This is a genomic window from Porphyromonadaceae bacterium W3.11 (assembly GCA_030434245.1).
Taxonomy (GTDB): Bacteria; Bacteroidota; Bacteroidia; order Bacteroidales; family Porphyromonadaceae; genus Porphyromonas_A.
The window spans coordinates 230,687-346,029 of the sequence record JAUISX010000004.1 but is presented as its reverse complement, the minus strand read 5'-3'; the positions used below and the strand labels follow the sequence as shown (position 1 = coordinate 346,029).

Genomic DNA, 115,343 nt, shown 5'->3' with positions numbered 1-115,343 from the left:
ATTGTAGATTATCTAGGTGGCGTACAGGGTCTGGAGAAGCTTCACATCGTAGGCCCTTCTAAAGCGGGAGCTATGCTAGAAGGAAGTAAGGACTTTGCCAAAGCATTCATGGAGCGATACGACATACCAACAGCGAAGTACCGTACCTTTACTAATGAGACTTTAGAGGAAGGTCTTAAGTATCTGGAGACCGAGGAGAAGGCTCCTTATGTTCTTAAGGCTGACGGGCTAGCTGCAGGGAAAGGCGTAGTTATACTCGATACCCTAGAGGCTGCTCAGCGTGAAATGAGAGAGATGCTGGGTGGCAAATTTGGCACAGCAGGCTCTAGCGTCGTTGTAGAGACCTATCTTTCTGGAATTGAGTGCTCTGTTTTTGTCCTAACCGATGGAGAGGACTATCTCATGCTTCCTTGTGCAAAAGATTATAAGAGAATCGGTGAGGGCGATACGGGACTAAATACAGGTGGCATGGGAGCAGTGTCTCCTGTCCCATTCGCAAATGATCTCTTCATCGAAAAGGTAGAGGAGTGCATCATCAAGCCAACCATTCAAGGTATCCAAGAGGAGGGTATTGACTACAAAGGGTTTATCTTCATCGGATTAATGAATGTTGGGGGCGACCCTTATGTCATTGAGTATAACTGTCGCATGGGTGATCCAGAGACAGAGGTTGTTATGCCTAGAATTGGAGATGACCTAGTGCCTGCCTTGCTAGCTCTGAGAGATCAGAGACTTAAGGGCATCAAGCCTCTTAACTTACTGAAGCAGGTCGCCACTACTGTCGTCGCAGTGTCGGGAGGTTATCCCGAAGGCTATGAGAAAGGGGCCATCATTGAAGGCTTAGACGAAGAGGGACAGCAGACTCATATCTTCCATATGGGGACGAAGCGAGAGGGAGAAAAGATTCTCACCAATGGTGGTCGAGTCCTTGCCGTAACAGCATTAGGAGATACCCTTCCTGAAGCCCTTAATCGCTCTTACAAAAGACTAGACCTTATTAAATATGATGGCATTACTTTTCGAAAGGATATAGGACAGGATCTACTGAATCTTTAATGTTAGGAGCTATACTCTATAACCTTATTCCAAGTGCCAAAGGATCTTTTTCACTACTGTTAGAGCAGTGGTGGCTCATGCCCATCCTCATCATCTCCTCTATCATCTTATTATGGCGACACACTACACTCGCCTACGGAGATATTAGAGTGAAAAATGGCTGGAGGATAACACTGTCCATAATACTACTGCTGATCACCCCATACTTCTTTGGGGTGACAGCAGGTAATATGGCTCACATTCAGCTACTGTTAGTCATCTTACTCATGGATCGATTTGTGAGTTCCATCTCCGTTCGTCGTTCCACTTTTTTTCTATTTGACGTAGGGTTTCTCATCGGACTATTGAGTATGCTTCACCCAGTGTACCTATTATTTATTCCATACTTTATCATTAAGTATCATCAGTTAGATATAGGTTCTACCCCTCATATCACAGCACAGATATTGGGGACTATCACAGTCTGGGTCTTGTATCTTTTTATTTTTTCAGAGCCTAATACAGATAGCATTTATAGTGCACTTTCCCAAAAGATTGCTCCACTATTATCACCAAAACTACCTACGCTCCTTGATCTCCCAATGTTATTGGGACTGATGCTTTTTCTAGGCTCTATGATGATTCTTTTTTTTAGCATCTATCGAGGGAGCATTAGTAGGGTCCGCTACCTTTATCTGTCACACCTCAGATTTGCTTGGTTCATATTCCTTATAAATCTCATTTACGGTTCGGGGAAGATACTTCTCTCTGCCAGCCTCATGTTGATTATTCTCTTTTTCCCAGCTACTCCAGCTTTATATTTTAGTGCTAGTAGAAGGACATCACGACAACACAACATGATATTCTTTTTGATCTCACTTCTTTTCGCCATGCTTGCATATTGGAGAGGAGTACAAATCCAAATTCACACCATCCAATAAAGATATAATCTATGCTTGACCTTTTGATCGAATATGGCTACATAGGAGTATTTATCGCTGCCTTCTTAGCCGCCACTATATTACCATTCAGCTCGGAAGTGGTTATGAGTGGTGTGTTACTAGCAGGTGCTGATTACTGGACTGTTCTTATTGCAGCAACCATTGGTAACGTACTCGGGGGGATGACATGCTACTGGCTAGGAACTCTAGGCAAGCAAGAATGGATCGTGAAGTACCTCAAAATGAAACCAGAGAAGCTGGATAAGTGGGTGCAGTGGCTGAATGGGAAAGGGTCGTGGATGGCCTTCTGGGTATTCCTACCAGGCGTGGGTGACTTTTTTGCGGTGGCATTAGGGCTGCTCCGAGCCAATCCATGGAGTGTACTTGCATGGATGTCGGCAGGAAAATTTCTCAGGTACCTATTTATCGGAGAAGCTTTTACGATAATCTTTGAAGCTATCAAGTCAGCCTTGTAATTTTTTATCTAAGACATCGTTACTCGCCGATATTCATGGTGTTAGGCCCAGTATAATTCGAATCTTATCACTATATTTGTGAAAAGAGACCAATTAATAATAAAAACTAACACATTATGGAAAGACAAGAAAAGGAGAGACTAACATCATTGGGATTTGACACATTGGCAGTACATGGAAGTGCACACAAAAATCCCTTCGGAGCACTATCTACACCAATATACCAAACCTCTACGTTTGTTTTTGATAGTGCAGAACAGGGTGGACGCCGTTTTGCACTAGAGGAAGATGGGTATATATACTCAAGACTTGGGAATCCAACCTGCACACAAGTTGAAGAAAAGTTGGCTCTTCTAGAGGGAGCAGAAGCTGCAGTGAGTACTGCATCTGGAATTGGAGCTATTACATCAGCATTATGGGTGTTGGTACAAAAAGGGGATCATATAGTAGCACAAAAGACCCTCTACGGATGTACCTACGCATTCCTTAGCCATGGACTTTCGCGATACGGTGTAGATGTGACCTTTATAGACATGAACGATGAGCAGGCGTTAAGAGATGCCATCCAACCAAATACTAAGGTGGTGTATTTTGAGTCCCCAGCAAACCCTACCATGGAGATGGTGGATATAGAAGCGGTATCAAAGATTGCTCATGAGCAGGAGGGTATTACCGTGATGGTAGATAATACCTACTGTACCCCATACATTTGTCGTCCTCTTGAATATGGTGCAGATGTAGTGGTCCACTCTGCAACAAAATATCTTAATGGTCATGGAGATGTGATAGCAGGGTTCGTTGTCGGATCAGAGGAGTATATCAAAGAAGTACGACTAGTGGGAATCAAAGACCTTACAGGTGCTTCACTCGGACCACTTGAAGCCTTCCTTATTAATCGAGGGATGAAAACCCTCTCTATTCGTATGGATCGCCATTCAGAAAATGCACAAAAGGTAGCTGAATATCTAATGGAGCATGATAAGGTGGTGAGCGTAGAATATCCTGGACTTAAAAATTTCCCACAAAGAGCACTAGCAGAAAAGCAGATGAAGCTACCTGGTGGTATGATTTCATTTGAACTTCATGGGGGAAAAGAAGCAGGTAAGCGACTTTTGAATGCCTGTAAGCTATGTTCGGTAGCTGTTAGCCTTGGTGACACCGAGACCCTTATACAGCACCCAGCTAGTATGACCCACTCACCATATACACCTGAAGAGTGTGCTGCAGCAGGTATATCACAAGGATTAGTTCGCCTTTCCGTAGGTCTTGAGAACGTAGAAGATATCATTGCTGATCTAGAACAAGCACTTGAGCAGGCATAATAACCTACAAAAAGCCTAAAAAAGAGTCACACCACGGTGTGACTCTTTTTTTTAGCCAAGTCTATTTAAGTACTCTCAACGGATTGTAAGGGTGCCTTCAAAATATTGTACGGTTACTGAACTTGCTTACAAAAGTTATACCGGCATTATCCACGCATAGTACCGGTATAACACTTGCCCCTTTTGATTATTCTGAGTCATTAAAATATGTGTCTAACTCATTATGATTCAATTAATTGAATGTAATGAATCATTGGACTCTCATCAAGATGCTTTCTCAGGTTACTCAATTATATGTATCCTTCTTTCAGTACTATAGTCTGGCACAGCTCCCAACTCCTTAAGCCATTCTATGGTAGCATCTGCAGTAGTTACGTACAGGCTTTTACCTTTTTCTTTATGAGGAAACTTATATACAGTAGCCATATAGTTATTTATTACCACCTTATAGCTTTTGTTTAGGTCCATGGGTTTATCATCTACCGTCAGTAGCTCTACATCTTTGACTTTCACGATCTCATCTCCCTCTTTTTCCATCTGATATCTTACATGCATTCCCGAAGGGATCAAGGGTGATACGCCATCTAGCTGTACCGCATTTAGGATGAGTTCACGTATCTCTGCACCAGTTAATTCATAGGCTATAATCTCATTTCCAAATGGATCTAGGGTATATATATCCATCATCGAAACATCGCCCTTAGGAAGGAAATTGATACGCACACCCCCAGGATTGATCACCGCTATATCAGCTTCACCCTTCGTCCTTTGTGCATCAACCATCAGGTATCCCAACTGCTCCTTGCCTTTTAGGCTCCTCTCTGTGGTAGCAATCTTTACATCTAGCCCTGAATTAGCAATAAGTGTATCCACCATAGCCCGAACCTCAGGATTTTCTTTGCCAGTATTGGGGATAGGGATCAGTTGATACGCATACTCTTTTCGCCGATCTGGATAAATGGTGATGGTAATGAATGAAGCGTACTTCAATTTATTTTGAGCTTGAGTAATACGGATACCATTATGCTCGTGGAACCTATCCAGCTTCGTGTGAGAGTGCCCTCCAATGATCAAATCTGCTGCTCCAGTAGGCAAGGCATTAGCGAGCTTTATATCCTCATTGAAGCCATAATGATTAAGATAGATAAATAAATCATTACCCTCACGTAATGCTTGATACTCCTTTTTGGCAGTTTCCACAGCATCTAGGAATGTAAATCCCTTAGTATTCGAAGGGTGAGAATCTGGATAACCACTACTATTGATGTATAGAACTGAAGAAAAAGCAACTCGTAAGCCATTCGGCATCACAAATACCTTATTTCTCTTTAAGGGGTGTGTGTCATCTTTGTACACCGCATTTGCACATATATAGTCGAAGTCAGAAGCTTCAAAGTTCTTGATCATCTGCTCCGCAGTTACATCGAACTCGTGATTTCCTAGAGCAGATAGGTTGAACCCTAGCTTGTTCATCAACCATATCATAGGCATCCCTTTCTCAGGGTATTGGTCATTGACAGGATTTCCGGTCTGATTATCCCCACCTGATACCAATAACATATCTGGATATATAGCCCTTAAGCTATCTGCAATATAGGCAAGTCGGGGAAAATGTTCAATAGCAGCGTGTATATCATTTACTGCTAATATTTGCAACTGACGAGGCTCATTATCTCTAACAGCTACTGTGTGACGTGATGAGACACCACAACTCGAATAAAAGAGGACAAGCGTAATAGAGTAAATAGCAAATCCCCATTTCAAAAAACTCTTCTTCATGATGATTGATTTATATTTATAATTTTAATTGAACTCCGTCGCTCAGCATGCCATCTAAGGCCATCTCATTACCGTACTGATCCTCTACTTTAGGGATGGGATGAGGTAGGCGAATGTCCATTTCGCTTGCATAGATATTCAGAGCATCTATCACTTTTGCTCCTTCAAACACCTCTATCACCATATCATTGACATACACTTTCATCTCTCAAAATTTATTTATTTGTTATTAAAACCTCGTAGATGCCCCGCCGCCGCCTGACATTCCTCCGCCCCAGGAGCCACCACCTCCTCCGAAGCCGCCTCCTCCGCCCCAAGGGCCAGAGCCTCTAGAGCTAGACATCGGAGCAATGTACTTGAAGGGTATCAATTCCTCATGTGTATATCCACAATTATCACAATGAAATTGGTAAGCCCTTAGACCATTTATGCCGATACGGGCTTTGCGAGCTATCGTTGCACCATCATACTTGACTAACCCTTGATGCCCACAATGCTCACACCGTATAAAGTGTTCTAATGTCTCTTTCCTGCGTGACCGTCCAATCATGGCGATTATGATTATATATATAAAGAATGCTATGGTAAAAACCAAAAAATAGATAAGCATCATCGAGGGAAGAGGTGCATCCTGACGTTTGATGAATTGCTTATAACTGATAGCCTGCTTCTTCATACGTTTTGTATACCAACGATCTGTTAGATAGATGACAAGCAAGCCAAATAGATTCCACAGTCCAAATATTTTAAGAAAAGATGCAATCTCGGCAGACTCCTGCGCTTGTCTCTCTTGCTCAGCTCGAAGTAATTCCGAATCACCCTCCATCGCTTTCCTAATCTCGGTAAGACCAGATATCAAACCTTTTCCCCACTCTCCTTGCTTAAAGTGTGGCACCATCACTTTTGTCTGGATCAACTTGGAAAGGCCATCCGTGAGAACACCCTCCACTGCGTATCCAGTCTCGAAGGTTATCTCACGATGCCCCTCTGCCGTTAGTAATAAAATCAGTAACCCATTATCGGCATTCTTGATACCAATCCCCCAATCATTAAAAAGCTCATTCGCAAACTCTCTGGCATCGCCATACCTGCTACCATCAATCGCAGGCAGTATCACGATAGCCACTTGTACAGTGAGAGAGTCACGCATCTCTAATATCTCTTGATTAAGCGTTGTTAATTCATTTATGCTAAGTACCCCTTCAGGATCTGATACAAATTGTGTGCGATCTCTGAGCTGTATGTTAGGAACATCCTTAACGCGATATTCCTTTTGAGCTTTTGCAAACGAAAAGCTCAAGGGTAATAGCAACAAAGTTATAATTATGATCCGTCTTATCTCTCTCATCACTTAAAATGCTACCTCTACAGCCTTATCCGCACCTTCTGATGCTGTAAAGTACTCCTTAACGTCGAAGCCTAAAAGTTTGACAAACAAATTATTAGGAAATTTCCGAGAATAACTGTTGTAGTTCTTTACCTGTTCTATAAATCTCTTTCTCTCAACTGAAATCCTATTCTCTGTCCCTTCTAATTGACTCTGAAGCATCAAAAAGCTATCACTTGCCTTCAGGTCAGGGTAAGCCTCTACTGTTACCATTAGTCGGGAAAGAGCTTGACTCAGTTCATCCTGTGCTGCTAGGTATTCCTGTATTCCTTCGGCATTGATATTTTCAGGGTTCACTTGTATTTGGGTAGCTTTTGAGCGTGCCTCTACCACTTTCGTCAAGGTCTCCTGCTCATGCTCTGCATACCCCTTAACGGTATTGACGAGGTTAGGGATCAGGTCACTACGTCGCTCATATTGATTGGAAACCTGACTCCAAGCAGCATTTACATTCTCCTCATTCTTTACCAATTTATTATATACAGCTGCACCATATCCAACGATAGAGAGCAGAAGTACTAATATCACTAAGATACCTACAGTACGTTTTTTCATATCTACACAGAGTTTTTAATTTTTACTATTTTCAACACCATAAAGATACTCAAATTCAGGTTACATATGGTTAATACCAATGGAATTTAGGTGAAACTTCACCGCCTATATTTTTGGATAACACCATATACGTCAATGATCTGATATTATCTCTCTCTTCTGTAAACACATAAACAACAAGAAATGGAGAGAGCTATTAGGTGCCATAGAAAAGGTAATTAAGTTACATCAATCAGCACACCTATTACCATTCGGAAGAATCATGAGCCATAACGGAGTAAAGTCTCATCAAAATTCAAATAATCAATACGTAACCCACTAAAATAAAAGAGGAAACAAATCTTATCAAAATGTAAATAGCAGAGGCATATTATAGTGTAATAAGTCGGCGAAAATTTAGTTATATGAAAAAGAAATGCTTCTCATAGGAAAAAATATTTTTTCTTATGAGACGGAGAACGGCTTCCTATAGGAAGCATTATGAGCATTTATCAAGAAATAGATTTGTGATTGTAATTTTCCAAAATGATCCTTCTTGCTACGTTTTGAGACTTTGTATTTACCATTCATTATTGGTGTGTCACAAGCTTTGTATCTCAGCTAGTCGTGGGGAGCATAGCTTATGCTTGTGAATCGTTTGGGGGGTCCTTCTATTATAACTCTCATCGAAGGATTTCGTCTCCTCTCTGAAGAGTTCAGCTTGGGGAATGGAGGAACGGTTTCTAACTGCCCAGAGACCTATGATGTGTGGCGTAGCGTCACCCTTGCCTAATGTGTTATCACAGGGTTTTGAAATGATTAATCGGATGGAAAATAGTATATTTGTGTGAAAATGAATTACACCAAATATCTATAGATAATTATACGTAAATGAAAACGTTAGTAGTCGTAGGGCATCCGTGCCTGAAGAATTCTGTGATTAATAAGGCTTGGGTCAATGCACTTAGGCCATACGAGAATGACCAAATGAAGATTCATATCCTAGAGGACGCCCTTTTGGAAGATGGAACATTTGACATCAAAAAAGAGCAAGACCTTCTGGAGCAATATGACCGAATCGTACTCCAATTCCCTCTATATTGGTATATGCCACCAGCTATTATGAAGCTCTGGATGGATACTGTCTGGGCTGAAGGCTGGGCATGGGGCGAAGGTGGAGATCGAATGAAAGGCAAGGTGATAGATGCTGCCACCTCCTGCGGAGCTCCAGAGGTGGCCTTTAGTCAGACTTCATTAGCTACATACCTCTCTTTCGTACAGGGCTCAGCTGGGTTTGTTCAAGCCAAAGGCGGTGAATATTTTGCCTTCTATGCTGCAGAGAGCTTTGGGTATGAGACTCGCCTAAAAGAGAATTGCAAGGAATATATAAGTTTTATAGTCAAGTAATATTATGAGAAAGCTGTGTATAAAAGATGAAACAGGTGTTCTAAAGAGCGTTATCGTGGGGCTCGGAACGAATCCCGGTCCTGTACCCACTTTGGATGAAGCTTATGATGCCAAGAGCTATAGCACACTAATAGCCGGAACGTATCCAGCAGATGAGGATTTAGAACGTGAGGTGGAAGGGCTTGCTAAGGCCTTGAAAGGGGAGGGCATCGAGGTGCTCCGTCCGAAAGAGTTGCCTGGAGTGAATCAAATTTTCTCACGTGATGTGGGATTCGTGATTGAGGACAAGTTGATTCGTGCCAATATTATCCCAGAGCGTCAAGAAGAGTTGAATGCTTATAAAGAGGTCCTAGCCGATATTGATCCAAAAAACATTGTGATACCACCTGAGCATGTTCATATTGAGGGTGGAGACGTCTTGGTGTATAGAGATAAGATCTTCCTCGGAACTTACCTTAGTCCTAACTACAGCTCATTCAAGATGGCACGTACTAATAAGTACGCTATCGGATTTCTTAAGGAGCTATTCCCTGAGAAGGACATAATCCCAGTGGAGCTGATCAAGCATGATACCGATCCTTATACTGGGGTCTTGCACCTTGACTGCTGCTTCCAGCCAGTTGGTGAGGATAAGTGTATCCTTTTCCCTGGAGCCTTCCGTCATGTGGAGGATTGGGAATACATTATGGATGTCTTTGGTCGTCAAAATACTTGCGTGATTTCACGTCAAGAAATGTATGAGATGAATACTAATATCTTTAGTATCTCTCCTAAGAAAGCGATTATTGACAGCACATTTACCAGATTGCAAGGTTGGCTAAATCATAGAGGCATTGAGACGCTCACTGTCCCATATCGTGAGGTGAGTAAGCTAGGAGGTCTGCTTCGCTGTACCACTTTCCCATTGGAGCGTAGCTACTGATTCATTATAGAGATGGCAAAGAAGGATAGCAAAAAGGTTTTTCTCTGTACGGAGTGCGGTGCGGACTTCCCAAAATGGTCTGGCAAGTGTCCAGTCTGCGGGGAGTGGAATACCCTAAAGGAATTTACGGTCCGTGCAGAAAAAGACCCGGGGTTGCGTATCCGTACAGACCGCCCAATGCAGGATAAGAGTCCGATCCCTCTTAGTGAGGTGTCGGGCGAATCAGCTCCAAGAATGGATCTTAAAGATGGTGAGCTGAATCGTGTCTTGGGTGGTGGCTTGGTCAAGGGATCTCTCGTTTTGATCGGAGGTGAGCCTGGAATAGGTAAGAGTACCCTTATCCTGCAGAGTGTAGTGCGGAACACGGAGTTGAAAACACTCTATGTCAGTGGAGAGGAGAGTATCGGGCAGATTCGCTTAAGGGCAGAGCGTCTGACAGATGCTGATACTGTGGAGCACTGCCTCCTATATGGCGAGACTCAGTTGGAGACCATTCTGGAGTCCACTCTAGATCTGATGCCAGATCTTTTGGTGGTGGATTCTATTCAGACCATTCATACCAGTCGTAGTGATTCGTCAGCTGGGAGTTTATCTCAAGTACGGGAATCTACGGCTGCTTTGCTCTCCTTTGCGAAAGAGTATGAGATCCCAGTAATTATAGTGGGTCATATTACCAAGGATGGCTCTATAGCTGGTCCTAAGATGCTGGAGCACCTAGTGGATACTGTCCTTCGTTTCGAGGGAGATCAGAATCATCAGTATCGTATCCTTCGTGCTATTAAGAACCGCTTTGGAAATACTTCAGAGATTGGTCTCTATGAGATGCAAAATAGTGGGTTGAGACAAGTGACTAATCCGAGTGAGATGCTACTGACAAGTCGGGATAATGATCTCTCAGGCGGAGCAATAGCAGTGACGATAGAGGGTATCCGACCATTATTGGTTGAGGTGCAGGCATTAGTCAGTAGTGCTGTATATGGCACCCCTCAGCGCGCGGCAAATGGTGTGGATTATCGGAGGGTCAATATGCTTTTGGCTGTGCTTGAAAAAAGAGCAGGCTTTAAGCTGATTCAGAAAGATGTCTTTCTGAATATTGCTGGAGGCTTGACCCTCTCTGACCCAGCATTAGATCTTGCTATCCTTGCAGCGGTCCTTTCCTCTAGCCTTGACGTCCCTATCTCCAGAGAGGTTTGTATTACTGGGGAGGTTGGTTTGAGCGGAGAGGTACGTGCTGTCTCTCGCATACAGCAGCGGATAGCTGAGGCTGAGAAAATTGGCTTCAAGAGAATGCTCTTGCCAGCTGACAATATGAAAGGATTGGATATGGGCAGTTACTCTATTCGGTTATTACCTGTTAGTAGAGTGGACGAAGCATTTCGAACTCTTTTCAGAGAATAAGATCTAAAATAAATGCCGTAAAAAAGTCCGCACCTAAATGATAGATGCGGACTTTTTTGTTCTTTCTTGTGATGCTTATCAGAAGCTTCTACGCTCTTTAATACGAGCTTTCTTACCAGTTAATCCACGTAGGTAGTAAATCTTAGCACGACGTATGCGACCAACTTTATTAACTGTGATCTCTTCAATGAAAGGTGAGTTAAGAGGGAAAATTCTTTCTACGCCAACCCCACTTGAGATCTTACGTACGGTGAATCTTCTGTTCTTTCCTTCTCCAACGATCTTGATAACATCACCGCGGAAAATCTGAATACGCTCTTTCGCTCCCTCACGAATACGATAAGCAACTGAGATGTTATCCCCACTCTTAAATGATGGGTGCTCCTTACCTTGAGCCATCTCCTGCTCTACAATCTTAATTAAATCCATTTTGAATTTTGCTTGTATTATTTAGTAATTCACTAAACGCAATATAACCGGACCACACAATTCTTTCCGGCAGAGATTACGCAAAGCGGTGCAAAGTTACCAATTATTTCTCTCTCCTCCAACCCCGTTGACCTTTGCTGTTGTCGTGCCCGCTTTTCTAGGCAATAGAAGGATTGAAAGAAACAAAGATCAGATATTGACAATAGGGGATAGGGTGACGTGAGTGATGGCATCAGAGGCAATTTCTTCGCCCAAGAATATAGATGCTAATTCGTTGAAAAGGTCTTTCTCCTCTGTAGTACAATACTTTGTCTGCCCACCAGTGCTAAGACGCTTTTCCATTTCTGGGTGTCTGAGTAAATATTTCTTGAGCGACTGAGCTAAAATATCTCCCTGTCCAATAGCGTTAAGTCCTTCTGGTAAAAGTTCATTGATGATGGGCATTAGTAGGGGATAGTGAGTGCAGGCAAGTTGGATATATGAGATCTTTGGATCTATAGATAGAAGCTTGTCTAAATCACGCTTAAGAAAGTATTTTACGCCTTCATTACCATCGAGTTCCCCATTTTCAATTAGAGGTACCCACATCGGTGTTGCCATCTGTGTTAGGTGAATGTTGGGTGCATATTTCTCAGCCTCAACTCCATAAGAGTTACTGCTGATGGTTGCTTTTGTACCTACTAATCCTACGTGCGTACCATTTGGCAGTTGTCCTAAATGCTCAATGACGGGCCGAATAACTCCAAGAACTCGTCGGGATGGGTCGGAGCTCTTAACGAGATCGGTTTTTTGAATGCATCTAAGTGCCTTTGCCGATGCTGTATTACATGCGAATATTATTAGGGGGCAACCTTGAGCAAAGAGGAAGGAAACGGCCTCTCTGCTATATTGGTAGATAACCTCATAGGAGTGAGAGCCGTATGGTGCACGAGCATTATCCCCCAAATAGAGATAGTCGTACTGTGGCAGTACTTTCTGAAGGTAGCGTAGGATGGTTAGACCTCCGTAGCCTGAGTCAAATATGCCTATTGCTCCTTTCTTGGTTGTCTCCATCAGATGTTGACCTCAATGTCTCTCCCAAATGGGGATAGGGCAACTTTTGCTAACTTGAAGTGCTTGGTCCCCCATGGAATACCAATGATTGTAATGCACAATAGTATCCCAAAAAGAAGATGCGTTAGTGCGATGATGATCCCTGGTATGAACCATAGTACATTCCCGAGACAGCTCAAGGCACCCTCATTAGTTACCCTAGCATTACTACCAAAAGGGAAAAGCATAAGGAGTCCTAGCTTGAAGCATTGCAAGCCGAATGGAATTCCAATGATCGTGATGCATAGGGCTAAGCCTACTGAAAAGTATTCTACGGCTGTGGCTAATCCGCCAAAGATCCACCAAATAATGTTTCCTAAAAGATTTTTCATTGTGTAAGTCGACTATAAAAAGTGTACTATTTCTTCATCAATAGGATTTCCAAGTAAGAAATCTCTAACGCTAGTTCGTTTTTTACTAGGGTATTGTATTTCTAGTAGCTCAATAGTGCCATTTAGACACTTAATAAACAACCGTCCATCTCGTATTTTGAGCTTTCCTGGCTGTAGATGGGTGAGGTCTTCCTCTGCTATTCGTGATTTAAAGACTTTGATTTCGATGGGTTTTTCTTCATGATGGACGAGCGTAGCTATGGCTGCAGGGTAGGGACTCATAGCTCTAACGCATAGATGTATCTGCTCAGCATTACTTCCCGTGAAGCTCAGTTGTCTATCTTCTTTGAATATCTTTTGTGCGTACTTAAGCTTTGATGCATCAGCTGTCATTTGAGACCGACCAGAGCATCCTCCAATTTCTATTAGATCCACCGTCTTAAGCACGAGTTTTCCGCCGATAGTCATGAGCTTGTCATGGAGTGATCCACCGTCATCCTCTGGTGTTATGGCTACCTTTTCCTGTAAGATGATTAGACCTTCATCAATCTTCTCATTTAGGAAGAAGGTCGTTACGCCTGTCTCACTTTCTCCATTCATGATGGCCCGCTGGATTGGAGCTGCCCCTCTATAGTTTGGTAAAAGTGAAGCGTGAAGGTTAAAGGTCCCCTTATCTGGCATTGCCCATACCTCCTTTGGTAGCATCCTAAAGGCTACTACTATAAAGAGATCAGCTCCAAGTCCTTTGAGTGCTGTTAGAAAAGCCTCGTCCTTAAGGGACTCGGGCTGCAATAAGGGTACGCCTGGTAGTTTGCTTGTAGCAACAGCCTTTACAGCCGAGGGTCGTAGCTGATGACCACGTCCCGCAGGGCGATCAGGTGTCGTTACTACTCCTACGATATTATAACCACCGTCGATTAGATCTTCTAATACGTGGCTAGCAAATTCGGGGGTGCCAAAATATAGTATGTTTAATTTGCTCATTATTTTATGTTATTCTCCTCCAAAGTTTTCATTTAGGACCTCTCTATATTGATTGAAAATCTGTGATTTAGAGACAAAGCCGAGATACTTCCCATTATCATCTTCTACTGGAAGATTCCATGCTCTCGTATCATCAAAGATTTTCATTACATCATCCATGCTCATAGAGGTGTTAACTCTAGCCTCTGCTGATACCATGAAGGTCTCCACCTTAAAGCGTTCGTATAGTTCTGGCCTGAACATGATGTTTCGAATGTTATCAAGTAATACCATTCCCACCATTCGGTCCTTATCATCTAAGACTGGGAATATATTCCTATTACTCTGCCCAAAGATTCTGACAGTATCGCCCAGTGTCATCTTTGGATGCAATATACTAAAGTCATTTTCAATGACATGACTTAATTCCATCAATGTCAGCACGGCTTTATCTTTGTGGTGCGTTACCAATTTTCCCTTCTCTGCTAATCGCATAGAGTAGATACTATGTGGTAAAAATAGTTTGATTGTTGCAAACGAGCTAATGGAGACAATAAGCAGAGGTAAGAATAAATTATATCCCCCAGTTAATTCAGCAATCAGGAAGGTGCCGGTCAGCGGAGCATGCATGACACCAGCCATCACACCAGCCATTCCCATAAGGGCAAAGTTATCCGTGGGGAGGTGTCCAATGACGCCGAGTAGGTTCATTACATAGCTGAATACAAAGCCCACCAAAGCTCCAATAAATAGACTAGGAGCAAATACTCCACCACAGCCACCTCCAGCATTCGTGGCCACAGTAGCAAAGACTTTTGTAGTCATGGTCAGAAAGAGGAATACAGGGAGCAACCATACATTATTGTCCATCAATTCAAATAGTGAGCCCTGCATGACACTGCCACCATTACCCTTAATTAAATCTGAAATGGTGACATATCCCTCTCCGTATAGTGGGGGAAATAAGAAGATCAGTGTACTTAGAATAAGTGCACTAACCATGAAACGTTTCCAATAGCTATCCCCCCTTTTGATGCGTTGCTCTAAGGCAAATGAGATCTTAGTGAAGTATAATGAGGCAAGTCCAGAAAGGATCCCTAATACAATGACCCATGGGACACGCTGAATGGTGAATAGTTCCGTTGCCTCATAAGAGAACATAGCTTCGCTTCCAAAAAAGACATAGGAGAGTGTAGCTGCTGTTACGGATGAGATGAGTAGGGGTAGTACACTAGTCAGTGTCAGGTCCATCATCAGTACTTCGATGACGAATATTAGTCCGGTGATAGGGGCTTTGAAAATCCCAGATACAGCACCGGCAGCTCCACAGCCGAGCAATAGCATTAAGTTGCGATGCTCTAGGTGAAAGTAACGCCCTACGTTGCTCCCAATCGCCGATCCTGTAAGCACAATAGGAGACTCTGCTCCGACGGATCCCCCCATCCCGATGGTAATGGCAGAGGCTACAATGGAGCTCCACATGTTGTGTGGCTTGAGTCTACTTTTTCTCTGGCTAATTGAGTATAGGATTTTCGTTACCCCATGACTGATATCTTCCTTCAAAAGATACTTCACGAAAAGTCCAGAGAGGAGGACTCCAACTACAGGTAGTATCAGGTAATTGAAATATAAATCCTTACCCACTTGTATGCCTGTAGCATATCTTTGGATGATATGTATCGTGCTCTTCAGTAAGGCTGAGGCTACCGAGCATAGGATCCCAATGATAAAAGCCAGAATCCCAATGAATGCAGATTCTGGTATGATTCGCTCACGCCATCTCAAGAATCGGTATAATCTTCCGTCTGGAGTTTTCGCAATACCCATTGTTAGTGCCTCTCTTTATCTTATGATCTTAAATGTGCCGTCTGCATTAAGCTTAATGATGCTTGATGCCTTAGCCTTATGTCGGTCCCCTTGTCGATACTTCACAACGTAATCTACACCATCAATAATCTCCTGGGATATATCCCCAAAATGCGATGGGGATGGTTCTCCCGAAATGTTAGCCGATGTACTGACAATCGGCTTGTGTAGGCGTTCCCCAAGAGCTTTGCAAAAAGGCTCACTATCGACCACGCGGATAGCTGCACTGCCATCCTCCGCCAATAGGTTGTGAGCTAGTCCTTTTACATTAGGGTAAATAATGGTGAGTGGAGTGGTGGTGGCCTCAATGAGGTCATAGGAAATCTCGGGGATTTCTTGCATCAATCCTATTAGTTTAGCATTACTATCCACGATGCTTATCATAGCCTTTGCATCTGCTCTCTTTTTCAGAGCATAAATCTTCGCTACAGCCTCTGGGTTTGTGGCGTCACAGCCAATCCCCCAGATTGTATCCGTTGGATAGAGGATGAGTCCTCCATTCTTAAGCACTTCGAGTGCTCTCTGAAGATCATCCCTTTCGTATTTCGCAATGTGTCCTGAATTCATATTCGAATGTTTTATCCCCACAAAATTACCTAAATTACCTTAATCATAAAAAACGTATCATATACTCTTATCTTAATTAGTTGTTTTATGGCTTTTCACCTTGTGATTAACCTAAGAGACTTGACTTTATAAAAGGGCTATATTGTATTTAATCAAGGTAACTATAGAAGTTATCAGGTATGAGAGTTGGTCTTCAAGAGATGAGTGTTATTGAATCGTCAGCTGTTGAAAAACATGTGGGGATAAAAGTATTTATGTGTAGGTAAGGCAGTCTTTAACGAAATAGCCTCTATAAATATAATAATGTGTACTATAAGTTTCTTTTGGTGAATATCTCTACATTTCACTAGTAGTGGTAGTCTTAATTTATGATCAGAATGCCTCTCAATAGTTTATTGAGTAATCTTCATTATGTGGTATAAAAACTTAACCCTTTCCTGAATGACCCATATTTCATCTATATATTATTAAAAAGTAGGGGGCTTGTACCAGTTTGTCATAAGAGAATATTTAATCTAATGTTTCCGTGCAAATAGTTCTCTTATTTAAACTAATATGATGTGTTTAATCAAAAACAGAAATAGTGGTAGCTGTGAACAGTTGATTAAAGCCAGAAATAATCATAATCGTTCGGAAATGGATTATATATAAGTTTCTAAGAAAAATAATTATTCTTAATGGAATACTTTGAGATCGCAGATGTATAAAAGGATCTTCATAATTTTTGTCTGGCTTAAAAGCCCCAAATTAGCTAGATTTTCAAATAAAACCTCCTAAAAGGCTTGGTGGATTAAAAAAATCTATATACCTTTGCGCTCGCAAATGAGAAATCAGATGCACGAGACGCTCTCAGAGGAGAGATTTTTAGTCTCAGGTAAAGAAGAAAAAAAGACTTCGAAAAAAACTTTCTAAAAGTTTTGGTAGAATGAAAATCTTTAGTATCTTTGCACTCGCAAATGAGAAATCAGCTGCACGAGACGCTTTCAGCGGAAAGCAATCAAGTCTCAAGCGAAGAGAAAAAAGAACTTCAAAAAAACTTTCTAAAAGTTTTGGTAGAATGAAAATATTTAGTATCTTTGCAACCGCAAATAAGAAACGAAGATGAGACGTTCCAAGCGAGGAACTGAGTCCTTCAATTGATGAGAAAATATTTTTCAAATTGTTTGTTGGGATGAAAATCTTTAGTATCTTTGCAATCACAACCCGCTAAGCGAGGTTGATTAAAAATAAGAGATCATAGACATATTGAGACAAGGATATTGAGGAGAGATTCTCAATATTATACAAACAAGTAGTACAAGGAACATTAGTGTTTATAATACAATGTGCCACTGTCAATGACAGAAGAGACTTTTTGGGTGTATAGATTTACGAATAAGTTTTAAACGCAAATTTTGATGTTAGGAAGACAGAATCTATAGCAAAAGATATAATAAAAATTTTTTTGACAATGGAGAGTTTGATCCTGGCTCAGGATGAACGCTAGCGATAGGCTTAACACATGCAAGTCGAGGGGTAACGAGTGAGAAGCTTGCTTCTTACGTCGACGACCGGCGGATGGGTGAGTAACGCGTATGCAACTTGCCTCTGAGTGGGGAATAACCCGGAGAAATCCGGACTAATACCGCATACTCTCATATTATTGCATGATGATATGAGGAAAGAATTTTGCTCAGAGATAGGCATGCGTTCCATTAGTTAGTTGGTGAGGTAACGGCTCACCAAGACATCGATGGATAGGGGCGCTGAGAGGCGTAACCCCCACACTGGGACTGAGACACGGCCCAGACTCCTACGGGAGGCAGCAGTGAGGAATAATGGTCAATGGAGGCAACTCTGAACCTGCCAAGTCGCGTGAAGGAAGACTGCCCTATGGGCTGTAAACTTCTTTAGTAGGTGAGTAGAAATAGGTACGTGTACCTATAGGCAAGTAACCTAAGAATAAGTATCGGCTAACTCCGTGCCAGCAGCCGCGGTAATACGGGGGATACGAGCGTTATCCGGATTTATTGGGTTTAAAGGGTGCGTAGGTGGCTGTTTAAGTTGATGGTGAAAAGCTGTGGCTCAACCATGGTCTTGCCGTCAAAACTGGATAGCTTGAGTGTAGATGATGTAGGCGGAACGCGTAGTGTAGCGGTGATATGCATAGATATTACGCAGAACTCCAATTGCGAAGGCAGCTTACAAAGTTACAACTGACACTGAGGCACGAAAGCGTGGGTATCAAACAGGATTAGATACCCTGGTAGTCCACGCCGTAAACTATGATTACTCAGAGTATGCGATATACAGTATGCTCTCAAGCGAAAGCGTTAAGTAATCCACCTGGGGAGTACGTCGGCAACGATGAAACTCAAAGGAATTGACGGGGGCCCGCACAAGCGGAGGAACATGTGGTTTAATTCGATGATACGCGAGGAACCTTACCTGGGATTGAAATGTATATGCGTATTCCTTGAAAGAGGAATAGTTCACTTCGGTGACATATATGTAGGTGCTGCATGGTTGTCGTCAGCTCGTGCCGTGAGGTGTCGGCTTAAGTGCCATAACGAGCGCAACCCTTATCGTTAGTTACTAGCAGGTAAAGCTGAGGACTCTAGCGAGACTGCCGTCGTAAGGCGAGAGGAAGGTGGGGATGACGTCAAATCAGCACGGCCCTTATATCCAGGGCGACACACGTGTTACAATGGTGAGGACAAAGGGTAGCTACCTGGTGACAGGATGCCAATCTCCAAACCTCATCTCAGTTCGGATCGGAGTCTGCAACTCGACTCCGTGAAGCTGGATTCGCTAGTAATCGCGCATCAGCCATGGCGCGGTGAATACGTTCCCGGGCCTTGTACACACCGCCCGTCAAGCCATGGAAGTCGGGAGTACCTGAAGTGCGTTGCCGCAAGGAGCGCCCGAGGGTAAAACTGGTAACTGGGGCTAAGTCGTAACAAGGTAGCCGTACCGGAAGGTGCGGCTGGAACACCTCCTTTCTGGAGCGTAGTTTCGAGATCTTGAAGACGTCAAGGTGCAAAAGAGTTTAAAACGAAAGAGATTTATGAGCTACTTGTAAAGAGTAGCGACTTAAAGAGTCTTAGACGTTATAGACATTAGGTGGTACAAAAATGTAGAAACATTAGTAGAGACTCGTATCTACTTGTTTGGTCCTTGTTCTTAATATATAATATACGGCAACCCTATTATTTATACTGCCGCGTAGCGTAGAGTGAGAAGGGTGGGGTCTTTGTCCGCAAAAGAGTCCCATAGCTCAGTTGGTTAGAGCGCTACACTGATAATGTAGAGGTCGGCAGTTCAACTCTGCCTGGGACTACAGAAGAGGGGAAGTTAGGAGTTAGAGCTCAGAGGAGCCAATAGAACTCAAGAGGGAGATAGGAAAGTATAGATAAAAGGGGAATTAGCTCAGCTGGCTAGAGCACCTGCCTTGCACGCAGGGGGTCATCGGTTCGAATCCGATATTCTCCACAAAAAAAGTGATACATTGAGTATCAAGAGATCATAGACATATTGGCAAGTAGATATTGAAACAATAGTAGAGAGACGAGATAATAATATTATTTCTGACTTATAAATAAAATTAAGGTAGAGGTAATCAATTTCTTGAGAATTTTACTTGAGCGACAATGTTTTTAGTATACTATATAAAGTTATGTAATTTCGTTATACGACATTATGCTTTACTTTGATTTATTGAAGTAAAGATAAAGGCTATAAAGTAAGTAAGGGCAGACGGTGGATGCCTAGGCTCTAAGAGGCGAAGAAGGACGTGATAAGCTGCGAAAAGCTGTGGGTATTGGCACATACGACTTGATCCACAGATATCCGAATGGGGCAACCCGATAGGACTAACCTCCTATCACTGTGCGTAAGCATAGAGCAAACGTGGGGAACTGAAACATCTAAGTACCCATAGGAGAAGAAAACAATAGTGATTCCCTTAGTAGTGGCGATCGAACGGGGACGAGCCCAAACCACTGATGTTTCGGCATGAGTGGGGTTGTAGGACCACGATAAAGTTACAGGCGGTATCGAATAGAAGAGCACTGGAAAGTGCCACCAAAGAGGGTGATAGTCCCGTACATGAAGAGAAGGCCTGGCTAGTGGTATCCTGAGTAGTGCGGGACACGTGAAATCCTGTACGAAACTGGGGGGTCCATCCCCCAAGGCTAAATACTCCTTAGAGACCGATAGTGAACGAGTACTGTGAAGGAAAGGTGAAAAGCACCTCTAGTAGAGGATTGAAATAGACCCTGAAACCGTTTGCTTACAAGCGGTCGGAGCTCCAATAGGAGTGACGGCGTGCCTTTTGCATAATGATCCTACGAGTTACTATATATGGCATGGGTAAGTGTTTAAGGCACGGATCCGTAGCGAAAGCGAGTTTTAAATGGCGTTAAGTCATATATAGTAGACGCGAAACCAAGTGATCTACCCTTGTCCAGGTTGAAGCTCGGGTAACACCGCGTGGAGGACCGAACCGGGAAAGGCTGAAAACTTTTCGGATGAGATGAGGGTAGGGGTGAAAGGCTAATCAAACTTGGAAATAGCTCGTACTCCCCGAAATGCTTTTAGGAGCAGCCTTGATATTTAACTGTAAGAGGTAGAGCGACTGATTGGATGCGAGGGCTTCACCGCCTATCAAGTCCAGACAAACTCCGAATGCTTATAGGAATATATCAGGAGTGAGGGCATGGGTGCTAAGGTCCATGTCCGAAAGGAGAACAATCCGGACCATCAGCTAAGGTCCCGAAATGACAACTAAGTTGACTTAAACGCGGTCACGATGCATAGACAGCTAGGATGTTGGCTTGGAAGCAGCCATTCATTTAAAGAGTGCGTAACAGCTCACTAGTCGAGGATTGTGGCATGGATAATAATCGGGCATAAGTTGTCTACCGAAGCTGTGGAATTATGATAAAACATGATTGGTAGGGGAGCATTCCAGCGAGGTTGAAGATAGATCGACAAGGTCTGTTGGACTTTCTGGAAGTGCAAATGTAGGAATGAGTAACGATAAAGGAGGTGAGAATCCTCCTCGCCGAAAGACTAAGGTTTCCTCTTCACCGTTCGTCGGAAGAGGGTTAGTCGGGTCCTAAGGGTAAGCCATAATAGGTGATCTCGATGGTCGAATGGGTTAATATTCCCATACTCGGTGTACAAGTGAAGTGGTGACGGAGAAGTGAAAGTCCGGCCGACTGTTGGAATAGTTGGTTAAAGGGTGTAAGAGTAGATCAGTGTAGGCAAATCCGCATTGAGATCTGAACCTGATAGTACTCAGATGCTACGGCAGACGAGATAAGGACGTAACCAGGCTCCCAAGAAAACCCGCTAAACGTTAATTGTACATCGACCCGTACCGCAAACCGACACAGGTAGTTGGGTTGAGTATACTAAGGCGCTCGAGTGATGCGCAGTTAAGGAACTAGGCAAATTAGTCCTGTAACTTCGGGAAAAAGGACGCCTGTATGGTGACATGCAGGCCGCAGAGAATAGGCCCATGCGACTGTTTATCAAAAACACATGGCTATGCAAATTAGAAATACGATGTATATAGCCTGACACCTGCCCGGTGCTGGAAGGTTAAGAGGAAGAGTCATCTTCGGAGAAGCTCTAAATTGAAGCCCCAGTAAACGGCGGCCGTAACTATAACGGTCCTAAGGTAGCGAAATTCCTTGTCGGGTAAGTTCCGACCTGCACGAATGGTGTAACGATGTGGGCACTGTCTCAACTGCGCGCTCGGTGAAATTGAAGTATCGGTGAAGATGCCGATTACCCGCAACGGGACGAAAAGACCCCGTGAACCTTTACTATAGCTTTACATTGCCTCTGGGTATTAGATGTGTAGGATAGGCCGGAGACTGCGAAGTAGGTACGCCAGTACTTATGGAGTCACTGTTGAAATACGGCCCTTTTGATATTTGGATGCTAACTTGCAGAGCAAGGACAATGTATGGTGGGTAGTTTGACTGGGGTGGTCGCCTCCAAAAGAGTAACGGAGGCTTCTAAAGGTGCCCTCAGGACGATTGGTAACCGTCCATAGAGTGTAATGGCATAAGGGCGCTTGACTGGGAGAGTAACAACTCGCACAGGAAGGAAACTTGAGCATAGTGATCCGGTGGTTCCGTATGGTAGGGCCATCGCTCAAAGGATAAAAGGTACTCCGGGGATAACAGGCTGATCGCTCCCAAGAGCTCATATCGACGGAGCGGTTTGGCACCTCGATGTCGGCTCGTCACATCCTGGGGCTGGAGAAGGTCCCAAGGGTTGGGCTGTTCGCCCATTAAAGTGGCACGCGAGCTGGGTTCAGAACGTCGTGAGACAGTTCGGTCTCTATCTGTTGTGGGCGTTAGATATTTGCGAGGGTCTGGTACTAGTACGAGAGGACCGTACTGGACGCACCTCTGGTTCATCAGTTGTTTCGCCAGGAGCATAGCTGAGTATCCACGTGCGGTTAATGGATAAGTGCTGAAAGCATCTAAGCACGAAGCCCTCCTCAAGATAAGATATCTTTTAAGGGTGGTTAAAGACGATGACCTTGATAGGCTACAGGTGTAAGTGCAGTAATGCATTCAGCCGAGTAGTACTAATAACCCGTAAGCTTTAAGCTAGAAAGTTGTATAATAGATATTATATAGCAGTTTGCTAGAAGCGTTGACGCTAAGAGAAGGTAATTATTTCATAGAAAATGGTTACAGACTACTTTAATACAAAACTAAGAAGCTCGACTAGAGTTTCAATAAACTTGCCGATATGTCCCGATATAATTTGGTGGCTATAGCATTGGGGATCCACCTCTAACCATTCCGAACAGAGAAGTTAAGCCCAATAACGCCGATGGTACTATTACGATGGGAGAGTAGGTAGCCGCCCTTTTTAATTGAGAGACACAGTTTGATTTATTTCAGACTGTGTCTCCTTTTTTGTTGTAATTGGCTGTTAGCTTTAAGACAATTGTTCTAATAATTATCTGTATTAATTATTCTAATGTAAACGTTGATACTGACATAATTAGTAGTGTTTGCATATTATAGTGTGTGACTGGTAGTGACGTGTAGGGTATTATTATTATGAGGTGATAATTTGGAAATTACTGATAGAGAGATATTGTTCCGAAAAAGTGTGTAAGTCCCAAGAATGTTATCCCTGAAAAGTCATAATACAAAAGGTAGTGTCCCCAAAAGTGTGTACGGCAGAATGCGTCTCTGAAAAGCAAACCTACATATTTTTTCGCTTTGTTTTCCATAAACATTAAAGATAGACCAATAAAGAATTAAGGCAAGGCTGTCGTAGCACCGCGGAGACACCGCCTTGCCGTATTCTTTTAGGTTGATATCTTTGTGTTGGAAAATAAAGCACATTGTTGTTATTTACTTTTCATTGTTCTTCCTAAGTCCAAGAGTTAGATCTCCTATTCTTTTCTTCAGATAGGTTGCATTGATTGCAATACTACCTATCAAGTGTAGAGCGGATTCTACGCTAGGTAATGCACATTTATATCGAGCCCCTTTCTTTACCTGTCTATTGAAGCGTTCTATCCAGTTAGTACTATGAATGTACTTGCGAACACTGACGTCGTATTTTAGGTATGTGAAGTAATACTCTATCCTCTGACCGTTAGCTATTTTTGTGAGAAAAGGATAGCTCTTACGCCATCTGAACGCAAAGTTTTTAAAGCTCTCTAGGCCATCTAAAGGTGAGCTTCTTGAGCCGTCTTTACTAAAGACCTCCTGTAGATCACTTGCGATGGCTGACTTATCTCGAGGGCGTATCTTTCGAGTTATTTCTCGCTGTAGATGCACCGTGCAGAGCTGGACTTCCACTTCTGTAAAGTGCTCACGTGCAACCTCTTCAATGTTATTCAACCCGTCTGAAATGATTAGTCCTACCTCTTCGAGTCCTCGGCTTTTTAGATCCTCAAAAAACTCGCCCCAGATGCCGCTTCCCTCTGTTGGATTATTATAGACACCCACGATGTCTCGACGTCCTTCGCTATCTAAACTCATCACTACAAAAAATGCCTCCTTGCTCACACTTTCTCCTCTCCGTACAGGAAGATATGTAGCATCGATAACAAGTGCCTCTAAAGTCCTCGGTAGACGTCTTTGACGCCACTCTTCTACTGCTTCTTGGGTTGATAAGGAGAGACGATTGATTTGACTCGTACTATAACGTTTACCATACAAACGCTCGAATACTCCAGAGATATCCTCCATCGTATTACCGCAGCTATATAGATAACCTGCTAGTTCTCCCATCTCTTTCTCTTGATCTTTGAGAACGCCTAAAATCAAGGGCATGAAGCCCTGCTGCCGAGTTCGGGGTACTCGTAATTCTAGCATATTACCACTCGCAAAGATGCGACGGGGGCGGTATCCATTGCTCACATCGCCACTATCTTCTTTATACAGTTCCCTCTCCCCTTGCATCGCTATTTCGATGATTAACTCCATTAAACGGCCAACTCCATTTGGCTCTGTCATCACGTTTGATAGAATTTCCTTAAATTGCATTTGTGTAAGTCTCATCTTCTTGTTTATCTTTTGTTTTTAACTTTTCAAAGATAACATTCTTGGGACTTACACACTTTTTGGGGACAGTATCTCTATACGAGTGGTAATATGCTTGAATTACGAGTTTTTCGGACTTGCCGCAGGGCTTTATGTTTTTGATTTTAGGCGTTTTTAAGGATTTAAGTGAAAGAGATGGGAGAACAAGCAGGTTATTTATATAGCTGCGGGAAAACGATGGAGGATATTTTTGAAGTACACACTTTTGGGGATACTACCATTAATTATTTTAAAGAGAACGTCGATGCTGATAAATTTAGTAGTGCCAGCTTTTATAAAGAGTGAGTGTAATGTATGTGTAGGGTATTAATATTGTGAGGTGATTAATTGGGTATTACTGATAGGTAAGGCATTTTCAGCTTAAAAGTTTTTTGTTGAGTATTTTATACAAAAGTATTATAGATACACTTGATAGATAGACACGTTTTTTATTAGACTGCAATAATTTTAATTTGAATGTATAAGCTGACGAAGCTAATAGAGGTAACATAATACAGAATCTAGATAAATAGATAATGCTGTTTTATTTGTTATGTATGTGTAGTGTATTAATGGTGAGATGATAGTTTTAGATATTACCTTAATATGATTATTACTTTAATATTATGTGTATTTGAAATAGTCAAAGTGTATATTGATCGACGGTTATTGTGGGATAGGGAATACACCTACGAGATGTTTTAACAAGAGAGATAGTTTTTTGCTTATGTAGTCTTGGCTAGTAGATTGTATATTTTGTGCGTAACATGTCAGTATAATTAATAATGGTATAGATTTGATTGAGGTGCTTATGTCTTATTATAGTCGATGCATACAAGTTTATACTTTACTTTGAGGGTAAGTGATTTTGCTCTTAATTATTATTCTATGTGTTTGTTTATAGCATAACCATTTTTCATTTATAATTATGTTAAGTAATGAGAGGAGCGTCTTGATGGCATTTGTTTGCAATTGAGATGTTTTTTTTTATTCTGTGCTCTTAATCTGAGTAAAAATTTTGGGGGAATTATAATACTAGCATATTTTTAGTTTATAATGGTGGTTTTTATTTAACACTAAAACGATGTGATAAAATAAATATATATGTTATATTGTCATGATGAATTTAACTACTATACAAAATGTTATTTTAATACAATAGTTAAACACACGAATTATGAACAAAAACAATTTATTAGCTTTACTATTATTGCCGTTGGTTTTGCTAGTGTCATGTACCAATCTAGACGACATAAACAGACGGTTAGACGAGCATGAGTCACGATTACAATCACTCGAGTCGTTAGTTAAAAATGCCAATACTTCAATTAATAACCTACAAAAGTTATTGGATGCTCACTCTCAGCAGTTAACTATTTCTTCATATACACCACTAGATGATGGGACTGGCTATGTTTTAGTTATGAGTGATGGCTCTTCTATTACATTGAAAAATGGTAATGACGGCACTTCACCAAATATTGGCGTAACTGAATTTGAAGGCGTTCTTTATTGGACTATCGATGGAAAGTTTATTCTAGATGCTAATGGTATGAAGATTAAAGCCGAAGGTAAGAATGGTACATCAGGAGTAACACCTAAGCTTCGCGTCAATACTGATGGGTATTGGGAAGTTAGTATTGATAATGGTAAGAGTTGGACACTAGTCAAGGATACTAATGGTAATTCAGTTAAAGCTGTTGGTTCTGACGCTTCTGTTGATCTTACCATTACAGAAGATGATGACAATATTACCATTGTATATGAGGGAAAGACCTTTGTTATTCCTAAAAAGAAAGGTGAGACCCCAGCACCAGTAAAACGCCCTATTTTAGCTATTGACTATGTAGCTGATTATAATGTTAATAGTGATGGGACTGGATTCACAACTTCGCATGCCAATAATATGAGTGGCTACTTTAATTGGAACGATGCGATGGCAAAGTTTGGAATAGATAAAGAATTTACTGTCAATGGACAAACGTACCACATCCCATCTCAGGATGAGTGGTGTGGAATTGTCCCAGAGTATAATGGCGGTAAAAATATTAGATTTGATACCCCAACTACAACTTTAAATTATACGGAAAAGATCTCTATTGGTGGTGCACCTGTAAAAACATATAAATCTGATTACAAGTATAATCGGTAAAACGAAATGTTCGCTGAAGTAAAACGAAATGTTTTTGTTTTAACATTTGAGAAGTAAAACGATTGATTTTTGAAGAGAGGCACGCACACCTCTCTTTTTTGTTTTGTGTAGGTTTGCAGTATGGAAAGAAAAGCGAACACACAAGAAGGCAATGCAGAGTTGATTACTAGCTTCAATACATACAAAGAGGTAGTCATCTACAAAATTAAGGAGGTTATTCAAGATACTGAGGAATACCTAAGAGCACATCGAATGTATGAGTACAGCGATGGCAAAGAAGAGGAGGATGCTACAAAGCACCCTCCACAGTAGATTGTCTGCAGATGATAGCCTTACGGCTGGTTGGATAAGTCTATGAAAGAAGTTGTAAATGTCATGCGGTATAAGAAGAGACCTGCAGAGCTTCTGACACGTTCTTGGCGAGTACGGTTGAGCGGTGTAAAGTCTTCTTCAATGCCTGTATAGCCTTGGAGAGCAGTGTATATATCTGCAATGAGGTCGTACTCTTCTAAGGAGGGTGCTGGAGTTGTGTTGGCACTTGTGCGTGATGGGCGGTTATCAGCAATGGTTAAGGTAATTGTACCCTGGCACTCCTGTAGAGTTTCTGTTACGGCTGTTGCCCTATCTACAGATATATCAATAAGTACACAAGGATAAGTTACAGGAGGTCGCTGATTATCCGTAAAAGGAACTTCTAACTGCCCTGTATTGAGGTCTATCCAGCGAATGGCTGGCACCTTTGCCTGAAGTCTATCTATAAGGGCTGTGTATATTGTCTTCATTTTTTTAGGATGTTGATAAATTGTTGCTTGATACTTTTCTCTATCTTCTTGATTAATACTTTACTTTTTCCGATGAATGGGCGAGGGGTCATTACAAATGATTTCTTCCCATATATTTTAGCTGGCAAACCATATTGATGAACTGCGGCATAGGGCTTTTCGTTTGATATTCGAACGCCATTCGGGAGGTATTTGTATTCTATCGCATTACGAAGCTCTCCTGTTTCACCTGTAAGTATTTTCGCCTGAGTTCTTTCAGCACTAAACTTACCAGTCTGTCCAGAGTGCCCATACCAAGAACTGTCTGGGTCTCTTCTCTTAACATCTTTCCAAGGGTTAAGCACTTCGTCGGTAAAGCCTTCATTGTCGAAGCTCTCCTTGAAGTGATTAACTGCTTCGACTCCCATTATATCTTTGACATCATTACCATACACGAACTGCTGAAGATCTTGCAGTTTGTCTGGGAATGCTTTTGCGAAGTCGTCGATGTTCATAATTTGCTAGTAATAAATATTCTACTTATCTTTGTAATAGCTTGATGGACGCAGTAGGTAGCGTGTGTACCTTTTAAGGTGCGATATCGGAGGTTCGATTCCTCTCAAGCTACTAGGGTTGGCTTTTGTCAACCCTATTTTATTTGAAGCAATTCCCCATTATTAATCCCTTTCTCATCTACAACTCCCCAGCTTTTTACGAAGTTGAACTCCCGCCCCTTTTTCTTAAGATTAGTGTGAACTACTACCTTTACGACCTTACCTTCTTCCCTGTAAGGCACAGTCATAATATAGTTACCTGCACCTTTTCCACTTACCTGTCGGTAGACCTTGTCGGGCGATAGGATTGCTTTAGAGATGTAGTCCAACTTGTCAAATGGGAGTACCGCTCCTTTTCTCTCCTTAGGATGCCCTACATACTTTAGTATGATAGAAGCGTTGGTGAGTGCGTCCGTTCGTGCAAGCCTTTTCCCTCTCTTCGCAAAGTCCTTTCTGATACTATGGTGCAATTGCCCAATAATAACATTACCTCCTAAGTACCTCTTGTCTTTTTTGTATGTCTCTAGTACTTTTTTCGCATACCCCTTGAGGTTGGCAAGATAAACAAATCTGTGAGTAATGCAATACTCTGAGCCCCTATCAATAAAGGCATCGGCATTGTCCATTTTCCCTCCTGTCAATCCTTGACGACGGCACTCTGGGCAAGTGTGAGACCCTTTGCCTTTTAGATAGGGGTGTTCACTTAACTTGATAAACTCAGCCGACTTTCCAGCGTTATTTTGGAACGTTGGATGCACATTGCCAGTATCATCAGGCACCTTCGTTGCAGGCTTATTAGTAGGGCGTACAGAACACTTACAGTTCCACTCTGAAGGAGGCAGGTGCGTATCCCACCACTTATGCTCAATAGGTAGGATAGTACCGACATACTCCAGATGATCAGGACGTTTGTTTTTAGCTGTACTGGCGATATACTCAAGGTTTGGATAAAGGTGCTTAGTCTTGAGTGCATTGCGGTAATTAACAGCGGAACGTGCTGCTCTCACTGCCGTATTGTATTCAGTCTGTAGCCACTGCTCATTCCACTTGGGGCTTATCTGTAGTGCCAGCTTCTTAAACTCCCTAAAGCTCCTTAGAGAGCCATCTGGCTTCGTTAGGAGATTGACAAAAGCTTCTGTCTCTGCATGAGCCTTGAAAGCTGAAAACACAGCAGTGTTGTACCTAAATTCCTCTATAAAGGTTTTATTGTCCCGTCCAAAGTCAGGGTCACCCATAGCCTTATCAATCGCTTGCTGTAGGGCGTTATTCTGTATCTTAAACAGATTCTCACTTACCTCTACTTCGCCACCATAAACCTCTTTAATAGCTTCGTTGAGGAGCTTTTTAAGGTCAATGGAGTAGCTATCGTCCTTGAGATTTAGGAGTGCCGTAATAGAGCTGATCAATTTCTTGAGTAAGCTCTCTTTTGGTGCTTGCTCTGCAAGTACGGCATTCTCTTGCAGAGCTGTAGGAAAAGGGTCTCTATTCTCTACTTCCTCAGTGTCTTCACCTTCATTCTCTTCGGGCACCTCGTGCTTGGGAGTCTCTACCTTTCGCCCTGCGACTTGTTCGTCCTGTTCAGGGATAGGTATACCGTATTTATCATAAAGATAGCTCGTTGGTATAGGTAGAATAGTGGCGAGCTGTACCAGTTCAGGCACGCTAATCTCCTTTGCATCCTCAGGAAAGAGGAAGCGACCACCAGCCACTCCTGGCACACCCCTAGCCTCAAATAGTGGCAATACCCTTGAGTTTAGAATTCTTTGTACGAACCTAATGTCCGCCTTGTTTTTGTCCTCCTCTACCACCTTATGCACATCACCTAGAGATCTAGCACCCTTTTCGCCAGAAATGGTGGTTAAGGTCTGTCCAAGGATTGTAATGAGGATTTCCTCATTACAAGCTTGCCTGAATTCATTGAAGCTAGTACCACTGGTCTGGCTTGACTCCCTAATTTCAATTTCAGTGTCTTTCGGCACAACCAGATATGAAGCTGAACCAGCCCGTTCTAGTGCAGTTTCAAGCAATCGTTTACTTTCTGGGTCATAAGTATTGTATTTGCCAACTCTTTGAGGCATACCAAACAATTCGATCCACTGACTCCAGTCTCCGAAGCCACCACGCTTATATATGGCATAAGGCATTGCCTGTAGGAGCAACCCATAATCTCGAGGTTTACCAATCACAATGATTGAGGAGTCTCCAGCATAGCTTACTTTTTTCTCCTGGTCGCTTATATCTAGGATGATAGACTCTGTAGCCAAGTCAATGTGCTTAGGTGGCAAATGATGTACGATAAGCCCATTTCTATCAACCTCTATCTCGACTCCAGACCTTCCGTAGAATCGAGCATCAAGGAGCCACGTAATCAAGTCTTCCCACTGAGTAGTATCCATCAGCTCACTCATGTAATCAACTTCCCTGCCTTTATCATCAACGAATATAAGTGGAGTATTCAGCACCGCTTTCTTACGTTTATCAACGGCATCATACAGCACCCCATCGATGAGCATATCATCGTATAGGTCGTACAGTTGCTTTGGCTTGCCATAATCTGCCATTCTCAAGGCACTTCTCCAGTCGCCCACATCCCAAGGTCGTCGTAAAGGTGCTTTCACGATGACCTCCTTATAGATGGTCTGCTTGGTTTTTCTATGAGTTTTCATACTTATTATGTTGTCTTGAAGTTAAGTGTAAATGCTATCGCTTTCTTGCTTTTCGTGTTAAGCTCTCTAACGTTGTTCATTGATGTATAGTAACATCTCTCTTCTCCAGCACCATGGCTCAGGTAGAGTTCCTTATTTTTGATGTGGTAATAAAGGTAATTTAGTTGATGCTCCAGATGCTGATATGAATCAGCGATGGAGACACAGTTAAGAGACACCTCTTTGGACCGTCGCTTAAACGTCCCTTCCTTAAAGCTTGATGGCTGTAGTAGCGTGTTATACGCTTCTTGAACTTGCACTCCGAACTTGGATAGGTCATTATTTCCAACTACAATTCTACTTAGAGGGGCACCCTCCAGATTTGTAGCTAGATAATATGATAAGCTATCATTTTTGAGACGGCATCTAATTGTTATCTCAGCTACCTTCATACCCTTTTGATAGAGAGACTTCCCGAGGTGCTTATAACCCTCAATTGAAACATTATCAATATGGTAACCACCCTCCATTTTTGCTGGGTGGAGTATGAGGTAGTAACTATCGAGTAGCTTTCGGAGGGCTGATAACCTCTCTGCAAATACTTCCCTGGTCTCTCCAACAACAATAAATCGGAGATTGATGTACGGGCATGTCCTGCGAATGGTCTTAGGGTCAATCTCAAGCCCATGCTCTTCCTGCCAATCGTTAGTGGCTACACTCTCAACACTCTGGAGCGTAAGAAGCTCTACCACGCCTCCTCTAGCGAAGTAGATACCTAGGCTTGATAGTTCCGTTTCTTTACTGGTGCTATCCTCTATGTAGCTCTTACTTTTATCCATCGTTTTATGATTTCAGTTTCACTCCCTCCTGAGCTAGTCTATACATCTTCCTATCTATGCTCTCCAAACGCTTGAGAAAGTCTGAGTTTTCCGCAATTCTGTCTACTCTGTTCATCAGTATTGTGTGAAATTGCCTGACACTCTCCTCATGAGCTCTAGCTTCACGGCTGTAGATGACGAGGGTATTCAATCTGTCGACCGCTACAGTCATCCGACCATTAAACTCGTCTATACTGTCTTGGTCAGCACGTGCCAGTCCCTTAGCTACAGCCTTACGACCGCCTACATCATCTGGTGCTTTGAATCCTTGTTTCTCAAGTTCCTCTTGAGCCTTCCTCATCTCTTCTGTATAGGCATCAATACCCTCTCGATAGATACGTGAAAACCAAATGATATCATCTACAATAGTGCCATCACCGCTCTCTTTGAATGAATCTTCCATCCTTGACTGCAGTTCATCGAAGTACTTCTGAAAGTATTGAGCGAATGCCATCTGCTGTACTATGTTATGTATCATCTCGGATACTTTTGCATCAAAGTCATCTAGGGCACTGTAGAGGTCATCATTTTTCAACCCCTCTATAAGTGCATTACTTAACTTTGAACCAAGGTCACCAGAAAGCTCCTTGAAGGTATTCCGCATCTCCTCCTGAGCTTCCTTAGCTTTCTTTTGAATGGCATCCCAATTATCTACAAGTCGCTTCGTTGCATCATCCAGCTTTCCGTAGTCTTGAAGTATGCGAGGATTCAGCTCGAAAGTCTCCTTATTAAAGATTTCGCCATAGGTCTGAGCAAGCGACTGGAATACTGGCACAACCTTCTTCTTGCTAGCTCCAAAGATGCCACCAAGGAGACCTCCGATAGCAGCACCTACGACGTTACCTATTACAGGTATAAAAGAGCCAACTGCGGCACCTACTGCAGCACCTCCCGCGAGACCTCCAGCCACATTCTTGCCACTGACCACTTTCTTTGTGCCAGTCTGAACCGACCCTTGCCCTAAAGTTTGGGCGAGTTGGTTCAGCTCCTTCATTGACTGGGCATATTGCTTTGCTCCAGCTATCGCACGTGCATAGGGATTTTCAACACCCCACACATTGCTTGACTTGTACCCTTGTAGTTCAATACGTTGCATACGTGCGATTTGAAGAGCTTGCTCGGAAGAGGCTTTCCACGCCTCAAGAGCTTGCTTATTTTGCTCTGCCGTCTCTGTCGCAATGCTCATAAGCTGAGTTAAGCCACCAATGGCACCACTAATCCTGTCTAATGGAGTCGCTGACTTCTTGAAAGCTGTCATGATGTTATCAACGGCACCAGCCAGCTGATCAAAAACAGCTCCAACTTCGCCACCTACCTTAGAGAGTTGTCCGAAGATACCTTTGAGACCATTGGCAAGCTCCAAGAGCTTCTTTTCGGGTATCTGATCCAGAGCATCCTTCAGCTCTCTAATTTCTTGTTTCGCTTCCTCAATAGCTTCACTAGCATCGCCACCAGCAGAGGCTATATCTTGTAGCTTTGCAAGTCTCTTCTCTGAATACTGGAGTTGAAGCTGAAGGAGTTCTTCTTCTCTATCGGCTTGAAGATTATACTGCTTAGTTGTAAACTGTGCCTGACGAAGAGCAATACGCTCTTCGCTATCCATCTTCCTAAGTTCAGTCTCATGAAGAATACGTGCTCTCTCTTGGGCTTTTTGCTTTAGGAGTCTAGTCTTTATCTCTTCATACTCTAACTGCGAGGCAGTCGCTTCAGCCACCTTCTTTAATTGCTCTTTGTAATAGCTATCTATGTCTGCTAACCGTTTCTCTTGCTCTGTAGCAGAACGTAAAGTAATTTCCTTTTCAATGCCCTCAATCAGTCGGCTATAATCGGCATTTACTTGATCAACGTCTTTGTTGTACTGATCATCAACGGAAGTCTCAAGGGCTGTCAGTTGATTTCGAGTTTTAGTTCCATCTATGCCAGCCTCTTTCTCAAGCTGTTCAATCTCTTTGAGCTTTTGCTTAATCAGTGCCTTACGAGCATTATAGGCAACCTCCAACTCTTTGAGCTTCTTTGACCGACCCTCTTTCATAATGGCTAGAGATATCTCTTGACTCTCTTTTTCAGCATCAGCACTCAGTTTCGCTAGCCGTTCGTTTGCCTTATCGTATAGCCTAGCAGACTTATCATTAGATCCGTTATTTGATGGCTTAAAACCTGCTTCAGACAGAATCCTTTCTACTTCGGCATAAGACTGTGCTGCGATTGTAGCAAATGCTTCTGCCTCCCCTTCTAAAATCTTTTTCTCATCTTTAATCTTATCAGCCGAAATTTCCCTTCGCTTTGTACGAGCTTTATCTTCAATCATACGTTGGAGACGGGTGTTGTGTTCAGCCCTTGATATCTCTCCCTTTCGGTAGAGTTCATTATTCTCCTGCATTTCCTTTTGGATATCTGCCCAGTCATCTTTGGATAGCTCGGGTCGAGAGAAAAGGTTCTGGACTCCATCCCATAGTTTCTCTGTCCAACTAGGGTTGTTTTTTCTTCTCTCTGCCTCTTGTTGCTTTGTCAGAGCCTCTTCGTATTTCTTTGTGGCTAATGTCATTGCAGCGGATGCTTTTGCTCTTTCATATATGCTGGCAACTATTGCTTTTTCGCCATCCCTAAAGAAATTCTCAGCCTCAACCACACTGTTTATACTTACACCCAGCTGTGCAAATGCCTCTTTGTTTTTCTTGACGAACTCCGTTTTTTCCTTAAGTGAATCACCAAGCTTATCCCATTGTGTTTGCAGTAGTTTATACTTTGCAAGCTGTCCCCCAGCAGAAGAGGATATCTCCTTGGTCATTTGATCTTGCTCAGTACGTAGTTCCTTTTGTTTGGCTATCCACTTGTCATAAGCTGAGATAGCCCAGCCAATGAATACCGATAAACCTAGTGTAGCAGTTGCCGTAAACACTTTCATAGCAGCAGTTGAAACCCCAAGGCTTGTGGCTAGCCTTAGATTCCAAGCAGACCATAGTTCTTTCGCCTTAGTCACTGTTTGAATACGAAAAGTAGAAGTCTCAAGCAGTAGGTTCTGCACCTGCTGTAGTCCAATAGTAATTGCCATTAGGCTCTGAAGTCTCGTCTGAATCTTCGCCTGTTCCTCTTGCGAGCCTCCCAAGAGTGTCCACGCACCAACTGCAGCAGATGCCGCACCGCTGAAAGCTGTAACCGCATCGCCCAAGCCCTTCCAAGCTTGATTGCCACGTGCCATTTCAGTTTGGGTACGTGTAATGAGAGCTTGAGCCTTCGCTAACTCGCCCAGCTCATTTTTCAGTTGCCTGTATTCGGCTGTTTGTTCTCGACCAGCGAGGGAGAGGGTCTTCATTTGCTCCCGAGTCAGTCGCATGCGTTGCTGTACCTCAGAATACCCCTTGTTCATCTTTGTCCACTCCGCTTCCAGGTACTTGAGTCCCTGTGTCTCGGCTGTAATCTCCTTTGCAAGGGCATTGGAAGCCTCCTTTAATTTTTGCTTCTCCTTGGTTGGAAATTCCATTTGAGATAATTGCTTTTGCAGTGCCTGGTACTCCTGTTGGAGCTTAGCCAGGTAACTGCGTTGCAACTCAAGTGACTTCTTAGTCTCCTCTCTAGCCTGTATGCTAGCTTCTGCCATCTGTTCAATAGCAGTAGTCGCTTTAGCTCCTTCTTCGCTTACGTTGCTCTTTAGGACGATATCTATTTCAACTGGTTCCATCATGTCTTAGAAGTGTTGTTTACGTTTAGGATTGCTACCGAATAGGTACTCTCCTGCCAAATCACTCTTGCCGTCTCCATCTTCATCTACAATAGGCAAGTCGGGATTCACCTTATTAGCCTGTACACCCTTGAGCCAATCGATGGCTCTCAAATATCTACTTTCACGTAGTTGTAGGTCAGTGCCTGCATTGCAGAGATTCACAAGGTGCCAAGAGGCGATATCCTTGACAAAGATGTGTAAGTGGGCATTCCGCTCCCCACCAGTTGCCTCAAATATAGCTTCACGGTCATAGTGGGCGAGATATCCCTTAGCTTCCTGTATCGCACTATCAATCGCAGAAACTACAATCGTGTCATCACCCCTTGTAATGACATCTATATTATCTTTGTAGAGGTGGGTTTTTAGTTCTTCAATTGTTAAGTAAGCCATATCTCTAATATCTCTTTGGGTTAGCACTCTTTTGTCCGATAACTACGGCATTCGCATTATAGCTAGTTAATTGCCTATTCAACTGCCAAACACCTCCTTCAATACAGTCAGCACCGTCGGCTGGTGCAGGAAGAGAGGGGGCAATCATTAAAAATTGCTCTTCAAGTCTCTTCATGTGGGGATTACCTCGTTCAGCTTCGTTAAGTATCAGCCTCCCTTGGCGGTTGAGAGGCTCAAGCGTTGCCTCTATACGTGCATACTTATCCATCTTGGCACGTGCATCAGCCTTAATCGGCACTACCCCTCCTCGCTTCGCTCCCATCTCTACGTTAAGAGGTTGGAGTACCTGTTCCCAGAATGGATCCTGAAGGCTATTGTTCTCCACGAAGTAATAGACGATCGTCTGGTCTCCAAGCTCCTCTCTCAAGTCGTAGTACCACCCAATGAACTCAGCGTTGGTAGTCTGCTGTAAAAAGCCTTTGTAGACATAGTATTTTCCACCCATGTAACCAATCGCAAAAAGAGCCTTAAAGGAAGCTCCTTTACCTCGCTTATTACTTGGGGAGGGGTCTCCATAGACAACAATAAAGGGTAGCATTCGGAGAGGAGGGCAAGCCCCCCAAGTCATCTCCTGAAACACATCACCTTCTGATACTGGGTTGTTGAAATACTCTTGCTGAATAGAGGATGTTGATAGGTTCGAGAGGAAGCGGTCAATATCTTCCTCTGAGTTCTTTTCTGCCCATGTACTCTTCCCATTTTCGTCACGTATATTGATGATGTCTACATGGTCAGCTCGCTCAATCGCCCTAGTGATAATACAGTCACGTGCGATGATATTTCCGTTAAACAGAATGCGATAATGACCACTAACCGATAGCGTTGGTATCAGTGCTTTCTCAATCCAAGCCCACTTCGTCTTTATCCGCTCTGGATTACGTGTCTCTTCGTCCGTATCGATATCATCGATAAGGATAAAGTCGGGACGAAAAGCCTCCTCACGCTTACCTCGAGGGCTCTGCCCAGCTCCGAGAGCTCTGAAGGACACCTTGCCTGTCGTCTTGAAGTATTTATCTTTCCATACAGCCCCTACCTGCTCGCCATAGTCCTGCCGAATACGTGGAGAGTACTCTAGGTGCAATCTAAATGGTGTGAGGAGGTCAATCGCATGATCTAGAGAGGTAGACACGAGTAGGATATTATGTACCTCACCCTGCAAAGCAAGGTAGATGATCTCCATCATACTTCTGGATGACTTTGCCAACTCTCTACTCCATGCTCTTACCTCATACCACCGATGATGCTTGACGATACGTTGTGTCGCTTTCCTATGGAAAGGAGCTGAAGGTGCTGTACAATAGTTTGGGAAGTAATACTTAAACCACTCTTCAGGTTCTTTTTCGAGCTTCGCCACTCTCTTAATCCTGTCATCGTTCGTTTCGTTGGCGTTGATAGGAGACATGGCAAGGGTCTCTGTAATGAGCTCTTGCCACTCTTCCTCTGCCCTACGCAAATCGGGTGGTAACCTTCTCAACTTCTTAGCCATACGCCTAGTTATTTCTTAGTCGGTATGCAACATATTCATCAAGGGTTGGAGCAATCCGCTGTGCCTCCTCTAGGTTTCGATCTCTTAACCATCGTACCAGCTGACTAAAGGCACTAATTACCTCTCCAATACCACTCTCTCGCTCTAGCTTATCAATAGAACTAGAGAGTTTCGTGATGGTGTCTGCCTCCTTCGCATTTGGGAAGCGTTCACCTTCTGGGCGACTGGCGATGTTCGCATTGATTTCTGTTAGGTGCGAATAGAGGTGTCTCAACTGTTCCTCACGAGTAACAGAGAGCGATACTCTTAGAGTCTCCCAATTCTCCTTCTTGACCCACCGATTGACAGTTTGAGGGGTCACACCGACCTTCTCGGCAATGTCTTTTTGGCTCATTTGCTCTTTAGTGAAGAGCAACTTTGCCCACTCTTTCCGCTTTTCGTTTGTCATGTTACTCATGGTTATCGCTTTAATTCAGTTAGTAATCCGCTGAGTCCCTCCTGCACCTCTACCTCCTCGGTCGCTTTGTGGTCGTAGTAAGGCTGATCAAGGGACTCCAACATCAACGTTGCCCAAGTCTCACCCCATAGTAGTTCTTCATGTGTCAGTCCTCGTTCCGCTTTAATCTTGCCAATCACTCCAAAGGGGCTATCAAGACCTTTTGACTTGCCTTTTAACTCCCCTTCCTCTTGACCCTCATCAGACTCATGGCTATTGCCCCGAGCGATGCGGTAGTATTCCGAAAAGAATCAATCTGAAGCATCTGATTAATGATACTATACAGCTCAAGAAGGCTATCCCAGGCTACTTCATTTAAGCGGTTAGTTAGATTCTGCATCTTCTCCTCATCAGTCGCTTCCTTGCCAAGAATAGCAACTGCCACAACTCTTGCGACTCCTTCAGCTTGCATTTCCGTGGGCTTCTCAGACACAATCAAGGAGAGGTCATCCAGCTCATATTGCATCATCTCTCGTAAGATAAGGAACACCGTCCCTACTTTTGGAGGCTGAATTGTTACCCAGTCTAGCTGGAGCCATCTTTGCCAAAGAGGGGCGGCAAGTCGAAACCTCACGCCCCTCTCTAGCATTAAGTCTATTGCCCTATGGGGCACTTCTCTAGCTCCCTTCATCATGCACCTGGACCTTCCACGATGTCCACATCCCAATCGGGTGAACCAGCCATACAGGTGAACCTAAACGGATATCGCTCCAGTCCATTCTTACCAATGCTTGGCTCGTATTTTACATACCCAGACACATTGGTACAAATGATGTAATTACCTGCGTGGTCTATCCACTTCAGACTCTTCATAAGGATAGGTATTCTAGAATTGTGGAGATACTTGCCGTCCTTCACCTCACCACCAAGGAGGAGCTTCTTTTGGTCATCGGTCAAGCCAAGGAAGGTGCCACTAACCACCACAGGCTTCATCACATAGTCTGTATATACAGGACTGTCCATCTCGTGAGTATAGACCTCCTCCTTCTCTGGGTCTTCTTGACTAAAGGTCAGCTCGTCATCTCTGAGGGTTAAAGGAAGCTTGGTTGCAAAGGTCGCAGTACCTAGTTCCGTTTCACTAGTGATAGGGTCACCAATGTAGCCCTCCTTCACTCTTCGTTTTGCTCTTATCTTCTCTGCCATAGTTATCTTATTCTTAATATGATTTTTACAACTCCATATAAACAGGTAATTAAGCCGATTGCCATTAAAGCTTTTTGCCACCAATACAGCTGATTAACCTTAACCTCTTGTACCACCTCTACAGGCACCTCTCGAGTGATAGTGCGTGTTAGATACTGTACCCGAGAGGGTGGTACAAGGGCTTTAAGATTGAGGTTATTGTCTCTAAGCGACCAATTCAGCCGAATACTGCTAGGCGTGGCACTATCCGTTTGAGTAATCCTCGGTAAACCGTTCGGGAGACATTCGATTGGCAGTCGAAGCTCAGTCGAGTCTGCCGGAATTTCCAAAGTCTCTACTTCGGCTGTAGTAACCTCTTTAATCGGCACCGTCTGGATGATGGGTCGCTTTATGCCACAACTAGTGAGTAGCAATAGGAGTACCACTAGTAGATTATACGTCCCTTTCAGTCCCTTCTGCTTGTTCATCTTTAACATCTTCACAGTCTAAATCAACTTCCATTTCTTTAATGAGTCTTTCAAGAGCTCTAACTCGATTGCGAAGCTTAGTATTCTCTCCTTTGAGAGAGGATATCTCACCACGAAGAGTCTTCATCTCGCCCTTTAGATTGGCATTCTCTTGACTCACCTCAACAAACCTCTCCAGAGTTCCTGTAAACCGCTCAATGGTGCTGTGATAGCTCTCAGTAAGAGCATTGATAGACGCCAGCTGAGCATCAAGAAACTCGTTGTCTTGTTTACGCTTGCCAATCAGCCAGCCAGCAATAGCTGTGACTAGTGGCGTGAGTATGCTTGCTAATAGTTCCATCTCTTATATCATTTCCCAAGCTGTATACACATCGTTCATCGTACCAACATACACTCCATTCTCTACTCGACTAATCGCATAGGCGAGCCTACAGATTCTCTCCTTGTCGTTTGCTTTCAAGTATTGCCCAAGTGGGATACCGGAAAGCGTAGAAGCTGATGTGATGTATCTCTCTGTATTATTCTCGTTAGGAGGTGCGTAGCGAGTGAGCACCTGGCGAAGCGTACGGAGATTATAACGTGTGATATAGGTGCAAAGAAGAATCAAGAGAGCTCTATAACCATAATGAAGAGTCTCAAACTCCTCAAATGATTTATCCTTCTTGGCACTGCCTGTGATTTTGCCACGCCATTTATTGGCGTGATTCACTCGCAGGTTACCAGGATTATTATTTCGTATGCCTCTAGGTGGTTTCATAACTATAAACCAATATCTTCTGAATCACTTCCCCCAGTTGCATCAATACTTTCGCCACTATTACCAAGAGAGTCTCCCGCGGATTTAAGTGCAAGTACTCCCTTTGCATCATCTCGAATTATTGATCCACCAGCACGCAACAAAAACGACAAAACATCGCCATAATAGGTGGCATCGTTAGAATTGTCAAATGCCTTAACGTCGCCCATAGCACGAGAAAGGGAGTTCGGATGCCAAGCAAGAGCCTTTACTCCAGTTGGCATTGGGCGTGGTGTCAGAATTTCAAAACCGAGTATCTTGCCAACGACGCCACGCTCAACGTCTACAGCGGAGTGATAAGCCTGTGCCTGGCTCTCAGTAAGACTATCTAAGAGGTCTCCCTCGCTATCTGGATCTAAAAGGACACAGCGTCCCTTTTGTGGCACGCCTTCTTTGTTAAACTTCTTGCGGATGGCTGACAGATCTTGGCGAGTAAACTTACTTCCAATCAAATTCATCTGTCCTGCCTCTTTCTTGGGAACCCAGTTTTCCAATATACCTTTCGCTACCTCCTCGTGTAGTTCTGACTTATCTTGACGGATGACGCTCTGCCGCTTATCATACGACAGCTCCACCTTATCCTTATCCGTGATATGGACTGGATCCGTGGTATACTCATCTATCATATAAGTAAGATCGATGTCTTCCCGTTGTTCAACAACGGCTGGGTATGAGGAGCGGTTTTTCTTTACTCCCCTCGACTTCCCCGCATTTGGAACATGAACAACCCGTTCTTTTACATAATCTGAGTGGTCTACTGATCGACTCAAAAAGCTATTATCTGCAAATAGTCCCTCGATAATGTCATTTATCCAAATTTCTGTTTGTAGTGCCATATCGTTCTTTTGTTACTTCAAGTTAAACTTCTCTTTCTTTAGCTCTTCATAGCGATCTGGGTACTTATCTCTAAGCTTCGCTAGACCACCTGAGCGGTCAAGCTCGTCCCAACTCTTCTCAAGGAGTGGATCGCTTCTATGGTCTTTGTTGAGTTGCCGAGCGATACTCTGTCGCTTGGGTAGTGCGGAGAGGATTACCTTAGCGGACTCGGGGTCTGCATCGAATAGCTTCTGCATAGAATCTCGTGCCGAGGCATCAATCTGACCACTCGCAATAGCATTATTAATCAGCTCGGTAGCTTCCTCTCGCTGGGCTTTTCTCTCTTCCTCTCGGATAGCATTCAGCTGGTCGTTCAGCTCTTTCTTCTCCAGTTGGAGATTCTCAACAGCTCTAGTCACTTCTTGCTCCGTAGCATTGTCGCTAAGGGATAGAAGATTAAGTAGTTCTCTGTTCATTGCGTTACTTTTATTGTTTGGATTATCTATTAGTTGTATCACAGTCTCAAGGTCGATCTCGCTCTCCATGTTAATCTTTGCTCCATACGCATCATATAATGCGAGGGCGTTATGGTTCGCTGGGATAGGACAGATACTTGCTTCTCTAGCTTGCCACTTGGTGATGGTGGAGAGCTTTTGACCAGGAAGCATGAGCTTTGGGTCATCGGAGCTCTCAATCGCCCAAGCTCCAATAGAGCAAGCACGGATGTAACCATCAGCTACCTTTCGTGCAATCTCCTTGGCTTGCTCGTCAGCCATATCAAAGTCAGCCTCCGCAAGAATCCTGTCCCCCTCCACTCGGATATTGACCCATTTGCCAATTGGTAAGTCCCAATCGTCATGATTAAGAAGCATCACGGGATTTTTGATGAATTCCGTGAGGTCAGCTCCAGATGTCAGCATCCGAAAGCCATGTGTGTTCACGCTTTCATCATGGAGCACGAAGGTTGGTAGTTTATCTTTTGCCATAATCAATTTACGTATTACATTACAAGGCAAAGTTGTAGAGTTCAGACCCATAAAGCAAAAATCAGTACCATTTTGGTACTGATTTCTGCACTTCAACCCTTTTTCATTGCTTTTTAAGAGTTTTCTACCTCATAATTGACCACCATCCACTCTTCTTGCTTTCGCCTTCGTGTACGTGATGCGGAGATCGTCCGCTCCACTTTATGGATATGCCACCCATGCTGACGCACGTACCGCTGGATATCATCATCTGGAAAGTTGGTCAACATAAACTTGCCTTGTACCCCACTCAGTACCTCCAACAGGTCGCCCAGCTCTCGCCTACCAAACATATCGGTATAGTGTCCGCAATTGGTGCCGACATAAGGAGGGTCTATAAAATGAAAGGCTTCTGGGGTGTCGTAGGTCTGAATGACCTCCAAGGCATCTCGATTCTCAATTGTCACATGCTCCAGACGGTAACAAAGTTCATGAGTGAAGTTATCCTTAGCATTGCGGAGCTTATTTGTCTGTGTGCCACGACGGTCGTAGCCAAAGCTCCCATCTAGCTTGCTGGCAAATCCCATCTTAGAGCAAGCCCACACAGCCCAAGCTCGCTCTACAGGAATAAAGAAACTAGGGTACTGCAGGATATGCCGAGCATGGGCATGAACATCTCTGGAGTGAAGTGTACTATCAATGAGTTCCTTCAAACTCTCATAGTCGCACTGTACGACATTATAGAAGTTCACCAGCTCAAGGTTCAGGTCATTGATAATCTCAGCTCGCACTGGCTCCTTAGCAAAGAAGAGTGCCGCACCTCCGCAAAAGGCTTCGGTATAAATCTCGTGCGAAGGCACAAGGGGTAGGATGTGTGGGAGCATGGTCTGTTTGCCCCCATAATAGGTAATTGGAGTTCTCATTACTTTATTCATTTATTATTATTAAATTTGTGCATCTCTCACACATAAGCAGGTGACGCAACACCTGACTCCTGGGCATATATATAGCCCCTGTCGTGGTGTTGCGTCACCTTTACTAGCCGAAGGTCTGTGTGAGAGCTTGCCTTGGCTGGAGGCAGGGGCTTCTTTATAGCCATCTCTGCCGTTTATGTTGATGATGGATTACTTACTTTATAGACTAAATGATCATGATGAAACAGATTCTTAAAACCTTATCGGTCGTAGCACTAGCATTCACTCTAGCCTTAGCTGGTTGTGACCCAGAGAAGCCAGAAGATAAGAAAATCCAACCGCTTGACCCTAACGCGAAGCTGTCGATTAACGTTCGAACAGCACTCAGAAGCACTTCGGATAACCCTAAACATCTCACTCCGCTTGAGATTGTCAAGCAAGCTGGACAAATGGAGTTCAAGCTGGCTAGTAACGGTCAGAATGTTCACCGCTCTGTAAGCGATGTGCAAAGGGATATTGAGAATGTTGCCATTAAGATGTGGGGTACCGATATCATCAGTGTGGAGGATGGCTCCCTTCAGGACTACTTCCTGGATAATAGAAACTATGTCTTCACGCTTCCTATGGGCGATACCATCGCTTATATTCCCAATGCTGTAGTGATTGAAGCAGCCAAGAAGATACGCCAAGCCTATAATAAGGGCGACACCGATAAGGTGTATCAGCTCTTTCAAGATGCTTTTACGGCACTTCCAATAACCGCTTCCGAGTATAAGGAACTGGTTAAGCAAGGCACTAACTAACTCTCTATTCATAATCGTTTTTGGTAAGGACACTCATTCGCATGGGTGTCCTTACTTTTATGCATTTTCTCCTACACAGTTATAACTAAAGGCGGCATCTCGAAGCCCATTGGTGCCGTAGATCATCACCACAAAGTAAGTCTCTCGGACATCTGTAAAGTTGGAACTCGCCAAGCTCCCGACATTCTCAACAGTCACTTGGGGAGTGTAGCGTGTATGTCCAATAGAGTGGTGTACCTTATACTTACCATAGGCGATTTTCTCAACTCGAGCCTTTGTGTAGCCCTGTGCATCGGCATACCGTCCCCATTGATAGTTTACGGTACCATAGCTATCACACCTACCACCTGCTAGGATTCCTGGGAGGTCGGTTGCTCCCTTAAGCGTCACGAAGGTTTTTGGGTCATCCTTATCAATTACGAAGTGTTTACTGATGCCGTAATATGCCATCATGCCCCTAGAGGTATAGCGGATATAGTTGATATTAGGGGAGTCATACATCACTTCTCTCAAGTTGGTAATCTGTACACTGCCAGACACATCAGCGAAATCATTGACGCTATTTACGAGCGATAGACACAGGTCATAACTACCAACTGGTAAATTGGTCAAACGATCTTCAATCGTTACGTCAGCACTCGAGGAGGTGGAACCCCAGTAGAATTCCACATCGAATCGGTCATCATCTCTAGACCTCTGATGTACTTGAACAGAAGCAGTAGCAATAACTGATGTGCCAAGCGTGTAATGAGAGACTTGACTACCATGAGTTCGCCTTAGATAGAGGCTCACCGTACAGTCTGCTTTTACGCCAAAGTCATCATAAATAGTACCCATAAAGCTTCCAGCTGCTATCATTACTGTAGCCACAACCCTTGTACTGAACTTAAATTCACCACCTTCCTTGGTCAGAGTTAGGACTGAATTAGGGAGGGTATGAACACCACTACTATTCACGCTGAAGGTGGCAATTGTCCTGACGGTTTCGCCAGCCTGAGCCTGAAGTTGTGCAATGCTAAGTGGAGTGCCACCATGTGTCATATATGGCTCTCCATCGTTAATCCATTCCAGCTCATCATTATGTGGGTTGTATCTCAAGTCAGCAAACTTAAATCTGCCATTAGGCCATATCTCTACCATACGGCTCTCGGGTGCACCTCCCTTACCACGGAAGTTCTGAACGCCAGCACCAATGAAAGGCATATCACCACCCAAGGCACTCATATACCCAACGACATTACCTTCTATAGGCTTGGTGTACTTGACGACGGCACGCCCACGAACATAACCACCCATAGAGAGGTTGCTGGCGAACCAATTCATAGGTTGCCATGTCCCATCATCGCTAAAGTGAAGCTGGGGTGTGACACTTACGACTGGGTTATCTTGGTAATAGTAGGCTACTGGGATTTTCACCTCGCTAGAATAATACTCGTCATCTTGATAGCCAATAAATAGTTTTGCCCAAAGTACTGGTCTTGCTGAAGTAGGATTTGTAGGGGTGACTACCCAAGTGCCAGTTGGAGGTGTGACATCATTAACTCCAAGCTGATACTTGCTTTCCATGTCGGCAGAAGGTAAATCTTGACCATTCATAGAAAAACCACTAAAAACCTCCTCCTTGGAAATCACCTCGTCACCGTGAGGAGTATCCTTTACAGCAATCATATTGGTGAGCACTAGTCCACCATGAATGTTCGTGGAGCCGTCACGAATTGCCCTCGTGATGTACTTCTGCTGGTTTATTGCTGTTTGTAACCTCTCCTCACTCTCCTTCCTGCGAGCTTCAATATCTTCTGGTGCTTCAGACCAGTCAGTAGCTTTGTTACCTCGCTCTATCTTGATGGTCTTATCGATATTCTGAAGAGAGTACCTAAAGTAGACTGCATTAGATGGGGACGTATAGGTTTTGATTTTTGAATTAACAGTAATAATATTACCCTCTATCAAAACCTTATTAGCGTCATAAAAGACAAAGCGGAAGTTCCTAAACGCTACAGAGCTACTAATAGTATATGGTGCATTGGCTTCGCAAGGAATATAGTCGCTGTATGAGTGTAAATCATGTACTGCCAGCTCGTAATTGTTCTGTTGATTGAAGAAACCTCCTGTCGTCAAATTTGAATATGCGTTGAGATTGCGACCCCCGATTTGGATAGCGTTAACCGCTTCCCACTCCGAGCTAACCGCATAGCCTGTATATTCAATTCCATATGGATTTGAATACTCAATCTTCACACGGCTCCAGATGTACTTACCTTGCTCCCAAGCTGGTTGTGAGGTACTCCAGCCAGTATTCGGCTGTTCCGACTTGGTATTGTTGATGGCGAATTCCTCAGTAATGCTAGAAACACTTCGTCCAGATTCTCCTTGCTTAGGAGTGATGTTTATGGCATTCGTATAAGTCGGGTTACCACTTGAATAAATCGTCTTGGTGCGTGTCCACAGCTGTTCGTTGCCTGTAATGCTTGGAGATGTAGTCTGCCATCCAGCAGATGGTGCTTTTGTAGAATTGTTATTCTTTGCAAACTCCCCATCAACACGTACAATGCTCACTCCGTTTTCTCCATCTTTGCCGTCATACCCATCCTTTGTGTTAGGTATAAAGACACTATTGGTCGCTGTCAATCCCCTATAATGCACTCGAACATCCAAGCGAACACCATTCGTATAACCTGTGTTAATTATGTCGAGTTCAAAGCATTGCCATGTAGCATTCCAGTTTTCTTCACTCCAGTTATTTTCATTATACTTGCTTTCCACTGACACCATTTCATAGTCGGTAATCTCACTACCGTCATACATGACAGTCAGCTTTGGGAACCAGATATCACTTACCTCACCATTTCGAACGTTGGCATCTATTGAGATGGCAAAAAGCAGTGTGTGGGCATCTTGGCCGTCTTGACCATCAGCACCATTCTTTCCATCTTTGACATGGTAATAGGTATATGAGTTGGTCGCAAGTATATTGACAGGCTGGCTGTATGGAGGTTCATTAAGACTAATCCACTCTTCTGCATAAACCACATCCAGCCGTACACCATATAACGGCAGAGTGTCAATGTAGGAGTCATCTATGAAGTACCTAAGGTTGTTCAAGATGCGAGGTGTTAGCTCGAAGGGGTCCTCTCCCGTCTCAAGCATCTTATTATCTCTTGTCCAACCCTTACGATATACTCGAACCTTACTGATATCTAATGGCACCTCCTCACCATATTGATAAAGCTTAGGGTTACATTCGCATGTTCCATAGCCGACATCGTTTTGACCAACAAGAAAGACTTCGGTAAAGGGGCTGTGAATTTGGTAGCCGCTCTTCGCCACTGCATTGTCTGTCTTCTCTGCCCACTCCTCTAGTGAACCACCTCTAAATAGAATGTTACCACCTATCTCACCCCGCTCGAGGTCAAAATAGGTTGAGCCATCTAAACTCTTAATTAGCCGAGTGGTTAGCCCGTCAGGTGTTAGCTCAGAGTAGCTGTACATCGGTGCGAAGCTCCTCATACCCTCTCTTTCTGAGCTGAGCAAGCCTACTAATAGATTAAAGTGACTTGCACTTTCAAAGGGGCGTGCCTTATCGTCCAGCTCGAATGCACCTGCCGTTCCATTTTTCTCTACCTTGGCATAAAGGTAGTAAGGTGTAAGCTGGTTAGTAAGGGCTGGGCTTTTGTACCGTGGCAAATCCCAGTAACGGAAGTCGGAAGGCATCCTATTGAAAGTAATCGTGTCTATTTCTAGTGTGCGATGCTGAATAATACCTGCTTGCACATCAAGCGAAGCTCCTACTTTATTCCATGTGATAAGGTGATTAGCAGTCGCAGGTGCTGCCTTGGAGGTCACAAAGCGATACTGCAGTGCTGCACTACCAACCAGTACCTGCATGGTCTGTAGAGCTACTGGAGAGAGTGTCGAGGTAAATTCATCACCGAGGGCACCCATAGCCTGTAGAAGCATATTCTGAGACTCCTTCGCATCTTGCCAATATCGCTTCGTGTATTGGCGAAGTCCCCTCTCTCGCTCTTCAGCAAGCACTGGCTCTGCCTCCAGCTTACCAAGTGTGCTGGCAAATGATCCTGACAGCGGTGCATTGGATAGGGTTAATTCAGGCTGATATGGTTCGCCTATGGGGGTCTTAACTGCGATAATGCGGATGACACTACCCTCTGGATGAAACTGAGGGTCGCTAAAAAGGATGTGACCACCAGGAACAAACATACCTCCAACCTCCAGCCAATTCTGTCTCGCCCAAATGGGGTCTACCTCACCATCAAACATAAAGGTGGGATGACTATGGTCATGGAAGTATTTCACTGCTTCTTTGAACATCTTTTGAGAGGCGTTTGAAAGGTATTCGTTCGGTAATGAAATATTAAATAAGGCATACTTATCGCCCACTGCAGGAATGAAAGTGCCACCTGGCATTTCAAAGCCATCTAGCTCTTCAGGGATAAGCTTAAATCGTCGCTCCTCGTGAATGTAACCCGTTAAGTTCTCTTCAGTCTGCACGATGTCAAACTCTCGCCCAGCTAAAGCTCCACATTGAAAGACAATAGTCGCTTTTTCGCCTTTAATGCGATAATCATTGAAGTTTAAGCTTGCAGGAATGCTGTTATCCTTGATGTCATAAAAAGTACTACCACCCTCTACTACTTGTGCCACCTCAGATACCGTGCCCTCTCGCATCGGGTACACTCCTGAGCCATCGTAGCTATCTTCAGCTGGATGGTTATTACCATCACAAGTGATAGACATACCGTCAGCATCAGTACGATAGGTTTTCCCCTCATAAATTAAAGTGGCATTCTTGGGGAGTAAGAGCGTACTACTGCCGTATTTAGAGCGATCAATATTTCGCTTACCACCTTCTACATAGAGCCTACCAATAGGTTGGCTGTCGCCATCATTACGACGACCAACGCCACTTCGGAAGCCGTTGCCATAACCATACTGCATGGCAAGAGGTGTGTCAGCCATGTGGGTCACCTTGCCTAGGCTAATTTGTTTGCCTTCGATCTTCCACTCGCTATCAAACTCTTGTGCTACTCGATGAAGAACAGCAAAGCAATTCTCATGATTAAAAGCGATGGTCTTTTCGCTTGCCTCAATACAGTTGCCCACAGTCCAACCACTACTAGAGAGGTTAAGGGTGTCCACTATCACTCGCAAGAAGTCAATGGGCTTAGCAGTTAAGAAGAATTTAAGGCGGTAAGGCTTCCCTCCTGAGACATCCTTCAGCTTAAAGAGCTTTAGCTCCTCTTCCTCTCCATGGAATAGGAGGTGATATTCAAAGCTCTTGGTGTTTAGCTTAGTTATGGAGTGCGGATAGTATAATGTATAGCGATGACCTCCGTAGTCAATAAAGCTTCCTACAGGGATATCTATAGCAGATTTGAGTTCTATCTTTAACTGAAGAGTGCTTACACCCATAATAGAGCGATAACAGGTACCCTCCCAGTTAAATTTCTTTCTTTCTTGATACCCTTCTAACAGCGATATACCATCGGGGCGATAAATACTAAATACAGACATTGCACCACACTCTATTTATATTCTATATATGGTGCAAAACTCGCCAAGCAATACCTACAAACAAAAAATCAGTACCATTTTGGTACTGATTTCTCTCTTTTTATGATGAAGATAGTGGGATATCATCGACGGCTTCTTGATTATGAAAGTCCCGAGCAATTTTAAGATATCGTTTATAGGTGGTTTCGGAGATAGCATATACAGGGCGAACACGATGAAAGTAAACCCACCTCGATGAACGACTGTGGGATCCGGACTCATAGTGGGCTTGATAGATTTCGTAAACTCTAAGAGCTCTTTTTAGGGTGTATTCACTCACGTTATCGTTATCCATATAGCTACCTCCTTACCACAAATATAATCAATTATAACGAAATGGCGGTCATTCTAATTGTCTAATCCACTGTAGTACAGCTTCCCAGCCAACAAAACCACCTACCTGTCGGTCGTCAATGTATAGGTCTGCAAATATCTTTCGACAGTCGTTCGTGTGCTCTTCGATATTCGCTTTGGTGTTGCAGTTAATACCATCAAATGGTATGCCATGCTCAAGTAACCAATTGACTGCCATTGTCTGGTCTTGACCTTCTCGGCATGTCCAGATGATAAGCGTATGCCCTGCTTGATGAAGCTCTCGCATAGCACTGACAGCACCAGGCACGGTCGCCCCAACTTTAGGGTACTCTCTCGCATTCAGTACACCATCAAAGTCAACAGCTATAATCATAATACCCCACTTATATTAGTGATTGCAATAGAGGTAACAGCAACATCCGCTAAGACATGGAAATCATCCATGACATTCAAAGCTTCCCTAATAGACTCTCCTGCATTATCGCCATCTTCGTGGCGAACAAGGTATTTTTCACCTTTCCCTACGAGCTTATACGCATACTGTTCATTTTCTCTCACAACCCTTGCGGTTACTAAACTAATCTGTTGCATAATACTTGTTATTTTATTTCGTTCAATATTGTTTATCATTCATATTCTTGCTCTACTAAGACTTGCTCCATCACTTCACTGAGCTTATCCACATCAGTCATACCAAGCGGGATATTTCGCCAAGCATTATTCTTATCCCTTACCTGGCAAGCAATAAAACGACGAGTCTTAGTAGGGTTATACGCCTCCTCAATAACCCTCACACCCTCCATGAATTGCTCGCTACCACTCTCTTCAGCATGTTTGCGAAGCTGGACGACTCTTGATGCTTGAAGGTTACCTCGCTTATCAGTGCTAAGGAGCTGAAGGATCATGCTGACCAAGCTCTGACTATTCTGGTCACCTGCAAGGCTCTCAAGGTAGTTCTTGACCATCTCAATGCCATCAGTAACCGTGTCTAAGTAACCATCTGTAGCATGGTAGCCAACTGTGATTCGCTTCGTACTTTCGGAATTGGTGAAGGTGTGTGAGCGTTGCTTCTCTGGGGTGATCCCTAGGAGTTGTTCCTTAGTCTCAATGACCTCGTCAAAGATCTCAAAGACAGCCTCCTTCGTCTCAAAAAGGCTAACAGCTGTCTCTGTCAGCAGTGGTACTATAGCCTCTATGGTCTCATCAACTAGCTCTCGATAAGCTCGCAGGTCATCCTGCTTGCGTTCTGCTTCTTCTCGCTTGGCTTTCTCCGCACGTAGTGCCTGAAGCTCCTCATACTCTTCAGCTGTTAATTTCGTTTCATTTTTCTTATCTTCCATATCCTTCTATTATTTTATTGGGTTATTAATTGACATACATTTTTCTCTTTGAACTTGGTTTCACCCAGATCAATTGATAATCCGTTCTCTCTTTTGTTCGAGAGGGAATTGGCTCTACTTTCTTACTGTTGATTGCTCTCATTTTCTTTGTTAAATTCTCCAACTCTTTCACATTTAGGTGGTAGAAATCCTTGCCTTCAATTCTGGGTTGCCGTGTAAATCTATTAACTGCCTCCCAGTCAGTCGTATCAATGCCGTACTTCTGAAGCTGATGGAGTGCCTTGCTCCGAGCTTTCTTCACATCTGCATTGCTCTCCTTAATCTGCCTAGACAGAAGATCAAGAGCCTCCTCAAATTCATCGTCGCTCAGCTCTCTAAGGCTCTCGGTACGTCCATCGCTCACTTGGGTTGCTACCGTACTCTTTGCTTCTTCAGCATCAAGCTCGGGCATCACTTCCCTAAGCAAGCAGTATAGCCTTGCGTAGTTTCGTTTGTTAGCCATAACTCAAATTCTGTTTATTTCATTATTACGTCATACAATTTCCTAACCACGACCCCATCTAAAGGATCAAGCTCGCTGTTAGGAAGAAGCCCTAAGATGATATACACAGTGCTTGCCTCTTGTGTATTGAGCGTAAACTTACATCTATTTTTCTCTGTTAATAATAGCTTGTGTTGAAGCCTTTGCCCTAGCTTCATTGCTCTCTGAAGATTCGCCAACACTACTATGTCATTATATGATGTGTCTCGACTATGTATGTACCAAATTAACATCCGTAACACTGCCTGAAGCTCTGCCTTATTGAAGTCGCACTTGTATTTTCTACTCAATCCTATAAATAGCTCTTCTCTCATTCTTTTCTTTACTTTTTATCTCCCCAGTAGTCTTCTACTCCCTTATCCCAGATATCGATATACCCACGCTCTCCGATGAACCTTCCCTTACTATGAGCTCTATATCCTTCCACCCAGATTTTTAAGGTGGCATCGTACATCACGCTCTTTGCACTTCGCCCTGACGGGAACTTGCCTTCAGCATGGCTAATGAAGATAAGAAGGTGTCGTGGAAGTTCTTCCTTAAACCTTAGATATTGAGGGTAATTCATTTGAGTGTATTGGAAGGAGTCAATAAATACTATTTTAGGACTACGACGTTTTTTCAGGCGAGTAAGCAATGTGTCCATATCCTCGCTGATAAACTGTAATCGTTTATTCACTTCTGCCAATCCGCAACGTTCAGCAGCATTCATCAGAGTGAGCGAGGTACCCTCTTCAAGTGAGTTGTACAACACAGTGCCTTCGTTACAAAGTTCTTTGGCGAGCATTAGGGCAGTGGTAGTCTTACCATTCCCACTATGCCCCCAGATGATCCATGTGCCGACTTTCTCAGGCTCATCAAAGGCAAGTTGCCACTCAGGGCTTAGTTGAAAGGTCTCCTTCTTCTGAGCCAATAGTTGGCTCACGCTCATTGCCTGTTTCGCCATAATTACTTTTTATCCCTTTTTGCCTTCTTTCTATCTACTCTCTTTATTTCATAGATATTCTTCAGCACATCTGCCTTAATCCGCACCTTAGCATAATCGGGCATTTCTTTTAGCCAAGAGACTATCAGTATTAACCCCTTATTGTCTGGGTGCTCTTCAAGTATAGGCTCATACATTCTAAGAGCTTCTGCCCTCGTCAATGTTGGGAATCTCATCTCTATTTGAATATCCATCATAGCTACCTCCTTGCCTGAACTAATTTCTTCACCCTACGGAGGTCAAATTGATACTGCTCCGCATCACTTATGATATCACCAATCCCATGCTTATCCTCCACACCGTTGGCTTGGCAAATGCCGTAAACATCTACGCCTGTTGTAGGATCTATCACATAAAACTTCCGCCCCAATCGGCTATTCATTTCGGCATAACCTCGCTTCTTTAGAGTAAGCCCCCTTTGCATACGCTTCTCAATGTATGCTGTACTCAGGAAAGTCATACCGCACCGATCCTCCAGTAGGTTGTAAAGCTGGATGAAGTAATGGAATACACTATCACTCAACTTATCCGCTTCGTCAAAGATAAGGAGCGGACGATCCATACTAAGGAGCTTATCCACGACATCCATCAGACTCTCACGGAGGTTCTGCTTTGGAAGGCTAAATCCTAGGCTCCTACTAATGGTATGGAGAAAGTCTCGCCTGTGCATATCCTCACTACATAGCACATAGTAAGCATGCTCCGTGGTGCTAGCATAGTGCCGAGCTGTGGTGGTCTTCCCACTCCCAGCCTCGCCTACTACCCATGTAACACTACTCTCTTGGTGACAACGATTTAGCACACTGGTAATCTCAGTATATGCATTTGTAGAGACGATTTGCCACTCATGACTGCGAGCTGTCTTTGCATCTACACGTCTGAGCATATCATCGCTTATCTGCTCCCAATTCCCCTTAAGGATAGCACTAACGGTAGCCCCACCGATGCCTAGTCGTTTACTTGCCTTCGCTTGGCTACCACTGACCCTTACATACGCTTCCAGCTGTCCCTGGATTCTTCTCTTTTCTCTCTCTTCCATAATTCGTTGTCTTTGTATTTGTTTTACTTTAATATTTTGATATTCTCTCTTTCCTATTATCTGCATTTTGGTGAGCGAGCCAGGCATCTTCATAATCCATCTTACTCTCAGCTTTCATAACCTGCCCTAGAGACATCGGCTGTGCTTTCTGGATAATCTTCTCTGGAGCTTCTTCCATTAGGACGACCTTAGGTATATCGACTTTTTTAACTGGTCGCTTTTCGCTCTTCGCCACTTTTACTCGTCCACGGTACTCCTCCTCAAGTTCTCTAGCACGCTCTTCAACTCGCTCATTCTCGGCAGTGGAAAGTCCTGCTACTCGTGGCTGTACGTAGGTGCGACCATAGAGGTAATCAATGGCTCTTCCTCGTGCTTCACGCTCCATACGCATCTGCTTATCCATCTGTACAAGGATTTGAGCGTACCTAGCATCGTCTGCTGTCTGATCTTGAGCAGCACGTACCACTTGAAGGTAAGGGCTTAGCTCTCGATCAAATCGTAGCTCACCATCGGGGTCAATGCTAAATAAGCAAGCCTGTGTCATATCATCGGGGTCGTACTTGACCTGAAACTGTCGCCCAGTATTCTCCAATAACCATTCAACATCTGGAAGGTGACGGTCATCTAACACCTCGTAGGTAATCTCCTTGCCGTCACGAGTGATGGTGATACCACTCTGCGTGTAGGTATTAGTGTAAGGGTGTAGCTCCCAGAAAATCCTGATATAGTCCATTTTCGTAACAGCGGGTAGCTCGTCATTCACCAGCTCTGCATAAAGTTGCTGTCGGCTCTTGCCGTCACGAGTGACAATGGTCTCATTCCACCTCCGTACTGCCTCTTCATGTTGGGCAATCATCTCTCCGTAAGATGGGAGGTAATCGTCCTTATTGGCGTTGAGCCAATCAATATTCGGGCGACCTGTTCTGGCGGTAACATTGGTGCCAGTGAAGTTGGGGTACTTGCGTAGCTCAATCCTCTGTAGGTCGCCAATAACAGACTCAATTAGCTTCGAGCTGGAGCGATAGACTGCTGAATTGCTCCGCATAAGTGCGATGCTCTCAATAAATTCCTGTCCTCTACCACTCTTGGCAGAGCCTTGATTATCGGTCTTAATCTGATAAGGTCGCTCACCACTCCGCTCAAGTGCCATCCGAAAGGCTTTCCGAATCATCTCAAAAGTCTCGCCCTTACCGTAGCTCCACCCTATAATCATGCGTGTGGTCACATCCATTACATAGTACACGTCGGTAGTAGTTCTACTGCCATCTTCGTCTCGGAAGTAGAGGTTAAGCCTTGTACCGTCACCCTCCCATACACTGTTGTGACGGGTAGGCATAATGGTACGCTGTAGGCGAGTGAGCTCTTTATTGGCTAGGGTCTCCCCTGACTCTGTGGCAAGCCACTTCTGCTTCGTAGCAGGATCATTGAGGAAAGCTGTGAGGCTCTGAAGGCTGTCGAGCGATTTCCAGCCCATATCTGGAGCCACCCGATTGTATTCTTCAAAAATCTGACTGTTATTTCGCCGATAGTCCATATTACGCTTGAGAGCAATAAGGAAAAAACCTGCCTCTTCTGTAATCTTAACGGTATTCTGATTGCCAAACTTCTTACTGATGAGTGAGACATACCCCTCCTTTCTGTAGGCGGTCAGCTTCCTTCTTAACCCCCCTTCACTCGCTGGGAGCTTATGACCATAGTCATACCTAAGTGCCTCACTATAGTCTAAAAGTACCTTCCAAAAGTCTTTACGGTTATTATTCAGCTTATTGGTGGTCGCCTGAAGTACCGCCCAGCGATCAATTAGAGAGTTCAGCACACTCGCATCTATAGTATATTGATTAATATACTTCTCTTTTAGTCGAACCGTCTTGCCATTTTTATCGTACGTATGACTCTCGTAGAAGTTACGTGCAAAGGCATCTTCGACATAACCCGACTCTCGCTCCTCTTGCTGAACAGCTAATAATTTAGGGTCCCCGTAACGCTTCTCGAATGCCTCTCGAACGCTTTTTGGAAGGCTATTATATTCAATCAGAGCAGTAACACCATAGCCAAAAGCCTTGCGTGATTGTCTCACAATCTTGCGTGTAATCCAGCTATTAAGAGTACCCTCCTTCACGAGCGGAGTGGCACCACCTATTAGCTCGTCACGGCTGATACATAGATGTCCATTAAAGTACTCCACTTTCATATCTTTTTAATTGTGTCGTGTGTCAACTAGAGTCATAAGTCGCTGTTGCAACTTCTCATACTCAACGATGCTAAGCTCTTTGTACTCCTCTTTCAGTTCACCATCAAGGTACACTAGGGTCTGGTCAAGGTCAAACAGGTGCTCAATCCTTAAGTAACCGCCATAGGTTTGTACCATCTTGCCAACTGAAAATGAGGTCTCAAGCTCATGACCACCTACCAACTGCCCTCCTTTTTCAAGGGCAACCTTGCGAATTTTCTCGTGTAGCTTACTTTCTCTTTTGAAGTTAAGGGCTGACCAGACCGTCGTTCTGTTCACTCCAAAAACTTCCATGAGAGATTCTCGCACTTCCTTGGTAACAATAATTTGCTTCATAATCGGTATATTTGTAGCCGTTAAACATTGTTTATCTGTTCACAAAGGTAAATGATAATTTTCATACCTGTAAATTTTCAGCTGAATATTTTATGTGTGTAGCTAAGAGGATTAAAGAAATAGCGGAGAATGAGGGCATCACAATAACCGAGCTAGAGCGTTTTATTGGTGCAAGCTCTGGCACATTATCCAGAGCTGCTAGCAGGGGTACTGACATACAATCCAAGTGGGTGTCGAAAGTGGCTGAAAATTATCAGTCCTACTCTTTATACTGGCTACTTACTGGAGAAGGTGACATGCTTCGTGATAGAGTTCCTGCCCCAAAATTTGAACACTCAAAGAATATAGCCACACCGAAGGTAACTACCTTTCCACAAAAGTCAAAAGAACGCATTGTAGAGTACCAGACCATACCACTATACGCTGTAGAAGCCACCGCAAGTATTCTCGCCCAAGGCGATATCAGCGATTATATTATTGATAATATATCCATCCCTCGCATGCCGAAGTGTGATGGTGCCGTAATGGTTGCAGGTGATAGTATGTCTCCTGTTATCCACAGCGGAGACATAGTCTTATACAAGGTGTTTGAGAACTTTAATAACATTATATATGGGCAGATGTACTTAGTCTCCATTATCCTAGAGGGAGACACGCTCATACTTATCAAGTATATTCGTAAGATAGAGAGCGACCCTTCCGCAGTACTCCTTTGCTCGGAAAACCCAGCACACTCACCGATGCAAATACCACTATCCAGCATCCGCTCAATAGCTCTCATTAAAGGATCTATCAGGTATCATATAATGTAGCAATCAAGACACACGCACACTTTTTGCCCTAAAATTAAGGACTTCCATTTGTTTATGCGGATTCCTTGCGTGTTTAATTGTTTTTAAGAAGGCGAAAGTGGGTGGCAAAAGGGGGTATATATATACTGCTTTTAATACTAGTTCGCACTATTTTTGGCTATTAGTCGGGGGGCGTACGACTTCTAAAAGACCAACAACTGCATAAGCTAACGCATAAGCTAAACCACATTTCGTTTTATTATGCATAAGCTAATGCATAAACTAACGCATAAGCTAACTCCGAAAACCGCCAAAATTAACATTTGAGTGCCCACCAAAATAACTATAGAAAAACTCCTTTTTCCCAGCTCTTAAAACACTGCTCGAATGCCTATCGAGCGAAGCATATAAAAAGCCGTAAGACCGCCATTATAGCGACCTTACGGCTCCTTATAATTATATACTACCGCCTATCTATTCCCCTCCGCTCGAACGATTAACATACATCACTCGAATGACCTCGAACGTTCAGCCCAAAATTAACCCGAAATTAACCCAAATGAACATTTCGTTTTGCCCCCGCCCGTATATGCCGACCCCCTCAAAAGTCCGATGTATAAAAGCATTTCACCCATTCGCCTTTCGGTTTCCTCTTTTACCTATCGTTTTACCCCCCTTACAAGAGTATCGGTAATAAGTTTGCGTATGGTTTAAGATACAAAGATGCTGATAATGATCAGCTTAGTGCCTGGAGATACGCCCTCTTAAATAATCCAGATGGAGGCTCAATGATGGTAATTACCGTACGCTATTTAGGTCCAAGCAAAGCATCTACCACCATTCAACAAATAGCAGACGAATCATGGTGGACAAATAATAATAGCGAGGATATTACTAAGACCTTTCCTCTTACTGGCATAGAAAGGGAAAATGGCTCTAAAACTGGAGTAAACGATTATGCAATGTATTGGTTAAGTACTGAAGGGAATGCTACTACTGCCTATAACATGTACATTTATAGTGGAGGAGCACACTCGGATTACTCATATAGTGGAAAAGTTTTTGGCACCCCAATAAGACTATTAAGGAATGAAGTTCAAAAACCAAGTGAGCCTACAGATCCAGAAGATCATGTGAAATTGCCAATCGAGTATATTGCTGAGCATAACGTTGCACCAGATGCCAAAAGCTTCGTGACAAATAATAAGAACAATGTGAGCGGATTTTTTACTTGGGATAATGCCATTAATAAATTCTCAAGCATTTCAATTGAGGGAAAGAATTATCACCTACCAAGTATTGCTGAGTGGCGTGGTATTATTAATGATACCAAACTAGCGTTTAAGGAAAGAACCACATACCAGGATGTCGAGGAAGAGATTCAAATAGGGAAAAATGGAGAATTAAAAGTTTATCGCTCCGACTATAGCTCACCTGAAGATTATGTCACCTACGGACTTAGGTTTACTGGAATTGACGGAGATAAGAGCTTGTTATCAGCATGGCGATATCAATTTGTAGATGATCCTAACTCAGATGAATCAGAAGATATGATCGTAATTATTACGGTCAGACTACTTGGAAAAAGCTTCACAGGTACCATTGAGGATATTACAAATGCAACCTATTGGGACAAAAATAACAGTCAAGATATTACTAAATATATACCATTGAGTGGATGGATTAATGTTGATAATGAGGTCCAAATGAAGGGTTCGAATGCAAGATTTTTAAGTAGTACAAGTACTGGGAAATACTGCTGGTATGCCTTTTTTACATCATACAGCTTAGGTCTTATGGATACCACGAATGACTGGTATTATGATCTGAATGATAGATATACAGTTCGTTTGTTTGAAGATTAATAGATAGACCCTTAGTTATTATAGCATGGAAAAGTCGGGAACTTAAAAGAGAGTTTCCGACTTTTCTTATATATTGAATCAAATCTCAATAACTTTATTTTAACGTATTACATAAGAATCAAGTCCTTATACTGGTAGTAGAAAAGTCACAATTATTAATGAAAGAGCCTATAGGTTTGATAAAGAAGCAGGGATTTATTCCGAAGAATAAATCCCTGCAGTGCTATTACTAAGATATGATTATTTTGCCATATAGTAGAAGCGAGAGAACTCATACATGTCTTCAATTCTTGATTTTGCAGCTGGCTGCATCACAGGAACCTTACCATCAATTCCCTCAAGAGAGATGCTAGAGATATATGCAGAACGAGTAGCTCTTTTTCCAGTAGCTGGTGGTACTTTATCTGCGAAGACCAAATTATCAAGGTGACCTATGTACAGAATGTTCTTTTCTGTATCCAAACCGATCTTGATATTTCCAGAGATTGGGTGATTCATGTTTATATCTGATTCTGGAACGATGTACATTTCTTGCAGCTCGGACTCTTCTTTATTTATATCAAGGAAATAAACCTTATGCTTCTTGTCTTTTCCCTGACCTGCAACGTATATTTTATTGCCTTTGCTGTCATATACCATACTATATCTTTGTAAGCCCGAAAACTTCATATTTATGGTCTTAATAACCTTCATGCTTTCCATAGATACTAGATAGCATTCGTCACCATCCGATTTTGCTAGGAATACGGTGTCAGTTAGTGGGTAAATCCTAGTTGCATTCTTTGGCAATTCAATTTTTGTTCCTTGGTTATTGTCAAGTGTGAAGACCCCAATCGAAGCTTCGTTTTTCATTGGCACAAAGAGCGAACCATTGTATGAAGCAGCACCTGCATATGAGTCAAAAGCACAATCAGCAAACTTATTCACAGAACCATCTTTCAGATCCAGGGTGTAAATGACACCGCGGTGACCTATAAATGCTTTCTCTTCGGTAGCTGCTAACATGAAGTCTCCTGGATAACCGCTATTAAAGTCGTAGGTTGTTTGGCTGACGACTTGAAGCGTTTGGTTATTTATCACTGTGACTTGAGTCTTGGAGTCCTTCTCCTTCAAGGAGATCTTCTTTGCAAAGATAACGAAGTGGTCTTTCACTCTCTGCATCTTACATTCAAAGCCCAGTTGGACATCAACTTTTTTCTCAGCCAAGATATCAAGATGCAATTCACCATTTGGCGATATAGCCATAAGTTTCGCTTGAGGGACATCCTTTTCTGCCTCATAACCTGCTAAGTCAGGAATTTGTGCCTGATCTAATACGAACATATAGCCTGCAAACTCTGAAGCAGGAACCGGTGGGTTTTCAGGTTCTTTTTCTGGATCTTCCTTTTCTACTGGAGGATCTTGATCTGGTTTCTCATTAGGTTTATTATCCTTTTTGCATGAAGCAAAAGCTATAGCCAAGGAAAAACCAATTAATAATAGTAAGTACTTATTTGAAAATTTCATGATGATTCTATTTAATTTAATTCATATCCAGTTTGTTGGGGCAGTACGCCTTCTTTTAGTTGTCCATCTACATAGTATGAAGATGGAATAGTACCACTTAATCTATTGCCATCGACATAGAATGTGGTATAAATAACGCCATAATTGTACCCATTTACAATATAATCGTGTGGTACTCTAGCTGGAAGAGGACCGGTGAGATTATTATTTGATAGACGTACGCTAATAAGGTGTGGCTGGTGTACACCTCCTAGTGATGTCGGAATTTCTCCTTCGAACTTGTTATTCTCCAAGTATAAAAGGCCCAAGCTCTCAATCTGGCCGACTACGTCAGGTAATTGTCCACTTAATTGATTGTCATTCAATGCAAGTCGGAGCAGTTTTTTTAGATTCGCAAATGATGAAGGGATGGTTCCTGTTAGTTTGTTTTCGTCAGCATAAAACTCCCTAAGGTTTGCCATTTCTCCCATTTGAGAAGGTAGCTCTCCTGAAAGTTCATTCTCAGATACAAAAAGAGTAGAGAGAGACTTAAGGTTCCCTAGCGTTTCAGGTAGTTTTCCAGAGAGCTTACAACCAGCTATATCAAGATAGGTAAGGTTAGTTAAGTTGCCCAACTCATTAGGGATTTCTCCAGTGAATTTATTACGTCCCAATACTATATATGTAGCATTGGTTAGCTTACCAATCTCTGCAGGAATGGTTCCTGATAAAAGGGTTCGCTCATCTTTAGTAACATAATTGAGCTGAGTAAGGTCCCAAGGAGCCCCCCAGAGGTCGAGAGAGTCAATCTTCGTTAAGTTCCCAATCTTAGGCGAAAGGGATCCATGAACATCGCTGAATCTCATTTTCCATACTTCGAGATGGCGTAAGTTGTATAGCTCATCAGGGATGGTGCCACCAAGCTTGTAATTTTCAGAGAGGTTGAGTGTTCTTAATGCAGTTAGGTCACCTATTTCCTTTGGAATGAAACCACTGAGTCTATTCCCACCCAATCTTACATCAGTAACTCTCTCTTCTCCATCAATGATGGCTGTTTTTATCCCGTACCAATTCTTTATCGACACACCCTCTTTCAACCAATTGGTTTTGTGGTGCCATTGATTTCCATTTGTGGCATTATAAATGGCAACCAATGCTAGGCTATCTTTTTGATAGTTTAGCCCTTTGGTCTCATTTTCAATCTTAAGAGACTGAGGATTTTGATCTAATTCTGGCTGGCTTTGTCCAAGATTATTGCTACATCCCATCAGGGTCATAACAGAATAACCACAAGTGAAGACAAGATTTTCTTTTCTGGTTTCAACATCTTTAGTTGTGAAGTTTAGTTAATTAGTAAAACGAATTTAAAAATTTATGCGTTATCATTAACTTCACATTCAGCCTGTAGATGATGATACGAGACACCATATATCGAGTAGCACCTATTAGGAAATAGGGTACAGAACATTTGAGAACGTTATCATCTTCTTCATCCCTAGGAAGTTAATGATCTTGTGACATGTCACAAGCCTAATGGCAGGTATTCTGACTTACTCCTACAGGGTATCACCTTCCCATTCTCAATAAGAACAGTGGTTGAGTTTTAATACTCTAGATACCTGCTTGGCAGAGTTTACAGCAGCAGGACTGTTCAGGATTTTCACCTGATTCCCTTTTGCATCAAACCTAGAATTGGTTTGAACTATTAGGCTTGCAAAGATACTAATATTATTCGGATATAATATGAATGTTTTTATATCGATAATACATAACACAAAAAATTGGTTATGTGAGACAGAAATGTTTCCTATAGGAAAGATTTTTGTTTCCTATGAGGAGAAGATCCCCTTCCAATAGGAAAAAATTTACTCCTCGTATGCTATTCCTGAAAAAAGTGCACAGAAATTAATTAAAAACTGATGTTCTTTACACTATCGATATATTATCCCTAGGTGGGTATACAAATATAGTCATTTATCACGGGCGCCCCACACAAGCGTGCCACCCATTCAAAGGGTAGGCACAGCTTGTGCGTCATATAGATGAATGTCAGAGCTCCCACTATCACCCCCTATCTTATTAGATATTAATGGATTAGGGTAGTTCGCGATAAGCGTCTGCATAGGAGTCCGCATGCTCACACTACTATGTGGACGTGCTGTATTATACATTAACACCGAATTATCCAAGGCTCTTTCTGTCTCTTCAAAGGTCAATAAAGAAAAGTCGTAGAGCCAATCGTTTTTGATAGTACTATTTAGGCGTTCCGCCATTGAGTTATGTAGAGGATCCCCTGTCTGTGTCACGCTCGTTATGATACCCAAACTCGCTTCATACGACGTCATCTCTTTGGAGACATACTGACTTCCTCGGTCACTATGAAAAATCAAGCCTCGAACATCTAGGGCATGACCTTCATAAAATGACACGGTCTGCTTCAGGGCTTCGTGGGGACCTTTTGTAGTAAGGTTACGTTGTAGGCTATATCCCGTGATTATACGACTATACGCATCCATCGTAAGGGAGAGATAAACAAAACCTTCGGAGCACTTTAGGTACGTAATATCTGAGACACACAAACGGCAGTGGGTTGGTGGAATATATTTCACCATCCTATTTACATGGTCCTCAAATCCGTGGTTTACCACACCAAACGTAGTTCTCGGGACCCCTCTTTTTTTCTTAGCTCGTAGCAATAAGTTATTGGCTCTAAGAATATCAAAGAATCTATCACGACCTATGACCATCTTCTCTCCAAAGTACTCTTTACAGAGCTGATAAAGCTGATTTCCACCGGCTTTGGGTAAATGGGCTTTTTGTCTGAGATAGTGACAGTAGTAAACGATGGACCCTGAAAGAGCACTTAGTTCTTCCTCTTTATACTTACGACTGTGATCGTAGTTATAATAGCCACTACGACTAACATTAGCTAGAAGACACAACTCGCTGATACTAAACAGACCATTTTGGTCTTTAAAACCTTTTAGGAGAGTGTCGATAACTTCAAATCGCTCTTTTTTTTATGTCTATATTATGCTTCTCTGCTACTTTTTCCAACAATGTCTTGTGGAATAAGGCGTCCAACTCTGCTGTTCTTTTTGCTACTTTTAAACGAGAGTTTTCACGCTTTAACTCTAATAATTCTCGTCGTAATTCTTTCTCACTTTTGCTCATACCCTCTTCATTTACTAGGTTGTTTGATGGTGTTTCTACTCCAAAGATACTCAACCATTTATAAAGTGTAACACAGCCAATCTTATATCTTTTAGCTACATCTACTACTGAATCTCCAGTACATAGAAGATCATTCACTACGAGATACCTAAATTCATTACTATAATACCTCGAATGTTGAGGATTCATTCTTTTTGTGCTTTTTTCTTCCATTACTTTTCTTCTTCTACTTGTCCACTATTTCAGGATAGCACATCGCAGAGTTCCTCTTTATGATTATTCTTTTTACTGGATAATCCTCTTTCTTAATAAACTTATATTGTGTGAGGGCTGTTATTAAATAAACCTTATTTCTCTTAAGATTTTGTTTCTTTGGGGGGTATAATAGAGGTTGGTATTTTAGTGTCAATGTTCCCTTTTTTGTTTTGACAACTGAAATTTGATGCTATATTTTATATCTTTATAATTGGTAGATATATAAGTAATAACTTTTTTGTTATTTGCTTGGTTTGTAATAAATTATTAGTAAGTTTGATGGAGATAATTAATTTAATTTTAATATAAGCTTTTTGTCAATTGGAGGTTGCAAAGCTTCCTTATAATATCTAGAGTATGAATAGACGTGTGTTTTTTGCTCTCTTTTTTGTTGCTGTTGCTACATTATTTGCCTGGGCACAAGAGAGTTTACAATTACAATCGCCTAATGGGCGTTTTATAGCTACTTTTAGTATCTCCACGAGTGGAGAGCCAATGTATAGTCTTACATACGATGGTAAGGCTGTCGTTAAAGAAAGTAAGATGGGCTTTTATTTACTTAACGAAAAGAAAGGTGATCTTTCCGAGGAAATACTAGGTGTACAAAAGCCTCATCATGAAGATTTAGTGAATGGTTTTAAGGTGGTACGCTCATCTCAAAGTAGTTTTGACGAAACCTGGACTCCAGTATGGGGTGAGGAGGAAGCCATACGTAACCATTATAATGAGTTGTTTGTCAATCTTCTTCAAGAAAAAACAGGACGTGAACTCAATATCAGATTTAGGTTATTTGATGATGGTTTAGGTTTTCGGTACGAATTCCCTGATCAAGATAAGTTAGTTTACTTTACTATCAAAGAAGAGGCTACAGAGTTCGCGATGGCAGGAGATCATACAGCTTGGTGGATCCCAGGAGATTATGATACCGAGGAGTATAACTTTGGTGAGAATAAGTTGACTGAGATAGATGATCATTATGATGCTACTATTATTCATAATGCTAGCCAATTTGCTTTCAGTCGCCATGGTGTACAGACCCCACTTCAGATGAAGACCGATGATGGCATGTATATCAATATCCATGAAGCAGCGTTGATTGAATTCCCAGCGATGCATCTAGAGTTAGATGAAGAGGCATTAACCTTCCATGCTCATTTGACCCCCGATGCTACAGGTGCTAAAGGAAGGGTACAAACTCCATTCAATACACCTTGGAGAACGTTAATCGTAGGGAATAGTGGTACTGATATTTTGTCAAGTCGCATGACCTATAATCTTAATGAACCTTGTAAGCTCGAAGATACGTCATGGATTAAGCCTATGAAGTATATGGGTGTATGGTGGGAGATGATTACTGGTAAAAGCCACTGGAGCTACACTAATGACCTGAGAAGTATTCATTTAGATAGTGTTGATTATACTAAGACAAAACCACACGGTCGCCATGGAGCAACTACAGAGAATGTGCTTCGTCATATTGATTTTGCAGCTAAGCACGGATTTGATGGCGTCTTAGTCGAAGGTTGGAATGTTGGTTGGGAGGATTGGTTTGGTCATCAGAAGGATTATGTCTTTGACTTTCAAACTCCTTACCCAGACTTCGATGTTGATCTCATAAGAGATCATGCAAAGTCTAAGGGTATCCAGATGATTATGCATCATGAAACGAGTTCGTCTGTTCGTAACTATGAACGTCATCTGGATGATGCGTTCAAGTTTATGGTTGATAATAACTACCATGCAGTAAAGACCGGATATGTAGGAGATATAGTTCCTTATGGAGAGCATCATTATGGACAGTGGCTAGTCAATCACTACTTGTACGTTGTCCAAAAAGCAGCCGAATATAAGATTATGATTAATGCCCACGAGAGTGTTCATATGACTGGGTTGAGTAGGACCTATCCTAACCTCCTCTCACAAGAGAGTGCAAAGGGGCAGGAGTTCCAGACTGGGGGTAATCCTATTAATCATATGACTATTTTACCATTTGGCCGACTCATAGGAGGACCTATGGATTATACTCCAGGCATAGTCCAGATGTCTATGAGTAGGATGAATCCTGATAATCCTAACGTAGTCGTTTCTACTATCGGTAATCAGTTAGGAATGTACCTTACTATGTACACTCCACTACAGATGGCGGCTGATTTTCCAGAGCATTATGAAGAGAGGATGGATGCTTTCCAATTTATCAAGGAGGTCCCTGTAGAGTGGAGTGAAAGCAAATATTTGGAAGCAGAGCCAGGACGTTATATCACAGTTGCTCGTCGAGAAAAAGGAACAGATAATTGGTATATGGGTAACGTAAGCGGTGTTGCTCATCCTACTTCTATCAAGCTAGACTTCCTAAAACCAGGCGTTAAGTACGAAGCAATAATTTATGAGGATGGTAAGAAAGCACATGCTACTGAAAATCCTTATGACTATACTATAAGTAAGAAGAAGGTCTCCAGTAAGACTACTCTGAAACTAAATGCTGTTGCAGGCGGTGGCTTTGCTGTGTCCATTCGCCCAATTAATAAATAATGAGTGTTGGTATTTTTTGAATTAATATTATGAATCGATTGTCACAAAAATGGACATTAATATCGGTAATGTTACTTGTCTGTTCGTGGTTGGTTAACCCAGCTATGGCACAAGAAATTACGGTAAAGGGTGTCGTCGTTGATAACTTCGGTGATCCTCTAATGGGTGTAACAGTCAGAGTACTGGATAACCCAAGTGTAGGTGCTAGCACCGATTTTGATGGTAACTTTATGCTCCAAGCAAAGAAGAGCGATAAGTTACAATTTAGCTTTGTAGGTTTTAAGAACCAAGTGGTGGACCTATCTACAGCCGCATTACCCCTTTCTATCACTATGGAGGAGGATAATGAGCTTCTTGATGAGGTGGTCGTTATTGGATATGCTAAAGGTAGTAAGCGTACTATCTCAGGGGCTGTTGCTAAGATTGGTTCTGAGGATATGAATGCAGGTGTTGTGGTCAATCCACTCCAAGCACTACAAGGTAAGGTCCCTGGCGTTAAAATCAGTAAGGTCGGTGGAGACCCTACAGCTGGAGCGTCCGTGCGTATTCGAGGTACTACCTCTTTGTCAGGAGGGAACGACCCTCTTGTCGTCATTGATGGTGTGTTCGGAGATCTAGCACTTTTGAATACCCTTGCCCCTTCAGATATCGAGACTTTTTCTATCCTGAAGGATGCCTCTGAGACTGCACAGTATGGTTCTCGTGGAGCTGCAGGTGTTATTGTTGTTACTACGAAGAAGGGTAAGGCCGGTAACTTTACACTTGACTATAGTGGCACCTTTGGTGTAGAAACAGCCTATAAGACCATTAGCATGTTAAATGCAGACCAGTACCGAAATGTGGTCAAAGATATGGGTATCGTGAATGCCTTTGATGGAGGTGCTTCTACTAACTTTATGGATGAGATGCTTCAAACGGGCTTCACACAAGATCATAGAGTATCCTTTGGAGGTGGTAGTGAGTTTAATAACTTCAGAGCATCCTTAGGGGTGGTTAGTCAGAAAGGTATTATTCGCACTAATGAGATGCGTAACTATACCGTTAAGCTAGATGGCTCACAGAGGTTCTTTGATAATAAGCTCCGTTTGGATGCTGGTATCTTTGGCTCAAAGAGAGATAGCCGTTATGTCAATGACTATCAAAAGACATTCTACTCTGCAGCATCTTCTAACCCTACATTACCTTCGGCTCAGAATGCTGATGGGACATGGCCTGAGGATGTCAATGCTAATGAGATCGATAACCCACTGGGTCGTCTAACCATCGACGATAGAGCTGATGATGCATTCTTTACCATTAACGGTCGTCTGACATGGACCTTTAATCCTTCACTTAACCTTTCTCTCTTTGGATCATATACCTATAATAATAGAGAGAATATGCAGTATATCCCTAATAATATCAAAGCTGGTATTCGTGAGGGACGTGGTAAAGCCTATCGTGGCAATAGTCGAAATGATAATTTGATGGGTAACCTGACTCTGAACTATATGAAGACCTGGGGTGATCATCGTATTGATGCCCTCGCCGTTGCAGAGGTTCAGAAATACTCATATAGAGGCTTTGGTGCGAATGTACGAGGGTTTGATACTAACTTCTTCGGATATAATAATCTCCAAGCAGGAGCTCTCGTAAAGTACGGTGATCCATATTCTAATGCCAATGATTACCTCCTTAATTCCTACCTAGCACGTGTCAATTACATGTATGCTAATAAGTACATCGCTACTGTAAATATGCGTGCAGATGGGTCTTCTAAGCTAGGAGAGAATAATAAGTGGGGCTTCTTCCCTTCAGCTAGCTTAGCATGGGTCATTAGTGAAGAAGGCTTTATGAAAGATGTCACAGCTATAGACGAACTCAAGATTCGTACCGGTTATGGCGTGACTGGTAATCAAGATGCGATCTCACCATACAATTCCCTTATGCTTATGGGACCTAGCGGACTAACCACTATTGATGGTGTGCCTACGGTTACATTCAATTACAATCGTAATGCTAACCCAGAGCTACGTTGGGAGACTAAGCATATGTTTGATACCGGTATCGACTTCTCTATGTACGATGGTCGTATTACTGCTGTGCTTGATTATTATTATTCCAAGACTTCTAATCTGCTATATAATTATGCAGTGCCTGTCCCTCCATTTGTTCACCCTAATCTTCTCGCGAACCTAGGAGAAATGGAAAATAGTGGAGTCGAGGTTGCTATAAGTTATGCACCTATTCGTACTAAGGACATGGACTTGACCTTCAGTGCTAATGCTGCTTATCAAAAGAATAAACTACTATCTCTGAGCGGTACATTCCAAGGTCAGGAGCTGTCTGCTAGCCAGTATATGTCACTAGGTAGTATTAATGGAGCTGGCTTTATTGGTGGTAATAATAGTGTTATTTACCAATTGGTCGGACAGCCATTAGGTGTATTCTATTTACCCAAGTCAAATGGTCTGATTAATGATGGACTTGGTAGCTATACATATAATGTCTTAGACCTTGACAATGACGGTGTGGTCAATATCTCAGACGGTAAGGACCGTTACATCGCAGGACAGGCTATGCCTAAGGTCATTGTTGGGGGTAACATTGCGTTCCGCTACAAGGACTTCGATATGCAGGTTCAGATGAATGGTGCCTTTGGTCATAAGATCTATAATGGTACCTCACTTACCTATATGAATATGAGTTCGTTCCCAACCTATAATGTGATGCCAGAGGCTCCAGAGAAGAACATTAGAGATAATACTGTGACCGACTATTGGTTGGAAAGAGGAGACTATCTACACATTGATTATTTGACTTTAGGGTATAATTTCAATCTAGATAAGGACTGGGTTAAGAGAATCAGAGTCACTGCTTCTGTTAATAACCTTGCCACCTTTACTGCATATAGTGGACTATCACCATTGATTAATAATACCACTGTAGGAGGAGATTTAGGTGTAGATGACAAGCGATTCTATCCATTGACTCGCACCTACTCATTGGGACTTAATATTACCTTTTAATAAGTACGTGATATGAAGAAATATATATTGTTTATAGCTGGGGTCGTTCTGGCTGGTGGGTTCCTCTCATCGTGCTCTCTAAATGAAGACCCTAAGGATCAAATACCAGAGGGGGATGCTTACCAGAGCCCAACACTCATTTACCTCAATACTGTTGCTTCCCTCTATACAGAAGTAGGAGGTACTGGTGGAGGTCAGGGCTTGGGCGGTACTGACCGTGGTATTTATGATCTAAATACTTACACCTCTGATGAAATGATGTTACCTACCCGTGGGGGTGACTGGGATGATGGTGGCCTATGGCGAGACCTATTCCAGCATAAGTGGAGCATCGATAATGATGTTATCAAGGGGTCCTGGGATTATCTGTATCGAGTGATAGGTAAGACCAACATGTCTATTGACAAGCTCAATTCCTTGATAGAAGGAGATCCTGAAAATAAAGATCTCCCGATTTACTTAGCTGAGTTACGTACCTACCGTGCTATGTATTATTCATACCTCTTGGACCTCTTTGGCAACGTGCCATTAGTGATCAAGGGTAGTCAAGAGATTAAGGATGTAAAGCAGTCTAGCCGTAGTGTTCTTTTTGACTTCGTTGTTAAGGAACTACAGGAGTCCGTACCACTTTTAAGTGACGCAAATAGCACAAATACTGGACGTTACTATGGACGAATGACTAAGCCTGTTGCTTACTACTTACTGGCCAAGCTAGCCCTCAATACTCAGGTCTATGCCGATGATAATTGGGCCGATGGTAAAGCGGATGGCGATTACTCATTTTCTATTGAGGGGCAAACCATGAATCCTTGGGAAGCGACTATATATTATGCTGATAAGATTACTGAGCTTGGTTATGTCCTAGAGGATGATTTTAAAGCCAATTTCGCTGTGAATAACGAACAGTCACGTGAGAATATCTTTGTCATCCCTATGGATCCTACCACCTTCTCTGCACGTATGATGTACAGCATCCGTAGCTGGCACTATGAGCATGCCAAGGCTTACGGTTTGGATGGTTGGAATGGAGCTTCAGCAACTAAGGAAGCGATCAATATTTTCCGTAAGGGCAAAGAAGACCCTCGAATGATGATGACCTGGTACACTGGTAAGGTCTTTGATGCGAATGGCAATCCTGTGATGAATGGAGATGAGCAGTTGGAGTATTTTCCAGATGACATTGCTCTGATACTATCAGGCACACCGCATGAAAAGACAGCAGGAGCACGCTGGGCAAAGTATCAAATCGATCCTACAGCTCAGTCAGGTGGTCAGTTAATTCGTAATGATTATGTGCTATTCCGTTATGCTGACATCCTCTTGATGAAGGCTGAAGCACTCGTCCGAAATGGCGGTGTCGGTGATACCGAATTAAATATGGTACGAGCTCGTGTTGGAGCTCCTAATCGAGTGGCTACCCTTCAGAATATTCTGGATGAAAGGATGCTAGAGCTAGCAGGTGAGGGCGTTCGTCGAACAGACCTTATCCGATTTGGGCAGTACACAAAGGCTATCAGTGATAGACCTGCATCTGAGGCAACCCGTACCGTATTCCCAATCCCAGCTGAAGTGATTAATCTTAATCCAGATAATCTAACTCAAAACCCTGGGTATTAATAACACGATTTAATGCAAAGTTTTATGAAAAAGATTCAATATATATTGACCCTAGCCATACTTTCCATACTTGCTTTTGGCTGTAAGGAAGGGAATGATAATTGGGTCATTGTAGAGGATGTGCAGCCTGGAGTGTATGTCTCAGGCGATGCTACTATATACTCTGGAGAGGCACCAGCTTCGCAGCTTAAGTCGCTTGACGGTGCACTAGACCCTAAGGAAACCCCTGTTCCTAATGAGATTGTGTACATAGATACATGGCTTAAGGGAGGTGCCAATTTCCAAGTCACTATTGCTACTGATGCAGATAATGTAGTGAAGTATGGTCAGGGTGAGGAGCTCTCATCTTCAGAGGTTGTTAAGGTGTATGCCCTAGCTAAGGATGCGTCCTTCCATGTAGCGGAGGATGGATTTTATAGAGTGGTCGTCAATACAGCTCTTAAGCAAGCTCATGTCATTCATCTTGAATGGAATGTGATCGGTGCTGCTACTGCTGGAGGATGGGATGGCGAGACTGCTTTTGGCAAGACCACATTTGACCAAACCACTTACACCGTAGTTCATCAAGGGAAGACCCTTCTCAGTGTGGGGGACTTTAAGTTCCGATATGGTGGTAACTGGGGTTACGAAGTAGCCTTGGATGAGTCTTCCAAAATCAAGTTTCATACTAACCTAGGCCTATCCGAAGCTGGTTCTCTTGATCACAAGGGGAGCTTTATGGATGGCAAATTTGGTGGTGAGAATGTCACCGCTCAATATGCAGGAGAGTATGAAGTGACCATTACATATAATCTTCGCTCGAGGGTTTATCAGGTGAGTGCTAAATTGCTAGGTGAGCCAACCCCTCCACCAGCTGTTACCTTGCCAGAATCGCTCTTTATGATAGGTAGTGTAAATGAGTGGACTTGGGATAAAGCATTTGAGATGACTCCAGTTCATGGTAATGGAGAGAATGGTATCTCTAGATATTGGAGAGTGCAGTACTTCAAGACTGATGATCAAATCAAGTTTAACTACCTAAGAGCATGGGATGGTCATGAATTTGGTTATGCTACTGTTTCAGAAGAGTCGAAAGACTATGCTGGTGTGGTGGATAGTGAAGGCAATATTAAGATAGAGAAGGCTGGATGGTATCTGGTTTTGGGTACTATTAAAGTATCCGCCGATGGTACTGCTCTAGAAAATACTATTGAGCTGCTTGCACCAAACATTTACCTCGTAGGTAACATTTCAAATGGTGTATGGAGTACACCTAACGATGGACTCTTTACTATTCCAAAGACAGCTGACGGTGAATTTATCTCACCTGCGTTTACAGCGGATGGAGATCTCAGAATCGCTCTTGCTATCGAAGGTGTTGATTGGTGGAAAGCCGAATTCATTGTCCGTGACGGCAAGATAGAGTATCGTGGTACTGGTGGCGATCAAGAGCCTAGAGTCAACGTAACTGCTGGACAGAAAGCATACTTGAAGTTTAGTGATAATACAGGTAGTATCAAATAATACCCTGTATCCGTGATCTTAAATATAATAAGAGGGGGTATCCACGTTTGGATAAACCCTCTTATTTTTTTTAATTGACCTGCTCTGATTTCACGCACTTTTATAAAGAGTGATGTACGATGGAGACCTAAGGTTTTGCATTTGCATCCGGCGTTGGTTATATCTCTAAGTACACTTCCTTCGCTTCGAAAATCAGGCTATTGACTCTTAATCTTATTGTTCAACCTTTTAGCTGAGTTCTAAACGAATCTCGAAGAATAGCACCTTGAGAAGCTTTTTTCTTATATCGGAGTAGGTTGATTTACCACAGTGTCGAAATCGGTATATTTGTGAGTGATTGTTTTTTAGGTTATTAAATGATGGCCATTCATCAGAGTGCCATAGAAAATGTTTTCTTTTCAGATGATAAAAAAATATTACTTTAGTATATTTCTCTGTTTGACCATGGCTTTTATGGCTGGGTGTGGACATGGAAAGGTGGAGCTAGTCCCTCCTATAGATGACAAACCAGAGGAGGTTGATGATTATAAGGATGGATTTACCCTCTCCACTAAGACTGTAGAGGCAGATAAGCCCTTGACTATAATCTTCAAGGCCGCTAAGCAAAGCTCTCTTTATGGATATACGGGCAAAGTATATGCTCATATCGGTCTTACCGAAGCTTCGGGTAGCTCCGATTGGTACAACGTACTAGCACCATGGGATCAGAATATCTCAAAGTTGGAGATGAAGCCAGTAGAGGGAATGAAATATACTTGGCAGATCACATTAAATCCAACTGTAAGAAATTTCTTTGGTGTCAGTGCGAAAGAAGTGATGCCATGTATTGCTCTCATTGTTCGATCTGCGGATGGGGCTAGAAAGGGAGTGGATGAAGATTTCTTTATTCCTATTGCTGGACAAGAAATACAACATGCTCCGACTCAAATGAAGCTACTGCCGGATGGGATGAGGTTAGGTATAAATCACCATGGAGAGGGAAAAGTGACTTTTGTCCTCGACGACTTAGATAAAAAGGGTCAAGGCTATGATGCAGCATACCTCTTGGGTTCGTTCAATGGCTGGCAGCGTCTGCCCAAATATCAGATGTATCGTGATCCGAACAAAAAGTGGCTTTGGCTGACTCTAGACCATCTGAAGGCAGGCGAGGAGTATGCGATGGTCTATGCTCTGTATGCTCGTGATAAAGTCGTTCGTACGTCAGATCCTTATTCCGAAAAAGTTAAGTGGGGAATACCTCAGGCGAGAAGTGCCGCTACCCTTTTCACTTCCGTGCCTGAGCCTGAATATCAGTGGCAGAATAGTAATCTCTATACCCCAGTCCCTAAATCACAACTGATGATTTATGAGATGCACCTAAGAGACTTTACTCCAGAGGGTAATCTTGCTGGTGCTATGAAACGCTTGGATTACATTCAGTCTCTAGGCTTCAATGCTATTGAGCTGATGCCGGTTCAGGAGTTTGATGGTGATGATTCATGGGGCTATAACCCCAATCACTTTTTTGCGATGGACCAAGCTTATGGTAGCGTGAGGGACTATAAGGATTTTATAGATGAGTGTCATCGACGAGGCTTGGCTGTAATTTTTGATATCGTCTATAATCATGCGACTAATGAGAGTCCCTTCTTTAAGCTCTATCACAAAGGGAACAAACCTTCTGAAAATAATCCTTGGATGAATGTAAATGCTCCCCACCCATATAGTGTCTTCAACGATTTTAATCACGAGGAACCTCGTGTGCGAGAGCACTTCAAGCGTAATTTGAAGTTCCTTTTAGAGGAGTACCATGTGGATGGATTTCGCTTTGACTTGACCAAGGGCTTAACCCAGAAAGTGAGCAATGAGAGTAATGCTTCCGCATACGATGCTAGCCGTGTGGCGATCCTTTCAGACTATGCGATGGCTGCCCAGTCGGTTAAGCCAGATGTTTATCTCATTCTTGAACACTTTTGTGATGATAGAGAGGAGACAGAGCTAGCGAAGAAAGGCATTATGCTCTGGCGTAATCTTAATCATCAATTTGCTCAGAGTGCTATGGGCTGGCAAGAGGCGAGCGGTTTGGACCGACTCTATACCCCTCAGGTGGTCGATGGTTGGGTAGGATATATGGAGAGCCATGATGAGGAACGTGTTGCATTCAAGCAGAAAACCTATGGAGTATCAGCAGTTAAGCAGAGTGCTACTATTAGGAGAGAACGCTTGGGGACGAATGCGGCATTTTTCTTTATGGTTCCTGGTCCTAAGATGGTATGGCAGTTTGGAGAAGCTGCTTATGACCACTCCATTGAGGAGAATGGGAGGACTGGACGCAAACCTGTCTTTACCGAGATGCAATTCAAGGAAGTCGAGCGTGCTCAACTCATCAAGACCTATAGCCGTTTACTACAGTTGCGAACCCTGTATCCTGAGTTTTGGGCTTTGGATGCCCCATTTACGTGGCAAGTAGCAGAGACAGATTGGAATCGACTTCGAAAGATTGAACTCACGAGCGGAGGTATGCAAATTAAGGTCTTTGGTAACTTTAATCCCAGTTTGCCTTTGGAAGTCCCAATGCCAGAGGGGACTTGGTATAATTTGATGGACGAAGAGCAGGCTGAGGTCTCCTCTATGAAGCTCGAGCCCGGACAATTTCTTTTGATCGCCAACTTTAAGGTGACTCGCACTAAGTAATGAAATCTAAATTTTGGAATAATAATTTTATTAAGGTAGTGTCAGCAAATCTTTTGCTGGCTCTACCTTTTTATATCTTAATTGTGGTGCTACCCCTCTATATAAAGGATGGATTGGGAGTGCCTGAAAAGCAAATAGGAATTATTCTATCCATGTACAGCTTTGCTGCGGTACTTATGCGTCCCATCACTGGATATCTTCTGGATAACTTCAATCGAAAAGTGATATACCTTTTGGGCTTTGCTCTCTATACCATCTGTATCGTATTGTATCCATTGGTGGGGAGTGCTCTGATGGTAGGGATATTACGTTTTGCTCATGGTTTGGGTTGGGGAGGTGTTAGTTCGAGTGGTAGTACCCTAGCCATTGACTTTGTCCCTAAGCATAGGAGGGGGGAGGGGATTGGTATCTTTGGTATGAGTATGACCGTGGCTACAATGATCGGTCCGATGCTGGGGAGTGCGATATACCGATGGACAGGTGATTTTCCAACTGTTTTTATCATTAGTTTTTTCCTTAGTGCTATGGCCTTTGCGATAGGCTGTTCCCTACGAATACCCAAGACTCCTCAGAAAAGGAGCCCTCTGGAATTGAAGAATTTCTTCAGCAAGAAGGCTTTCCCTGCTAGTTTATTGGCTTTATGGAGCCATATGCCCTATGGTTTCGTGCTAGGCTTTATTGCCTTATATGCTGCGACACTTGACGGTGCTGATTCTGGGCTGTTTTTCCTGATTTATGCCATGATGGCTTTTGTTGGCCGATATGCAGCAGGTCGAATTTTCGATGTGCGAGGGCCACGTTTATTGATGCTTATTGGTACCATACTTACGGCTTTAGGATTCATCGCACTGGCACAGTTTTCTAGTAAGATGGGGCTTTATGTGGGGGCGATCCCGATAGGGTTAGGCTTTGGTACGATGATGAATGTGACTCAGTCAATGGCTAATCATGGAGTCCCTATATCCGAAAGAGGCAGAGCCAATTCTACCTATCTGATGCTCTTTGATGTAGGAATAGGGCTAGGGATATTTTTATTCGGACAAATCATAGGGCAGTTTGGTTATCAGACAAGCATCTATGTATCTGTGAGCATTGTCTTAAGCTCATTATTGGTCTTTTTCTTATATGCCCTACCTGCATACTATAAGCATCCTAATGTATCAAGAGTGATTTGAAGGTGTAGGTGCTTTCAATGAGTTGTATATTCATAGTGGGTCACGGATGAATCTAATCAAAAAGTGGGTGCTTGGATGATAGCGGGTTGTGGAAAGGCTTTTGTGATGGATAAAGTGATCCCGATCGCAATAAAAATAGTTGGGTTTATCATTAAAACCCTCGTGAAAAATAGATACCTTTGCTACTTAGGTATTTTACCATCCTTAGGAATATTTGAAAGAAAGACTTCGTCGTGAATAATAATCAGATACAGCATAGCGGTTTAACCGCTTCGGAAGTTCGAGAGAATAGAGAGCGGTATGGTGTTAATCTTCTCACTCCTCCACCCGAAACGCCATGGTGGAGGCTTTATTTAGATAAGTTTAGAGACCCTATCATCGTCATTTTACTCGTGGCCACAGCTATATCCCTCCTCTTTGGCGTGATTCATCATGAGTACACAGAGTCTATTGGTATTATTATCGCAGTACTTATCGCTACAGGTGTCGGCTTTTGGCAAGAATATAGTGCCAAAAAGAAGTTTGATGCTATGCGGAGTGATAGTGACTATGAGGCGGTCAAGGTACGTAGAGATGGGGAGGTACTCGAGATTACTAAAGACCAACTAGTGGTCGGTGATGTGGTGATTCTCAATTCTGGAGATGAGATTCCTGCCGATATCGAACTATATCACGCGATGGATATGATGGTCTCAGAAGCGACCATGACAGGGGAATCTTTGGCGGTCTCCAAATATCCTATCGATGAGCCTTTTACAGGCTCTGGCTTTGCTCCGAATCTATTGCTGAGGGGGACGACCATAGAGCAGGGCACGGGAGAAGGTGTTGTCCTTAAGGTGGGCGATGAGACTGAGATCGGAAAAACCACTCGCCAAGCCTCTATCGAAGTAGATAGTGTGACCCCTCTTCAGGAGCAGCTCAATGGCTTGGCCGCACGGATCAATATCGCCGCCTTTTCAATTGCGATCTTGATGTTTGTCATTCTAAATCTCGCCCATTGGGATTTTGCTTTTGGTGAGCACTCTTTCAGTTGGTCGGTAGAGACGTTACTGTCCGAAGTCCAGTTCTTAATGGGAGCAGTGGTGGTCATTATTGTAGCGGTGCCTGAGGGTTTACCATTGTCGGTGACCCTAGCCTTAGCTTTTTCGATGAAAACCATGGCTAGCGAGAATAACTTGGTTAAGAAAATGCACGCGTGTGAGACGATCGGTGCCGTCAATGTAATCTTTACCGATAAGACTGGGACTCTGACTCAGAGCAAGATGAAGGTGGTCGATTTTGATTTGCAAGGCAGTAAGGAGGAGTTGCAATTCATCGGTGCTATTAATTCTACTGCAGAGTGGTCTAAAGATTCTGAGGTCTTGGGTAATCCTACCGAAGGAGCTATTCTCAAGGAGATAGGCCGTGAGCTGAGTCAGAAAATAAGAGATGAGTATGTCATCCTCTCTGCTATCCCCTTTTCTAGTGCCTATAAGTATATGGTAACGTATGCGAGGAATGACAGGACCAAAGAGGAGGTTGTGGTCATCAAGGGTGCTCCTGAGGTGATTGCAAGGATTATTGGCGATGATAAGTTTCTGCATACGGTATCGATTCAGCAGGGGCGTGGACGAAGAGCTATTTCGGCTGCCTTTATTGAGGGGATTAGCTTTTATGATGCTCGCGAATTACTAAAGTTCGGTCAAGCACTTCCTTCATGCCGATATGTGGGGACCTGGTTTATTGAAGATCCTGTTCGTTCAGATGTTCCTGCTGCTATTGAGCGGTGTTATGGAGCTGGAATCGATGTTGTGATGATGACGGGGGACAATCTTAAGACTGGAACAGAGATAGCTCGACAAGCAGGCTTTGAAGAGATATGGGCGATAGAGGCTAAGGACTTTTGGAATGAAATAAAAAATGCTAAGAATGGGAGAGACTTTCCTAATGTTATCGCTCGCTGTACCCCTTCCGACAAGATGGATATTCTTAACTGGGCACAGGATCGAGACCTAGTCTGTGCCATGACAGGGGATGGGGTTAATGACTCTCCCTCTCTCAATCATGCTGATGTCGGTATCGCCATGGGTACAGGCACGTCAGTGGCTAAGGAGGCTGCTGATATTGTCCTCTTGGATGATGCGTTCCCCTCCATTGTTACAGGCGTGAAGTGGGGACGTTCATTGTATAAAAACATCCGTAACTTCCTCTTTTTTCAGCTTTCTATAAACTTGTCCGCTTGTCTTTTAGCTCTCTTTGCCCCTATTGTAGGGGTTGGAATGCCCTTTACGGTTACGCAGTTTCTGTGGATTAATCTCGTGATGGACTCTTTAGCTGCCATCGCACTGGCTTCAGAGCCAGCTGATGAAAAGGTGCTTTTGGAGAAGCCCAGAGATAGAGATGAATTTATTATCAATCGATCATTAGCCAAAGCGATTATTGGCTTTGGTGGCTTTGTCTGGCTTTTCTGTACGGTAGTCTTATGGGGTGCTGGGCACTTAGAAGTGGTCGAAAGTTGGGGTTGGGATGGTCTTACGAGATTCCTTTCACACATAGATCTGACTGTCTTCTTTGCCTCTTATATGGTGATTAACCTTTGGAATACATTCAATGCAAGAGTGATCGGGAAGAAAAAGTCTGTCTTTGATGGACTGGCAAAAAATCCTCGCTTCCTAGGTATAGTCGCCTTTATTCTAGTCGTGACTATTGCTATTGTTCAGGTAGGCGGTGAAGTCTTTAGTACGCATCCATTGTCATGGAAGACCTGGCTTATCATTATCCTAGTCTCTTCCCCTGTGATGCTGGTTCGTGAGCTTTATTTTCAGCTCGTTACTAAGCGACATCACTCGTAGGAGGACGGTAATGTGCTAATAATTGCCAATCATTAATGTTGACAAAAGTCTTTCGGTAAAGAGCCTTTTATCTGAAGAGGCTCAAACTCACCGTGTCCAAACAGGATTATGTATCTGGTGAATGGTGGGTGACCCTTACAAATGTATATGGGTAACGGTATGAGCTTCGTCAACTATCAGCAGAGTGGGCGAGGAGCACATCAGCAGGGCGATTGTCACGGATGACTTCTTGGACGAGATCATAGACCATCGCTTTTAGCTCCGTGAGGAACTTATTGGGATCGTACTTCCCTTGGTCTATGAGTCGTAGCTTGTACTCCCAATCGCCAGTCAGTTCTACACTTTTCAGTTGTTCGTTATTGATGATATGGATGAGTTCTATCCCTATTTCAGTGGGGATAAGGTTTTTTCTCTGACGCTTGATGTACCCACGCTTGAAGAGCGTCTCAATGATGGCAGCACGAGTAGAAGGTCGGCCGATTCCTTTCGATTTCATCGCTTCCTTCAGATCTTCGTCCTCCACTAGTTTTCCTGCTGTCTCCATTGCGTTCAGCAATGTTGCTTCAGTGAAGTGCTTAGGTGGGCGAGTCTCCTTGACTAAGAGGTCTGGTTTGTGCGGCCCATGCTCACCCTTCACAAAGGCTGGCATTGATTGCTTTTCGCTAGGACTGCCACCGTCCTCTTCCTCCTCTTTGGTATCACTATCTTTGGCATACAACACCTTCCACCCCTCATCTGTGATCACTCTCCCAGTAGCTTTGAATTCAATCTTAGCTACTTCTGCCATGACGGTCGTCTGCTCATATTCCATATCTGGGTAAAAGACAGCTAAAAACCGCTTTAGGATGAGGTCATAAATCTGAAAGTGGGCATTGTCTAAGAACCCTGGTGTATTGCCTGTCGGGATAATAGCGTGGTGATCTGTTATCTTGGTGTCATCAAATACTTTCTTCTGCTTCTTGAGCTTCTTGCCCAGCAGCGGAGCTGTAAAGTCTGGAACCATGGAGGAGAGCTGCTGAATAATAGGCATACACTTAGGGTACATATCATTTGGCAGATAGGTGGTATCCACACGCGGGTAAGTGACTAACTTCTGTTCGTATAGACTTTGGATGATAGAGAGGGTCTGGTCGGCTGATAGCGAGAACTTTTTATTTGCTTCAATCTGTAGACTCGTGAGGTCAAATAACCTCGGTGCACCCTCCTTGCCCTTCTTTTTAGTCATGCTCTTGATATAGAGATCTTCACTCTTAATCGTTTCGATGACCCCTTTTGCCTCCTCTTCGCTAGAGTATCTCCCCTTGGTCGAGGCAAAGAGTACATTACGGTAGAGCGTCTTAATTTCCCAATAAGGCTCTGGCTTAAAGTTCTCAATCTCTTCAAATCGCTTGACGATTAGTGCTAGAGTAGGGGTTTGGACACGCCCCACGGAAAGCATCCCTCTATCACTTCCACTTCGGTACTTCAGGGTATAGAGCCTAGTGGCATTGATCCCAAGTAACCAATCACCGATAGCTCGGGTCAGTCCCGCATGGTATAGATTGGTGTACTCCTCGGCAGGTTTTAAGTTCTTGAACGCCTCAATGATCGCCTCATTGGTCATGCTGGATAGCCAAAGCCGCTTGACTGGAACCTTGCAGTCTGCCATCTGCAATACCCACCGCTGGATGAGCTCTCCCTCCTGTCCGGCATCACCACAGTTAACCACCTCTGACGCTTGGGTTACCAGTTGCTTAATGACATTAAACTGCTGCTGTATGCCATTGTCCTCAATTAGTTTGATGCCAAATCTATTAGGAATCATCGGAAGGTGAACCAAGCTCCAGGGTTTCCATTGGATAGCGTAGTCAGCAGGGTCCTTTAGGGTGCAAAAATGGCCGTAGGTCCAGGTTACACAATACCCGTTGCCCTCAAGGTATCCATTCTGAGAGGTAGTAGCTCCCAGTACTTGAGCAATGTCCCGAGCAACAGACGGTTTTTCGGCTATACAGAGAATCATGTTTATAGAGAAAAAAGTCTGTAGGAGTGGACGTTCACCACCCCTACAGATTAATTATGTTAATTCAATATGCACTTATCCTATTTTGATAGAGATAAGGTCACTTTCAAATCCCAAGCTGTTTCATGATTTGTTCGATACGCTCTTGGACAGCTTCTCGAGCTGCTGGGAGCTCGTCCTTAGAAGCTACAGGAGAGTGTACCTCAATGTAAAACTTAATCTTAGGCTCTGTCCCTGATGGACGGATGGAGAGCTTAGTCCCATCCTCCGCACGGTATTGCAATACATTGCTGGTGGTAGGTTGATCCAACTTAAAGGTCTCTCCACTCTCGATGTACTTACCAGTGAGATTAGAGTAGTCTAATACCTGTGTGACCTTAGCACCAGCGAGTTCCTTTTGTGGTGTGCTGCGGAAATCGTCCATCATCTTTTTGATCTCTTGAGCACCAGACTGTCCTGGGCGTACGATGGAGATGTTCTTCTCGAAAGAGTAGCCATACTCTGTATAGATCTTATCTAGGAGGTCTAGGATGGTCATTCCCTGATCCTTGGCCCATGCAGCCATCTCAGAGAAGATTAGGCAAGCACTTACGGAGCACTTATCTCGTACAAATTCATCCCATAGGTAGCCATAACTCTCTTCGCCACCGCCGAGATACTCCTTCTTACCCTCATTCTTACGAATGACGTCAGCAATCCACTTAAAGCCTGTAAAGACATCGTAAAGCTCCACATTATTTCGTTCGGCTATCGTAGCGATGAGGTCGGTTGTTACGATGGTCTTGACTATGTATTGGTTGCCATTCAGTCTGCCCAGCTCCTTATTCTTAATAATAGCATAATAAGCATAAAGAAGGCAAGTCTGATTACCATTCAATAGCACCCACTCGCCATCATGGCTCTTCACAGCGGTACCGATGCGGTCGCCGTCAGGGTCTGTAGCCAATACGATGTCAGCATCCAGCTCTTTTGCTTGAGCAAGAGCCATTTCTAGAGCACTCGCTTCCTCAGGGTTTGGCGAAACGACGGTTGGGAAGTCTCCACTCTGTACCATCTGTTCAGCGACGGGGTGAACCTCAGTAAATCCAGCCTCAGCAAGCATACGAGGCATCACGGTACCGCTGGTCCCGTGTAGTGGTGTAAAGACGATCTTTAGGTCGTGCTGACGCTTGATAGCTTCAGGATCAAGGCGAAGGGAGAGCACCTTAGAGATAAACTTATCATCCATCTCCTTACCTAGTAAGGTAATCATCTCCTTAGGACCATCAAACTTAATCTCACTAACTGATGCGATGGCATTCACTTCGTCAATCACTCCCACGTCATGAGGAGCAATCATCTGTGCCCCATCGCTCCAGTAAGCCTTAAAGCCATTGTATATTTTAGGATTGTGCGAAGCCGTAATCATCACTCCACTCTGGCAACCTAATTCACGAATCGCATATGATACCATAGGTGTAGGGCGAAGCTCCTCATACAGATATACTTTGATACCGTTATTAGTCATAATGCCAGCAGTAATATCTGCAAAGTGACGGCTGTTATGACGGCAGTCATACCCAATGGCTACCTTTAGTTCAGTCTCCTTGCCAAATTGCTTGATGATATAATTAGCTAAGCCTTGGGCCGCCTTACCGACAGTATATCTATTCATACGGTTGGCACCAGCACCCATAATGCCACGAATACCTCCCGTACCAAATTCGAGGTCTTTATAAAAGGCATCAATCAAGTCAGTGGGATCTTCGTCATCAAGCAGTGCTTGTATGGCTGCTCTTGTTTCTTCATCATACTCAGGGCTTAACCACTCCTGAGCCTTTGCTCTACACTTTTCTAAAAGTTTCTTATCTACCATTTTTGACGATTTTTTATATGTTATATCTTTTATCTCTATAGTAGCAAATTTACTAATAATAATCCTCCTTACCACGAGTCACTTTTTATTTTTCATGTGTGGCTTTCTTTAGAAATCAGTTCCTCCTAAATGGTTGGATTAAACTCTTACTATACGTGAGTTTTTACGTAAAACCCATGTTATTAAGATACAATTTTGGGCACCCCTGATAGCTACTCTGCTTTTGATGTTTATGAGAAGTGGATTAACTCGCTCTTGGGGAGTTTTACTGGATTGACAACGACGCTTAGGATAACGCTGATGTGCTAAGTCGAATTCTACAACCTCTCTAGCCATGAAGGAAAGACCGGGCTGGATTTTTTTTAAGAAGGAAGTCTCGAAAATAACGCTATTACCCTCCCTTTTGGGTTTCGAAGCTTGGATTAAAAAAGAGAGTCTCAACCGCAGATTAGATGCGGTTGAGACTACTCATTCTACAATTTTATAGTCTTATTGCACAGCAATAACTAATACGATATTATTTCTTACTCTACGATTAGTGTGATAACATCATCAATACCGTACTTATCGCTTTTCAAGCGAACCTTACACTGTCCAGGTCCCCACCAGTTAATATCGCCAGTCCAACCTGATGAAAAGACTTTAGAAGATTCATCAATGGACTCTATTTCCCATTGTCTAGCGAAATCTTTTTCTACAACCTCTTTAGTGTTATTGTCGGTAATAGTTAAGTAGATGTAGCATCTGTTCTTAGCAGCAGATTTATACTTCAAGAATTGATCATGTATCGTTTTATCTTCGCCTACTCGATTATCTGAAATAATGTCATCATTACTACCTGTATCGCGTTTTACATGACGGATGACATAAGAGTATTGCCCTTGTTCCACTTTTTTATTTACAATGACCATGCAACTATTGTGCTGAACTGTCCCATCTACAACAATTTTTATTTGGGCTGAACCAGCTGCAACAGCTGTAATCTTGCCTTCATTGGTAACTTTAGCAACAGACTCGTTTGTACTCTTAAGTTCTACAGTACTTTTATCGATACCATTGTAGTTGATGGTAAGCTGTGTGGTTTCACCTTCTAGTAGCGTTACCTTAGAAGGATCAATAGTAACACTCTTAGGAGTATCTTCTTCGCCATTGTTGTCATCTTCATCACTCTCGCCATTATCCTCATTACCGTTATCTGAAGCGTCATTGGAAACAATGATAGTACATGATGCTGAAAGGTCTGCCTTTGGTGCATATAAATCCACATAACCTTCGCCTTCACTTACACCTGTCACTACTGTACCCTCAATTTTGATGCAGTCATCAACGGTCTCTAAATCAAATTTGAAGTTTTCGCCTTCAGGTTGCACCACTTCGTTTTTAAGGTCAAGAGTTTGCCCTACTTTTATAGTGTAGGTATCTTGCTTAAACTTAATTGTTAGATTAGGGGTATCCTCATCCTCATCATCTTCTTCATTTGCCTCAACGGTTACTGTACAAGATGCAGAATTTCCATTTTCAAGCTTAGCGGTAACCTTTGCTTCACCAGCTGATAACGCTTTCACTTCACCATTCTCTACAGAGACGATTTTGTCAGGAGTGCAGCTCCATGTAATCTTGTCCTTAGCATCAGCTGGGGTCAGCTCTGCTTTGAGAGTAAAGCTCTCTCCAACTTTCAAGCTATGATGCTCTTTGTTAAGTGAGATTTTGGTGCCCTCGACTTCTGGCTGATCTGGTTCTTCAGGCTCTTTTGGTGCCTTAACCGTAACAATGCATGTTGCCTTATTACCATTTGACAGCTTAGCTGTGATTGTAGCCTTGCCTTCACCTTTGGCAGATACTACGCCGTCCTCAACTGTTGCTACGCTGGTCTTATCACTGCTCCAGGCAATTGTTTCTTTAGAGTTAGCAGGTGTTAATGTCGCTTTCAAGGTAACCGACTCACCGACAGTTAGTTCATATTTCTCTTGATCGAGTTTGATTTTTGTGATCTCCACAGGCTTGTCCTTGTCCTTGGATGAACACGCATTAAGAGCAAATACCCCTATCATACAAAATACAAGAGGCAAGAATAAACGTTTAAGTTGTTCTATTTTAAGTTTACTAAGATTTGTTAATAAAATATGTTGATGATTAATACAAAAGGCTATGATAAATTGCTTTTTAATCTTCATCTAACCAGTTTAAAAAAGTATGCACTCTATACTGAGCAAAATACATTATTGGGATCACCGCAAAGATATAAAGAAATTTATATATATCAAACACCTAAATGATATATTATAACATTTATTAGGAACGAGGTTCAGTATTTAGCAAGCAAAATATACTTATGATTCGATACGATCAACTCTCAAGGGAAAAAATGTGATCATTAAACAAGGGATTAAGGCTACTTTATCTTATACCCCTAAGCTCAAACTCAAAGTTAAAAATCAAAAAACTACGACTGAATTATTTTAGTCAATAGTCTCATATGTTAGATTTTTTCTTCAAAAGGCGAATTGTCAAATCTAAGGCATTACAAAGTGTTCTATTTTGCAAGCTAAACTGAAAAGAATCATTCTGCTTTTATGGCTAACGAAGCTGGTCGCACTTCAAAGTCTGTGGTGGAATTATCATCATCTACAAACTTGACGCCGTCATGCTTACGATATAGTGAACGGACTACAAATTCGGCAGACTCAAAATCGTAAATACTAGCATATCCAGCATCTACGCCTGTGACCACAGACCACTTATAGTCTTTTTGGCTACATAGCTGTACTGCATCTATGACCATCTCATTAGGGAACTTTAGATATTCAATCATCTTGCCACCATGACCATGACCATCTCCTGTATCGTGAGAAGTCCACGAAGTATTCCATTTGTATGGATTTTTATCACTTGGATCAAAAAGAATATCATCGGTCAACTCTGCAGGGATGTTAATCAAAGCTATCGCACTACCTTCTGAAATCATGCTTTTGATGGCACGTGTTCTAGGAAATGCCAGTATTAGATTAGGTACATTAGGATTATCAGGGAACTCATCAGCCTCCTCAATCTCTTTTGGGGTCGCCCACTCGAAGTCCACCTTAGAAAGGTCATAAGAATCCTCATTCCAGGTCCAGTAATCACTGTCTTCATCAGGTTTTTGAGTATGATTGACCGCTACTTCTGCTAGAAATACCGATCCACCAGGCTGTACGGGGTGGTTTTTCTCTCCAGGTCTGCCAGGAAAACGCATCAATATCCCAGCTCCAAAATGAGTTTCTCTGATATCTGTACCATCTTTGAGCGTAACGAGGTTTGCAGCATTCAACGCACTCATTGCCAGGCCCATGCCATCTAGATACAGAATGTCTTTAGTTGGATTTGTAATCTTGATATAGTAGTCATGCTCGTATGGGTAGGTGTATATTTCAGACTCATATACTCTCTTTTTGATGGTCCCAGAGTAGCAGATCTCCTCAAAAATAAGGTGATCTAATGTTTTTTCTTGATCTGCTGGCTCATCACCATTATGACAACCTGAAAGGACTAATACCACAAGTGTCCATAAGGTTAACTGCTTTCTTAAAATGCTCTTCATCTCCATTATTTTTTTTGAATTAATTGTTTGCGTAATCTCTCTTATAGGAACCATACACCGAATCCCATATCGCTCTCCATCCCACCAGAGTTTATAAATTCATAGGTATCTAATGGTGACAAGCCAATCTCACGACCTATGTGATAATAATAAGGCTCCATAGGATCATCTCCTGTAGGGTCGGAGTCATAAGTATAGGTGAAGACTTTGATAGGGATATTCACACGTATGAGTTCTTTCCATTCAGACTTAGGGTTAGGCTCATAAGAGCGGGCACAGACGAGCGGGCTTTTGGTTTTATTCATATCGTCATTTACAGCGATATCATTGGGGACTACTACTGCTTTCTTACCCTTCTCGCATTTCATCACCCTGATACTTAGATAAAATTTAGGGAGGAGATAGGATCCGCGTCGGTGTTCTTTAGTGCCATATCCATTGTTGGTCAGACGTGTTAATGGCCACTTCATATAATCCAGCCCCTCTTCTTTGGCGATACCGGTATCAGGATATGGAGGAAAGTCAAATAGGAGATGCCCTTTAAGGCCCACATAGTCTTGATCATGCTTAGTGATACTGTAGATATCGTCAGGCCCCAACGGTGGAAGTAGCTTAAGATTGAAATAGGTACGGGCACCATCGGCCATATCGGTATGTGTCCAAGTATCGCGGTAGGTGTATTGGAAAATCTTAGGACTCTCACTCTGAAGAGCTTCAAAATCATACTTTCCATTAACGAAGAACGGCTTAAAGTATTCGGCCTCTATCCCCTCAATGGGCTTTCCTACTTCTTCTCCCGTAATCGCTTCGCCCTTGACATAACTATCATCTGGACCGTCTTTTCGGAATCGTACATCCATAATCTTGTAAGGCTTGCCCTTATCATCCAGATCACTGATACTAAAGAAGATTTGATATTGATCTGATTGTTTTAGGATACGATCATTCATCAGATTACCCTCCTTATCATAGAAGTATAGGCATAAAGCCCATAGCTTTGCAGACCCCCCAACAAGACGGAAATAGCCTGGACCCTCATATCCTCGCTGTTCTTCGAGAAAATTGCGAATGCTCGCTTTGTCCATGATCAGCTCAGGACCTGTCTTGGTATTTCGTATCTCTGCAAACTGTTCCTGCTTCCAAGCCTTTCTTTCATAGACTGGGTTACCGTGCATCTTACCGTAGTAGTGACTGTGTCCCTCCTTCATCATCACCAGGCAGGTGTACCAATTAGCAAACGCACCATCAGGATCAGGATTATCCACATCAGCATCTTTGTCTATCGGCAGTTTGTGTTGGAAGTCTTCAGGACCATAATAGATATCAGCACCTGTGCGTGGAGTCTTTTTTTGGAGAATCGGATTATCTTCATCATCGAGTCTGATGTTTCCAAAGACGAACTCATGGCATGAGGTCATGGACACCATCAGTAGTCCTAGACATATGGCTTGAGTTATTTTAGTTATATTTTTCATGCTATATTCTTTTAATTACATTGTCACTCGTGGAATGTGTGCAAACCAATCAATATCCTTTGAAAACATCAGAAGCAACTGCTCCCTATCTGCATCAGGATAGACCTTCTGCACGTCCTTTACAAACTGTTCCTTGTCACCATCTAAATCAGCAATGACGCGAAACTCTAGTGGATAGTCGATATCATAATTATTCCATGAGGGGGAGATTTGATAATACTCAGATGGGAGTGCTTGTCCAGCCACTCTCTTACCCCTATATTTCTCAGTGTTAGTGAGCATGTGGGCAATACAGATCCTCATCCTAAACGAGATATTGGACTTGTAAAAGGTCAGCATCCCTTTGAACCCGAGGTAATCATACAATTTACCATCACCGAGAGCCCTTTTCTGCTGGAGCCTAAAGGATCTGTTATTATTAATACTCCGATCACGACCCTGATCATCAACGCCTCTTATCTTTGAATGTAGGTAGCTATCAATAGGATCGGTATCTCTATACTCATAGTCGAATATATCCTTAGCCATCTCATTGAGCTGGGTCATGTTCTTAGTCTTGTAGAGTCTATACTTCTTCCCTTCAAATTCTATAGATTCTGTCGCTTTAGTCGTCGTCGCATTTTCAGCAGCTATTTCTCCCAGCTTCTTATTATAGTACACAGGATCTGTATCCGAGGCATCGACAGGCACATAGACATTACTAGCGGACACTAAGGATGCAGGGATACGCTTCCCTTGGCTATCTCTAAGGAATGTGAATTCGTCATAGTACTGCCCGTCTAACGTGGTAGGATAATACATGAGATCTCCTTCCAGTGAATAACTTTGTATTGTAAAAAAGTGCTGGTGGTGTAATAGATTGGACCCCTCAGGATCTTTAGGGTCATACGATGAGAATTGATAATTGATCATCTTCCCATTCAGGTCGTAATACTTCAGCTCTAAAGAGTACTTATAGAAGCCATCCTTATCATTACACTTAATGACGTCGAACCACTTCCTCTCTGATGTGATCTTCATCTGTCCATCATCATCTTTACTAATATCTATTTGCTGATAGAGTGGCACTGGAGGGATCCTTATGTCAGATATCCCATACGCAGCATAGTAGTCAGCCGGTTTTCCATTTTTTATCACAGGGATGCTCATACGTAATATCGCACTCACAGTATATATCTGATCATGTCCCTTTACGTTCCTCTCTATAGATGCACCAGGGGCTTTTACTATAGGCTTCAGTAGCTTCTCCATATTCTCAAGAGAACAACTTGAAAGCAAGAATAAGGTCCCGATGATGAAGAATAAATTTATCTTTGAATGTTTCATGTCTTAGAAAGTGTACATTGTTCTTATAGTAATCTGAGCACCACGCGCATGAGCATAATATCTAAAACGGTCTGTATATTCTTTGTACAGATTATTCAGGACATTATCACCCAAAAGCATGATCTTAAACTTATTGCCATTGGTAAAATCCGTGCTGGCTTCGAGAGAACAGCCTAGTAGAAAATAAGCTGGTGGTGACTCTGGGACTAAGTCCTTGATCGGATCAAATCGCTTCTGCTTCGTAACATATTTACCCTCTAGACCAAATGAAGCATGCCACTTCTGATTAGCTCCAAAGCTCATGTTGTAATCACCTGATAAGGTGTATTTATCTGATGGCATGAAGGGTAGCCAGTTGTCTTGGGTGATGTTTCGTGCGAATAGCCACTCTCCCTTAGCACTAAGTGTAAGCCCAGTCAAAGGAATGACGGTGGCCACAAGGTCTCCACCCATAAGGCGAACATCATCTTGACCAAAGATAAACTTTGGGTACTTACCACTAGGGTGGATGTGAAAGCGATCCACTCCAGATCCTATACTATCATAGATGTAGTTTGTGATCCGCTGATAAAAGAAACTTGGCTCAATAGAATACCAATCAGTACGATAACGCCCCCCTAAGATAGACTTGTATCCTCGCTCACTTTCCAGATGTGGGTTCCCCACCACCCAATATGTACCGTGATGTAATCCAGAGGCATACAGCTCATTTACATCAGGTGGTCTCCAAGCCCATCCGATATTAAATCGGGCATCAAGGTTATTACTAAACTGATAGTGTGCTGCTACATTACCAGTGAAATTACTATAGACCTTAAAGGCGTTATAGTACTTAAAACTCGAAAGACTAGTGTAGCCATTTACATCAAGACCTCTCATGTCATAACGCATCCCAGCGGAGCAGGTGAGCTTACCAAAGGTCATCTTATGTAGCAGGAAGAACCCTGTCGTAAGAGCAGCAAAGTTCGGGATAAATGCTGGTTGTTTGGTTCCAGGGACATTATAATTGTACTGGTACATCGTAGAAACTCCAGCCTGCGAATTCATCCCATTTCCCCAATTGGCACTCCAAATCGCTTCCGCATTAGTGGTAGAGAGTCTAAGGTCCTGCATCGGAAGCCAGCTAAAACGTTCCACCTTTCTATTTTCAAACTCCTGTCTCAAGTTCTCTTGGTATGACACCCTAAAGAGTAGATTATGCACGTCGGAAATATCCCAATTCACATCGCCCTTAAAGGTCACATGTTGGGTCTGCTGAAATGGTGGTTCTACATGATAGGAAAATGGGCGAATGGTACTCTCTTCTGGACGCCCTCTCTGGAAACGAGCTATCAGCTGATCTATATCGGATAATTTACTCCCATAATAGATCCCACTTCTAGAGTAGTATAAGCTGGCATCAAGATTTACCGTCACCTTATCCCCTTGATAACCTAGAAGCCCAGAGAAACTGATGTTTTTATACCCCGTATTATTCAAGAGATATTCTGCGGTAGAGTAGTCTCCAGCACGCTGATACATGGCGTGAACTCTAGCTCCAAACTTTTTGTACCCAAAGTCTATCGTTCCTGTACCATCATACGCTCTTGAGTTGGTGGAGAATCCAGCATTGACATGCCCTTTGACTTTAAGCTTGTCATAACCATAAGGGAGCTTTGCCTGATTAAGCAGGACCACCCCTCCTACGGCACCATATCCATATCGGATGGACTCCGCACCCTTAATTACCTCAACGATACTAGATACCGTATGGTCAATTTCAGGAGCGTGGTCAATCCCCCAGCTTTGGCTCTCTAGGCGTACTCCGTTATTTACCAAGAGGATACGACTACTGTGCATCCCCTAAATTACAGGCTTTGAGATAGAGTTACCTGAGCTAATACTACTCACACCAGGGACTGTTTCTAATAACTTTGCCAAGGATAGAGAAGTCCCCTTCTCCAACGCCTCGGGCTTTATTACAGCCGTTTGCTGAAGGACAGAGGTGCGTCTTCTTTGGCCAGTGACATTAACCGTTTCCAAGACGTTAACGTCTGGTTTCATCTTAATCGTTAAGGTACTACCGTTCACTGAAAACGAACGGGATTTTATCTCCTTAAATCCTAGGGACTTAACAGAGAGTTCGATTTTGCCAGAACCCTTGTAGGGAACGTTGCAGTAACCATTTTATCTGCAACGAATGCATTGCGACTCACAAATACTACCGCACCTGGGATAGGAAGATTCGTCTCTTCCTCAACGACACGCACACTTAGGCGTTGGGTCGATGTTGACTGGGCAGAGGCTACAAGCGTACAGCCAAAAATCATTACGAGTAGTTGTAGTAGTGTTGCAACAAATGTTTTTTTTAAGAACATGACAATTGTACAATTTATTTACATTAAAAAATTGAGACTAACTGATAGCATCTTCAATCTTCATTGTAAAGCCTATAGAACTCGGTACATTAAGCATATAAATCCTATAGGGTATATTAACCCTCGGAACAATATGCCCATCACAGAAGAACTATAAAAACCAATAACCCAAAATGATGTACCTATAAGTTAGTAGCGAGATGCTACGTAATAGGTAAATCAACGAGCAAAAAGGAGCGGCCTTAATTTTAAATGACGAAGAAAACATATATCTCAACAACCTCCTACTTCTTCAATTCTTATGGGATTTTATTCATTACCTTGTTGCAATATTCAAGGGGATCTTAAATAGTCAAGGAGGTGTATGAGAAATACACTATCTACATTATGTTTCGATGCAAAGGTAAGAACGTCAAGGGGTCTTGACAATACCTAAAGGTAGGTATATTATTAAGATTAATTATGGCTGAAGTGTTAATATTTTTCCTATATGAAACTGATCTTCTTCCTATAGAGAAAAATTATCCTTCCTATAGGACGCCATTCTCCTTGTTATAACCAAAATCTTTTCTGTCATCTAGCGGTTAAATTTGGCAATCTTGGTGATGTATTATCAACGATAATTTAACTATATATCAGAGTCTTACATGCTATATATGCTATTATCGGACACCAATAATATGCTATGTCTTCTGGAGGTCGTCAAGAGTAAGCCTCCTCTTTTTTGTGGGTAGTGTCCCCAAAAGTGTGTACGGCAGAATGCGTCTCTGAAAAGCAAACCTACATATTTTTTCGCTTTGTTTTCCATAAACATTAAAGATAGACCAATAAAGAATTAAGGCAAGGCTGTCGTAGCACCGCGGAGACACCGCCTTGCCGTATTCTTTTAGGTTGATATCTTTGTGTTGGAAAATAAAGCACATTGTTGTTATTTACTTTTCATTGTTCTTCCTAAGTCCAAGAGTTAGATCTCCTATTCTTTTCTTCAGATAGTTTGCATTGATTGCAATACTACCTATCAAGTGTAGAGCGGATTCTACGCTAGGTAATGCACATTTATATCGAGCCCCTTTCTTTACCTGTCTATTGAAGCGTTCTATCCAGTTAGTACTATGAATGTACTTGCGAACACTGACGTCGTATTTTAGGTATGTGAAGTAATACTCTATCCTCTGACCGTTAGCTATTTTTGTGAGAAAAGGATAGCTCTTACGCCATCTGAACGCAAAGTTTTTAAAGCTCTCTAGGCCATCTAAAGGTGAGCTTCTTGAGCCGTCTTTACTAAAGACCTCCTGTAGATCACTTGCGATGGCTGACTTATCTCGAGGGCGTATCTTTCGAGTTATTTCTCGCTGTAGATGCACCGTGCAGAGCTGGACTTCCACTTCTGTAAAGTGCTCACGTGCAACCTCTTCAATGTTATTCAACCCGTCTGAAATGATTAGTCCTACCTCTTCGAGTCCTCGGCTTTTTAGATCCTCAAAAAACTCGCCCCAGATGCCGCTTCCCTCTGTTGGATTATTATAGACACCCACGATGTCTCGACGTCCTTCGCTATCTAAACTCATCACTACAAAAAATGCCTCCTTGCTCACACTTTCTCCTCTCCGTACAGGAAGATATGTAGCATCGATAACAAGTGCCTCTAAAGTCCTCGGTAGACGTCTTTGACGCCACTCTTCTACTGCTTCTTGGGTCGATAAGGAGAGACGATTGATTTGACTCGTACTATAACGTTTACCATACAAACGCTCGAATACTCCAGAGATATCCTCCATCGTATTACCGCAGCTATATAGATAACCTGCTAGTTCTCCCATCTCTTTCTCTTGATCTTTGAGAACGCCTAAAATCAAGGGCATGAAGCCCTGCTGTCGAGTTCGGGGTACTCGTAATTCTAGCATATTACCACTCGCAAAGATGCGACGGGAGCGGTATCCATTGCTCACATCGCCACTATCTTCTTTATACAGTTCCCTCTCCCCTTGCATCGCTATTTCGATGATTAACTCCATTAAACGGCCAACTCCATTTGGCTCTGTCATCACGTTTGATAGAATTTCCTTAAATTGCATTTGTGTAAGTCTCATCTTCTTGTTTATCTTTTGTTTTTAACTTTTCAAAGATAACATTCTTGGGACTTACACACTTTTTGGGGACAGTATCTTTTTGTGGCTCCCCATGCTGTTGGTGTATGCGGTCTCGCAAATATGTGGAAAAAACCACACCATCACGACTAAACGGTGATGGTGTGGTGGGTGTGAATTTCTTTAGTATTTATTTGGTATAATGAACCTGTAATCAAGCCCTCTTGTATCGATTAAGGGGTTACTAATGTGCCTAGCTTCTCCCCACTAAGTAGCTTAGTGAGATTGCCAGGAGTATCCATATCAAATACGACTATAGGGAGGTTATTCTCCATGCACATAGTCGTAGCCGTGAGGTCCATAACCTTTAGGTTCTGGGCTATGATCTCGCTATAGGATATCTCTTCGTACTTAGTAGCCGTTGGATCCTTCTCTGGGTCGGCAGTATATATGCCATCGACTCGAGTCCCTTTGAGCATAACGTCACACTCTAGTTCGATAGCTCTAAGTGAAGAGCCCGTGTCGGTGGTGAAGTATGGATTGCCAGTACCTCCTGCACTAATCACTATCTTACCTGCTTCAAGTGCTTCGATAGCATCCCATTTGTTATAGTGCTTACCTATAGGCATCATGGGTGTTGCGGTGAATACCACTGCTTTCTGTCCAAGGCTTTCTAGTGCTGAGCTCAGTGCTAAACTATTGATAACGGTAGCGAGCATCCCCATTTGATCGCCCTTAACCCTGTCAAAACCCTTTGTAGCACCACTCAGACCACGGAAGATATTTCCCCCACCAATCACAATGGCTATCTGTGTTCCTTCAGCAGCCATCTCCTTTATTTCCGAGGCATACTCATTGAGCCTTTTTGGATCAATGCCGTACCCCATCTCTCCCTGTAGTGATTCGCCACTAAGTTTCAGCAGCACTCTATTATACTTCTTCATACTTTAATATTGCGTTTGATTAATGATCGTGGTACAAATATACCTATTTCGAGGGAAGCAGGACGGAGGTCATACTTCCCTTAACTTTCAAAGATTGAGTAGCCCATAGCTCTAATCTCATGACTACTTTTCTATCGGTTACTTCTTCTATGACAGCCCGTAATTCGAGCCATTCTCCTATGGGAACTGGAGCGAGGAAGTTGATATTAAGATTCGCCGTTACATACCTAAGGATAGGTTGACTACCTAATGATCTACCAAAGTGTCTGTAGCCAGCTGCAGAGGCTGTGCCATTGCCGTGACAGTCCAGGATAGAGGCAATCAATCCACCATACACGTTATCGGGATATCCTCCAGTATAACGCTTGTCTGGTAGAAAGTGAGCAATAGTAGTGTTAGATGTGGGATCATCATTTTGCCAATAACTTTTGAGCTTCAGCCCGTATGCGTTTTCTGTGCCGCATCCATAGCAATGGCTATATGCTTCTGAATAATAATCCTGAAAAGCTTTCATCTTAACTTTCTCTCTTTTTATGTGTTAATACAGCTATTATCCCGATGACAAACGCAAAACCACAGAGGATTAGAAGCTTAGGCAGAATATCAAGGAAGTTAGAGCCCTTGAGATAGATCATTCGGATGATTTGATTGAAGTAGGTTAGGGGGTTGGCATATGCTATCACCTTTGCCCATGACGGCATGGCATTAACTGGTGTAAATAGTCCACTGATGAGGAAGAAGATGAGTAGAAAGAAGATGACGATGAACATGGCCTGCTGTAAGGTCTCACTGTAGTTGGAGATAATCACCCCCATAAAACTCATGACCACTCCAAAGATAAAGGTACTAAATGCGAGTAGTAAGTAGCTGCCTGCTAACGGTAGCCCATGAAATATGTATGTGAAGAGGATGGAGAGAAGAAGCACTACCTGAGTAATCAACCAGTATGGAATAATCTTAGAGAGGATAAATGTACTCCGATGTACTGGCGTTACGTTGATCTGCTGTAAGGTGCCTATCTCTTTCTCCTGAACTATCATGATAGCAGGGAATATGCCACAATACATAGTGATCATAACCACTATGAGTGCTGGGAGCATAAAGAAGCGGTAGTTCAGAGTCTCATTATACTTATACATAGGCTTTATCTCTAGCGGTGAGAGCATAGATATATCTCTCCCTAGTCGCTCACTTAATAGATCTTCGCCAAAGCTTGATACCAACTCATCAATATAGCTCATCGCAATGGAAGCTTGAATCCCATCTATAGAATTGATCATCACTTGTAAGTCAGTATTTTTGCCAGTCGTTATATCCTTGGAGAAAGTCTCGGGTATAACCATGATGGCGAGCGATTTTTGGCTTTCAATATCATCCATCGCGTCCCCAAAAGAAGCCCTTAAGTCGGTAATCTTAAAGTTATTATTTCTCTCCATCTTGCTTATCAGCCTCTGAGAGTACCCTCCACTGTCATTATTAACAATGCTGAGGTGTAGATCCTTGATATCATAAGTGATGGCATAAGGGAAGATAAGCAGTACCATCAGAGTGAAGAATAATAATATTCCCAGGAACACTGCATTTCGTTTGAGCTGAATCAGTTCTTTATGTAAGAGGAAGAGGAGTCCTTTCATATTTATCTAAGCCTTGGACGAATGTTAATAACAGCTAGGATAATCATCCCAATCGCGAGTAGTGTGAGAATTAGGATCTCTTGCCATACACCAGAGAAGGGAAGTCCCTGAATCATCACCTTTCGTATCGCTTCAATGTAATATTGAGCCGGAACAATCTTTGAGACCCATTGTAAAACATTAGGCATGCTGGCAATGGGGAATAGCATGCCCCCTAAGATGATGGTAGGCATCATCATCCCAAATCCAGATATTATGATGGCATCTCTCTGTAACTTTACTAAACTGGATATCGCTAACCCTATAGCCAGTGAGAGGAATATATATATCATCGTGATGAAGATAATCAGAAGCAATGATCCACGAATAGGGACCCCTAGTATGTAGTAGGAAAGCAAAAGGATAGTGGCTAGATTGATGAGGGAGAGGACGAAGTAAGGGACCGCTTTAGCCAAAACCATCACAGTACTATTGGCTGGTGAGGCCATGAGGAGCTCCATATTGCCTCTCTCCTTTTCTCGAGCGATACTGACACTTGTCACAATAGTACAGAGAATGATGAGGACTAGTCCCATCACTCCTGGTACGAAGTTATATGAGGAGTGCATGGTGGGATTGTAGAGCATCCTTGTTTTCACAGAGATTGACATCGGGATCGGAGTATTGGCACTTTTGGTACCTATGTCGTCCTGAATCACCTCACCGATTAAGGCGGAAGCATAGCGAGCTGATATTTTCCCATTATTGGGGTCCATCGCATCCGTCATTATTTGAATCTCGGTAGGGTTCTGTGTACTTATATCTCGTTCGAAGTGTTGGGGGATCACTATTGCGAGATCTATCTTATCCGCTTTCATGAGTTGATCCACTTCGCTTGCATCGTGAGTAACACCCTCGAGTATAAAGTTCTTATTGCTTCTTACCTTTTCTGTAATCTGATGACTATATCTATCTCCAGAGTAGTCAACCACAAGAGTCCTTAGGTTTGTTACATCCATATTTAATGCAAATCCGAAGAGTAACATCTCCACGATGGGCATCAGTATAAGGATCATTAAGGTATATGGATCACGAAGAATGTGAATAAATTCCTTATGCACGAAAGCCTTGAACTGCTTAGCTTTATTGGCTCCCTTGTGCTTGGTTTTATGTGATGTATTCTTACTCATCATTTCCTCGAGAATTATCTTTGGTGACCTCTTTGAAAAGGGTATTCATATCCTGGACCTTATGCTTTTGCTTTAGTTCAGCAGGGGCTCCCATGGTCCTAATCTGTCCATCTACCATGATGGATACCCTATCACAGTATTCGGCTTCGTCCATGTAGTGGGTCGTCACAAAAACGGTGATACCCATGCCGTAGGCGGCATCATAGATGAGTTCCCAAAAACGACGCCGAGTAATGGGGTCAACGCCTCCTGTGGGTTCATCAAGAAATACGATCTCAGGACTGTGAAAAATGGCGATGGAGAAGGCTAACTTTTGTTTCCATCCTAAGGGGAGCTTTTGCACTAGAGTGTTACGGTACTCATAAAAATCGAGACGGTTCAGCAGCTTTTGGCTTTTCTCCTTAATCTCGCTTTTCTGCATGCCATAAATTCCTGCAAATAGCGTAATATTTTCTCTGACTGTAAGATCCTCATAGAGTGAGAATTTTTGGCTCATATAGCCGATGTGCTTTTTGATTTTCTCATTCTCTTTTAGGATGTCACATTCAGCGACAGTTCCATTTCCCGATGTGGGTTTTGATAGACCACAGAGCATCTTCATCGCTGTCGTTTTGCCTGCTCCATTAGCTCCTAGGAAGCCAAAGATCTCACCCTTCTTGACATGAAAGGAGATATTATCTACTGCTACAAAAGAACCAAATTTTTTGGTCAGATCGTGTACATCTATGACTCTTTCTTCCTTCATACTAAGTTATTAGGTTCTGATGATAGTAATAGGAAAGCATCTTCTAAACCTGCTTTGATTGGCCTGATCTCGTACGAACCATTATCGGAGAGCCTATCTAGGTGTTTTTTGAGCTCATCTGTGGTGACGCCCTTTCGCATCGCAACATGAAATGTCTCACCAAAGGCGAAGCTGCTAAGTAGGTCTGGAAGATCCCGTAAGTGATTCAGTAATGAGAGACGATCATCAGCCTTTACTTCAAAGAGGGGGTAGGGGTATTGACTAATAATGTGTTGTGGGGTATCAACCGTGATAAACTGCCCCTCTTGCATGAATGCAATCCTGTGACACTGGATTGCTTCGTCCATATACGGAGTGGATACAATTATGGTGACACCTAGTTCTGATAAGTTATGGAGCATATTCCAGAGGTCCACTCGGCTAATAGGGTCAATGCCGGTAGTCGGTTCGTCCAGGAAGAGAATCTCTGGAGCATGTATCAAGGCACAGCTGAGTGCTAATTTTTGCTTCATTCCACCAGAAAGCGATTTGGCTTTTCGCTTCTTGAACGGCTCTATCTGACTGTAAATATCCTCAATGAGGTGATAGTTTTCCTCCACAGAGGTATCAAATATAGTTGCGAAGAAATTCAGATTCTCTTCAATAGATAGGTCTGGATAGAGTGAGAAGTTCCCAGGCATATATCCAATGATCTTTCTGAGTTCCTTATAGTCCTCATCTGTATCGAAGCCTCCGACAATGGCTTTGCCTCGTTGTGGAAGAAGTAGAGAGCAAAGAATGCGAAAAAGGGTGGTCTTACCGGCACCATCTGGTCCAATGACACCAAAGATTTCTCCCTTATCCACAGAAAAGGAAAGCCCCTCGGGTGAAGTCCCGACACCTACCTTACGCCCCTCTGGAGAGTTGTAAGTAAGGCTCAGTCCATCCGCTATAATCATTTTTTCGCTCATCCCTTTCATCTGATTCGGCGTTATTCTATGACCTCTCCGTACATGCCTATCCTTATGTACCCATCATTCTGAACTTTGACTTTTATAGCGTAAACCAAGTTCGCTCTCTCATCTTCAGTCTGAACGGTCTTAGGGGTGAATTCTGATTTTGACGAAATCCAAGTAACGGTCCCTTCGTACTCTTTCTTTTCCCCATTGACTTCATCTATAGCCACCTTTACCGTCTGACCAAGCTTTATCCTATTCAGTTCGCCCGAAGGTATGTATGCTCTTAGGTACATGTACTCTAAATCAGCTATCCTAAATAGAGGTTGACCCGCTCCCGTCAATTCTCCTTTCCTCGTATAGTTTGCTAAGATGGTCCCGTTAATAGGACTTTTGATGACAGAGCGACTGATGAGGTCCTCAATCTGTGCTACCTGTATATCGATAGAGGAGCCTTGAGCAGAGATCTGAGCACTACTCTTTCCAAGGGTACTTCGGGTCGCTTCCAATTGGCTTTGGATGGATGCGATACCCGTATTAATGTCGTCAAGTTCTTTTTGCGTAGCAGCACCAGCTGCGAGTAATTTCTCTACTCTTGTCTTTTGCTTCTTGAGATCCTCTAGCTGTACTTCCAGAGCAGCCGTCTGACGATTGACATCAGGGCGTGAGGCTGCTACGCCCTCACCAGAGCGTAGGAGTGCTTCTTTTTGGAGATAAAGCTGAGTGGTGTCAATTAATCCCACATGCTCGCCTTCCTCTAAGGTAGTGCCTTCTTCGAGTTCCCATTCAAGTACTTTCCCATCAACCTCGCTAGAGACCAGAATTTCCGTTGCTTCGAAGCTCCCACTCCCAAGGACGTCGCCTTGATCACTATTACAGGAGGATAGGGCTATCAGTAGTAGAGGTATTGTATATGTTATAATTCTTTTTATCATGACTAATTAATAACCTAGTGTCTTAGATATTTTGTATTGTGACTTTAATAGTTGTAATTCGTGTAAGTCTCTTGTTTGTTTTGCCGCATTCATTTCAGAGACCTTTTGGAGGTACTCGATCGTCGAAAGTCGTCCCTCTTCTTCCTGAAGCTTCGCTCGCTCTACGATGCGTTCCCTAAGAGTAATAATCTCCTCGTCCTGAGTAAGCAAATCACGGTATTGGTCCACTTCACTACTTTGCTGGGCTAGGGTTGATTGGATCTCCTTTTCTAGTGCATCTCTTTTCAATTCAAGGATTTGCATAGTCCCGGTTGCCTGCTTCTTCTGGGCACTAAGGGTATAAAGGCTCCCAAAGTTCCAGTTAAGCTGTACTCCATACACGAAATAGGTACTTGGCTCAGGATTGAGCATATTTAGTCCAGGCTTTCCGTATCCACCTCTAGCAAAGAGTGCGATCTTAGGCATTCCTTCAGATAGGTAGGAGTGATATTTAGCCATTGCATGAGTAGCCTTGGCATCCAGAAGCTTATGCTCAGGGCGAAGAGGAGCCAAGCGAGTGCCCTTCATTGGGTCAATAGATGGATAGAGTTGTGGCTCAGGTCTTAACAAATCCACGTCACTCCCTAACTCCATCCCAGTAAATATTGCTAATGAGTTAATCAGAGCAGATTTACTTGATAATAGTTGACTCAGCTTTTGCTCCTCCTTCAAGAGTTCTACCCTGAGCTCGTCAAGCTGATTTTCAGAAGCTACTCCATTCGCTAGAGCACTCTCTACTCTCCCTTGCTGGCGTCGTATTTCCTCTAATAAAATATTCTGTAATTGTTCTTGGGCATCAAGCATCAGGAGCGAAAAGTATATCTCTATCACACTTTCCTCTACTTTACGCATCTCTACATCTACCTCAGCTATCTGAGCCTCTGTAGTAGCAGCTAGCTCATCGCCGAGGGCTTTTACAGTGCCACCGTCCCAGATCAATTGTGTGGCTTGCAAGTAAGCATTGTACTGAAATTTTGGGATTTCAGGAAGGTCTATGCCATCTATCTTAATCGGAGGTGTCCCAGGTATAAGATTGATATCAGGGATGCTGATATCTAAGCTAGTAACGTGACTTTGGTATGAGGCTCTTCCATCTAAAGATATCTGGGGGATGTAGGCATACCAGATCGCTTTCTGTAGTTCTTTGTTGATCGCAGCCGTGACTTCCTTTTGCTCTAAGGTGGGGAAGTTATGGCGAGTAGCCTCTAGGCACTCAGAGAGTGTGATGGACTGTGCATGACTAGATAGAAATATCAATATGCATCCTGTAAGTGATAGGATAATCTTTCTTCTCATTCAATTATTAATCATGTGTTTTTATTTTCTTTCTCTCCATAAAGGAAGCTGTAGGTCATCCCCACAAAGAGGGCTCCTCCCACAATGTTTCCTAGGGTTGATGGGATGAAGTTTTTGGATATGGACTCCCATATACCTACATCTGCCCCTGTCATCATACCCATAGGGATGTAAAACATATTAGCGATGCTGTGTTCATATCCCATCGTAACGAAAGCCATTACAGGCAGCCATATCCCTACTAACCTTCCAAACATCTCATTGGAGCTTAACCCAAGCCATACAGCGAGGCAAACCATCCAGTTGGCTCCGATCCCTTTCAGAAACACTACATGCCATGGCATAGAGGCCTTATACTCAGCGATATGGATAATGGAGCTTCGCCAAGGCTCACTCGCGGTCATGCCTGTTAGATGAAGTAGAAAGTAACAAAAGAAGAGGGCTCCGATGAGGTTCGTGAAATAGACAACTACCCAATTATAGGGGAGGTAGCTCCATGGGATGACGCCTTTTCTTGCCCCCGTAACTAAGTAGGAGGTATTTCCTGTGAATAGTTCTCCACCCACTAAAATAATTAGTATCAGTCCAAGCGGGAAAAAGGCTCCTGCTAAAAACTTGCCCAAGGCAGGTGAGCTTTCTGCTAGACCTGGAATACCATAGCCCATCAGGAGGGATAAGTAACCTCCCATCGCAATGTATATGCCACCTAATATACCTAAGAGTGCTAATTTAATAAATGGGGTGTTATATTTTTTAAGAGACATGGTCTCTGTTATCGTAACGACTTCGCTAGGTGTATTAACCATATTTATTTTAAAACTTTGACTTTCTATATTACGGTAATCAATACAAATATACGATTTTCTATTTAACAGATCTTGTGTGTAGAAGATAGGTCGAGATGTTCGCGTTAATTGTGCGATAGAGAACACGTTAGGGCCTTCATAAATAGTTGGTTCTCTTGTCGCTAGGATGTTTAATGGCATTGATGGAATGGTTTCTAGCCCCATGTAATTAGCAAAATTTGGCTCACAGCGGGTCGGATAATCTTTTGGGCACGTTAGCTCTGATTTTACAAAGGCATGAGAACTCAGAGTCTGAAAAAATTTGTATATTTGCTTAGTGTGTTCTATTGGCTCCAGAAGCTGGAGGTGATAGACTTATCGTAGATATGATTTTGAGAACCATTTTATTGTAAATTCAATATGAGTAAACTTGTTTCGAACCTTACTCCAAATGTTTTCTTTGTGACCAAGGGAAGTGGAGAATCTGATTTAGAGCTTCATGCAGGCTCATACCACATGGCACTATATGATGCTGGAATTAGTGACTATAATATTATGGTCTACTCTTCTATCCTACCAAAGACTGCTCGCCTTGTAACCATGGATGAGATCGACTTGCCACCATTTGGTTCAGAGATGAAGACGATCATGTCTGTGTCTCATGGTACTCAAGATGAGTTTGTATCTGCAGGTATTGTATATGCATGGATGTATGCAGATGAAAACTTTGATGAAAAAGTTGGAGGTCTAGTCTGCGAAGTTAGCGGTCGATATCGTATTGAGGAGCTAGAGGCTCGTCTGCAAAGAGTGATTGTGGATTTGTATGAAAAGACCTATTCGCAGTATTATCTAGGTGAACTTAATTTTGTTACCGAAGGTATCACTATAGAGAAACGCTATGGAACTGCATTGGTAGGGCTCTGTTTTATGGATTTTATTCAGTCTGACTCCAACATCGAAGAGTAAGATATAATATATAGATAAACTTAAACGGCGACCATCCTGTGAATCTCACAGGATGGTCGCCGTTTAATGTCGTCATAATGCTAGCTTACTTCATATCCCTTAGCTGTCATTGAATATCTCTCTCTTCTGCTTTATCGCTTCCACCCTTAATTGATAAAGAGTGGATAATTACTCGCAATAAGTCATCCAACTAAAGATAAGATTTGATGAAGATTTTGAAATCATCAAGAAATAAGATCTCAATAAATATTATTTGTCTAATTTTGAGGCCTCATTATGGTTGACACTTTTCGGCGATTGGATTACTATGTTTTTGGGGTGGGAAACATTAGTAGATAAGATCGTTATTAAGTGTCCTGTAGGAGATTGATTTTTTGTTTTATTTAATGATAGAGGATATGTATTATTTTACTAAAAGTCATCAAAGCCGTTATTATGTTCTGTTGCTTTTATTTTCATTATTGCTTGGTTGTTCATCAGAGCATAAAAAAGAGGTGATCTCAAATGAGGTCTTTACTCAGGAGGCTTTTAAAGCAACGATGATCCCCAAGCTCAAAAAAGAGGGAAAGGTCTATAAAAAATATAGAACTGTCTTAGCAAGAAAAGCTATCCCAGGGGAAAAGGTCGTGACTATTACGTCCGATGGTATCGAAACGGTCAATATTGCTAAAGAAGGAGATTATGTTGTAAAAAATCAAACAGATGCCGAAGAGATGTACATAATGGATGCCCAAAAATTTGAAAAAAGGTATGACTTTATCAAGACGGCCGAGGTTGGTTTTTCTTTATATAGTCCTATTGGAAAGATTGTAGGAATAGAGCTGGACGATAAATTGATAAAAGAGCTAAGGCATGGTAATGAGTTTAGATTCATTGCCCCATGGGGTGAAGAGATGGTCGCAAAGAAAGGGGATTATCTTGTTTCGCCATTAGAATATGATGAGGTTTATAGAATAGCTCGGAAAGAATTTTTTGAGACTTACAAGTTAGACTTATAAGAGGATTGATAAGAGTATCTGCGTACTCACCACTAGAGTGGATTTCTCTAATGACAGTGATAGTGTGGTGGCTGAAGAGATGATGAGCTTGGACGCCACCCTTTATAAGAAAATATTTGCAAGGTTTTATACTGTGAAGTAATAAAATCTTGCAAATATTCTAAGGTTTAAAGTTATTAAAATGCTGTTTGCTAGAGATATTGCTGTGAATTTCACTCAGCGATATCTGTAGAAGTATTTCGGGGTAGTTATTTATCCTATAACCATCTTGTCCACGTAGTTCGAGTTCATCAGCCTCAACGTACTCATATAGTTAAGCGAGATGACAATTTTGTCTCCAGATTTATATCCTTTAGGGTTGGTTCCTAAGTCTAATACCATCATATCAGAAGTCACGCCAGACACCTTAATATTTGGATCCACGAATGAGATTTGATTCACATCCACATCCAATATCCCGACATCAATAATCCCCCTGATGCTTTCTTTTCCCAAAAGAGATTCATCTACCTCAAAAGATTCGCCCTCTAGGTTTGTTCCAAACTCACCATTGGGTGACATCGGCTTCTTAGAAACTTCTAAGAGATTTGCATAAAGTTGGAATACTGTATGCTCCATCTCCTCAAGGAGTTCTCCTGTGTACACGTTTGTGCCAAAGAAGAGCGTTTCGCCCACTCTAAAGTGATTAATCCCCTTCGGTAAGCTTCCATTGAGAAGTAAGGGAATGGACACTGAGCTACCACCTGAGATATACTTTAGTGACTTATTGAATGTAGCCTCAAGTAGCTGTGAGTATAAGACTAACTGAATGAGCTTATCAGGAGTAGGTAATACCCCATATAGACAGGATAAATTAGCGGCTAATCCAATAACCTCTATATTATCCATTTCAAAAACATGACGATAGAAAGTAATTAATTCCTCTCCCATCACGCCCTCACGGAGTTCGCCTAACTCTAAGGCTATAAGGACCTTGTGTACCTTATTTTGCCTCTTTGCTTCCTGCGAGAGCAATTTAATTGTTCGCTCCTCCGTATTTAGACTACAATCGGCATATTTAACAATGTCTGGTATGATGTCAGCTGCAGGAGGTTTGATATAGCAGGTTCGGGCTTTAGGTTGTAATTCCTTGATATACTTAAGATTACTTATTCTGGAGTCGCAAAACTGCTCCACCCCGATCTTCAGTAGCTCTTTGAGAAATAGCTTGTTGCCACATAATAGCTTAGAGACGACAGCCCATTCTATATGTTTCTCTTGAAACTGCTTCTCTAGATAATTAAAATTGTGCTTGAGCCTATTTCGGTCAAGTGTTATTACTGCCATGGTATCCCTTTCTTTTATTTTTCATCAGTGTGTGTATATCTCATTTCGAGATATTTGTTGGTAAAGCCCATTCTTTCATAAAGATTCTTAGCCGGGTTATCAGGTTCCACATGAAGTGCAATACCGCCATTCGTTTTCTTGATAATTTCTTGAATGATACTTTTCCCGAGTCCTGCTCCTCGTTTACTTTCATCTACAGCAATATAAACTAGGATGTATGAAGGGATATATCCGTTCATTCCAGTGGCGATTACGACCGTCGCACCTACGATGTCATCATCCTCCCGTAGGATTCCTATAAATCCACCAAAGGAAGGTACTTTTTTTAGCGCATAATCGATGGCTTTTTGGATTTCCTCTGCATTATCTCTAAAACGTCCAAGTGCTGTATAGAGAAATTTTACTACCCTTTCTTGTTCTTTGGTACTTAGTTTTTCTTCTGCGTCGTACCAGCAGAATTTGTATTTATTATTGTCTTCCATTATAACAAAGATAAAGAAAGCCACTAAACTTTTTCAAAAGTCTAGTGGCTTTTTAGCTTTTAATTGTTTTTATTATAGTAGTTTTTCAATTGCCTCAACGATTGAAGCTTTGCTTTGAGCACCAACCTTACGCTCTACAACCTCGCCATTCTTAATAAAGAGAATGGTTGGGATATTACGCACACCATACTCAACTGATGTATCATTATTCTCATCAACGTTAAGCTTGCCGATCTTCACACGTCCCTCATACTCTCCAGCGAGTTCTTCAATGATAGGAGTGATCATACGACAAGGACCACACCAAGGAGCCCAAAAATCAATCACCATTGGAAGGTCTTTACCCATCTCTTCTTTGACGTTCGCGTCTGTAAATTCAAATGCCATAATTATTCTAATTTATAAGTTATTAATATATATCTATTTTCTTCTAATATCCAAACAAGTAAAAGTTGAGTTTAGTTCACTACTGTATCTCAAATTTCACGCCATTCTCCTCAAAGATAGATAATTTTTCGAGTAATCTGATAGGAATGGACACATTTTGTAACCTAGCCGAGTCCATATTCAAGTGAACCCTTGATTTTGGATCATATATTGTAAATATGATATCCACCTTGCCTGGTGGTAATTCTAAAAGATCTGGGACGATCTCATTATAAAACTCCTCTGTCACGCTCCATTCCGGTAGTGTAATTCTGAGCTCTTTCGTGAGTGTCTCATGCATCTCATTCAATAATGATATTGATCTGATCTTTAGGTACACCCGATCTCTGCTGTAGCCCATCTCTGCATCTGCTGTTACGTATAGAAATAATCCTTCCTTTCCATAATGTGAAAACTTCGGGAATTGCTCACCGAAAAGAGCTAGCTCACCCTCTCCGTTGTAGTCCTGAATCTTAATGAATCCCGCAGGGTGACCTTTCCTCGTCGTCATCTCTCTGTATCCAGTCACGATGCCGCCGAAAGTTACTTCTTTGCCGGCAAATTCCATCATATTTCCTGATAGATCAGAACACCGCATGTTACACTTGTACTTTAAGGCTATGCCATACGGATCAAGTGGAGATGCTGTGAGATAAAATCCCAGTAGCTCCTTTTCTTTATTCAGTCGCTCTATATCACTCCACGGCTCGCCCTTGACGTCCAAGGTAGGCTTTGCCATTGCTTGAAACTCTTCAACCCCAAATAGCGAATTCTGAGCCTGAGCCTTCTCAGCTTGACTCCGCTGTGCAAAGCGGATTAGTCTGTCTAAGAAAGTCTCATCTTTATGCTCACTTGTAGCGAAGAAGTCTTCTCTCTTGAATGAGTCAAATGAGTCGAATCCCCCACTTAGTACCAATGCTTCGCAGACTTTCTTGGTGGCTATTCGACTGTCAGTCCTTTCAAAGAAATCGTATATATCCATAAAAGGACCATTCTTTTCACGCTCTTCTACGATGCCATTTGCAGCGGTCTTACTAAAGCCTTTGATCGCACCAAGTCCAAAGCGGATATCCCCCTGATCATTAACTGAGAAGTAATACTCCGACTCATTAACATCTGGATTATAAACCTGGATGCCCATCTTCTTACTTTCATCAATATATTTCGTGATCTCAGTAATGTTATTGACATTTCGGCTCATTACACCAGCCATGAATTCAGCCGTGTAATTGGCTTTAAGATAAGCTGTTTGATAGGCTACCCAAGCATAACAAGCTGCGTGACTCTTGTTGAAAGCGTATGAAGCAAACTTGACCCAGTCGTTCCATATTTTCTCTAGCATCTCCTCAGGGTGACCATTTGACTGACCACCAGCCATGAATTTATCCTTAAGAGCATTCATCTGCTCTATCAGTTTTTTTCCCATGGCTTTACGGAGAGAGTCAGATTCCCCGCGAGTAAAGTTGGCAATCTTACGGGATAAGAGCATCACCTGCTCTTGATACACCGTGATACCGTAGGTCTCTTTGAGGTACTCCTCCATTACATCCAAGTCATAGTGGATTGGCTCCTTACCATGCTTACGGGCAATGAATGAAGGAATGTTATCCATTGGTCCTGGGCGGTAAAGAGCAACCATAGCGATTAGGTCTTCGAACTTACTTGGCTGTAACTGGATTAGTGACTTCTGCATTCCTGGAGATTCAAACTGGAATACTGCACTAGTCTTACCCTCGCAGAATAGTTGATAAGTTTTAGGATCATCCAAGGGCACAGAATTGATATCAAGGTCTATCCCGTGGCGTTTCTTTATGTTATTCAACGTAGCTCGGATAATAGAGAGCGTCTTGAGTCCAAGGAAGTCCATCTTGATCAGCCCTGTAGATTCTATCACACTGCCCTCGTATTGAGTCACTAGGATATCCTCTCCACTATCACTATCCCTTGTGACCCATGTCGGTACTACGTCGTCTATCGCACTCCTTCCGATAATGATACCACACGCATGTACGCCTGTATTCCTCACGGTCCCTTCTAGCTGTTTCGCATACTCTAGGACATCATGTTTGAGTGGGTCATTACCATAGTATATATCTCTCAGCTCAGGAATCTGCTCTAGGGCATTTTTGATATTAACCTTGCCACCCTCAGGCAGTTTGTCAGGGATGAGCTTCGTTAGCATATTGGTTTCATTGAGAGGAAGGCCTAAGACCCTACCAACATCCTTGATGGCACTCTTTGAAGCCATTGTTCCATAGGTCACAATGTGTGCCACGTTGTCAGCTCCATAATGTTCGGTCACCCAACGTAATATATCCTGACGACCATCATCATCGAAGTCGATATCAATATCGGGTAGGGAGATACGGTCAGGATTAAGAAAACGCTCGAAGAGGAGGTCATATTTCAGAGGGTCTAGGTCTGTGATCCCCAGGCAGTAAGATACTAATGATCCTGCTGCAGATCCACGTCCTGGACCGACTGCCACGCCTAGCTTTCTTGCCATGCCTATAAAATCCTGAACGATCAGAAAATAACCCGGGAAACCCATTTTCTTGATGGTATCAAGCTCGTAGTCTAAGCGTGTTGTTACCTCCTCGCTTAACTCCCCGTCGAATCGCTTCTTTGCCCCCTCATACGAAAGGTGTTTTAGGTATTCATCTGCATCAGTAAAGCCCTCTGGGATTGGGAAGTTAGGCATTAGAGGCGGGTTCTCTATCGAATACTCCTCTACTTTGTCTAAAATTTCTATCGTATTTGATAACGCTTCAGGAATATCACTAAAGAGTTCATTCATCTCTGCTGTACTCTTCAACCACTCCTGCTTTGTGTAGGTCATCCGATTGGGATCATCGAAGTTTTTATTGGTGCTGACGCAAATAAGCCTATCATGAGCCTCACCATCTTCCTCCCGAACGAAATGGACGTCATTTGTAGCGACCACTTTCACCCCCGTCTCTTTTGCCAATTCTAAGATGACCTTATTGACCTCAACCTGATGCAAGTAAGTTTCCGTATTCCCCCTTGGTTTATCAGTCTTATGACGCTGGAGTTCCAGATAGTAATCCTCTCCGAAGAGTTCCTTATGCCAAAGGATCGTTTGCTTAGCTTGCTCCCTCTGCCCTTTCATGATAAGCTGAGGAACTTCACCTCCAAGGCAAGCACTAAGTACTATTAAGCCTTCGTGATACTTCTCTAAGAGTTCCTTGTCTATCCTAGGGCGATAATACATCCCATCCTTATACGATTGGCTGACCATCTTAATAAGGTTTTTATACCCCTTAAGGTTTTTTGCTAGCACGATGAGATGATAACCACTTCTATCTTGAGTGGTCTCTTTTTTGAGGCGTCCTCTGGCGGCTACATAGCACTCACAGCCTATGATTGTCTTGAACTTCCATTCTTCCCACTTCTTCTTCTCCGCCTCTAGTGCTGGCTTTTCAGCCTCAGAAGCTTTGGCCAGTTCCTTCTCAAGAGCCTTCAGCTTCTTACCTTTCATTTTTCCTGGAGCATCAGTAAAGTTCTTGATCCCAAACATCGCACCATGGTCTGTTAATGCTAGTCCAGGCATCCCATCAGCCATCGCTGTTTTTATCAAGCCTTCAATTGATGATTGTCCATCCAATACTGAATAGTAGGAATGGACATGTAAGTGTACAAATGGTTGCATTAAATCTCGTATCCTTTCGTTTTCTATATGTTAATACTTAACTACTGAATTCTTTATCGTAAGTTGGGATATCTGTTGAAGAACTCCTCTTCTGTGATAATCTCTATCCCTAACTTTTCCGCTTTTTCCCGTTTACTAGGTCCCATTTTTTCGCCAGCCACCAATAGCGAGGTCTTACCTGAGATGCTAGAGATGGCTCGTCCCCCATGCTGCTCGATCAAGGTCTTAAGCTCTTCCCTCGAAATACTTTGAAAGACTCCACTGATGACAATGCTCATACCCTCGAGAGTGTTGCTAGATGCCGAATGCGACTCTGTGGCTTCCATCTCCATCTTAACGCCCTTAGCCTTTAGACGATCTATAATCACTTGGTTTCGTTCGTCTGAGAAAAACTCTCTTATGCTACTAGCGATCATTGGACCTATCGCGTCAATATCCTGTAGGTCTTGAAGAGAAGCCTTAGATAAGGCATCGATCGAACCGTAAGCATCCGCTAGCTGTGCTGCCACCGTGCTCCCAACGAGTTTTATACCTAACGCAAACAGGACACGGTCAAAGGGAACCTCTACCGAGCTCTCAATGCTTTTAACCAAGTTTCTAGCTTTTTGTTCTTTAAAAGAGGGTAGCCGAAGGAGCTGCTCCTCGGTCAGGTCATACAAGTCAGCACAGTTTTTAACGCCGAGTAACCTATGGAGCAGAGATATAGTGCGGGGACCGATGTTTATATCCATTGCCTTACGACCACAAAAATGCTCGATCTTCCCCTCAATCTGTGCAGGACAGCCCCATTCATTTGGACAAAAAGTACCCGCTTGATCATCCTGCTTTATCAGAGCAGTCCCACAATCTGGGCAATGGGTAGGCATAGCAACAGCCTCTCCCGTCTGCTCATCCCTTAGGTCATATCTAACTGCCGTTATCTTCGGTATGATCTCTCCTCCCTTCTCGACACTGACGAGATCCCCTACATGGAGATCTAGCTCGGCGATGATATCGGCATTATGCAGAGAAGCCCTAGACACCGTCGTGCCTGATAGCTGTACAGGCTCTAAATTCGCAACGGGAGTCATCACACCTGTACGGGCCACCTGAAAGCTGACACTCAGCAATCTAGTGATGGCTGATTCGGCATCAAACTTATAAGCCATAGCCCAGCGTGGTGACTTAGCCGTAGTCCCTAATTCTTTATAATAATTATAATCATTGACCTTGACGACGACCCCATCTGTGGCAATATCAAGCTCATGTCGATGAATGTCCCAATGGTCTAAAAAAGATTTAAGCTCCTCTAACGTATGACACACTTTAGAGTGACCATCCACTTTTAGTCCCATGTTACGCATGAGGTCTAACCTATCACTATGCAGCTCAGGAAGCCACTCTTCATCCTCACTAAGGAGGTAATAAAAGTAAGCTGTCGGACGTCGATTTGTGACAATAGCTGAGACGTTCTCCTTCGTTTTAATGGTTCCAGCGACTGCATTTCTGGGGTTAGCAAAAGGAGGTAAGTCATCCTCCTCTCGTTCCTTATTAATGCGCTGAAACTCACTCCATGGAAGCAAGATCTCGCCTCTCACTTCAATATATTCGGGGAGATGCTTCCCTTTCAGTCTGAGAGGAATAGATCTTATCGCCCGAATGGCTTCCGTAACATCTTCTCCAAAGGTACCATCACCTCTGGTTAATGCTTGATAGAGGAGACCTCTCTTGTAGATGACAGAAATAGAGGTGCCGTCAAACTTCAGTTCTGCGACGAGATCCACCTCCTTATCTAATATGCTTCGCACTCTACGATAGAAGTCCAAGGTTTCTTCCCAAGAATAACTATTGGCGAGGGATAGCATCGGGTATTTATGCCTGTGCGTTGTTCCTGTAGTTTGGACATTTTTGACAAACTCACTTCCTACCCTCTGTGTGGGCGAGTCTGGCGTGACCTTGTCGGGGTACTGCTCTTCTAGCTCTTCCAACTCCTTCATCAGCCTATCAAAATCTTGATCGCTTATGGAGGGGTCATTAAGGACATAATACTCGTATTCATATTGTACCAGCAACTGACGCAGCTGATCAATCCTATCATAATCTTTCTGGAAAAGCTCCATGCCTACAGTCTAATCATTAGTGGACTAAAAAATCCGAACTCACAGTGATGTTAATAACCTTTACTTTGCTAGAGGTATTGAATGTTCCTCCCCACGAGTAATCCTCCTCGGAATTCTTTCCAAGGATCTGAAATACACCCATGTTAGATTTACGGAGGCCTCCTAATGAGCTATTGCTCTCTTTTGCTATCTTCTTTGCTCTATTACGAGCATCTTCAGCAGCCTTGGCTAGCATCTCTAATTTTAAGTCCGCCAGTTTGGTGTAATAGTAGCGAGGAGAATTGCTTCTAGCAGTTACGTCTAGTTCTATTAGATCACCAACGTTTCTAGAGACCAATTCTACCTTATCCACATCATGGCTGGATATGGTTAGTGTTTGCTGAACATCATACCCTTGATGAACTTCGATGTATCTCTGCTGTTGATTGTCATAATATCCATTAGTACGCTCATTATACTCTACTGGGCCTACCTCTATAGATTCATTTGGTATCTCTTGACGAGAGAGGAAACGCTTCACGGTCTCTCGCTGACGTTCCACTTCGCGAAGACCCTGTAGAGGTGTAGGACTATTAGTGAGTATCGTGATGTTCCATACTATAAGGTCGCTGACAATCTCTTGTTCGGCACTACCTTTCACCGAAATTGTCTTTGGATGGTCATTTCTATGGAGTACTGTATAGCTACCAAGTCCTATAGCTATTAGGATGGTAGCAATGATTAGGATGAGTCCTATTAGTTTTCTTTTATCTTGATTCATGGGGGAAATGTTTATACAATTATTATTCTTACGACCTGTAAGATACGAATAAAAGAAGACTTATTCAGCTATGAATGGGACTGATTTTTTTCTAAAAGAAAGTTGACAAAATCTAATTTTTAATGTGTGGTAGAGCGTAACTCCTGATAATCTCCAAGTTATCCATTCATTCGCAATTTAATGAATAAATGCATTTCAAAAACGGGTAGGGGGTGATAAGTTTGGGACACAAATAGCGGTCGGCGGACGATGATAATAGATGACCTCTGTTTTCCAGAATTGGGTGCGTTCATTATCACGCTTTCTCGCATTTTAAGCCTTTGCCTTTTGTCTCATTTCCATCTTGATTAGAGTGTATGTTCGGGTTGTTATCGAGCAATAATACTTCTCATCAGAAGTAGGGCTTTTTTTTAAAAAAGTGATGCTTGCCTTGATGAGTTACAAACTGCTACTGAATCGTAAGAAATTACTCAGAAGAAGAACATCAAATAAAAGATTCTTCATCGTTGATGTCCATCCCTTTTTCTGAAAAGAGGAAGGTTTTGTCTGATATAAATACTGAATATCAGGGGATGTTAGGCTCTGAATATGGAATGGTTGGTGAATTGAGGTATTTAAATTAGATTTGTAGTAAGGGAGAGTTGTTTTTTTAAGGTCATAAGTAAATGGGAAAATATTATTTTGGCGAAGCTGTCATCCCTGAGTGGGCAGAACAAGATGCGGTAATTTTGGCGTGGCCTAATGATCGAATGGATTGGGTAGATTATCTTGAGATGGTTCATGCTTGTTATCTAGAGATCATCAGTGCTATCCTCGAGCATACACATGTGGTGTTGCTGGTTGATAGAGAGGATGATTTGCCTGTTGGTTTCATGCACAGATGGACTGAAAAGCCTCATAGTGTGATACTTATCAATGATTTTCTGCTCAATGACACCTGGATGAGAGATGTAATGCCTCTCTTTGGAATGCTTGAGGAGAGTAAAGTAGCCCGAGATTTTGGCTTCAACGGATGGGGGCTAAAGTTCCCTGCCAATCATGACAATACAGCAGTTCGACGGTTATTTAAGGAACGTACACTTTTCCATACTGGAGAGCAGGATAATGACAGCGTCGTCCTCTTACCCAAGCAAGACTATATATTAGAGGGGGGTGCTATCGAATCTGATGGTAGAGGGACACTTATGACGACTGACTCTGTTATTTGCGAAGCCAATAGAAATGTACTTTCTGAAAATCGTAACTATCAGATAGAGAGATTGAAAGAGGCGTTCGCTATTCACAATATATACAGCCTAGGCGTGCAAGCGATGCGAGGTGATGATACGGACGGACACATTGATACTCTGGCTCGTTTTATTGATGAGCACACCATCGTATATAACTATACAGAAGACAAGGACGATGTACACTATGACCTCATGCAGGTACTCCAGAAGGAGGTACAAGCTATGCTGGACATAGATAGCAAGCCGTATGAATGTGTTCCACTCCCCATCCCCTCGCCTATATTTGATGAAGATGGGATGCAACTTCCTGCGACATACGCCAACTTTTTAATTACGAATGGTGCTATTCTGGTCCCTATATATCAGGATCCTATGGATCAGGTAGCACTAAAAGTCATACAGGATTTGAAACCTGAATATAAGGTGGTGGGTATTGACTGCCGTGCCTTGATTCTTCAGCATGGTTCTTTACATTGCATTACCATGCAGGTACCTAAAGGTTTTCTTAACCCAAAATATTTATAAAACAATAGAGATGAAGATAGGACTAATACAGCAGCATAACACCGCTGCTATCGAAGATAATATGAAGCGCCTAGCGGCGGGAATTGCTGAGTGTGCCAAGCAGGGAGCAGAACTGGTAGTACTTCAGGAGATTCATAATGGGCTCTACTTCTGCCAAGTTGAGGATGTAAATATTTTTGACCAAGCGGAGACCATTCCTGGATTAAGTACAGATTTTTATGGGGCTTTAGCGAAGGAGCATCAGGTCGTGGTGGTCTTGTCGCTTTTTGAAAAAAGAGCTACAGGACTCTATCACAATACCAGTGTGGTGCTGGAGAAAGATGGAACAATCGCAGGGAAATATCGTAAGATGCATATCCCAGACGACCCAGCATATTACGAAAAGTTCTATTTCA

General features: G+C 42.8%; 90 protein-coding genes, 3 tRNA genes, 3 rRNA genes, 2 pseudogenes and 1 riboswitch (2 of these 99 running past the window's edge). Of the genes and pseudogenes, 31 read left to right on the top strand and 67 right to left on the bottom strand.

Annotated features, from left to right (window positions below; genetic code table 11):
- The 4 genes from purD to megL form a co-directional block, all read left to right on the top strand.
- A protein-coding gene (gene purD / locus QYZ87_08075; protein ID MDN4754478.1) for a phosphoribosylamine--glycine ligase crosses the window boundary here: on the top strand, positions 1–1,056 show its 3' portion. Its footprint begins 231 nt before the window's first position; 1,056 of the gene's 1,287 nt are visible here — the last part of the coding sequence; the start codon falls outside the window, past its left edge; it ends in the stop codon at positions 1,054–1,056.
- Positions 1,056–1,976, top strand: coding sequence for a hypothetical protein (locus QYZ87_08070; protein MDN4754477.1), 921 nt, complete (start codon positions 1,056–1,058; stop codon positions 1,974–1,976). The genes purD and QYZ87_08070 overlap by 1 nt, the downstream gene beginning before the upstream one ends.
- Positions 1,977–1,987: 11 nt before the next feature.
- Positions 1,988–2,452 (top strand): VTT domain-containing protein, encoded by a 465-nt coding sequence (locus QYZ87_08065; protein MDN4754476.1) that lies wholly within the window; start codon positions 1,988–1,990, stop codon positions 2,450–2,452.
- Positions 2,453–2,568: 116 nt separating this feature from the next.
- The gene (megL, locus tag QYZ87_08060) at positions 2,569–3,774 is read left to right on the top strand and encodes a methionine gamma-lyase (GenBank protein MDN4754475.1); all 1,206 of its coding nucleotides are present in this window, start codon (positions 2,569–2,571) and stop codon (positions 3,772–3,774) included.
- A gap of 282 nt (positions 3,775–4,056) precedes the next feature.
- Here megL and QYZ87_08055 read toward each other — a convergent pair whose 3' ends face one another.
- Genes QYZ87_08055 through QYZ87_08040 form a run of 4 tightly spaced genes read right to left on the bottom strand, consistent with a single transcriptional unit; the run spans position 4,057 to position 7,495 of the window.
- Positions 4,057–5,553 (bottom strand): bifunctional UDP-sugar hydrolase/5'-nucleotidase, encoded by a 1,497-nt coding sequence (locus QYZ87_08055; GenBank protein ID MDN4754474.1) that lies wholly within the window; start codon positions 5,551–5,553, stop codon positions 4,057–4,059.
- 16 nt (positions 5,554–5,569) lie between these two features.
- Positions 5,570–5,758 (bottom strand): hypothetical protein, encoded by a 189-nt coding sequence (locus tag QYZ87_08050; protein MDN4754473.1) that lies wholly within the window; start codon positions 5,756–5,758, stop codon positions 5,570–5,572.
- A 24-nt stretch (positions 5,759–5,782) separates the two neighbouring features.
- Complete coding sequence (locus QYZ87_08045) at positions 5,783–6,901, bottom strand: TPM domain-containing protein (GenBank protein ID MDN4754472.1); 1,119 nt, start codon at positions 6,899–6,901, stop codon at positions 5,783–5,785.
- Positions 6,902–6,904: 3 nt separating this feature from the next.
- Positions 6,905–7,495, bottom strand: coding sequence for a LemA family protein (locus QYZ87_08040; protein ID MDN4754471.1), 591 nt, complete (start codon positions 7,493–7,495; stop codon positions 6,905–6,907).
- A gap of 622 nt (positions 7,496–8,117) precedes the next feature.
- Here QYZ87_08040 and QYZ87_08035 point away from each other — a divergent pair.
- The 4 genes from QYZ87_08035 to radA all read left to right on the top strand — a co-directional run bounded on the left by QYZ87_08035 (position 8,118) and on the right by radA (position 11,201).
- Positions 8,118–8,267, top strand: coding sequence for a hypothetical protein (locus tag QYZ87_08035; protein MDN4754470.1), 150 nt, complete (start codon positions 8,118–8,120; stop codon positions 8,265–8,267).
- Positions 8,268–8,365: 98 nt separating this feature from the next.
- A complete protein-coding gene (locus QYZ87_08030; GenBank protein ID MDN4754469.1) occupies positions 8,366–8,881 on the top strand; it encodes an NAD(P)H-dependent oxidoreductase in 516 nt (171 codons plus the stop codon).
- 4 nt (positions 8,882–8,885) lie between these two features.
- Positions 8,886–9,803: an amidinotransferase gene (locus QYZ87_08025; protein MDN4754468.1), complete on the top strand. Its 918-nt coding sequence runs from the start codon at positions 8,886–8,888 to the stop codon at positions 9,801–9,803.
- Between the two features lie 12 nt (positions 9,804–9,815).
- Complete coding sequence (gene radA, locus QYZ87_08020; GenBank protein MDN4754467.1) at positions 9,816–11,201, top strand: DNA repair protein RadA; 1,386 nt, start codon at positions 9,816–9,818, stop codon at positions 11,199–11,201.
- A gap of 78 nt (positions 11,202–11,279) precedes the next feature.
- Here radA and rplS read toward each other — a convergent pair whose 3' ends face one another.
- From rplS to QYZ87_07990, 6 genes are all read right to left on the bottom strand, one after another.
- Complete coding sequence (gene rplS, locus QYZ87_08015; GenBank protein ID MDN4754466.1) at positions 11,280–11,630, bottom strand: 50S ribosomal protein L19; 351 nt, start codon at positions 11,628–11,630, stop codon at positions 11,280–11,282.
- A gap of 189 nt (positions 11,631–11,819) precedes the next feature.
- On the bottom strand, positions 11,820–12,683 hold the full coding sequence (murI, locus tag QYZ87_08010; protein ID MDN4754465.1) for a glutamate racemase: 864 nt from the start codon (positions 12,681–12,683) through the stop codon (positions 11,820–11,822).
- On the bottom strand, positions 12,683–13,054 hold the full coding sequence (locus QYZ87_08005; GenBank protein MDN4754464.1) for a YccF domain-containing protein: 372 nt from the start codon (positions 13,052–13,054) through the stop codon (positions 12,683–12,685). Before QYZ87_08005 ends, murI begins: the two co-directional genes overlap by 1 nt.
- A 12-nt stretch (positions 13,055–13,066) precedes the next feature.
- Positions 13,067–14,038: a methionyl-tRNA formyltransferase gene (gene fmt / locus QYZ87_08000; protein ID MDN4754463.1), complete on the bottom strand. Its 972-nt coding sequence runs from the start codon at positions 14,036–14,038 to the stop codon at positions 13,067–13,069.
- 9 nt (positions 14,039–14,047) lie between these two features.
- Complete coding sequence (locus tag QYZ87_07995) at positions 14,048–15,844, bottom strand: chloride channel protein (GenBank protein MDN4754462.1); 1,797 nt, start codon at positions 15,842–15,844, stop codon at positions 14,048–14,050.
- Positions 15,845–15,859: 15 nt separating this feature from the next.
- A complete protein-coding gene (locus QYZ87_07990; GenBank protein ID MDN4754461.1) occupies positions 15,860–16,450 on the bottom strand; it encodes an L-threonylcarbamoyladenylate synthase in 591 nt (196 codons plus the stop codon).
- 1,447 nt (positions 16,451–17,897) lie between these two features.
- Between QYZ87_07990 and QYZ87_07985 the strand changes: the two genes are divergently transcribed.
- The 5 genes from QYZ87_07985 (at position 17,898) to rrf (ending at position 23,329) form a co-directional block, all read left to right on the top strand.
- A 16S ribosomal RNA gene (locus QYZ87_07985) occupies positions 17,898–19,431 on the top strand.
- Positions 19,432–19,695: 264 nt separating this feature from the next.
- Positions 19,696–19,769 (top strand) — tRNA-Ile (locus QYZ87_07980).
- A gap of 78 nt (positions 19,770–19,847) precedes the next feature.
- Positions 19,848–19,921 (top strand) — tRNA-Ala (locus QYZ87_07975).
- Between the two features lie 244 nt (positions 19,922–20,165).
- Positions 20,166–23,063, top strand: a 23S ribosomal RNA gene (locus QYZ87_07970).
- Between the two features lie 157 nt (positions 23,064–23,220).
- Positions 23,221–23,329: ribosomal RNA gene (gene rrf / locus QYZ87_07965) — 5S ribosomal RNA — on the top strand.
- The 16S, 23S and 5S rRNA genes sit together here with 2 tRNA genes alongside, the layout of an rRNA operon.
- A gap of 494 nt (positions 23,330–23,823) precedes the next feature.
- Here rrf and QYZ87_07960 read toward each other — a convergent pair.
- Positions 23,824–24,966: an IS256 family transposase gene (locus tag QYZ87_07960; protein MDN4754460.1), complete on the bottom strand. Its 1,143-nt coding sequence runs from the start codon at positions 24,964–24,966 to the stop codon at positions 23,824–23,826.
- 192 nt (positions 24,967–25,158) lie between these two features.
- Between QYZ87_07960 and QYZ87_07955 the strand changes: the two genes are divergently transcribed.
- The 3 genes from QYZ87_07955 (at position 25,159) to QYZ87_07945 (ending at position 27,466) form a co-directional block, all read left to right on the top strand.
- Complete coding sequence (locus QYZ87_07955) at positions 25,159–25,308, top strand: hypothetical protein (protein ID MDN4754459.1); 150 nt, start codon at positions 25,159–25,161, stop codon at positions 25,306–25,308.
- Between the two features lie 871 nt (positions 25,309–26,179).
- The gene (locus tag QYZ87_07950; GenBank protein MDN4754458.1) at positions 26,180–27,154 is read left to right on the top strand and encodes a PL29 family lyase N-terminal domain-containing protein; all 975 of its coding nucleotides are present in this window, start codon (positions 26,180–26,182) and stop codon (positions 27,152–27,154) included.
- Between the two features lie 120 nt (positions 27,155–27,274).
- Positions 27,275–27,466, top strand: coding sequence for a hypothetical protein (locus QYZ87_07945; protein MDN4754457.1), 192 nt, complete (start codon positions 27,275–27,277; stop codon positions 27,464–27,466).
- A 20-nt stretch (positions 27,467–27,486) separates the two neighbouring features.
- Here the strand turns inward: QYZ87_07945 and QYZ87_07940 are convergent, their stop codons facing one another.
- Entirely contained in the window at positions 27,487–27,936 is a 450-nt protein-coding gene (locus QYZ87_07940) for a hypothetical protein (protein MDN4754456.1), read from the bottom strand.
- The gene (locus QYZ87_07935) at positions 27,933–28,430 is read right to left on the bottom strand and encodes a phage virion morphogenesis protein (GenBank protein MDN4754455.1); all 498 of its coding nucleotides are present in this window, start codon (positions 28,428–28,430) and stop codon (positions 27,933–27,935) included. Before QYZ87_07935 ends, QYZ87_07940 begins: the two co-directional genes overlap by 4 nt.
- Before the next feature lie 38 nt (positions 28,431–28,468).
- Here QYZ87_07935 and QYZ87_07930 point away from each other — a divergent pair.
- Positions 28,469–28,542: transfer RNA gene (locus QYZ87_07930), tRNA-OTHER, on the top strand.
- Between the two features lie 22 nt (positions 28,543–28,564).
- Here the strand turns inward: QYZ87_07930 and QYZ87_07925 are convergent.
- The 15 genes from QYZ87_07925 to QYZ87_07855 form a co-directional block, all read right to left on the bottom strand.
- A complete protein-coding gene (locus tag QYZ87_07925) occupies positions 28,565–31,135 on the bottom strand; it encodes a DUF935 family protein (protein ID MDN4754454.1) in 2,571 nt (856 codons plus the stop codon).
- A 5-nt stretch (positions 31,136–31,140) separates the two neighbouring features.
- Positions 31,141–31,953 carry a hypothetical protein gene (locus QYZ87_07920; protein ID MDN4754453.1) on the bottom strand — a complete coding sequence of 271 codons (813 nt, stop codon included), beginning with the start codon at positions 31,951–31,953 and terminating at the stop codon, positions 31,141–31,143.
- 4 nt (positions 31,954–31,957) lie between these two features.
- The gene (locus QYZ87_07915) at positions 31,958–35,674 is read right to left on the bottom strand and encodes a hypothetical protein (protein MDN4754452.1); all 3,717 of its coding nucleotides are present in this window, start codon (positions 35,672–35,674) and stop codon (positions 31,958–31,960) included.
- Positions 35,675–35,677: 3 nt separating this feature from the next.
- Positions 35,678–36,103 (bottom strand): DUF1320 family protein, encoded by a 426-nt coding sequence (locus QYZ87_07910; protein MDN4754451.1) that lies wholly within the window; start codon positions 36,101–36,103, stop codon positions 35,678–35,680.
- A 4-nt stretch (positions 36,104–36,107) separates the two neighbouring features.
- Positions 36,108–37,649 carry a hypothetical protein gene (locus tag QYZ87_07905; GenBank protein ID MDN4754450.1) on the bottom strand — a complete coding sequence of 514 codons (1,542 nt, stop codon included), beginning with the start codon at positions 37,647–37,649 and terminating at the stop codon, positions 36,108–36,110.
- A 4-nt stretch (positions 37,650–37,653) separates the two neighbouring features.
- The gene (locus tag QYZ87_07900; protein MDN4754449.1) at positions 37,654–38,106 is read right to left on the bottom strand and encodes a helix-turn-helix domain-containing protein; all 453 of its coding nucleotides are present in this window, start codon (positions 38,104–38,106) and stop codon (positions 37,654–37,656) included.
- A 2-nt stretch (positions 38,107–38,108) separates the two neighbouring features.
- Positions 38,109–38,285 (bottom strand): hypothetical protein, encoded by a 177-nt coding sequence (locus QYZ87_07895; protein MDN4754448.1) that lies wholly within the window; start codon positions 38,283–38,285, stop codon positions 38,109–38,111.
- Between the two features lie 35 nt (positions 38,286–38,320).
- Positions 38,321–38,779: a hypothetical protein gene (locus QYZ87_07890; GenBank protein ID MDN4754447.1), complete on the bottom strand. Its 459-nt coding sequence runs from the start codon at positions 38,777–38,779 to the stop codon at positions 38,321–38,323.
- Positions 38,776–39,288, bottom strand: coding sequence for a hypothetical protein (locus QYZ87_07885; GenBank protein MDN4754446.1), 513 nt, complete (start codon positions 39,286–39,288; stop codon positions 38,776–38,778). Before QYZ87_07885 ends, QYZ87_07890 begins: the two co-directional genes overlap by 4 nt.
- A 2-nt stretch (positions 39,289–39,290) precedes the next feature.
- Complete coding sequence (locus QYZ87_07880; protein MDN4754445.1) at positions 39,291–39,755, bottom strand: hypothetical protein; 465 nt, start codon at positions 39,753–39,755, stop codon at positions 39,291–39,293.
- The gene (locus tag QYZ87_07875; protein MDN4754444.1) at positions 39,721–40,095 is read right to left on the bottom strand and encodes a hypothetical protein; all 375 of its coding nucleotides are present in this window, start codon (positions 40,093–40,095) and stop codon (positions 39,721–39,723) included. The genes QYZ87_07880 and QYZ87_07875 overlap by 35 nt, the downstream gene beginning before the upstream one ends.
- 3 nt (positions 40,096–40,098) lie before the next feature.
- A complete protein-coding gene (locus QYZ87_07870; protein MDN4754443.1) occupies positions 40,099–40,512 on the bottom strand; it encodes a structural protein P5 in 414 nt (137 codons plus the stop codon).
- A 2-nt stretch (positions 40,513–40,514) separates the two neighbouring features.
- Complete coding sequence (locus QYZ87_07865; GenBank protein ID MDN4754442.1) at positions 40,515–41,387, bottom strand: hypothetical protein; 873 nt, start codon at positions 41,385–41,387, stop codon at positions 40,515–40,517.
- Positions 41,388–41,399: 12 nt separating this feature from the next.
- Positions 41,400–42,353 carry an HK97 family phage prohead protease gene (locus QYZ87_07860; protein ID MDN4754441.1) on the bottom strand — a complete coding sequence of 318 codons (954 nt, stop codon included), beginning with the start codon at positions 42,351–42,353 and terminating at the stop codon, positions 41,400–41,402.
- A 113-nt stretch (positions 42,354–42,466) separates the two neighbouring features.
- A complete protein-coding gene (locus tag QYZ87_07855) occupies positions 42,467–43,255 on the bottom strand; it encodes a DNA adenine methylase (protein MDN4754440.1) in 789 nt (262 codons plus the stop codon).
- Positions 43,256–43,482: 227 nt separating this feature from the next.
- Here QYZ87_07855 and QYZ87_07850 point away from each other — a divergent pair, with 227 nt between their 5' ends.
- Complete coding sequence (locus tag QYZ87_07850) at positions 43,483–44,049, top strand: hypothetical protein (protein MDN4754439.1); 567 nt, start codon at positions 43,483–43,485, stop codon at positions 44,047–44,049.
- Between the two features lie 57 nt (positions 44,050–44,106).
- Here the strand turns inward: QYZ87_07850 and QYZ87_07845 are convergent, their stop codons facing one another.
- The 12 genes from QYZ87_07845 to QYZ87_07790 all read right to left on the bottom strand — a co-directional run bounded on the left by QYZ87_07845 (position 44,107) and on the right by QYZ87_07790 (position 56,403).
- On the bottom strand, positions 44,107–49,581 hold the full coding sequence (locus QYZ87_07845; protein MDN4754438.1) for a hypothetical protein: 5,475 nt from the start codon (positions 49,579–49,581) through the stop codon (positions 44,107–44,109).
- A 100-nt stretch (positions 49,582–49,681) separates the two neighbouring features.
- A complete protein-coding gene (locus QYZ87_07840) occupies positions 49,682–49,915 on the bottom strand; it encodes a hypothetical protein (protein MDN4754437.1) in 234 nt (77 codons plus the stop codon).
- A gap of 48 nt (positions 49,916–49,963) precedes the next feature.
- A complete protein-coding gene (locus QYZ87_07835; protein ID MDN4754436.1) occupies positions 49,964–50,308 on the bottom strand; it encodes a hypothetical protein in 345 nt (114 codons plus the stop codon).
- Positions 50,305–50,526, bottom strand: coding sequence for a hypothetical protein (locus QYZ87_07830; protein MDN4754435.1), 222 nt, complete (start codon positions 50,524–50,526; stop codon positions 50,305–50,307). Before QYZ87_07830 ends, QYZ87_07835 begins: the two co-directional genes overlap by 4 nt.
- A gap of 35 nt (positions 50,527–50,561) precedes the next feature.
- Positions 50,562–51,275, bottom strand: a complete 714-nt coding sequence (locus tag QYZ87_07825; GenBank protein MDN4754434.1) for a DUF3164 family protein — start codon at positions 51,273–51,275, stop codon at positions 50,562–50,564.
- Between the two features lie 25 nt (positions 51,276–51,300).
- Positions 51,301–51,777: a hypothetical protein gene (locus tag QYZ87_07820; GenBank protein MDN4754433.1), complete on the bottom strand. Its 477-nt coding sequence runs from the start codon at positions 51,775–51,777 to the stop codon at positions 51,301–51,303.
- A gap of 14 nt (positions 51,778–51,791) precedes the next feature.
- Positions 51,792–52,130, bottom strand: coding sequence for a hypothetical protein (locus tag QYZ87_07815; protein ID MDN4754432.1), 339 nt, complete (start codon positions 52,128–52,130; stop codon positions 51,792–51,794).
- A gap of 8 nt (positions 52,131–52,138) precedes the next feature.
- Complete coding sequence (locus QYZ87_07810) at positions 52,139–52,759, bottom strand: AAA family ATPase (GenBank protein MDN4754431.1); 621 nt, start codon at positions 52,757–52,759, stop codon at positions 52,139–52,141.
- A gap of 2 nt (positions 52,760–52,761) precedes the next feature.
- Positions 52,762–52,995 (bottom strand): hypothetical protein, encoded by a 234-nt coding sequence (locus QYZ87_07805; GenBank protein ID MDN4754430.1) that lies wholly within the window; start codon positions 52,993–52,995, stop codon positions 52,762–52,764.
- A gap of 2 nt (positions 52,996–52,997) precedes the next feature.
- Positions 52,998–53,837, bottom strand: a complete 840-nt coding sequence (locus tag QYZ87_07800) for an ATP-binding protein (GenBank protein MDN4754429.1) — start codon at positions 53,835–53,837, stop codon at positions 52,998–53,000.
- A gap of 28 nt (positions 53,838–53,865) precedes the next feature.
- Positions 53,866–56,028 (bottom strand): transposase family protein, encoded by a 2,163-nt coding sequence (locus tag QYZ87_07795; protein ID MDN4754428.1) that lies wholly within the window; start codon positions 56,026–56,028, stop codon positions 53,866–53,868.
- Between the two features lie 6 nt (positions 56,029–56,034).
- Positions 56,035–56,403, bottom strand: a complete 369-nt coding sequence (locus QYZ87_07790) for a hypothetical protein (GenBank protein ID MDN4754427.1) — start codon at positions 56,401–56,403, stop codon at positions 56,035–56,037.
- Positions 56,404–56,495: 92 nt separating this feature from the next.
- Here QYZ87_07790 and QYZ87_07785 point away from each other — a divergent pair, with 92 nt between their 5' ends.
- Together QYZ87_07785 and QYZ87_07780 are read left to right on the top strand one after the other, a co-directional pair.
- On the top strand, positions 56,496–57,215 hold the full coding sequence (locus QYZ87_07785) for a S24 family peptidase (protein ID MDN4754426.1): 720 nt from the start codon (positions 56,496–56,498) through the stop codon (positions 57,213–57,215).
- Positions 57,216–57,982: 767 nt separating this feature from the next.
- The gene (locus tag QYZ87_07780; protein ID MDN4754425.1) at positions 57,983–59,059 is read left to right on the top strand and encodes a hypothetical protein; all 1,077 of its coding nucleotides are present in this window, start codon (positions 57,983–57,985) and stop codon (positions 59,057–59,059) included.
- A 240-nt stretch (positions 59,060–59,299) separates the two neighbouring features.
- Here the strand turns inward: QYZ87_07780 and QYZ87_07775 are convergent, their stop codons facing one another.
- From QYZ87_07775 to QYZ87_07760, 4 genes are all read right to left on the bottom strand, one after another.
- Positions 59,300–60,565 carry a hypothetical protein gene (locus tag QYZ87_07775; GenBank protein MDN4754424.1) on the bottom strand — a complete coding sequence of 422 codons (1,266 nt, stop codon included), beginning with the start codon at positions 60,563–60,565 and terminating at the stop codon, positions 59,300–59,302.
- Between the two features lie 11 nt (positions 60,566–60,576).
- The gene (locus QYZ87_07770) at positions 60,577–61,812 is read right to left on the bottom strand and encodes a hypothetical protein (protein MDN4754423.1); all 1,236 of its coding nucleotides are present in this window, start codon (positions 61,810–61,812) and stop codon (positions 60,577–60,579) included.
- A gap of 249 nt (positions 61,813–62,061) precedes the next feature.
- Positions 62,062–62,266: riboswitch (cobalamin riboswitch) on the bottom strand.
- Between the two features lie 287 nt (positions 62,267–62,553).
- On the bottom strand, positions 62,554–63,504 hold the full coding sequence (locus QYZ87_07765) for an IS3 family transposase (protein ID MDN4754422.1): 951 nt from the start codon (positions 63,502–63,504) through the stop codon (positions 62,554–62,556).
- Between the two features lie 43 nt (positions 63,505–63,547).
- Complete coding sequence (locus tag QYZ87_07760; GenBank protein ID MDN4754421.1) at positions 63,548–63,931, bottom strand: transposase; 384 nt, start codon at positions 63,929–63,931, stop codon at positions 63,548–63,550.
- A 399-nt stretch (positions 63,932–64,330) separates the two neighbouring features.
- On the opposite strand from QYZ87_07760, the gene QYZ87_07755 reads away from it, so the two are divergent.
- The 7 genes from QYZ87_07755 to QYZ87_07725 all read left to right on the top strand — a co-directional run bounded on the left by QYZ87_07755 (position 64,331) and on the right by QYZ87_07725 (position 79,309).
- Positions 64,331–66,502, top strand: coding sequence for a glycoside hydrolase family 97 protein (locus QYZ87_07755; GenBank protein MDN4754420.1), 2,172 nt, complete (start codon positions 64,331–64,333; stop codon positions 66,500–66,502).
- 29 nt (positions 66,503–66,531) lie between these two features.
- The gene (locus QYZ87_07750; GenBank protein ID MDN4754419.1) at positions 66,532–69,510 is read left to right on the top strand and encodes a SusC/RagA family TonB-linked outer membrane protein; all 2,979 of its coding nucleotides are present in this window, start codon (positions 66,532–66,534) and stop codon (positions 69,508–69,510) included.
- Between the two features lie 12 nt (positions 69,511–69,522).
- Positions 69,523–71,127 carry a RagB/SusD family nutrient uptake outer membrane protein gene (locus tag QYZ87_07745; protein ID MDN4754418.1) on the top strand — a complete coding sequence of 535 codons (1,605 nt, stop codon included), beginning with the start codon at positions 69,523–69,525 and terminating at the stop codon, positions 71,125–71,127.
- A gap of 24 nt (positions 71,128–71,151) precedes the next feature.
- Entirely contained in the window at positions 71,152–72,630 is a 1,479-nt protein-coding gene (locus QYZ87_07740) for a SusF/SusE family outer membrane protein (GenBank protein ID MDN4754417.1), read from the top strand.
- A 402-nt stretch (positions 72,631–73,032) separates the two neighbouring features.
- On the top strand, positions 73,033–75,303 hold the full coding sequence (locus QYZ87_07735) for an alpha-amylase family glycosyl hydrolase (GenBank protein MDN4754416.1): 2,271 nt from the start codon (positions 73,033–73,035) through the stop codon (positions 75,301–75,303).
- On the top strand, positions 75,303–76,478 hold the full coding sequence (locus tag QYZ87_07730; GenBank protein MDN4754415.1) for an MFS transporter: 1,176 nt from the start codon (positions 75,303–75,305) through the stop codon (positions 76,476–76,478). The genes QYZ87_07735 and QYZ87_07730 overlap by 1 nt, the downstream gene beginning before the upstream one ends.
- Before the next feature lie 233 nt (positions 76,479–76,711).
- A complete protein-coding gene (locus QYZ87_07725; protein MDN4754414.1) occupies positions 76,712–79,309 on the top strand; it encodes a calcium-translocating P-type ATPase, PMCA-type in 2,598 nt (865 codons plus the stop codon).
- A 169-nt stretch (positions 79,310–79,478) separates the two neighbouring features.
- Here QYZ87_07725 and QYZ87_07720 read toward each other — a convergent pair whose 3' ends face one another.
- The 17 genes and pseudogenes from QYZ87_07720 to QYZ87_07640 all read right to left on the bottom strand — a co-directional run bounded on the left by QYZ87_07720 (position 79,479) and on the right by QYZ87_07640 (position 102,488).
- The gene (locus tag QYZ87_07720; GenBank protein MDN4754413.1) at positions 79,479–81,308 is read right to left on the bottom strand and encodes a DNA topoisomerase 3; all 1,830 of its coding nucleotides are present in this window, start codon (positions 81,306–81,308) and stop codon (positions 79,479–79,481) included.
- A gap of 106 nt (positions 81,309–81,414) precedes the next feature.
- Positions 81,415–83,163 (bottom strand): phospho-sugar mutase, encoded by a 1,749-nt coding sequence (locus QYZ87_07715; protein MDN4754412.1) that lies wholly within the window; start codon positions 83,161–83,163, stop codon positions 81,415–81,417.
- Positions 83,164–83,687: 524 nt separating this feature from the next.
- Positions 83,688–85,214 (bottom strand): Ig-like domain-containing protein, encoded by a 1,527-nt coding sequence (locus tag QYZ87_07710; GenBank protein ID MDN4754411.1) that lies wholly within the window; start codon positions 85,212–85,214, stop codon positions 83,688–83,690.
- Positions 85,215–85,723: 509 nt separating this feature from the next.
- On the bottom strand, positions 85,724–86,740 hold the full coding sequence (locus QYZ87_07705; protein MDN4754410.1) for a DUF4876 domain-containing protein: 1,017 nt from the start codon (positions 86,738–86,740) through the stop codon (positions 85,724–85,726).
- Between the two features lie 41 nt (positions 86,741–86,781).
- Positions 86,782–88,215: a hypothetical protein gene (locus QYZ87_07700; protein MDN4754409.1), complete on the bottom strand. Its 1,434-nt coding sequence runs from the start codon at positions 88,213–88,215 to the stop codon at positions 86,782–86,784.
- A 15-nt stretch (positions 88,216–88,230) separates the two neighbouring features.
- A complete protein-coding gene (locus QYZ87_07695; protein ID MDN4754408.1) occupies positions 88,231–89,466 on the bottom strand; it encodes a hypothetical protein in 1,236 nt (411 codons plus the stop codon).
- A 78-nt stretch (positions 89,467–89,544) separates the two neighbouring features.
- A pseudogene (locus QYZ87_07690) lies at positions 89,545–91,850 on the bottom strand (TonB-dependent receptor).
- 980 nt (positions 91,851–92,830) lie between these two features.
- A complete protein-coding gene (locus tag QYZ87_07685; GenBank protein ID MDN4754407.1) occupies positions 92,831–93,973 on the bottom strand; it encodes an IS256 family transposase in 1,143 nt (380 codons plus the stop codon).
- 245 nt (positions 93,974–94,218) lie between these two features.
- Positions 94,219–94,929, bottom strand: a complete 711-nt coding sequence (gene pyrH, locus QYZ87_07680; protein MDN4754406.1) for a UMP kinase — start codon at positions 94,927–94,929, stop codon at positions 94,219–94,221.
- 43 nt (positions 94,930–94,972) lie between these two features.
- The gene (locus QYZ87_07675; protein ID MDN4754405.1) at positions 94,973–95,443 is read right to left on the bottom strand and encodes a hotdog domain-containing protein; all 471 of its coding nucleotides are present in this window, start codon (positions 95,441–95,443) and stop codon (positions 94,973–94,975) included.
- Between the two features lies 1 nt (position 95,444).
- The gene (locus QYZ87_07670; protein MDN4754404.1) at positions 95,445–96,563 is read right to left on the bottom strand and encodes an ABC transporter permease; all 1,119 of its coding nucleotides are present in this window, start codon (positions 96,561–96,563) and stop codon (positions 95,445–95,447) included.
- 2 nt (positions 96,564–96,565) lie between these two features.
- The gene (locus QYZ87_07665) at positions 96,566–97,735 is read right to left on the bottom strand and encodes an ABC transporter permease (protein ID MDN4754403.1); all 1,170 of its coding nucleotides are present in this window, start codon (positions 97,733–97,735) and stop codon (positions 96,566–96,568) included.
- Positions 97,725–98,468: pseudogene (locus tag QYZ87_07660) on the bottom strand (ABC transporter ATP-binding protein). Before QYZ87_07660 ends, QYZ87_07665 begins: the two are co-directional and overlap by 11 nt.
- A gap of 5 nt (positions 98,469–98,473) precedes the next feature.
- Positions 98,474–99,427, bottom strand: a complete 954-nt coding sequence (locus tag QYZ87_07655; protein ID MDN4754402.1) for an ABC transporter ATP-binding protein — start codon at positions 99,425–99,427, stop codon at positions 98,474–98,476.
- Between the two features lie 20 nt (positions 99,428–99,447).
- The gene (locus QYZ87_07650; protein ID MDN4754401.1) at positions 99,448–100,347 is read right to left on the bottom strand and encodes an HlyD family efflux transporter periplasmic adaptor subunit; all 900 of its coding nucleotides are present in this window, start codon (positions 100,345–100,347) and stop codon (positions 99,448–99,450) included.
- 6 nt (positions 100,348–100,353) lie between these two features.
- Positions 100,354–101,682, bottom strand: coding sequence for a TolC family protein (locus tag QYZ87_07645; protein MDN4754400.1), 1,329 nt, complete (start codon positions 101,680–101,682; stop codon positions 100,354–100,356).
- An 11-nt stretch (positions 101,683–101,693) separates the two neighbouring features.
- The gene (locus QYZ87_07640) at positions 101,694–102,488 is read right to left on the bottom strand and encodes a formate/nitrite transporter family protein (protein MDN4754399.1); all 795 of its coding nucleotides are present in this window, start codon (positions 102,486–102,488) and stop codon (positions 101,694–101,696) included.
- Between the two features lie 399 nt (positions 102,489–102,887).
- Between QYZ87_07640 and QYZ87_07635 the strand changes: the two genes are divergently transcribed.
- Together QYZ87_07635 and QYZ87_07630 are read left to right on the top strand one after the other, a co-directional pair.
- Entirely contained in the window at positions 102,888–103,433 is a 546-nt protein-coding gene (locus QYZ87_07635; GenBank protein MDN4754398.1) for a pyruvoyl-dependent arginine decarboxylase, read from the top strand.
- A 494-nt stretch (positions 103,434–103,927) separates the two neighbouring features.
- Entirely contained in the window at positions 103,928–104,431 is a 504-nt protein-coding gene (locus QYZ87_07630; GenBank protein MDN4754397.1) for a hypothetical protein, read from the top strand.
- A gap of 252 nt (positions 104,432–104,683) precedes the next feature.
- On the opposite strand, the gene QYZ87_07625 is transcribed toward QYZ87_07630, so the two are convergent.
- From QYZ87_07625 to QYZ87_07600, 6 genes are all read right to left on the bottom strand, one after another.
- Positions 104,684–105,757, bottom strand: coding sequence for an alanine racemase (locus QYZ87_07625; GenBank protein ID MDN4754396.1), 1,074 nt, complete (start codon positions 105,755–105,757; stop codon positions 104,684–104,686).
- 14 nt (positions 105,758–105,771) lie between these two features.
- Positions 105,772–106,239, bottom strand: coding sequence for a GNAT family N-acetyltransferase (locus tag QYZ87_07620; GenBank protein ID MDN4754395.1), 468 nt, complete (start codon positions 106,237–106,239; stop codon positions 105,772–105,774).
- A 72-nt stretch (positions 106,240–106,311) separates the two neighbouring features.
- On the bottom strand, positions 106,312–106,626 hold the full coding sequence (gene trxA / locus QYZ87_07615) for a thioredoxin (GenBank protein MDN4754394.1): 315 nt from the start codon (positions 106,624–106,626) through the stop codon (positions 106,312–106,314).
- Between the two features lie 79 nt (positions 106,627–106,705).
- Positions 106,706–110,335, bottom strand: coding sequence for a DNA polymerase III subunit alpha (gene dnaE, locus QYZ87_07610; protein ID MDN4754393.1), 3,630 nt, complete (start codon positions 110,333–110,335; stop codon positions 106,706–106,708).
- A 53-nt stretch (positions 110,336–110,388) separates the two neighbouring features.
- The gene (gene ligA / locus QYZ87_07605) at positions 110,389–112,434 is read right to left on the bottom strand and encodes an NAD-dependent DNA ligase LigA (GenBank protein ID MDN4754392.1); all 2,046 of its coding nucleotides are present in this window, start codon (positions 112,432–112,434) and stop codon (positions 110,389–110,391) included.
- 16 nt (positions 112,435–112,450) lie between these two features.
- Positions 112,451–113,194, bottom strand: a complete 744-nt coding sequence (locus QYZ87_07600; GenBank protein MDN4754391.1) for an SIMPL domain-containing protein — start codon at positions 113,192–113,194, stop codon at positions 112,451–112,453.
- A 665-nt stretch (positions 113,195–113,859) separates the two neighbouring features.
- Between QYZ87_07600 and QYZ87_07595 the strand changes: the two genes are divergently transcribed.
- The gene (locus tag QYZ87_07595) at positions 113,860–114,948 is read left to right on the top strand and encodes an agmatine deiminase family protein (protein ID MDN4754390.1); all 1,089 of its coding nucleotides are present in this window, start codon (positions 113,860–113,862) and stop codon (positions 114,946–114,948) included.
- A gap of 10 nt (positions 114,949–114,958) precedes the next feature.
- Positions 114,959–115,343 carry the 5' portion of a carbon-nitrogen hydrolase gene (locus QYZ87_07590; protein ID MDN4754389.1) on the top strand. 491 nt of this gene lie beyond the right edge of the window, so the window shows 385 of its 876 coding nt (coding positions 1–385); the start codon lies at positions 114,959–114,961; the stop codon falls past the right edge of the window.

What these genes read in the sequence shown, in the direction of transcription:
- QYZ87_07640 (MDN4754399.1), bottom strand. Translation starts at nt 102,488, where the DNA reads ATGGTTAATACACCTAGCGAAGTCGTTACGATAACAGAGACCATGTCT.
- QYZ87_07705 (MDN4754410.1), bottom strand. Translation starts at nt 86,740, where the DNA reads ATGAAGAGCATTTTAAGAAAGCAGTTAACCTTATGGACACTTGTGGTA.
- QYZ87_07645 (MDN4754400.1), bottom strand. Translation starts at nt 101,682, where the DNA reads ATGAGAAGAAAGATTATCCTATCACTTACAGGATGCATATTGATATTT.
- QYZ87_08065 (MDN4754476.1), top strand. Translation starts at nt 1,988, where the DNA reads ATGCTTGACCTTTTGATCGAATATGGCTACATAGGAGTATTTATCGCT.
- QYZ87_07625 (MDN4754396.1), bottom strand. Translation starts at nt 105,757, where the DNA reads ATGGCAGTAATAACACTTGACCGAAATAGGCTCAAGCACAATTTTAAT.
- QYZ87_07760 (MDN4754421.1), bottom strand. Translation starts at nt 63,931, where the DNA reads ATGGAAGAAAAAAGCACAAAAAGAATGAATCCTCAACATTCGAGGTAT.
- QYZ87_07795 (MDN4754428.1), bottom strand. Translation starts at nt 56,028, where the DNA reads ATGAAAGTGGAGTACTTTAATGGACATCTATGTATCAGCCGTGACGAG.
- trxA (MDN4754394.1), bottom strand. Translation starts at nt 106,626, where the DNA reads ATGGCATTTGAATTTACAGACGCGAACGTCAAAGAAGAGATGGGTAAA.
- QYZ87_07840 (MDN4754437.1), bottom strand. Translation starts at nt 49,915, where the DNA reads ATGGATAACGATAACGTGAGTGAATACACCCTAAAAAGAGCTCTTAGA.
- QYZ87_07600 (MDN4754391.1), bottom strand. Translation starts at nt 113,194, where the DNA reads ATGAATCAAGATAAAAGAAAACTAATAGGACTCATCCTAATCATTGCT.
- QYZ87_07910 (MDN4754451.1), bottom strand. Translation starts at nt 36,103, where the DNA reads ATGGCTTACTTAACAATTGAAGAACTAAAAACCCACCTCTACAAAGAT.
- QYZ87_07785 (MDN4754426.1), top strand. Translation starts at nt 56,496, where the DNA reads ATGTGTGTAGCTAAGAGGATTAAAGAAATAGCGGAGAATGAGGGCATC.
- QYZ87_07635 (MDN4754398.1), top strand. Translation starts at nt 102,888, where the DNA reads ATGAGTAAACTTGTTTCGAACCTTACTCCAAATGTTTTCTTTGTGACC.
- QYZ87_07900 (MDN4754449.1), bottom strand. Translation starts at nt 38,106, where the DNA reads ATGAGTAACATGACAAACGAAAAGCGGAAAGAGTGGGCAAAGTTGCTC.
- QYZ87_08005 (MDN4754464.1), bottom strand. Translation starts at nt 13,054, where the DNA reads ATGAAAAATCTTTTAGGAAACATTATTTGGTGGATCTTTGGCGGATTA.
- QYZ87_07825 (MDN4754434.1), bottom strand. Translation starts at nt 51,275, where the DNA reads ATGGAAGATAAGAAAAATGAAACGAAATTAACAGCTGAAGAGTATGAG.
- QYZ87_07885 (MDN4754446.1), bottom strand. Translation starts at nt 39,288, where the DNA reads ATGGCAGAGAAGATAAGAGCAAAACGAAGAGTGAAGGAGGGCTACATT.
- QYZ87_07940 (MDN4754456.1), bottom strand. Translation starts at nt 27,936, where the DNA reads ATGAAGACAATATACACAGCCCTTATAGATAGACTTCAGGCAAAGGTG.
- QYZ87_07850 (MDN4754439.1), top strand. Translation starts at nt 43,483, where the DNA reads ATGATGAAACAGATTCTTAAAACCTTATCGGTCGTAGCACTAGCATTC.
- QYZ87_07865 (MDN4754442.1), bottom strand. Translation starts at nt 41,387, where the DNA reads ATGGCACTACAAACAGAAATTTGGATAAATGACATTATCGAGGGACTA.
- QYZ87_08055 (MDN4754474.1), bottom strand. Translation starts at nt 5,553, where the DNA reads ATGAAGAAGAGTTTTTTGAAATGGGGATTTGCTATTTACTCTATTACG.
- QYZ87_07655 (MDN4754402.1), bottom strand. Translation starts at nt 99,427, where the DNA reads ATGAGCGAAAAAATGATTATAGCGGATGGACTGAGCCTTACTTACAAC.
- QYZ87_07740 (MDN4754417.1), top strand. Translation starts at nt 71,152, where the DNA reads ATGAAAAAGATTCAATATATATTGACCCTAGCCATACTTTCCATACTT.
- QYZ87_07755 (MDN4754420.1), top strand. Translation starts at nt 64,331, where the DNA reads ATGAATAGACGTGTGTTTTTTGCTCTCTTTTTTGTTGCTGTTGCTACA.
- QYZ87_07945 (MDN4754457.1), top strand. Translation starts at nt 27,275, where the DNA reads ATGGAAAGAAAAGCGAACACACAAGAAGGCAATGCAGAGTTGATTACT.
- fmt (MDN4754463.1), bottom strand. Translation starts at nt 14,038, where the DNA reads ATGAGCAAATTAAACATACTATATTTTGGCACCCCCGAATTTGCTAGC.
- QYZ87_07875 (MDN4754444.1), bottom strand. Translation starts at nt 40,095, where the DNA reads ATGGAACTATTAGCAAGCATACTCACGCCACTAGTCACAGCTATTGCT.
- QYZ87_07925 (MDN4754454.1), bottom strand. Translation starts at nt 31,135, where the DNA reads ATGAAAACTCATAGAAAAACCAAGCAGACCATCTATAAGGAGGTCATC.
- QYZ87_07715 (MDN4754412.1), bottom strand. Translation starts at nt 83,163, where the DNA reads ATGGTAGATAAGAAACTTTTAGAAAAGTGTAGAGCAAAGGCTCAGGAG.
- QYZ87_07845 (MDN4754438.1), bottom strand. Translation starts at nt 49,581, where the DNA reads ATGTCTGTATTTAGTATTTATCGCCCCGATGGTATATCGCTGTTAGAA.
- murI (MDN4754465.1), bottom strand. Translation starts at nt 12,683, where the DNA reads ATGGAGACAACCAAGAAAGGAGCAATAGGCATATTTGACTCAGGCTAC.
- QYZ87_07820 (MDN4754433.1), bottom strand. Translation starts at nt 51,777, where the DNA reads ATGGCTAACAAACGAAACTACGCAAGGCTATACTGCTTGCTTAGGGAA.
- dnaE (MDN4754393.1), bottom strand. Translation starts at nt 110,335, where the DNA reads ATGCAACCATTTGTACACTTACATGTCCATTCCTACTATTCAGTATTG.
- ligA (MDN4754392.1), bottom strand. Translation starts at nt 112,434, where the DNA reads ATGGAGCTTTTCCAGAAAGATTATGATAGGATTGATCAGCTGCGTCAG.
- QYZ87_07805 (MDN4754430.1), bottom strand. Translation starts at nt 52,995, where the DNA reads ATGATGGATATTCAAATAGAGATGAGATTCCCAACATTGACGAGGGCA.
- QYZ87_07815 (MDN4754432.1), bottom strand. Translation starts at nt 52,130, where the DNA reads ATGAGAGAAGAGCTATTTATAGGATTGAGTAGAAAATACAAGTGCGAC.
- QYZ87_07710 (MDN4754411.1), bottom strand. Translation starts at nt 85,214, where the DNA reads ATGATAGGGGTATTTGCTCTTAATGCGTGTTCATCCAAGGACAAGGAC.
- QYZ87_08025 (MDN4754468.1), top strand. Translation starts at nt 8,886, where the DNA reads ATGAGAAAGCTGTGTATAAAAGATGAAACAGGTGTTCTAAAGAGCGTT.
- QYZ87_07675 (MDN4754405.1), bottom strand. Translation starts at nt 95,443, where the DNA reads ATGAAAGCTTTTCAGGATTATTATTCAGAAGCATATAGCCATTGCTAT.
- QYZ87_07990 (MDN4754461.1), bottom strand. Translation starts at nt 16,450, where the DNA reads ATGAATTCAGGACACATTGCGAAATACGAAAGGGATGATCTTCAGAGA.
- QYZ87_07735 (MDN4754416.1), top strand. Translation starts at nt 73,033, where the DNA reads ATGATAAAAAAATATTACTTTAGTATATTTCTCTGTTTGACCATGGCT.
- QYZ87_07650 (MDN4754401.1), bottom strand. Translation starts at nt 100,347, where the DNA reads ATGATAAAAAGAATTATAACATATACAATACCTCTACTACTGATAGCC.
- QYZ87_07830 (MDN4754435.1), bottom strand. Translation starts at nt 50,526, where the DNA reads ATGCAACAGATTAGTTTAGTAACCGCAAGGGTTGTGAGAGAAAATGAA.
- QYZ87_07750 (MDN4754419.1), top strand. Translation starts at nt 66,532, where the DNA reads ATGAATCGATTGTCACAAAAATGGACATTAATATCGGTAATGTTACTT.
- QYZ87_07905 (MDN4754450.1), bottom strand. Translation starts at nt 37,649, where the DNA reads ATGGCTAAGAAGTTGAGAAGGTTACCACCCGATTTGCGTAGGGCAGAG.
- QYZ87_07730 (MDN4754415.1), top strand. Translation starts at nt 75,303, where the DNA reads ATGAAATCTAAATTTTGGAATAATAATTTTATTAAGGTAGTGTCAGCA.
- QYZ87_08030 (MDN4754469.1), top strand. Translation starts at nt 8,366, where the DNA reads ATGAAAACGTTAGTAGTCGTAGGGCATCCGTGCCTGAAGAATTCTGTG.
- QYZ87_07745 (MDN4754418.1), top strand. Translation starts at nt 69,523, where the DNA reads ATGAAGAAATATATATTGTTTATAGCTGGGGTCGTTCTGGCTGGTGGG.
- QYZ87_07955 (MDN4754459.1), top strand. Translation starts at nt 25,159, where the DNA reads ATGGGAGAACAAGCAGGTTATTTATATAGCTGCGGGAAAACGATGGAG.
- QYZ87_07720 (MDN4754413.1), bottom strand. Translation starts at nt 81,308, where the DNA reads ATGATTCTCTGTATAGCCGAAAAACCGTCTGTTGCTCGGGACATTGCT.
- QYZ87_07960 (MDN4754460.1), bottom strand. Translation starts at nt 24,966, where the DNA reads ATGCAATTTAAGGAAATTCTATCAAACGTGATGACAGAGCCAAATGGA.
- QYZ87_07880 (MDN4754445.1), bottom strand. Translation starts at nt 39,755, where the DNA reads ATGAACAAGCAGAAGGGACTGAAAGGGACGTATAATCTACTAGTGGTA.
- QYZ87_08035 (MDN4754470.1), top strand. Translation starts at nt 8,118, where the DNA reads ATGCTTGTGAATCGTTTGGGGGGTCCTTCTATTATAACTCTCATCGAA.
- QYZ87_07920 (MDN4754453.1), bottom strand. Translation starts at nt 31,953, where the DNA reads ATGGATAAAAGTAAGAGCTACATAGAGGATAGCACCAGTAAAGAAACG.
- QYZ87_07770 (MDN4754423.1), bottom strand. Translation starts at nt 61,812, where the DNA reads ATGGGATGTAGCAATAATCTTGGACAAAGCCAGCCAGAATTAGATCAA.
- megL (MDN4754475.1), top strand. Translation starts at nt 2,569, where the DNA reads ATGGAAAGACAAGAAAAGGAGAGACTAACATCATTGGGATTTGACACA.
- radA (MDN4754467.1), top strand. Translation starts at nt 9,816, where the DNA reads ATGGCAAAGAAGGATAGCAAAAAGGTTTTTCTCTGTACGGAGTGCGGT.
- QYZ87_07685 (MDN4754407.1), bottom strand. Translation starts at nt 93,973, where the DNA reads ATGCAATTTAAGGAAATTCTATCAAACGTGATGACAGAGCCAAATGGA.
- QYZ87_07780 (MDN4754425.1), top strand. Translation starts at nt 57,983, where the DNA reads ATGATGGTAATTACCGTACGCTATTTAGGTCCAAGCAAAGCATCTACC.
- pyrH (MDN4754406.1), bottom strand. Translation starts at nt 94,929, where the DNA reads ATGAAGAAGTATAATAGAGTGCTGCTGAAACTTAGTGGCGAATCACTA.
- QYZ87_07800 (MDN4754429.1), bottom strand. Translation starts at nt 53,837, where the DNA reads ATGGAAGAGAGAGAAAAGAGAAGAATCCAGGGACAGCTGGAAGCGTAT.
- QYZ87_08040 (MDN4754471.1), bottom strand. Translation starts at nt 7,495, where the DNA reads ATGAAAAAACGTACTGTAGGTATCTTAGTGATATTAGTACTTCTGCTC.
- QYZ87_07935 (MDN4754455.1), bottom strand. Translation starts at nt 28,430, where the DNA reads ATGAACATCGACGACTTCGCAAAAGCATTCCCAGACAAACTGCAAGAT.
- QYZ87_07870 (MDN4754443.1), bottom strand. Translation starts at nt 40,512, where the DNA reads ATGAAACCACCTAGAGGCATACGAAATAATAATCCTGGTAACCTGCGA.
- QYZ87_07950 (MDN4754458.1), top strand. Translation starts at nt 26,180, where the DNA reads ATGAACAAAAACAATTTATTAGCTTTACTATTATTGCCGTTGGTTTTG.
- QYZ87_07595 (MDN4754390.1), top strand. Translation starts at nt 113,860, where the DNA reads ATGGGAAAATATTATTTTGGCGAAGCTGTCATCCCTGAGTGGGCAGAA.
- QYZ87_07775 (MDN4754424.1), bottom strand. Translation starts at nt 60,565, where the DNA reads ATGAAATTTTCAAATAAGTACTTACTATTATTAATTGGTTTTTCCTTG.
- QYZ87_07620 (MDN4754395.1), bottom strand. Translation starts at nt 106,239, where the DNA reads ATGGAAGACAATAATAAATACAAATTCTGCTGGTACGACGCAGAAGAA.
- QYZ87_07915 (MDN4754452.1), bottom strand. Translation starts at nt 35,674, where the DNA reads ATGATGGAACCAGTTGAAATAGATATCGTCCTAAAGAGCAACGTAAGC.
- QYZ87_08070 (MDN4754477.1), top strand. Translation starts at nt 1,056, where the DNA reads ATGTTAGGAGCTATACTCTATAACCTTATTCCAAGTGCCAAAGGATCT.
- QYZ87_07810 (MDN4754431.1), bottom strand. Translation starts at nt 52,759, where the DNA reads ATGGCGAAACAGGCAATGAGCGTGAGCCAACTATTGGCTCAGAAGAAG.
- QYZ87_08045 (MDN4754472.1), bottom strand. Translation starts at nt 6,901, where the DNA reads ATGAGAGAGATAAGACGGATCATAATTATAACTTTGTTGCTATTACCC.
- QYZ87_07835 (MDN4754436.1), bottom strand. Translation starts at nt 50,308, where the DNA reads ATGATTATAGCTGTTGACTTTGATGGTGTACTGAATGCGAGAGAGTAC.
- QYZ87_07995 (MDN4754462.1), bottom strand. Translation starts at nt 15,844, where the DNA reads ATGGGTATTGCGAAAACTCCAGACGGAAGATTATACCGATTCTTGAGA.
- rplS (MDN4754466.1), bottom strand. Translation starts at nt 11,630, where the DNA reads ATGGATTTAATTAAGATTGTAGAGCAGGAGATGGCTCAAGGTAAGGAG.
- QYZ87_08050 (MDN4754473.1), bottom strand. Translation starts at nt 5,758, where the DNA reads ATGAAAGTGTATGTCAATGATATGGTGATAGAGGTGTTTGAAGGAGCA.
- QYZ87_07790 (MDN4754427.1), bottom strand. Translation starts at nt 56,403, where the DNA reads ATGAAGCAAATTATTGTTACCAAGGAAGTGCGAGAATCTCTCATGGAA.
- QYZ87_07695 (MDN4754408.1), bottom strand. Translation starts at nt 89,466, where the DNA reads ATGGAGAAGCTACTGAAGCCTATAGTAAAAGCCCCTGGTGCATCTATA.
- QYZ87_07855 (MDN4754440.1), bottom strand. Translation starts at nt 43,255, where the DNA reads ATGAGAACTCCAATTACCTATTATGGGGGCAAACAGACCATGCTCCCA.
- QYZ87_07860 (MDN4754441.1), bottom strand. Translation starts at nt 42,353, where the DNA reads ATGGCAAAAGATAAACTACCAACCTTCGTGCTCCATGATGAAAGCGTG.
- QYZ87_07665 (MDN4754403.1), bottom strand. Translation starts at nt 97,735, where the DNA reads ATGATGAGTAAGAATACATCACATAAAACCAAGCACAAGGGAGCCAAT.
- QYZ87_07700 (MDN4754409.1), bottom strand. Translation starts at nt 88,215, where the DNA reads ATGAAAAATATAACTAAAATAACTCAAGCCATATGTCTAGGACTACTG.
- QYZ87_07890 (MDN4754447.1), bottom strand. Translation starts at nt 38,779, where the DNA reads ATGATGAAGGGAGCTAGAGAAGTGCCCCATAGGGCAATAGACTTAATG.
- QYZ87_07670 (MDN4754404.1), bottom strand. Translation starts at nt 96,563, where the DNA reads ATGAAAGGACTCCTCTTCCTCTTACATAAAGAACTGATTCAGCTCAAA.